This window comes from Trichocoleus sp. Lan (assembly GCF_039961855.1).
Taxonomy (GTDB): Bacteria; Cyanobacteriota; Cyanobacteriia; order Cyanobacteriales; family FACHB-T130; genus FACHB-T130.
In genome coordinates this window covers 57,672-161,017 of record NZ_JAMPKA010000017.1, presented here as the reverse complement: position 1 = coordinate 161,017, position 103,346 = coordinate 57,672, and the positions used below count along the sequence as shown (strand labels likewise).

The 103,346-nt window shown below is 47.4% G+C and carries 84 protein-coding genes and 2 pseudogenes (1 of these 86 only partly in view); 52 read left to right on the top strand and 34 right to left on the bottom strand.

The genetic code is table 11. The features are described 5' to 3' along the window. A pseudogene (locus NDA03_RS16630) lies at positions 1-152 on the bottom strand (IS701 family transposase); the annotation flags it as partial. Between the two features lie 175 nt (positions 153-327). Here NDA03_RS16630 and NDA03_RS16625 point away from each other — a divergent pair. The 3 genes and pseudogenes from NDA03_RS16625 to NDA03_RS16615 all read left to right on the top strand — a co-directional run bounded on the left by NDA03_RS16625 (position 328) and on the right by NDA03_RS16615 (position 2,638). Beyond that, on the top strand, positions 328-591 hold the full coding sequence (locus tag NDA03_RS16625) for a hypothetical protein (RefSeq protein ID WP_348238625.1): 264 nt from the start codon (positions 328-330) through the stop codon (positions 589-591). Between the two features lie 197 nt (positions 592-788). Continuing rightward, positions 789-1,601: pseudogene (locus tag NDA03_RS16620) on the top strand (HEAT repeat domain-containing protein); the annotation flags it as partial. Between the two features lie 392 nt (positions 1,602-1,993). After that, entirely contained in the window at positions 1,994-2,638 is a 645-nt protein-coding gene (locus NDA03_RS16615) for a hypothetical protein (RefSeq protein ID WP_190677070.1), read from the top strand. A 207-nt stretch (positions 2,639-2,845) separates the two neighbouring features. Here the strand turns inward: NDA03_RS16615 and NDA03_RS16610 are convergent, their stop codons facing one another. The 4 genes from NDA03_RS16610 to NDA03_RS16595 all read right to left on the bottom strand — a co-directional run bounded on the left by NDA03_RS16610 (position 2,846) and on the right by NDA03_RS16595 (position 5,980). Continuing rightward, the gene (locus tag NDA03_RS16610) at positions 2,846-3,025 is read right to left on the bottom strand and encodes a PCP reductase family protein (protein ID WP_190413517.1); all 180 of its coding nucleotides are present in this window, start codon (positions 3,023-3,025) and stop codon (positions 2,846-2,848) included. Positions 3,026-3,147: 122 nt separating this feature from the next. Continuing rightward, entirely contained in the window at positions 3,148-3,588 is a 441-nt protein-coding gene (gene cynS / locus NDA03_RS16605) for a cyanase (RefSeq protein ID WP_348238624.1), read from the bottom strand. A gap of 204 nt (positions 3,589-3,792) precedes the next feature. Then, positions 3,793-4,977, bottom strand: coding sequence for an NAD(P)H-quinone oxidoreductase subunit H (locus NDA03_RS16600; protein ID WP_190413521.1), 1,185 nt, complete (start codon positions 4,975-4,977; stop codon positions 3,793-3,795). 253 nt (positions 4,978-5,230) lie between these two features. After that, entirely contained in the window at positions 5,231-5,980 is a 750-nt protein-coding gene (locus NDA03_RS16595) for a LuxR C-terminal-related transcriptional regulator (protein WP_348238623.1), read from the bottom strand. Positions 5,981-6,094: 114 nt separating this feature from the next. Between NDA03_RS16595 and NDA03_RS16590 the strand changes: the two genes are divergently transcribed. The 5 genes from NDA03_RS16590 (at position 6,095) to NDA03_RS16570 (ending at position 10,942) form a co-directional block, all read left to right on the top strand. Then, the gene (locus tag NDA03_RS16590; RefSeq protein WP_348238622.1) at positions 6,095-6,757 is read left to right on the top strand and encodes a DJ-1/PfpI family protein; all 663 of its coding nucleotides are present in this window, start codon (positions 6,095-6,097) and stop codon (positions 6,755-6,757) included. Positions 6,758-7,193: 436 nt separating this feature from the next. After that, positions 7,194-8,090 (top strand): 16S rRNA (cytosine(1402)-N(4))-methyltransferase RsmH, encoded by an 897-nt coding sequence (rsmH, locus tag NDA03_RS16585; RefSeq protein WP_190677062.1) that lies wholly within the window; start codon positions 7,194-7,196, stop codon positions 8,088-8,090. Positions 8,091-8,238: 148 nt separating this feature from the next. Beyond that, on the top strand, positions 8,239-8,967 hold the full coding sequence (gene rph / locus NDA03_RS16580) for a ribonuclease PH (protein ID WP_277878912.1): 729 nt from the start codon (positions 8,239-8,241) through the stop codon (positions 8,965-8,967). A gap of 247 nt (positions 8,968-9,214) precedes the next feature. Beyond that, a complete protein-coding gene (gene bchB, locus NDA03_RS16575; protein WP_190526583.1) occupies positions 9,215-10,741 on the top strand; it encodes a ferredoxin:protochlorophyllide reductase (ATP-dependent) subunit B in 1,527 nt (508 codons plus the stop codon). 72 nt (positions 10,742-10,813) lie between these two features. Continuing rightward, the gene (locus NDA03_RS16570) at positions 10,814-10,942 is read left to right on the top strand and encodes a DUF4351 domain-containing protein (RefSeq protein ID WP_190526595.1); all 129 of its coding nucleotides are present in this window, start codon (positions 10,814-10,816) and stop codon (positions 10,940-10,942) included. A 169-nt stretch (positions 10,943-11,111) separates the two neighbouring features. Here the strand turns inward: NDA03_RS16570 and NDA03_RS16565 are convergent, their stop codons facing one another. Next, positions 11,112-11,501: a hypothetical protein gene (locus tag NDA03_RS16565; RefSeq protein ID WP_348238621.1), complete on the bottom strand. Its 390-nt coding sequence runs from the start codon at positions 11,499-11,501 to the stop codon at positions 11,112-11,114. A 244-nt stretch (positions 11,502-11,745) separates the two neighbouring features. On the opposite strand from NDA03_RS16565, the gene NDA03_RS16560 reads away from it, so the two are divergent. The 4 genes from NDA03_RS16560 (at position 11,746) to NDA03_RS16545 (ending at position 14,460) form a co-directional block, all read left to right on the top strand. Then, the gene (locus NDA03_RS16560) at positions 11,746-12,147 is read left to right on the top strand and encodes a helix-turn-helix domain-containing protein (RefSeq protein WP_190639828.1); all 402 of its coding nucleotides are present in this window, start codon (positions 11,746-11,748) and stop codon (positions 12,145-12,147) included. A 33-nt stretch (positions 12,148-12,180) separates the two neighbouring features. Continuing rightward, positions 12,181-12,516 carry a DUF6883 domain-containing protein gene (locus NDA03_RS16555; protein ID WP_348238620.1) on the top strand — a complete coding sequence of 112 codons (336 nt, stop codon included), beginning with the start codon at positions 12,181-12,183 and terminating at the stop codon, positions 12,514-12,516. A 4-nt stretch (positions 12,517-12,520) separates the two neighbouring features. Continuing rightward, on the top strand, positions 12,521-12,787 hold the full coding sequence (locus NDA03_RS16550; protein WP_348238619.1) for a DUF4926 domain-containing protein: 267 nt from the start codon (positions 12,521-12,523) through the stop codon (positions 12,785-12,787). A 350-nt stretch (positions 12,788-13,137) separates the two neighbouring features. Beyond that, complete coding sequence (locus tag NDA03_RS16545) at positions 13,138-14,460, top strand: ATP-binding protein (protein WP_348238618.1); 1,323 nt, start codon at positions 13,138-13,140, stop codon at positions 14,458-14,460. A 48-nt stretch (positions 14,461-14,508) separates the two neighbouring features. Here the strand turns inward: NDA03_RS16545 and NDA03_RS16540 are convergent, their stop codons facing one another. Then, complete coding sequence (locus tag NDA03_RS16540) at positions 14,509-15,288, bottom strand: PRC-barrel domain-containing protein (protein WP_190428706.1); 780 nt, start codon at positions 15,286-15,288, stop codon at positions 14,509-14,511. A gap of 306 nt (positions 15,289-15,594) precedes the next feature. Beyond that, positions 15,595-17,688 carry an AarF/ABC1/UbiB kinase family protein gene (locus NDA03_RS16535; RefSeq protein WP_190532972.1) on the bottom strand — a complete coding sequence of 698 codons (2,094 nt, stop codon included), beginning with the start codon at positions 17,686-17,688 and terminating at the stop codon, positions 15,595-15,597. 279 nt (positions 17,689-17,967) lie between these two features. Here NDA03_RS16535 and recN point away from each other — a divergent pair, with 279 nt between their 5' ends. Next, positions 17,968-19,842: a DNA repair protein RecN gene (gene recN / locus NDA03_RS16530; protein ID WP_190413543.1), complete on the top strand. Its 1,875-nt coding sequence runs from the start codon at positions 17,968-17,970 to the stop codon at positions 19,840-19,842. A 155-nt stretch (positions 19,843-19,997) separates the two neighbouring features. Then, the gene (locus tag NDA03_RS16525) at positions 19,998-22,616 is read left to right on the top strand and encodes an adenylate/guanylate cyclase domain-containing protein (RefSeq protein ID WP_242037093.1); all 2,619 of its coding nucleotides are present in this window, start codon (positions 19,998-20,000) and stop codon (positions 22,614-22,616) included. 221 nt (positions 22,617-22,837) lie between these two features. On the opposite strand, the gene NDA03_RS16520 is transcribed toward NDA03_RS16525, so the two are convergent. Next, positions 22,838-23,239 (bottom strand): response regulator, encoded by a 402-nt coding sequence (locus tag NDA03_RS16520; protein WP_190413546.1) that lies wholly within the window; start codon positions 23,237-23,239, stop codon positions 22,838-22,840. A gap of 887 nt (positions 23,240-24,126) precedes the next feature. On the opposite strand from NDA03_RS16520, the gene NDA03_RS16515 reads away from it, so the two are divergent. The 3 genes from NDA03_RS16515 to NDA03_RS16505 all read left to right on the top strand — a co-directional run bounded on the left by NDA03_RS16515 (position 24,127) and on the right by NDA03_RS16505 (position 32,022). Further along, positions 24,127-29,253, top strand: coding sequence for a PAS domain S-box protein (locus NDA03_RS16515; RefSeq protein ID WP_348238617.1), 5,127 nt, complete (start codon positions 24,127-24,129; stop codon positions 29,251-29,253). Between the two features lie 124 nt (positions 29,254-29,377). After that, positions 29,378-30,958 (top strand): CheR family methyltransferase, encoded by a 1,581-nt coding sequence (locus NDA03_RS16510; protein ID WP_348238616.1) that lies wholly within the window; start codon positions 29,378-29,380, stop codon positions 30,956-30,958. 5 nt (positions 30,959-30,963) lie between these two features. Next, the gene (locus NDA03_RS16505) at positions 30,964-32,022 is read left to right on the top strand and encodes a chemotaxis protein CheW (RefSeq protein WP_348238615.1); all 1,059 of its coding nucleotides are present in this window, start codon (positions 30,964-30,966) and stop codon (positions 32,020-32,022) included. Between the two features lie 31 nt (positions 32,023-32,053). Here the strand turns inward: NDA03_RS16505 and NDA03_RS16500 are convergent, their stop codons facing one another. Beyond that, a complete protein-coding gene (locus tag NDA03_RS16500) occupies positions 32,054-32,212 on the bottom strand; it encodes a hypothetical protein (protein ID WP_190413554.1) in 159 nt (52 codons plus the stop codon). A gap of 609 nt (positions 32,213-32,821) precedes the next feature. Here NDA03_RS16500 and NDA03_RS16495 point away from each other — a divergent pair. The 3 genes from NDA03_RS16495 (at position 32,822) to cheB (ending at position 38,309) form a co-directional block, all read left to right on the top strand. After that, positions 32,822-34,402: a methyl-accepting chemotaxis protein gene (locus tag NDA03_RS16495; RefSeq protein WP_190413556.1), complete on the top strand. Its 1,581-nt coding sequence runs from the start codon at positions 32,822-32,824 to the stop codon at positions 34,400-34,402. Positions 34,403-34,661: 259 nt separating this feature from the next. Further along, entirely contained in the window at positions 34,662-37,202 is a 2,541-nt protein-coding gene (locus tag NDA03_RS16490; protein WP_348238628.1) for a hybrid sensor histidine kinase/response regulator, read from the top strand. A 54-nt stretch (positions 37,203-37,256) separates the two neighbouring features. After that, positions 37,257-38,309: a chemotaxis-specific protein-glutamate methyltransferase CheB gene (cheB, locus tag NDA03_RS16485; RefSeq protein WP_348238627.1), complete on the top strand. Its 1,053-nt coding sequence runs from the start codon at positions 37,257-37,259 to the stop codon at positions 38,307-38,309. Positions 38,310-38,403: 94 nt separating this feature from the next. Here cheB and trpA read toward each other — a convergent pair whose 3' ends face one another. The 6 genes from trpA to pgl form a co-directional block, all read right to left on the bottom strand. Beyond that, complete coding sequence (gene trpA / locus NDA03_RS16480) at positions 38,404-39,201, bottom strand: tryptophan synthase subunit alpha (protein ID WP_190428699.1); 798 nt, start codon at positions 39,199-39,201, stop codon at positions 38,404-38,406. 148 nt (positions 39,202-39,349) lie between these two features. After that, positions 39,350-39,661, bottom strand: coding sequence for a DUF3007 family protein (locus tag NDA03_RS16475; protein ID WP_190413560.1), 312 nt, complete (start codon positions 39,659-39,661; stop codon positions 39,350-39,352). Between the two features lie 24 nt (positions 39,662-39,685). Then, positions 39,686-39,898, bottom strand: coding sequence for an NAD(P)H-quinone oxidoreductase subunit L (ndhL, locus tag NDA03_RS16470; RefSeq protein ID WP_190413562.1), 213 nt, complete (start codon positions 39,896-39,898; stop codon positions 39,686-39,688). Positions 39,899-40,802: 904 nt separating this feature from the next. Then, positions 40,803-41,294 (bottom strand): FHA domain-containing protein, encoded by a 492-nt coding sequence (locus NDA03_RS16465; RefSeq protein WP_190984575.1) that lies wholly within the window; start codon positions 41,292-41,294, stop codon positions 40,803-40,805. Positions 41,295-41,758: 464 nt separating this feature from the next. Beyond that, the gene (locus NDA03_RS16460) at positions 41,759-42,538 is read right to left on the bottom strand and encodes an FHA domain-containing protein (RefSeq protein WP_348238614.1); all 780 of its coding nucleotides are present in this window, start codon (positions 42,536-42,538) and stop codon (positions 41,759-41,761) included. Between the two features lie 110 nt (positions 42,539-42,648). Continuing rightward, positions 42,649-43,374, bottom strand: coding sequence for a 6-phosphogluconolactonase (gene pgl / locus NDA03_RS16455; RefSeq protein ID WP_190525019.1), 726 nt, complete (start codon positions 43,372-43,374; stop codon positions 42,649-42,651). A 208-nt stretch (positions 43,375-43,582) separates the two neighbouring features. Here pgl and NDA03_RS16450 point away from each other — a divergent pair, with 208 nt between their 5' ends. Further along, positions 43,583-44,920: an N-acetylmuramoyl-L-alanine amidase gene (locus NDA03_RS16450; RefSeq protein WP_190413570.1), complete on the top strand. Its 1,338-nt coding sequence runs from the start codon at positions 43,583-43,585 to the stop codon at positions 44,918-44,920. Between the two features lie 354 nt (positions 44,921-45,274). Here the strand turns inward: NDA03_RS16450 and NDA03_RS16445 are convergent, their stop codons facing one another. After that, entirely contained in the window at positions 45,275-46,045 is a 771-nt protein-coding gene (locus tag NDA03_RS16445; protein ID WP_190984589.1) for a hypothetical protein, read from the bottom strand. A gap of 211 nt (positions 46,046-46,256) precedes the next feature. Then, positions 46,257-46,664 carry a hypothetical protein gene (locus NDA03_RS16440; protein WP_190525017.1) on the bottom strand — a complete coding sequence of 136 codons (408 nt, stop codon included), beginning with the start codon at positions 46,662-46,664 and terminating at the stop codon, positions 46,257-46,259. Positions 46,665-46,750: 86 nt separating this feature from the next. Between NDA03_RS16440 and NDA03_RS16435 the strand changes: the two genes are divergently transcribed. Both NDA03_RS16435 and NDA03_RS16430 read left to right on the top strand, forming a co-directional pair. Next, the gene (locus NDA03_RS16435) at positions 46,751-47,413 is read left to right on the top strand and encodes a class I SAM-dependent methyltransferase (protein WP_190677041.1); all 663 of its coding nucleotides are present in this window, start codon (positions 46,751-46,753) and stop codon (positions 47,411-47,413) included. A gap of 33 nt (positions 47,414-47,446) precedes the next feature. Continuing rightward, positions 47,447-47,653: a hypothetical protein gene (locus NDA03_RS16430; protein WP_348238613.1), complete on the top strand. Its 207-nt coding sequence runs from the start codon at positions 47,447-47,449 to the stop codon at positions 47,651-47,653. Positions 47,654-47,849: 196 nt separating this feature from the next. Here NDA03_RS16430 and NDA03_RS16425 read toward each other — a convergent pair whose 3' ends face one another. Continuing rightward, on the bottom strand, positions 47,850-48,152 hold the full coding sequence (locus tag NDA03_RS16425; RefSeq protein WP_348238612.1) for a hypothetical protein: 303 nt from the start codon (positions 48,150-48,152) through the stop codon (positions 47,850-47,852). A gap of 400 nt (positions 48,153-48,552) precedes the next feature. On the opposite strand from NDA03_RS16425, the gene NDA03_RS16420 reads away from it, so the two are divergent. Both NDA03_RS16420 and NDA03_RS16415 read left to right on the top strand, forming a co-directional pair. Further along, complete coding sequence (locus NDA03_RS16420) at positions 48,553-49,467, top strand: LysR family transcriptional regulator (RefSeq protein ID WP_190525013.1); 915 nt, start codon at positions 48,553-48,555, stop codon at positions 49,465-49,467. A 141-nt stretch (positions 49,468-49,608) separates the two neighbouring features. Further along, the gene (locus tag NDA03_RS16415; protein WP_190413584.1) at positions 49,609-49,791 is read left to right on the top strand and encodes a hypothetical protein; all 183 of its coding nucleotides are present in this window, start codon (positions 49,609-49,611) and stop codon (positions 49,789-49,791) included. Positions 49,792-50,012: 221 nt separating this feature from the next. On the opposite strand, the gene NDA03_RS16410 is transcribed toward NDA03_RS16415, so the two are convergent. Then, the gene (locus NDA03_RS16410; RefSeq protein WP_348238611.1) at positions 50,013-50,942 is read right to left on the bottom strand and encodes a DMT family transporter; all 930 of its coding nucleotides are present in this window, start codon (positions 50,940-50,942) and stop codon (positions 50,013-50,015) included. 213 nt (positions 50,943-51,155) lie between these two features. Here NDA03_RS16410 and NDA03_RS16405 point away from each other — a divergent pair, with 213 nt between their 5' ends. Beyond that, positions 51,156-51,503: a hypothetical protein gene (locus NDA03_RS16405; protein ID WP_190413588.1), complete on the top strand. Its 348-nt coding sequence runs from the start codon at positions 51,156-51,158 to the stop codon at positions 51,501-51,503. Here the strand turns inward: NDA03_RS16405 and NDA03_RS16400 are convergent. Beyond that, positions 51,483-51,713 (bottom strand): hypothetical protein, encoded by a 231-nt coding sequence (locus tag NDA03_RS16400; protein WP_348238610.1) that lies wholly within the window; start codon positions 51,711-51,713, stop codon positions 51,483-51,485. The two genes, NDA03_RS16405 and NDA03_RS16400, sit on opposite strands and share 21 nt — an antisense overlap. Positions 51,714-51,851: 138 nt before the next feature. Further along, entirely contained in the window at positions 51,852-52,250 is a 399-nt protein-coding gene (locus tag NDA03_RS16395; RefSeq protein WP_190413779.1) for a response regulator, read from the bottom strand. Between the two features lie 166 nt (positions 52,251-52,416). On the opposite strand from NDA03_RS16395, the gene NDA03_RS16390 reads away from it, so the two are divergent. Continuing rightward, positions 52,417-52,587, top strand: a complete 171-nt coding sequence (locus NDA03_RS16390) for a hypothetical protein (protein ID WP_190525007.1) — start codon at positions 52,417-52,419, stop codon at positions 52,585-52,587. Positions 52,588-52,825: 238 nt separating this feature from the next. Here the strand turns inward: NDA03_RS16390 and NDA03_RS16385 are convergent, their stop codons facing one another. Further along, positions 52,826-53,221, bottom strand: coding sequence for a response regulator (locus tag NDA03_RS16385; protein ID WP_190413592.1), 396 nt, complete (start codon positions 53,219-53,221; stop codon positions 52,826-52,828). 165 nt (positions 53,222-53,386) lie between these two features. Between NDA03_RS16385 and gyrA the strand changes: the two genes are divergently transcribed. The 3 genes from gyrA to NDA03_RS16370 all read left to right on the top strand — a co-directional run bounded on the left by gyrA (position 53,387) and on the right by NDA03_RS16370 (position 58,245). Further along, positions 53,387-55,918: a DNA topoisomerase (ATP-hydrolyzing) subunit A gene (gyrA, locus tag NDA03_RS16380; protein WP_348238609.1), complete on the top strand. Its 2,532-nt coding sequence runs from the start codon at positions 53,387-53,389 to the stop codon at positions 55,916-55,918. A 165-nt stretch (positions 55,919-56,083) separates the two neighbouring features. After that, positions 56,084-57,427 (top strand): ATP-binding cassette domain-containing protein, encoded by a 1,344-nt coding sequence (locus tag NDA03_RS16375; RefSeq protein ID WP_348238608.1) that lies wholly within the window; start codon positions 56,084-56,086, stop codon positions 57,425-57,427. Between the two features lie 176 nt (positions 57,428-57,603). Next, entirely contained in the window at positions 57,604-58,245 is a 642-nt protein-coding gene (locus NDA03_RS16370; RefSeq protein ID WP_348238607.1) for a restriction endonuclease subunit R, read from the top strand. A gap of 72 nt (positions 58,246-58,317) precedes the next feature. On the opposite strand, the gene NDA03_RS16365 is transcribed toward NDA03_RS16370, so the two are convergent. Together NDA03_RS16365 and queG are read right to left on the bottom strand one after the other, a co-directional pair. After that, positions 58,318-58,968 (bottom strand): HAD-IA family hydrolase, encoded by a 651-nt coding sequence (locus tag NDA03_RS16365; RefSeq protein WP_190413601.1) that lies wholly within the window; start codon positions 58,966-58,968, stop codon positions 58,318-58,320. Between the two features lie 66 nt (positions 58,969-59,034). Further along, entirely contained in the window at positions 59,035-60,048 is a 1,014-nt protein-coding gene (gene queG, locus NDA03_RS16360) for a tRNA epoxyqueuosine(34) reductase QueG (protein WP_348238606.1), read from the bottom strand. Positions 60,049-60,215: 167 nt separating this feature from the next. Here queG and NDA03_RS16355 point away from each other — a divergent pair, with 167 nt between their 5' ends. Then, positions 60,216-60,650 carry a ketosteroid isomerase family protein gene (locus tag NDA03_RS16355; protein WP_348238605.1) on the top strand — a complete coding sequence of 145 codons (435 nt, stop codon included), beginning with the start codon at positions 60,216-60,218 and terminating at the stop codon, positions 60,648-60,650. Between the two features lie 320 nt (positions 60,651-60,970). On the opposite strand, the gene NDA03_RS16350 is transcribed toward NDA03_RS16355, so the two are convergent. The 3 genes from NDA03_RS16350 to NDA03_RS16340 form a co-directional block, all read right to left on the bottom strand. Further along, a complete protein-coding gene (locus NDA03_RS16350; RefSeq protein WP_190413607.1) occupies positions 60,971-61,399 on the bottom strand; it encodes an anti-sigma regulatory factor in 429 nt (142 codons plus the stop codon). 4 nt (positions 61,400-61,403) lie between these two features. Continuing rightward, positions 61,404-63,152 carry a SpoIIE family protein phosphatase gene (locus NDA03_RS16345; protein WP_348238604.1) on the bottom strand — a complete coding sequence of 583 codons (1,749 nt, stop codon included), beginning with the start codon at positions 63,150-63,152 and terminating at the stop codon, positions 61,404-61,406. A 347-nt stretch (positions 63,153-63,499) separates the two neighbouring features. After that, positions 63,500-64,222, bottom strand: coding sequence for a response regulator transcription factor (locus tag NDA03_RS16340; RefSeq protein ID WP_190413611.1), 723 nt, complete (start codon positions 64,220-64,222; stop codon positions 63,500-63,502). A gap of 747 nt (positions 64,223-64,969) precedes the next feature. Here NDA03_RS16340 and NDA03_RS16335 point away from each other — a divergent pair. The 8 genes from NDA03_RS16335 (at position 64,970) to NDA03_RS16300 (ending at position 81,103) form a co-directional block, all read left to right on the top strand. Continuing rightward, positions 64,970-67,153: a PAS domain S-box protein gene (locus NDA03_RS16335; protein ID WP_348238603.1), complete on the top strand. Its 2,184-nt coding sequence runs from the start codon at positions 64,970-64,972 to the stop codon at positions 67,151-67,153. Between the two features lie 629 nt (positions 67,154-67,782). Next, positions 67,783-70,674, top strand: coding sequence for a PAS domain-containing protein (locus NDA03_RS16330; RefSeq protein ID WP_348238602.1), 2,892 nt, complete (start codon positions 67,783-67,785; stop codon positions 70,672-70,674). A 60-nt stretch (positions 70,675-70,734) separates the two neighbouring features. Further along, positions 70,735-71,163 carry a response regulator gene (locus NDA03_RS16325; protein ID WP_190413616.1) on the top strand — a complete coding sequence of 143 codons (429 nt, stop codon included), beginning with the start codon at positions 70,735-70,737 and terminating at the stop codon, positions 71,161-71,163. Between the two features lie 134 nt (positions 71,164-71,297). Beyond that, positions 71,298-73,994 carry an ATP-binding protein gene (locus NDA03_RS16320; protein ID WP_348238626.1) on the top strand — a complete coding sequence of 899 codons (2,697 nt, stop codon included), beginning with the start codon at positions 71,298-71,300 and terminating at the stop codon, positions 73,992-73,994. Between the two features lie 277 nt (positions 73,995-74,271). Next, positions 74,272-75,936 carry a chemotaxis protein CheB gene (locus NDA03_RS16315; RefSeq protein WP_348238601.1) on the top strand — a complete coding sequence of 555 codons (1,665 nt, stop codon included), beginning with the start codon at positions 74,272-74,274 and terminating at the stop codon, positions 75,934-75,936. A gap of 461 nt (positions 75,937-76,397) precedes the next feature. Then, positions 76,398-78,257: a CheR family methyltransferase gene (locus NDA03_RS16310; RefSeq protein ID WP_348238600.1), complete on the top strand. Its 1,860-nt coding sequence runs from the start codon at positions 76,398-76,400 to the stop codon at positions 78,255-78,257. Further along, positions 78,254-79,165 carry a PAS domain S-box protein gene (locus NDA03_RS16305; protein WP_348238599.1) on the top strand — a complete coding sequence of 304 codons (912 nt, stop codon included), beginning with the start codon at positions 78,254-78,256 and terminating at the stop codon, positions 79,163-79,165. Before NDA03_RS16310 ends, NDA03_RS16305 begins: the two co-directional genes overlap by 4 nt. Positions 79,166-79,744: 579 nt before the next feature. Next, positions 79,745-81,103, top strand: coding sequence for an ATP-binding protein (locus tag NDA03_RS16300; protein ID WP_348238598.1), 1,359 nt, complete (start codon positions 79,745-79,747; stop codon positions 81,101-81,103). 157 nt (positions 81,104-81,260) lie between these two features. Here the strand turns inward: NDA03_RS16300 and NDA03_RS16295 are convergent, their stop codons facing one another. Then, on the bottom strand, positions 81,261-82,541 hold the full coding sequence (locus tag NDA03_RS16295) for a sugar ABC transporter substrate-binding protein (protein WP_348238597.1): 1,281 nt from the start codon (positions 82,539-82,541) through the stop codon (positions 81,261-81,263). Positions 82,542-82,770: 229 nt separating this feature from the next. On the opposite strand from NDA03_RS16295, the gene NDA03_RS16290 reads away from it, so the two are divergent. The 7 genes from NDA03_RS16290 (at position 82,771) to NDA03_RS16260 (ending at position 91,499) form a co-directional block, all read left to right on the top strand. Next, complete coding sequence (locus tag NDA03_RS16290) at positions 82,771-83,874, top strand: type IV pilus biogenesis protein PilM (protein ID WP_190413781.1); 1,104 nt, start codon at positions 82,771-82,773, stop codon at positions 83,872-83,874. A 4-nt stretch (positions 83,875-83,878) separates the two neighbouring features. Continuing rightward, the gene (locus NDA03_RS16285) at positions 83,879-84,679 is read left to right on the top strand and encodes a PilN domain-containing protein (RefSeq protein WP_190413631.1); all 801 of its coding nucleotides are present in this window, start codon (positions 83,879-83,881) and stop codon (positions 84,677-84,679) included. After that, positions 84,676-85,467, top strand: a complete 792-nt coding sequence (locus tag NDA03_RS16280) for a hypothetical protein (RefSeq protein ID WP_348238596.1) — start codon at positions 84,676-84,678, stop codon at positions 85,465-85,467. Before NDA03_RS16285 ends, NDA03_RS16280 begins: the two co-directional genes overlap by 4 nt. A 78-nt stretch (positions 85,468-85,545) precedes the next feature. Next, positions 85,546-88,143 (top strand): AMIN domain-containing protein, encoded by a 2,598-nt coding sequence (locus tag NDA03_RS16275; protein ID WP_348238595.1) that lies wholly within the window; start codon positions 85,546-85,548, stop codon positions 88,141-88,143. Positions 88,144-88,524: 381 nt separating this feature from the next. Beyond that, complete coding sequence (locus NDA03_RS16270) at positions 88,525-88,806, top strand: HU family DNA-binding protein (protein ID WP_190413637.1); 282 nt, start codon at positions 88,525-88,527, stop codon at positions 88,804-88,806. Between the two features lie 26 nt (positions 88,807-88,832). After that, positions 88,833-89,909, top strand: a complete 1,077-nt coding sequence (gene cobD, locus NDA03_RS16265) for a threonine-phosphate decarboxylase CobD (RefSeq protein WP_348238594.1) — start codon at positions 88,833-88,835, stop codon at positions 89,907-89,909. Positions 89,910-89,999: 90 nt separating this feature from the next. Then, positions 90,000-91,499 carry an NAD(P)/FAD-dependent oxidoreductase gene (locus tag NDA03_RS16260; RefSeq protein ID WP_348238593.1) on the top strand — a complete coding sequence of 500 codons (1,500 nt, stop codon included), beginning with the start codon at positions 90,000-90,002 and terminating at the stop codon, positions 91,497-91,499. A gap of 24 nt (positions 91,500-91,523) precedes the next feature. Here the strand turns inward: NDA03_RS16260 and thyX are convergent, their stop codons facing one another. Genes thyX through NDA03_RS16245 form a run of 3 tightly spaced genes read right to left on the bottom strand, consistent with a single transcriptional unit; the run spans position 91,524 to position 93,429 of the window. Then, entirely contained in the window at positions 91,524-92,246 is a 723-nt protein-coding gene (gene thyX / locus NDA03_RS16255) for an FAD-dependent thymidylate synthase (protein WP_190537078.1), read from the bottom strand. 12 nt (positions 92,247-92,258) lie between these two features. Continuing rightward, entirely contained in the window at positions 92,259-92,840 is a 582-nt protein-coding gene (dcd, locus tag NDA03_RS16250) for a dCTP deaminase (protein ID WP_190525041.1), read from the bottom strand. 52 nt (positions 92,841-92,892) lie between these two features. Beyond that, on the bottom strand, positions 92,893-93,429 hold the full coding sequence (locus tag NDA03_RS16245) for a P-loop NTPase family protein (RefSeq protein WP_190439959.1): 537 nt from the start codon (positions 93,427-93,429) through the stop codon (positions 92,893-92,895). 303 nt (positions 93,430-93,732) lie between these two features. Between NDA03_RS16245 and NDA03_RS16240 the strand changes: the two genes are divergently transcribed. Continuing rightward, positions 93,733-94,296 (top strand): adenylate kinase, encoded by a 564-nt coding sequence (locus NDA03_RS16240; protein ID WP_348238592.1) that lies wholly within the window; start codon positions 93,733-93,735, stop codon positions 94,294-94,296. Between the two features lie 68 nt (positions 94,297-94,364). On the opposite strand, the gene NDA03_RS16235 is transcribed toward NDA03_RS16240, so the two are convergent. Continuing rightward, a complete protein-coding gene (locus tag NDA03_RS16235; RefSeq protein ID WP_348238591.1) occupies positions 94,365-95,642 on the bottom strand; it encodes a folylpolyglutamate synthase/dihydrofolate synthase family protein in 1,278 nt (425 codons plus the stop codon). A 164-nt stretch (positions 95,643-95,806) separates the two neighbouring features. Here NDA03_RS16235 and NDA03_RS16230 point away from each other — a divergent pair, with 164 nt between their 5' ends. The 3 genes from NDA03_RS16230 to NDA03_RS16220 are packed head-to-tail and all read left to right on the top strand — an operon-like array spanning position 95,807 to position 99,866. Then, complete coding sequence (locus NDA03_RS16230; RefSeq protein WP_348238590.1) at positions 95,807-96,499, top strand: hypothetical protein; 693 nt, start codon at positions 95,807-95,809, stop codon at positions 96,497-96,499. Between the two features lie 60 nt (positions 96,500-96,559). Beyond that, entirely contained in the window at positions 96,560-98,413 is a 1,854-nt protein-coding gene (locus NDA03_RS16225) for a hypothetical protein (RefSeq protein ID WP_348238589.1), read from the top strand. Between the two features lie 10 nt (positions 98,414-98,423). Further along, on the top strand, positions 98,424-99,866 hold the full coding sequence (locus NDA03_RS16220) for a DUF1802 family protein (protein WP_348238588.1): 1,443 nt from the start codon (positions 98,424-98,426) through the stop codon (positions 99,864-99,866). A gap of 6 nt (positions 99,867-99,872) precedes the next feature. On the opposite strand, the gene NDA03_RS16215 is transcribed toward NDA03_RS16220, so the two are convergent. Next, entirely contained in the window at positions 99,873-100,517 is a 645-nt protein-coding gene (locus tag NDA03_RS16215) for a hypothetical protein (RefSeq protein ID WP_190537071.1), read from the bottom strand. Between the two features lie 434 nt (positions 100,518-100,951). On the opposite strand from NDA03_RS16215, the gene NDA03_RS16210 reads away from it, so the two are divergent. Continuing rightward, positions 100,952-101,377 carry a DUF4278 domain-containing protein gene (locus NDA03_RS16210; protein WP_190683201.1) on the top strand — a complete coding sequence of 142 codons (426 nt, stop codon included), beginning with the start codon at positions 100,952-100,954 and terminating at the stop codon, positions 101,375-101,377. Between the two features lie 448 nt (positions 101,378-101,825). Then, positions 101,826-103,346, top strand: the 5' portion of a protein-coding gene (acnB, locus tag NDA03_RS16205) for a bifunctional aconitate hydratase 2/2-methylisocitrate dehydratase (protein ID WP_348238587.1). Its footprint extends 1,089 nt past the window's final position; the window shows 1,521 of its 2,610 coding nt (coding positions 1-1,521); its start codon is at positions 101,826-101,828; its stop codon lies beyond the right edge, outside the window.

The following is a 103,346-nucleotide window of genomic DNA, read 5'->3' as shown; positions in this document are numbered from 1 at the left end:
TGAGACAGGTTTTTTCGTTCACTTTCCCCCAATAATCCGCTTATATAGTTCCTAAACTCCCGTTTTTGGGCTTGATGCGTCAATATATCATCAAAGCGTTTGCACCATCTATTGAAGCAAGGGGGCATGGCGGCGGGAGTTGTCTCTTTCATTTATCACACCATAACGTGAAATGGTTGCCATGCCTGTATTATACCTTTTTAGAGTCTTGTTTTTCGTTTAAGCACCGCTAGTAGTCTTGCTCTTTACCTTTCTCAACCGCCCCAGCCAGCTTCTGCCCCCAAACCATAAAGCATATCTCTTCAAAGTAAAAAAGGCAGAACACCTATGGTCACCAACCCAAACCCTCGCAGTGCTACGTTCAAAAGCTACCAGCAAGATTTCCATAAGGCTCTTGAAGACGAAATCAAGGCACTGCGGAGTGCTGGCGGGTCTATGACACCTATTACCGACGGGCACCATTTAGGCCAACGCAATGGTGAACATCTCTATTCTTCCTTCACTACTGATACCGAAATTCGCTTTCCCGAAGATGCTCCTATCGATGTGCATCACAACAAGATCAAATATCGGGACTTAGACAAAAACTGATAAAAAAATGGCTTCAAACTTAGACAGAGAAAAATTTTCAGCTCAAAAGAGCATAAATCCAGTATTCACAAGGGTTTCAGGCATTTTTTGATTATCGACCTTTTTTTCTTGCTCAGAGAGGTTTTCAGCCCCTAAAGGGGCTAGAAAATGCCTAAGTCCCATTACAAGACTATCTAAAAGAGGAGGATCGTGTCCGTGCAATTCGTACTCAAGCAGTTTCAGTAATTGCAGCTAATTGGAAAGATGACCAAGCAACTTTGTCTTGGCTTCAAGCTCTAGCTCAGTTCGATGATGATTGGGTTGTACGAGTAACAGCAGTAGAAAAACTGGCAAATGGTTGGAAAGACAATTCTGGAACCCTACCTTGGCTTAAAACTTTGGCTTGGTCTGATAATTACGGAGCTGTACGAGTGGAAGCAGTAGAGCAAGTGGCACAGGGTTGGAAAGAGGAACCTGAAACTCTACCTTGGCTGAAGACTTTAGCTAAGTCAGATGAGTATTCGACAGTGCGATTAGCAGCGATATCGCAGCTAGCCGATGGTCGGAACGGTGAACCTGGAATGTTTGAATTTTTGTGCAATTGTGTCCTCAACATTCCCTTTGAGTGTGAGGAATACTTGGAATACAACCCTCGACGAAGAGCACTTGGGGGAATCCTCGATCAATATCCCAACCATCCCCAGACTTTACCACTGTTGCGCGATCTTGCTGAAAATGACCCTGACTACGAAGTGCGCGAGTTTGCGGTGCAAGAATTAGCGCATGGCTGGAAGGACGAGCCTGGGATGTTTGAATTTTTGCACAATCGCGCCCTCAATGATCCCTTTGAGCGTAAGGATGACTGGGAATACAACCCTCGGCAGTTAGCACTTAAGATAATTATTAAAAATTATCCCAACCATCCCCAGATTCTACCGCTGTTGCGCGATCGCTCTCTCAATGACCCAGATGAGAAAGTTCGCGACTTCGCTACAGAGAAACTAAAGAATTGGAGTAAAAGTTGCGAGTAGAGCAGCGCTGAGGATGCGATCGCTATCTGATTGACAAATCTTTCCGTGTAGGTTGGGTTTCGAGAGTTTTGGAGAATCTTGCAAGTTTTGCTTCTTGAATTTTGTCAGTCAACCAACGGCTGACCAGTAAGCTTTAGCTTACTTTAGCTTTAAGCCGGGAAATTTATTCCCGGCTTTTTACGTGCTGCGATCGCTTCACAGGCACTTCACAGAAGCTTTACGATCGGGCGAGAATAACCGATTTATTTAAAGGATTGATAAAGATAGCTCTGATTTTATAGCACTTCTCCTTGGAGACTCCTTAAAGTGTAGGGGGAGCCTATAAGTATATTTACGGGGTTGTGAGAGGTTTGTTCACCATGCGGGTACTCTACTCAATTTAGGAAGCACCCATGAATCCACGAACAAGATCAAAATCAGAAAAGTCATCGGCGGGGCAAAATTTAGTCAAAGGTTTTGTTGGCATCGCTGGATTTCTTGGAATCTGTTATTTGGTCAGTATTCCAGTCATGTCCCAACTCAATCAAAACTCTACTCTCAAGGAAACTGCTTCTGAGGAGACTGGCACGACTAGGCGTTCTTCACCCAAAAAGACCAAGGCAAAACAGTCTACAACGACCGCCGATCCGACAACCATGTTCGGAGTCTATACAACCCAGCCGGATGCTACAACCCAACCAAATCAGTCTCCCGCCCCCTTGGGTAATACAACCTTGCCAGATGGGACGATAACGGCTCCCGGCACCACCAGCTTGCCGAGTAGCTATCCCACCACTCCCAGTACAAGCAATTCTGGCGGGTTAATCACGACTCCCGGCACCACCAGCTTGCCGAGTAGCTATCCCATCACTCCCAGTACAAGCAATTCTGGCGGGTTAATCACGACTCCCGGCACCACCAGCTTGCCGAGTAGCTATCCCATCACTCCCAGTACAAGCAATTCTGGCGGGTTAATCGCGACTCCTGGCACCACCAGCTTGCCGAACACAGGATTTTCAACTACACCCAATCCAACGATCAACTATAGCGGGTTTTAAACGTTCAACTGGGTGTGTGTCGTCTGATATAGCAATCCTATTTGAGTTGCGTTTCGGCTCTTCAGATCCCCGACTTCTCTCTCGAAGTCGGGGATCTCGCCTTCACGAATCATTTACGACTGCGATACTTGAGGCAAAACTGAGACAAAACGCGATCGCGCTCTCAACCGAAAATACGATCGCCCTTAAACTTCCGGGCGAATTCTGCTACTGCCCAAACTGTTGTTTAGCTTGCTGATAAACTTCCACCGTTATTATTTTTTGCCCTGCTTCTTGTGCAAATTTTTCGATTTTTTTCCTAGCGGCGGGACGAACAAAAAAGGGAATTTCTTTCAGCTTGGCTTCAGCTTCGGGTGTCCACTCTACGGCATTGGGTTGGTTCGCCACAGTTTTCTCCAAAAAATCCTTAAAACAGGAGTTTAACAGGGAAGCGATCGCGCTTTCCAGCGTCTCATCAAGAAGGCGATCGCTCTCAGGATGCGATCGCCTTTCCCAACCCTACCAACGAGCTACCACTTTTTATAGGAGAGGAACTTACCCGACATAATAATTTTTACGCGATCGCCCTTGGGATCTTCTTCTTTTTCCACATCCAAAGTAAAGTCAATCGCGCTCATAATTCCGTCACCAAACTTGTCGTGAATAACGCTTTTTAGCGGCATTCCATACACTTGCATAATTTCATAAAACCGATAAATCAGAGGGTCAGTGGGAACAATTGGTCCCAATCCTTTCACCGGACATTCTGTTAGTTCTTTAGCATAATTTGGGTCAAGCTCTAAGGCGAAGAGCAGCTTACTAGCCTCTTCTTCAGAAGCACTTGCTTGACGATACATCACCGCCGCAATCCAGACTTCGTCTCGTCCAACAGCCTTTTCTAAATCAGCAAAGCTTAACCCTTTCTCTTTTTTAGCACTCAAGAGTATTTGAGTAATTTCAGGAATAGCCATTAATAAACCCTCAGCAAAAAAAGTAGCAACGATTGGAAACAATTGTAATGAATCTTTTCTCAGCTTTAGAAGCAGTTAAACTATCTCCTCTAACCGACAATCGATTCCGTTACATTCGCTACCTATATGCTGCTACTTTTGTAGGTTTAGGCTTTTTAGGTGGACATTTTCCGACCTATTTTTGCCTTTTGCCTTTTGCTGTTTTTAGCGGTCTACAGAACCCATGATGATATCGATGCTACCCAAAATCACCACAATATCAGCGAGTTTTACACCCTTGAGAAGACTAGGGAGGATTTGCAGGTTGTTGAAATCGGCTGCACGAATCTTCCAACGCCAAGGGAAGACATTATCATCGCCAATAATATAGATTCCTAGCTCACCTTTCCCACTCTCGACTCGGACGTAATGTTCGCCCTTAGGAATCTTAAAAGTGGGAGCGATTTTCTTACCAATGTACTGGTAGTCAAAGCCATTCCATTCGGATTTTGGCCCTTCTGCCATACGCTTGGCTTCCAAGTTCTCGTAGGGACCACCGGGAAGTGCTTTGATAGCTTGGTAAATAATCTTGACAGATTCGCGCATCTCTCGAATCCGCACCAAGTAGCGGGCAAAACAATCACCGCCAGTTTCCGTATGCACTTGCCAGTCGAAGTCGTCGTAACATTCGTAGTGGTCAACTTTCCGCAAGTCCCACTTGACGCCAGAACCCCGCAACATAGGGCCAGAAAGTCCCCAGTTGATCGCTTCTTCGCGGCTGATGGTGCCCACGCCTTCCACGCGACGGCGGAAGATGGGGTTGTCTGTAATCAAGCGCTCGTATTCGTCAACTTTTGGCAGGAAGTAGTCGCAAAAGTCTAAGCACTTGTCAACCCACCCGTAGGGCAAATCAACGGCAACTCCCCCAATGCGGAAGTAGTTGTTATTCACCATCCGATAACCAGTGGCGGCTTCCCACAGGTCATAAATCATCTCCCGTTCGCGGAAGATATAAAAGAAGGGAGTCTGAGCGCCCGTATCAGCCAAAAATGGTCCCAACCACAGCAGGTGATTGGCGATACGGTTCAATTCCAGCATGATGACGCGGATGTAGCTGGCGCGTTTGGGAACTGAGATACCGGCTAGTTTTTCCGGCGCATTAACGGTGACAGCCTCGTTAAACATTCCCGCTGCATAGTCCCACCGGCTGACGTAGGGGACGTACATGATGTTGGTGCGGTTTTCGGCAATTTTTTCCATACCGCGATGCAGGTAGCCGATAACCGGCTCGCAATCCACGACATCTTCCCCATCCAGGGTAACGATGAGTCGCAGCACTCCGTGCATGGAGGGATGGTGCGGACCCATGTTCAGCACCATCGGTTCTGTTCTAGTTTCTATCTTTGCCATAGTTCAGCCATCTCTCCTTGAAGCCGATTTGGGCAGCCGCACCTGAAATTTCGTAAACACGCCAAAATCACTCCGACTGGCACTGTCTGTTTACTACTGAGTGTTGATTTTTGTTTCGCTTCCTTAATTATATGGAGCTTTGTCCGCAGGATACGTCGGAATTCGAGCTGCATTTAACCAAGGGGAATTTTGGCACAACGTAGAGAATCCGGCGTTGCTGAAATCGTAATCATTTAGGCAACGCCGCCAAAGGTTATTGGTGAGCGTTCAGCGCCAAGTTGGATGGAGATGGCTTTGCACTCGGAAAATGGTGTTGTGTCGCAAAAAGCTGTGCAACCATTTCTGTACGAGACGAAACCTCAAGCTTACGGAACATTCGCTTCAAAGCCTGCTTGACAGAATTCTCGGTAATCCAGAGTTCAGTTCCGATTTCTGTGTTGGTTCGACCCAGCGCCACCAAGTTGGCAATTTCCAACTCACGAGACGTTAAGCGATGGGTGTTCAACGGTTGGTGCTGAGGTTCCAAAATCGGGTCTTTAACTGTGCTTGGCGCGAATCGCACGCTGGCGATCCAAACCGATAGGTGTAAACAAATGGCACTCAAATCAGCGATATCTTGGGCATCAAAAGCAGGCATGGATTTTTCACGGGTGCAACCCACTGAGCCGATTAATTGACCCCGATCGATAATGGGTCCTGCCATCACGTGCCAATGATCGGGACGAGGACAAATGATTGCCCAGGCTTTTGGAGATGTCACTAATCCTTCATGGACAGGCGTATGGCGCTCTGCTATGTAACGCGCCACAGGATTATGTTCAATGGATAAGGCAACGTTCAGCATTTTTTGAAACTTGCGGTCGCCTAAAAGCTGGTCGAAGAAAAAAATTCCCGAACGCTTGGCGGCAAAGTACTCACCAATTTTTGGCACGAGTTGCGATCGCAGGTCTTGTTCATCTTTTACCTGACTGATGGCTTCAAATAAAAGCTGTAAGGAAATCATCTTGGATTGGGTGTTGTGCCTTAAAGAGTACTCAATCGAGGACTAGGCGCGGTGGGTTGCCATTCCTAGTATAAGGATAGATTTCATTGCAAGCCCTATTAGTAGGATTGATGTATGACGGACTCACAAAAGCAGATTATTGGTTTGGTTATCTATCCCGGCATGACCGCACTGGATATTGTGGGACCCCAGCAAGTTTTTAGTGCGCTTCCCAATGTCCAGATTCATCGAATCTGGAAAACGCTAGACCCGATCGAAACCGATGACGGCATGGTGATTTTGCCGGATACCACCTTTGACCATTGCCCGCCCCTGGATGTGCTCTGTGTCGGTGGCGGCTTAAAACAGATGGCAATCATAGACGATCCAGAGATCCTTGGATTTCTGCGTCGGCAAGGAAGCACTGCAAAGTTTATTACCTCTGTGTGCGGCGGGTCTATGTTTTTGGCGAAGGCAGGACTGCTGCAAGGCTATCGAGCGGCGACTCACTGGATGATGCGGGAACACCTAACCGGGTTGGGCGTTGAAGTCGGGACAGAGCGAGTCGTCATTGACCGCAATCGCATGACGGGGGGAGGGGTGACAGCAGGCATTGATTTTGGTCTCGTGGTTGCTAAAGCGCTTTGTGGTGAGGAAGCCGCCAAGATCGCTCAACTCTTGATGGAGTACAATCCAGCCCCACCCTTCGATGCTGGTTCACCCGAAAAAGCGGGACCTGATTTAGTGAACAAGGCGACGTCATACGCGATGGGGACATTGGGTTTACAAGTAGAATAGGCAGCTTGACATGACTAGCCAATTCGGAAATTGACGGCGGTACAGCTTGGTTTTTCTGCGACTTCGATCGTCTTCAAAAAGAGCTTGATTACTCAGGTATTCAATTGAGAAGGCGATCGCTATCAATCCAGACCACCTTATTTCAGGGGGCGAGTTAATTGGCGCTTTTCTCAAACAAGGACAAATCCAGGCGGCAAACGTTTACCAAAAGCGTGCCCAAAATCACTACCAGCTACTATTGAGAGCAAGGCAAGAGCGCTCGACAATTAGCAACGGCGATAAATTTCCACTCTGAATAAACTGGTCTTGGAAATCCAGCTTCCAGCTCAAGCTTATGTCCTGCTCCTGTAACGATAAGCATGGGTACAACCAGAAAATCGGAAAAATTATAGGCAAAATAGAGGGTGCGCCTATTTATCGTCGCTAAGTTTTTTTGATGGATGAAATTGACAAGAGTTTGACGAATCAGACGGAAGCACCGGCATTTTTTCATCTGTCAGTGCTGAGTCGGGAGTTAATTGCCGGGTTGGAAATCCGTCCGGGGGGACACTACCTGGATGCGACGGTGGGGGGTGGCGGACACAGTCAGTTAATTCTGGAAGCGGCACTGGATGTGAGGGTGACGGCGATTGACCAGGATGAACAAGCGATCGCTGCGGCTAAAACCCAATTGCACAATTTTAGGGAACGCATCCAATTTTGGCATGGCAATTTCACCAAATATCAACCGAATGGTCTAATATTTGACGGAATTATTGCGGATTTAGGCGTGAGTTCTGCTCAGTTCGATGTTCCAGAGCGAGGCTTTAGTTTTCGCCACCAAGCTGACTTAGATATGCGAATGAATCAGCAGGAATCGCTGACTGCCGCAGAAGTCATTAATCACTGGAAAGAAGCGGAACTGGCGGATATTTTCTTTAAATACGGGGAAGAGCGGCTGTCGCGGCGAATTGCTAGAGCGATTGTGGAAAAGCGTCCGTTTCAGACAACAACCGAGTTAGCAGAGGCGATCGCCTATAGCGTTCCCCGTCAGTACCGCTACGGCAGAATTCACCCTGCCACACGAGTATTTCAAGCGCTCCGAATTGTCGTCAACGATGAGTTAAAGTCTCTAGAAACCTTCCTGAATCAAGCACCCAACTGGCTTAAACCAGGCGGTAGGATTGGCATCATCAGTTTTCACAGTTTAGAAGATCGCTTGGTAAAGCATGGTTTCAGAGAATCGCCGATATTGCAGGTGTTAACCAAAAAACCGATTACACCGCAAGACGATGAACTGGAAAATAATCCTCGCTCTCGCTCCGCTAAACTGCGAATCGCAGAACGAAAATGATAGCAAACGACTCGCCGCCTTAGCCGAAAGCTATAGCAGTGAGTCGTTCCTAAATAAATCATCGTAGATTGTTAAAGTTCAACAGATTAATTAACTTAAATTGACTGGTAACTGCTGTATCCTAATCAAGAATTTTGAGGCAAGTGCGATGTCTTGGTTGCGTCCTGATGGTCGGCAATTTTACCAACTGCGTCCGGTTCGGTTTGAACGAATGTTCACCCGATTTGCAGCGGGTTCGGTTTTAACGAGCTGCGGCGACACTCATGTTCTGTGTAGTGCGACGATTCAAAAAGGTGTCCCCAAGTTTTTAGAAGGCACCGGCAAAGGGTGGCTAACGGCTGAATATCGGATGCTACCGGGTGCGACACCCCAACGCCAAGCACGGGAATTTATGAAGCTGTCTGGACGCACTCAAGAGATTCAGCGATTGATTGGGCGCAGCTTGCGGGCGTCGCTAGATTTAGAGGTACTCGGAGAACGCACGATAACGATAGATGCCGATGTTTTACAAGCGGATGCGGGAACCCGCACAACCTCGATTTTCGGCGGGTTTGTGGCACTTGCAGACGCGATAGAAAAGCTGATACAGCAGGGAGAGTTAGAGCGATCGCCAATTCGCCATCAAATTGCCGCAGTTTCGGTAGGACTGTTGCAGGGAGAGCCAGTTTTAGATTTGAATTACGTTGAGGATGTGGCGGCTGAGGTGGATTTCAACGTAGTGATGGATGACCAATTGAACATCATTGAAGTTCAAGGAACGGCTGAGGAAGGCACCTTTAACCGGACTCAGCTCAATCAAATCTTAGATTTAGCCGAAAAAGGGATTCAAGAACTGCTAGATGCACAGCGCAAAGCATTGAGTTCCTCGACCCATTAAATAAAGGAATATCCCTAAAAATTAAGAATCGTTTCAGATCGACCAGAGTGCGATCGCTCTTATACCAGCCTGGATTATATAGATGAAGGGCATTCCAGGCACTTTTGCCAGTTCACCAGAACCCTAACCGCTCATGAGATCGGGGTTGGTGGATGTTTGAGACAATCTGAGACAATTAGCCTTTGAAATCAACTGTTTCAGCTCATTCCAGATAGATAGATAGTCATCAGCACGAAGGGAGAACTCTATGAAATTGGCTTACTGGATGTATGCAGGTCCCGCGCACATTGGTACTCTGCGGGTCTCCAGTTCCTTTAAGAACGTCCACGCCATTATGCACGCGCCAATTGGCGATGACTACTTTAACGTCATGCGCTCGATGCTAGAGCGCGATCGCAACTTCACCCCAGTTACCATCAGTTCCGTTGACCGGAACGTTTTGGCGCGTGGTTCCCAAGAAAAGGTGGTGGACAATATCACCCGCAAAGACGTTGAGGAACATCCAGACCTAATTGTTTTAACTCCTACCTGTACCAGCAGCATTCTCCAAGAAGACCTGGAAAACTTCGTAGAACGAGCTTCCATAGAAACCAAGTCAGACGTAATGCTGGCGGACGTGAACCACTACCGCGTCAATGAACTGCAAGCAGCCGACATTACCCTGCGGCAAATTGTCCAGCTTTACATCGAGAAAGCCCGGAAAAAAGGCGATTTACCCGAAGGGAAAACTGAAAAGCCCTCGGTTAACATTCTCGGAATTTCCAGCCTCGGATTTCACAATCACCACGACTGCACCGAGTTGAAGCGGTTGATGGCTGACTTGGGGATTCAAGTCAACGAAGTAATTCCCGAAGGCGCATCAGTTCACAACCTCAAGAATTTGCCAAAGGCTTGGTTTAACCTGGTTCCTTACCGCGAAATCGGGCCAATGGCAGCTCAGTATCTGGAGAAAGAATTTGGGATGCCTTTTGTAGACATTACGCCGATGGGTGTGGTGGAAACTGCACGTTGCATCCGCAAAATTCAGGAAATCATTAATGCTCAAGGCGCAGATGTTAACTACGAAGACTACATCAACGAGCAAACTTTGCACGTTTCTCAAGCCGCTTGGTTCTCCCGTTCAATTGACTGCCAAAACTTGACAGGGAAGAAAGCTGTGGTGTTTGGTGACAGCACCCACGCCGCCGCCATCACGAAAATTTTGTCAAGAGAAATGGGGATTCACGTTGTTTGGGCGGGAACATACTGCAAGTACGATGCTGAGTGGTTCAAAGAGCAGGTAGGCGAATACTGCGATGAAGTGATCGTCACCGAAGACCACGGTCAAATTGGGGATGCGATCGCTCGTGTGGAACCTTCTGCCATCTTCGGTACCCAAATGGAACGTCACGTCGGTAAGCGTCTAAATATTCCCTGCGGCGTGATTGCAGCACCGATTCACGTTCAGAATTTCCCCATCGGTTACAAGCCATTCTGCGGTTACGAAGGTACGAACCAAATTACAGATTTGATCTACAATTCCTTCACTTTGGGAATGGAAGATCACCTGTTAGAAATCTTCGGCGGACACGACACCAAAGAAGTAATTACTAAGGGAATTTCTGCTGATTCTGACCTCGGTTGGAACAAAGAAGCGCAAGCAGAACTCAACAAAGTTCCCGGTTTTGTGCGCGGCAAAGTGAAGCGCAACACTGAGAAATTTGCACGCGATCGCGGTTTCAACGTCATCACCTTAGAAGTGATGTATGCTGCCAAGGAAGCTGTCGGCGCGTAATTCAGCAGTTAGTCATTAACCATTTAGCAGTCAGCTTTTAGGGCTGACTGCTAGTCTCAAAAATCGGGAGCGATCGCCCCCGATTTACAATCAATAATCAACAGCTTATCTGCAACTGCTCTCGATGAATTAAGCGAAACTTTATTAGACTTTTCGGATGAAATCGAGCTAGCGACTTGCCTAGCACAGCATCAAGCATAAACGTTTTGGATTTTGAGAGCGATGGCGTCTTCAGCATCATCACCGTTGAACGGATGTACGCCGCTAAGGAAGTTGTCAGTGCGTAGTTTAGTGGTTAACAATAGCCGATAGTGTAGAGGAAAGCCTCTCGCTGGTGGTTTGGCGAGAGGCTTTCCTCTACAGCTTAGTTTTAAGGTTTAGATTTCCTCACTTCAGTCTCAAGAATCTGAGAGAACACGCTTGCTGGGTTGTCCCCTCCGCCTTTACCATAAGCCTTGGTGTATAGGGCAATTGCGTCTCGCACCTTTTGAAACGGGGAATTATTGATCTTAATCACTAATCCCGGAGTCAATTTGATTCCAGCATCCTCTACTTCCTCAAGGATCTCAGCTACCGTAGGTGATGGCTGAGTAGCTAGCGGAGCACAAACACCGCTGAACTGCATTAGACGAATGACAGGTTCTACACCGATAGAGCCACCAGCAGCTTGGAACACTGTAGCCAGAAGCTTATGGAGTTCCTGGATAACTTCAAGACGCTGGGTATCCGATGGTGTAGAGTTTGAGCTAAAATTAGTCATGAAAGACCTCCTCCAGAGGTTGAAAACTGGAAAATCAAGTAAATTTTTCCCGGAAGCCGGCTGTCCTACCAGTCGGCTTTCTTTTGTCTATTTTATGGATCTGCACAGTTTTCTGCAAGCAAAGCATTTTGTGCAGGGGAAGTATATCCATAAAATTAATCAAAAGAGTCTTTAGTATATATACTTCCCCTGCACGATATACTGGGGTTACTAACGTAGATGCCTACTTAAAACAAATAAACTTATGGACACAGAGGAAAATCGTTCCAACCGAATGATTTTTGTCCACGCATACCTAGATTTGTACGGTCTGAGTCCTTACGAGTTCAGACTATATGCCCACATAGCCCGTAGGGGTAAGTGTTTCTCCAACCTAAACACGACAGCAAAAATCTGTAAAATGAGCGTCCGGAAAGCTCAGTATGCTCTAAAAACCCTAGAAAGCTGCGGATTAGTAGAGAAAACTACTCGTAAGGGTAAAACTGATATTTACGAGTTAACATCTCGAAGCAAATGGAAAGAGCCAGAGTACGATGAAGAATTGAAAGCAGAGCGCGAAAAGGTAACAGTGTCACTGCTGAAATTAAAAGGGTCAACAGACTCAACAGCAGACAGTGGAGGTAGTAAACATAAAGAAAAAATTTAAATTACTTCAAGATAAAAGGCCTAGACAAAATTAATGAGGCTACCTTCCAAGCTGGTGATTGAAGACCAGAAAATAACCAGCTACTTACTTGTTTACCAGCCCAAAAATGATAAATCAGCATATTTGGCTTTAGCAGGCTATAACCTTGAAAATTGGGAAATTCTGAAGAGAGATATACTAAACGCTGTAGATGGGTCTAAAGTTACAGAAATAACGTCCACAGATTGGGGTACTCGCTTAAAGGTCAAAAGCCAGTGGTATGGCCCTAATAGTAGGCTAGTTAGGGTAATGACTATCTGGCAGCAGGATGAGGAAGCAGATATTGTTAAATTTATAACTTTATATCCTGACAAGTCACAGGAAGGCTAAAACAATGACAACAGCAAGATTATTTCAGTGGGTGTTGCTTAATCAAGACGTTCCTGATAGCGCAGTTCAAAAAGGCGACAAGGGAGTTGTTTTAGATCATCTACTTCCTACCAAAAATCAGAAAGAGCCGGGATATACTCTGGAAGTCTTTAAAGATGGGGAAACTTTAGATGTGATTTCTGTACCTGTTTCTTGGGTAAGTCCATTACCTGAAATCTGGGGAAAAGCTGAACTTACCCCAAATGACATAAATGTAAAGGCTTTGAATTAGCAGGAGAAGAGGTAGCGATCGCATTCTCTCCAGCAAAACGCGATCGCTATAGCAGTCCTAAATGAGAATGCTATTTGTCCTTTTTAACGCTCATTGGAAAACTCAATCTCGCAAGGGCAATCTTTGACTATCGTAATGTTCACTTTTATCGTTTGCCGCTTGCTCTAGTTACAAATATTATTCTGGTATGTAATAGCATTGTTCCTTATCTGCCATCGTTTGTGAGAGTATTTGCTTTTATACTAAATTCATGCGGCTGTGAGAATGGAGGAAGCGCTCGCTCGTGAATTTATGAAAACTCCTGGAAGCGCGTAAACCCTGAAGCCTTATTCTCACAGAACAAGTAGGTGATGGAAGAGGAAATTTTTAACCAACAGATTGAGGCGGCGCAACAGCGTCTGCACGAGCTGTGGAAGCGTACTAGGGAATCCCCATCCCTTCCGCATTCGCAGGAAACACTGACAAACGAGGCTTTGCAGGAACTCTCCATAGCCTTGGAAGAGTTGCAGGTAGCTACAGAGGAGTTGCAGGAACGTAACGAACAACTTGCGATCGCTTACGAGACTGTGAAAGCAGAACGCCAGCGCTACCAAGAGCTATTTGAGTTTGCCCCAGACGGGTACTTAGTGACGAATACGTTGGGAATCATTCAGGAGGCTAACCGCACAGCAGCGGCTTTGCTGAACCGCTCCCAGAATTCTCTAATCGGCAAACCAATGGCAATTTTTGTGCCTAAGGAAGATCGCAAAACCTTTCGGGATATATTGACCCAATTGAATGACTTCCCGCAGTTGCACGACTGGGAAGTGCGCGTACAACCCTCAAAAGGTCAGTCGTTCCCAGCTGCACTGAACGTGGCTGCGATACGCGATCGCTGCGGCAATTTAATCGGTTTGCGCTGGCTAGTACGTGACATCACCGAACGCCACAAACAGGCGGAACAAACCCGAAAAGCACTAGAACAAGAAAAAGAACTTAGCAATCTCAAATCTCGCTTCATCAGGGCTGCATCTCATGAATTCCGCACGCCACTGACAATTATCTCTATGTCTGCTGAATTACTGGAACGCTACAAACACAAATTATCTGACGTACAAAAAGACTCGCATTTCCAGAAAATAAGAGCCGCTAGCAAACAAATGGCTCGGTTGTTAAACGACATCCTCCTTCTTGATAAAACAGAGGCTGGTAAGTTAGAGATTAATCCCATACCGCTAGATTTAGTAGAGTTTAGCCGCGAGTTGGTGGAAGAATTGCAACTTAGCATAGGCTCCCAACACGCGATTACTTTTATTCATCAAGGGCAGTGTGCTAACGCCTACCTGGATAAAAAGCTGCTGCGACAAATTATTGACCATTTGCTTTCAAATGCAATTAAATATTCTCCTAGAGGTGGCAAAGTTCATTTTGAACTTATCTGTCAGGATCGTGAGGCAATCTTCCAAATTCAGGACGAGGGAATAGGAATCCCAAAAGAGGACCAACGACGCTTGTTTGAGCGATTCCATCGAGGAACGAATGTTGGCACAATCTCTGGTACAGGGCTGGGATTGACAATCGTTAAAGAGTGTGTTGATTTACACGATGGTGCGATCGCTGTCGAAAGTGAAGTTGGCAGCGGCACGACTTTTACTGTTAAGTTGCCGCTCAATCAACTGAATCAAAACCGATAAGTAAAGATTATTTGATGTGCTTCATCATCGATTTTTTATCCTATTAGCTTAATTAGTGTTTCCAGGTAGCTCTGGAGGCTCGTTTGGTAAAGACTGAGCCGTCGTATCAATTGTTTTTATCGTCTCATTTGTTTGAGAAGTTTCTTGTCGCTGCGTCGCCTCAGAAAACTTGTCTTTAGCAATCCCAGTCACCGTTTCAGTTGTGTCTTTGACTTGCTCAGCAATATTTTGAGCGCTGCGCTTTAGCGCTTCTAAATCATCCTGAGTTTTCTTATAGTCTTCTCTCAGTAACTCTGCGGCTTGACTCATTTTTTGATTAAGTCCCTGGGTGTACTGTTGCGGAGTTTGGACGATGGCATCCGCGACAAGCGCTCGTTTACTACCCGTGCTAGAAATAGCTTCTACCGGGAGCAAATAAACACCATTCAAAACACCACGCCAACCACTAGAAACAAATAAGTAATTAACAACAGCGCCGGTTTTAGGATTGAAGAGATAGTCTATAATTTTGCCAGCTTTGTTGCCAGCGTCAGTCCACACCTCATGTCCAATTAAAGAAATTTTCTGAATTGGCGTTTCGGGTTCAATAACTTCTGGAGTGTTGTTGACAATAATACTATCGGTGCCAATCGTAGTAATTTGCTCCCACCTAAACACCTGTTTTAGACTACCCAAAAATCCTGACTTGCAGCTAAACCCTACGACTTGGTGAGATTGAGAATTTAGCCACAATTGCTCTACCCGACCGACTTCTTCTGCTGTACTGCGATCGAGTACCAGCCGATTGAGTAAGTCACTTTGTCTAATTATCTGTGGTTGCGCGTTCATGACCAAAATCCTTAGAGATTAATCCAGTTGGCAATCTATGCTGCTTTAGATTAACAAGAGTCGGGAAGCGATCGCCTCAAACTTAGCTTTCTTGTAAACGTTTCCCAATCAAAGTGTAAGTTGAGGTTAAGCCCAGAAAACCAACCTAATAAAGCAAAAGTTGGGTTTCGCTGACGCTCCACCCAACCTAAGATCATTCTTAACTAAGATCATTCCCAACTGAACGATATTGTCACCAGAGCGATCGCTCTTTACGCTCTTCAGTGACCCAGCTAGTTTTCCCATGCCCCAACGGTCTCTACAGCCTTATCTCGCGGCAGCAGGCGGCAACGCTAAGCGTGGTGATGTTGGGGGATAAGTACGTGGCGTGTGACCGTTCTGGGAGGCTTTTGGGGGCGCATCCTGAAGTAAAACGTCCCGAATCAATCGCGCCGCCACTCGCTGCACCAAACCCCCGGCAATTTTTTGACCCATGCGCTGAGTTTCTGGCTTCATCAGCAATTGGGGAATCACAGGCAACAGTTGCATCGCGTCAAATCCGCTCGTTTCCTGGAGAATATCCCAGATCCGTTTAATATGCTCCAGACTGGCGGGCGTTTCTGCCGACGGCGGTGCCTCATTCACTGTCATCCCCACCCGTTCGCGTAGCGAATACGTGACATTTTGGAAGGTGCGGCGTCCCAGCGAATCGATACCCTTCACAATTTCATCCGTTAGGTGTTCCCGGATAAATGCACCCCGCTCTGAGAACAGAAAATCTAGAGTCTGGTTCAGCACCTGAGTCAGGTCATAATCGTCACTGAAACGGGCATTTTTTAACAGATTTTCCAGACGATTCCAGCGGAAACTGCCGTCTTTGAACAGGAGGTCGCGCAGAGATGCCCGCAATTCCGGGGAAGGGTCTGTCAAGAGGCGCTTGGCAACGTAGGGATACGCTTTACTGAGAACTTTAAAATTGGGATCGACATTAATCGCAATCCCCTCTAACGTTACCAGAGACCGGATAATCAGCGCGTAGTAGGCTGGAACGCGGAAGGGATACTCATACATCAACGCCGACATATCATCGGTGATGCTCTTAAAGTTCATCTCCGCGACACTAGCTCCCAGCGCGTTGCTGAAGACCTTGGAAAGGGCTGGGATGATGGGAGCCAGGTCAGTGTCTGGGGTTAAAAACTCTAGATTCACGTAGTCGCGAGCTAAGCCCTCAAAGTCCCGGTTGACCATGTGAACCACGGCTTCAATTAAGCCATACCGCTGATAAGGTTTGACATCGCTCATCATGCCAAAATCCAGATAAGCAAGTTGACCGTCAGTCGTCGCTAACAAGTTACCTGGATGGGGGTCAGCGTGGAAAAAGCCATGTTCTAGCAATTGCCGCAACGAACACTGAACGCCAACCTCGATTAAATGAACGGCATCAATTCCCTGAGCGCGGAGTGCCTCTGGCTGGGTCAATTTGGTGCCGTTAATCCACTCCATTGTCAGGACGCGACGCTGGGTGTATTCCCAGTAAATCTTGGGAATGTAAATATCTTGTAAGTGACCGTATAGAGAGGCAAAGCGCTCGGCGTTGTGACCCTCTTGGGTATAGTCCATCTCTTCATAGATGCGGGTGCCAAATTCATCCATGATGGAGACGAGGTCGCTCCGCACCTGTTTGAGATTTCTCTGCGCCCACCCGGCAAGGGTACGCAGGATGTAAATATCTAGGGCAATGTTTTCTCTTAAGCCGGGACGCTGCACCTTCACAGCGACGGTTTCGCCAGTCTTGAGCTTGCCTTTGTAGACTTGTCCCAAGGAGGCAGCGGCTACCGGGGTGGGGGAGAGTTCGGCGTAAATTTGTTCGGGGCGATCGCCTAATTCTTCCTCAATAAACCGATAAGCTAATTCATTGGGAAAAGGTGGCAGTTGGTCTTGCAGGTGACTTAGTTCGTCTAAATAAGTCGTCGGAACTAAGTCTGGTCGGGTCGAGAGCGCTTGCCCCACCTTAATATAGGCGGGTCCCAGTCTCGTGATGATTGTCCGCAATCGAATTGCCCGTTTCCGCTCGTTCTTGGGAACGCTACCTGTTTGCTTGTCCCACCACAAACTCAGTCCAAAGCGGAGTATCGGCACCAGAATATTGAACAATCGCCCCCAAACTTGGAATGGACGCCTCCGGTAGTAATCGGTAATGGCGACGGGGTCGTAGCGCAGTTCTTCTGCTTGGATATAGGCGGTTTGGGCATCTACGGCTGCTGGATATTGCTCTGCTGTCGGCGTCAGCTCATACTCCACCACGACCGCCTCTCCTGGCGCGGCGGACGCTGTCTGGGCAGGTTTCATCACACCTGTTGTAGAAATGCGATCGCTTGCGTCTGTCCGATGTGACATAGGGGAGACTCTTTTAACATTCATAAGCTTGGGAACCGACTCAGAGCAACTCTGTTAAGTATTGTAACAATAAGTGGAGGAAGCGCCAGGACAAGGTATTCCGGCTCTAGCTGGGGACAATGCCAGTTAGGTCAATTTCCCGCTACCCTGAAAAAGTTTCGGGACTTAAAACTAAACACTAAACTAAGTTTGGTAGCCCAGTACCTTTTTTAAATAACTCGCACAGCATCAAATGCTTCGCACTTGCCATTGTTCATTGGGTTGCCACTGCCTGCCCTCTTCCCTCAAGGTGAATTTTGCTCCATGCTCCTGTCCCTACGGATTGAAAACTTTGCCTTGATTGACCATCTGGAGCTTGAATTTGGCTCTGGATTGAATGTTCTGACCGGCGAAACCGGCGCGGGAAAGTCGATTATCCTGGATGCGATTGACGCCGCCTTGGGCGGAAAAGTCAGCAAATGGTCGATTCGCACGGGTAGCGATCGCGCTTTGGTTGAAGCCACCTTCAAGGTTGACCGAGTTGTGACCGAGTGGCTCTCCGAACAAGAGATCGAGCTGCTGGATGATACAGCAGTGGTTTGTTGTCGGGAGATAGCCTGCCTGCAAGGAAGCCTCCGCAGCCGCTCTCGCGTCAATGGCGTTCTGGTCAACCGGCAATTAATGGATCGCCTGCGCGATCGCTTAGTAGAAATTACTGCCCAAGGTCAAACCGTGCAACTCGTGGCACCCGCGCTTCAGCGAGAGTTACTGGATGTCTATGGCGGCGAGGCGGTGCTACAGCAACGCTCAGTCGTTCAAGCTGCCTATCTCGACTGCCAACAAGCACGAGATCGCTTAGACAAACGCCGTCAGTCCGAGCAGCAACGCTTGCAACGGCTCGATTTGCTACAGTATCAAGCCCAAGAATTAACTGCCGCTAATTTGAGCGAACCGGATGAGCCAGAACAGCTCGAACAAGAACGCCAGCGCTTAAGTCATGTGGTGGAGTTACAACAGCTGAGTTATCAGGTTTATCAAGCTCTTTATCAAAATGATGCGGGGGAGTCAGCGGGTGCAGACTTATTAGGTCAAGCTGAAGCCACGCTGATTGATATGGTAACGTATGATGCCACGCTGCAACCCGTTCTGGATATGGTGAGTACGGCTCTGGCGCAAGTGGTGGAAGCCGGACAGCAAATTAATGCTTACGGTGCTTCTTTAGAAGCCGATCCCCAGCGACTGGCGGAAGTGGAAGAGCGCATCCGCACCCTGAAGCAGATTTGCCGTAAGTATGGCCCGACGTTAGGGGAAGCGATCGCCTACAGTCAGAGCATCCAAGCTGAACTCGCTCTCCTCACCGATAGCGGTCACTCCCTCGAAGAACTGGAAAAAATCTATTCTCAATGTCATGAAACTTTGACATCTACGGCTGACCAGTTGACCGCTTTGCGCGGCGTTGCTGCCAACAAACTAGAAAGCAGGCTCGTGGCAGAACTCAAGCCTTTAGCGATGGAAAAGGTGCAGTTTCAAGTCAAAATTACCCCTTGTCCCCCAACCGCAACAGGTGCCGACGCGATCGCCTTTTATTTTAGTCCCAACCCAGGCGAACCCCTGCAACCGCTGTCTGCTACTGCCTCTGGGGGGGAAATGAGCCGCTTCCTGCTGGCGCTGAAAGCTTGTTTCTCGCAACTGGAAGCTGCCGGAACCCTAATTTTTGACGAAATCGATGTCGGGGTGTCCGGACGGGTTGCCCAAGCGATCGCTGAGAAACTCCACCAACTTTCTCAGGGACATCAAGTTCTTTGCGTCACTCACCAACCCCTCGTCGCCGCAATGGCTGACCGCCATTTCCGCGTCGATAAACACGTCGTTGAAGGAAGCCAGAAGCCAGATCCCTCCAAGAAGGCTGGGAAAAAGGGCGAAGTCTCGACAACCAACGCCGAAGCAATTCATCCAACCCTCCCCTTAGAGAGAGCAATTCAAGGACTCCGGGAAGAAGACCCGACATCTTACATCCTTCAGGCTTCCGAACGCACGGTTGTCCGAGTCAGCGTGCTTGACAATCACCAGACTCGCCGCCAAGAATTAGCAACACTAGCTGGGGGACATTCTGCCAAAGATGCGATCGCTTTTGCAGAGTCCTTGCTAGCTCAAGCCGCAGTCAAACATAATGGACGCAAGACCAAGAACAACAAATAAATAACCTGCCCTCTATCCAACCCCAAAACAAAGAGTAAACTGTTGAGTAAGTAGTATGGCATTTGCTCACTAGGCACAAAAAGTTTGGCTGTTAAATTTGTAGGATAATTCCACCGCCTCGTACCTCGCTCAAATTCAGGCATCTGAAAAAATCTATGACACCTTCATCTACCAAAATGCATGGTTGGAACGATACAGACAGGGTGATTGATGTTGTTCCCCACGATGAAAATCAAACAGGAAATCAAATTCCCCAAACCCCTACAAATATTCCTACTGGTACGGGTGGTGCATTAGCCACAAAAGAAGGAAGTTTTACGGCACTTCTTGCCCCACTGAATAAGGAAACTTTCAAAGAAGTCGTCACAGGTGTCGAAGAAAAACTTCAGGTAGTCAATCAAACCCTGTCGATGTTGACTGATAGTCAGGGGTTTGATGCCATTCTTCAAGAAATGTTGAATGCCATTACCTTAAAAACCGGAGAATTACTCGGCGCAGATCGCACAACCATCTATTTACTGGATGAAGAAAAGAACCAACTCTGGTCAATTCTTGCTGAAGGCGCAGAGGGGCGACCTTTAGAGTTGCGGATTCCGGCCGATAAAGGCATTGCCGGTGAGGTAGCAACCCATAAAAAAAGTATTAATATTCCCTTTGATTTTTACGAAGATCCGCGCTCTGCGTTCGCCAAAAAGAAAGACCAAGAAAATGGCTATCGCACCTATACGATGTTGACTTTACCTCTGGTAAACGAAGAGGGAAATTTAGTCGCTGTCGTTCAATTAATTAATAAATTAAATTTACCAAATCAGCCAGGAAAGCCGTTAGGGGAAAGAATCGATCTCAATGGTTTTACTTCAAAAGATGAAAGAATTTTTGCAGAATTTGCGCCTTCCATTCGCCTGATTCTAGAAAGTTCCCGCTCTTTTTACATGGCAACGCAGAGACAGCGGGCTTCTGATGCCTTGATGAAGGCGACTCGATCCTTAAGCCAAAGCAATCTCGACTTAGAAGATACCCTGAACCGGGTGATGCATGAAGCCCAGGAGCTGATGAATGCAGATCGTAGCACCCTGTGGCTGTTAGATAGCGATCGCCATGACTTGTGGACAAGAATCCCTCTTTCCGACGGTTCCATGCGAGAACTGCGAGTGCCAGTCGGAAAAGGTTATGTCGGGAAAGTTGCTGAATCCGGCAAACCCCTGAATATCTCCTTTGACCTCTATGCCGATCCAGATTCTGAAGTGTCTAAACAAGTCGATCAGGCAAATGGCTATCGTACTTGTAGCTTATTATGTATGCCAATCTTTAACGCTGACAAAGCGTTGATTGGTGTCACCCAACTTGTAAATAAGAAAAAACAGGGAGAATTTCCCCCTTATAATCCGGAAACTTGGCCCGAACCTCCCGAATGCTGGAAGGCAAGCTTTAATCAAAGTGATGAAGCTTTCATGGAAGCATTTAATATTCAAGCCGGTGTAGCGCTGCAAAATGCCAAATTGTTTGCTACGGTCAAACAGCAAGAACAAATGCAGCGTGACATTCTCCGCAGCCTTTCTAATGGAGTTCTCTCTACTGATAAATCCGGTCAGATTATTGCAGCGAATGAAAGCGCCAAGCGACTCTTAGGATTTAAAAATGAAGACCATATAGAAGGTAGAAAAATTGCCGATCTGATCCGCATCAAAGAAGGTGACTTTTCTAAATGGTTTAAAGCTGCGATAGACGCCGCTGAAGAAAAAAGCCGCCAGCAATACTACCCCGATCAAACTCTGCTCTCTACAGAAGCAGAACAACATAGCGTTCACTTGTCAATTAACTCCATTGCAGATGCCAGCGACAATAACAACGTCTACGGTGCCTTGGTAGTGATGGATGACATCTCTCAGGAGAAACGGCTCAAGAGTACGATGTACCGCTATATGACTCAAGAATTAGCAGAACAGTTAATCAATAGCGGTGATGCCAAACTAGGGGGCGATAAAAAAGAAGTTTCCATCTTGTTCTCAGATATTCGCAGCTACACCACCTTAACCGAAAGTATGAATGCAGAAGACGTGGTGCAGATGCTCAATGAATATTTTGAGTCGATGGTAGACGCTGTTTTTACACACAAAGGCACCCTCGATAAATATATTGGCGATGCCATTATGGCAGTCTTTGGTTCTCCCTTACCCTTGCCGGATCATGCCTGGATGTCGGTACAAACAGCCGTCGAAATGCGTCATCGTTTGACAGAATTTAATGCCTGTCGCCAAGACATCGGATTCCCAACGTTTAAGATTGGGATTGGGATTAATTCCGGTACGGTAATTAGCGGTAATATTGGCTCCAGTAAGCGCATGGAGTTCACCGCAATTGGTGACGAAGTGAATTTGGGATCTCGCTTAGAAGGTGCTAGCAAACAATATGGTTGCGATATTGTGATTAGCGAAAGCACTTATCAGCCTTGCAAGAATCTGATTTGGGCAAGAGAACTTGATTGTATTCGAGTCAAAGGTAAGACTACGCCAGTGAATATCTATGAACTGGTGGGACTGCGGGAAGAGAAAATCTCAGATCAAAAGCAAATGACGATCGAGCTTTACCATAAAGGACGCGAGTATTACCTAAATCGCAAGTTTACTCGCGCAATGGGTGAGTTTGGCACGATTCTGGAAGAAATTGACAAAAACGACAAAGCGGCTGCTTTGCACCTGAAACGCTGTCAGTTGTTTCTCCAAGAACCGCCTCCTGATAACTGGGATGGGGTTTTCACGTTGACGGAAAAGTAGGAATGGCTAATGGCTAATCTCAAGCCTCTATTTTTGCGATGAGCTATCAGCAAAATCACCCAGGATTAGGATAACTGTAACCGTCTTAAATGATTCCTGAAGGCGAGATCCCCGACTTCGAGAGAGAAGTTGGGGATGTGAACCAATGGCATCGTGTTGGTAACTAATTTTAACCAACAAGTATTCGCTACGCTAACACTTCTAGTTTGAGGGAGTGGAAATTAAATTTCAGTTGAACAATTTGAATTAATAAAACTGCCAACAATCTGGCGCAGTTGCTCAGCCTCAAAGGGTTTTGTCAAATATTCAGTTGCACCCGCCAGACGCCCCTGTACTTTATCAAAAACTCCGTCTCGGGCTGTCAGCATGATGATGGGTAGCTCGCTAAATTGCGGTAAACTCCGGACTGTGCGGCAGAGTTCTAAGCCGTCTACCCCTGGCATGGAAACATCCAGTAATAAAATTGAAATCTGCTGGTGGTAAATCACCGATAAGGCATCTACTGCATTATCTGCCACCAAAACTTTGTAGTCTCTTTCTAGGGCACGTTTGATCAGCGTCTGCATGACGCTACTATCATCCACTGCTAGGATAGTCGGTATATCACTCAAAGTTGAAGACATCTTCTTTACCCAATTTTTAGTATACAAAAACCTACAATCATTGAATTTGGTTCAAAGGCGATTAAAAAGCCCAATCCAAATTATTCTAACGTCAGCCCCAGTAGGTAAGAGAGCATCGCTTTCCTTTGTCAGAATACATCTATCCTGTCCAGCTATTCTTAATTTAAGGCTTTTCTAGTTTCGTTGAGTTTTTTAGGACTCCTTATTAATAAATGTTTGTTCAATGTTTGTCTATCTCAAAAGGCTTTACAAAAATTGAATTTTATTAAAATAAACATTCTACTATATGCACTATAGCTTGAGGATTATTGCTCAGTGAATAGAAGAATTACGGGAATATAGTTAAATAATTGTAACAAGAAAACAAACTGAAGCTGCATTTGTTTTGTAAAGATAAAAATACCAAAAGAGCGGATGGGGTGTCTGTTAATCAAAAAATATCAGTCTGTGATAGAAATATATCCTTGACGGGAATCCTAGATAGAGAAGGTTCTGCCAAGTTGCTCTAGAAAGGCTTCGTTAGCAGGCTGCAAGCAGAAGCGCGATCGCATTTCTGCTTGCAGCCAAAAACCTAGCTTTCCCTAAAGACGGATGGTGGCTTGGCAATTGCGGTGAAGAGGGTATTGCCTACCTAAACTTTACGCTGTTGTTTCTTTTAGTCTGTGGCTAGCATCAACTAACCTAACTTGAGCGATGCAGTATCAAAGATTAAGTTCAGTAACTAAATAAGGGAACATCTACATCATATAACTTTCAATAAAGCTTCTCATAGAGGCAAAGGGAAAGTAAGTCTCAAAGAGTGCCTTCATCATCCGGTTTTAATAAAAGTAAACATTTATACAGCTAGCTCCTAAAAAGTGCAGCATTCGCAGAAAAGGGCGCTTAACATGAACGCAAGAATACCTGGAAACGGAGCAATCCCGCTCGATGCTCTGGGATGGTGTCCGCTACTCAACTCTATCCCCGATCGCATCAGCGTTACAGCTCCTCCGGAGCTAGCGTATCTTCAAATATCTGTAGCTGCTTTCGACGATCTGACCCGTTTAGCAGCCTATATTTGCCAGACAAAGATGGCTTTGCTCAGCTTTATGGATGGCAAACAACATTGGCTTCAGTCAAAATTGGGCATTTCTACCCCAGACACTGACGCCTATGTTGCTTTCTGCACTTATGCCATCCTGCAACCAGAAATCTGCGAATGCGAGTTGATGCTGGTTCGGGATACCCTGTCTGATAAACGGTTTGCTAGCCATGCCTTGGTGAAATTCGATCCAAAAATCCGATTTTATGCGGGTGTGCCCTTAGTCACGTCTGAGGGCGTGATGGTAGGGGTGCTATCTGCCCTCGATGATGTGCCGCGAGATTTAAGCAAGGAACAGCAGCAAGCACTGGGGACATTAGGAAAGCAAGCGATCGCTCACTTACAACTGGGAAAAAACTTAACAAACCTCGAACAAATTATCATCAATCAACAGCAAACTGAAGCAGCACTTCAGGAGAAAGAAACCCGATTTCAGTTGGGACGAGCAGCTTCTGGCACTAACATTGAGGATTTTAATCTTTTGACAGGTGAAGGAATCGCTCCAACAGGATCTGATAATTTAGAGGGGCTATTGGGTTTAGTTCCGGGCACTGACGCAACTCAGGAATGCTTCCTAAAATGGGTTCATCCTGAAGATCGGGAACTTGTCGCTGGGGCGATCGCTGACTCTATTCAGGGTAAAACAGACCACGAGATTGAATTCCGCATTGTCTGTCCTGATGGCAGTATCCGCTGGCTAGCGGGAAAAGGCAAAGTTCTTTACAGCGAAACGGCAACAACGGTTCGCACGATCGGCACAGTTATGGATATCACCAAACGTCAGCAAACTGAAGATGCCTTGCGTCGAGCCGCCGCAGAAAATCTGAAACTGGCACAAGCTGTAAAGTCAGTTTCAGATGGAGTTGTCATCGTCGATCCCCATCAACCAAATTGCCCGATTGTTTACGCGAACCCAGCTTTCACCCGAATTACTGGGTATCAGCCAGAGGAAGCGATTGGTCGTAACTGCCGGTTTTTGCAAGGTGCCGATACCGATCCAGAAGCGATCGCAAAAATTAGGAATGCGATCGCTCAAGCGAAAGAAGTTAAAGTCACGCTGCTAAACTATCGCAAAGATGGTCAACCTTTCTGGAACCAATTAAAAATTTCGCCCGTGTTCTCAGATAATGGCGATTTACTTTACTTGGTTGGCATTCAGACAGACATCACGCTCTCCAAGCGAGCCGAGACAGCGCTTCTGAAGAGCAAAACTCGTCTTCAGTTGCTTAACAGCATCTCGACTAAAACCCGATCTGGTTTGTCGATAGAGCAAATAATTGAGCGCACGCTCAAACAAATTAGCGAATATTTCCCTTATCTGCGAATAGCTTACTCAACGATTAATCACCAAGGTATCTTGACGGTAATTTCCTCCATCGAGCCGCCAGGAATGCCGAAACTCTCAGGAGCGGTGGTTGACCTCACTGCGGCTCCGGAGTATCTCAATGCCTTGCAGATGGGCGAATCATTCATCTGTAACGATGTTACCCAAGACTTCCGGCTAGCACCTCTCGCTGATGTCCTGCTGGCAGTCCAAACCCAGTCTATGCTTGACGTACCGTTTCCGTATTCCGACCAGTTAGTAGGCTTGCTGTGCTTTGACTCGCCGCAACCATACAAATGGAGCGAACATGAGCTAGCCACCTTAACTGATATTGCCGGATACTTGATGATTACCATCAAAGACGCTCATGCACAACAAGAGCGTCAGCGAGCTGAATTTGCACTGTCTGAATCTCTCAAAGAAGTGGCAGACATCAAGTTTGCACTCGCTCAATCTTCAATCGTGGCAGTCACTGACTCGACCGGAAAGATTAACTATGTAAACGATAAATTCTGCGAAATTTCTCAATACTCCAAAGAGGAACTGCTCGGACAAAATCACCGCATCGTCAATTCTGACTATCACCCCAAGGAATTTTTTCAGCAGATGTGGGCAACCATCAGTAGTGGCAGCGTCTGGCATGGCGAAATCAGAAATCGAGCCAAAGACAAAACTTGTTACTGGGTAGATACCACCATTGTGCCCGTCTTAAATTCCGATGGAAAACCCGTTGAATATGTAGCAATCCGTCAAGACATCACTGAGCGCAAAAGGGCAGAAGAATTACGACGGCAGAGCGAACAGCGCTTTCGCGCTTTAGCTGAAGTGATTCCGCAACAGGTATGGACGGCACAGCCAGATGGCGCACTCGATTATGTGAACCAGCGCGTTCTAGAATATTTCGGACGCACCTTTGAGGAAATGGTGGGCTGGGGATGGCAAGATGTGCTGCATCCGGAGGATGTGCCGGGGTGTATTGCCCGCTGGAGTCATTCTCTCTCTACGGGAGAGCCTTACGAAGTTGAATTTCGCCTGCTGAATGCGGCTGAGGGAAACTATCGCTGGCACTTGGGACGGGCGGTACCCGTGCATGATAACGAAGGCAGGATCGTTAGTTGGTTTGGGACGAACACGGATATCGACGAGCGCAAGCGGCAAGAGGAGGAGCGCATCCAGCTTTTGGCGAGAGAACAGGCGGCACGCGAGGCGGCTGTCAACAGCGAGAACCGCACTCGGAGCATTTTGGAAAGTATTACCGATGCTTTCTTTACTTTAGATACCGAGTGGCGATTCACCTATTTGAACTCGCGGGCAGAGCAGCTTTTATTTAGAAGCAAAGATGAGTTGATTAATCAGTGTATTTGGGATGAGTTTCCAGAAGCAGTCACTTCTAATTTTTATCAGGAGTACCAGCGGGCAGTTGCCAATCAAGTAACGGTTCACTTTGAGGTGTTCTACGAGCCGCTGGAGTCGTGGTTTGAAGTGCGGGGCTATCCCTATCAAGATGGTCTATCGGTTTATTTCCGGGATGTTACAGGTCGCAAACAGTCAGAAGCAGCACTGATGGAGCGATCGCGCCTCTCGACCCTAGAAGCAGAAATCGGTACTGCTTTGGGTGCGGCTGGGTCTTTATCAGAAAGTCTCAATCACTGTACGGAAGCAATGGTGCAGCATCTCGATGCAACTTTTGCTTGTATCTGGACATTTAACCAAAAACTCAATCGCTTGGAATTGCAAGCAACGACAAGGGTTGATCGAGACAGCGAATTGTATTGGCAAGATTTGTTGGCTCAGCGTCACCAAGTTCTAGACGGTACCCTCGTCGGCTTCGTCGCTCAAACTCGTCAACCCTACCTGACTCAGGATAGTAATTATCGGTCTGGGGGCGGGTTGGAAGCCCGCTTGTACGATGATTTTGTCGCTGAAAGCTGTTTGCGAATTCCCGAAAGCTATTTAGCAACCTATCCCCTGATTGTCGAAGAGCGACTGGTGGGCGTCATGGCTGTATGCAGCAGCCAACGCTTTACCGAAGCCGTTCATCAAGTCTTAGGGTGGGTCGTCAACGCGATCGCCATCGCCATCGATCGGTCTTGGGCGAAAGAAGCCCTCTCGGCACGTCGGGAAGCCTTGCTGTTCCGCTTAGCAAGCCAGATTCGAGATTCCCTCGACCTAGATACCATTCTGGGAACCGCCGTAAATGAGATTCGCGGTTTGTTGCAAGTTGACCAATGTCAGTATTTGTGGTGCTGGGCGCAGTCCAATCAGGCGAGTCTGACCGTAACTCACGAAGCGACAGCAGAAGACAGTAGACCGAGTTTGCTCTCCGAGTGTCCCCCAGAAAAACTCGATCCCCTAAGCGACAAAATCCGCAAACTTCAGACTTTGCGGGTTGACGATCTGACAAGCGATCGCAGCCTAAATGCCGAGGATGGAGAAATGCAAATCGCACCTCTACTGAGCAATTTGGGCGTTCGTTCGGTGCTGCTGCTACCTTTGAAAACCCACGCCGGTCATTTAGGCGCGATTGTCTGTAGTCATAGCAGTGGATCTCGTCCCTGGCTTGACAGCGAAATTGAGCTACTGCAAGGCGTCGTGGATCAGCTAGCGATCGCCATTGACCAAGCCGAACTCTACGCCCAAAGCCGTGCCGCCGCCCGTGCCGCGCAAACCCAGACGCAACAACTAGAGCAAGCATTGCACAATCTCAAACAAGCCCAATCTCAGCTGATTCAGACCGAAAAAATGTCCAGCTTGGGTCAAATGGTCGCTGGAATTGCTCACGAAATCAACAACCCAGTCAATTTCATCACCGGCAACCTCAGCCACACCAGCGACTACATTCAAGACCTACTCGATCTCGTACACCTCTATCAACAGCACTACACCAATCCCGTTCCCGCAATTCAAGCGCAAGAAGAAGAGATTGATTTAGAGTTCATCATTGATGACTTGCCCAAAATGCTATCTTCCATGCAAATGGGCGCTGACCGCATCCGTCAGATTGTCTTGTCATTGCGGAACTTCTCTCGTCTGGATGAAGCTGAAATGAAGCCGGTCGATATCCACGAGGGAATCGACAATAGTTTGCTAATTCTCCATAGCCGTCTGAAACCCAATGGCGCTTACGGCGGGATTCAAGTCTTGAAGGAGTACGGCAATCTTCCCTTAGTCGATTGCTACGCCGGTCAGCTCAATCAAGTGTTCATGAACATTCTCAGCAATGCGATTGATGCCCTCGACAGCCAACCCGAACCAAGGAAAATTACTATCGCCACCGAAATCCGTAATCGTCTAACGGGTAATGAGGAAGAGACTGGAAGCCCTAACACGTCGCTGACGCCAATCACCGAAGATCCATTACCAATGACCAAGAACCAAGTCGTTGTGATTCGGATTCGAGACAATGGCCCAGGAATGCCAGAGAACGTTATCAAGCGTCTGTTTGACCCCTTCTTTACCACCAAGCCAGTCGGCAAGGGAACTGGTTTGGGGCTATCCATTAGCTACCAAATTGTGGTGGAGAAACATGGCGGAATGCTCAAGTGCGTGTCAGAACCAGGACAGGGAGCAGAGTTTTGGATTGAAATTCCTATGATTCCTTGCCTGTAACCACTCAACACGACTAAGCGTTGCCCTTGCCGAGGAATGCATCTGCCGCTAAAGCGATCGCCCTCTTGTATTCAGTAAGCTATTTACTCGTCCTACCAGGGAAGTTTAATGAGAAGGAGATTCCGTGTCATTTCAAAGACAATTTAATGAAGCTCTCATACAGCGTTTTATACAACTCATTGGGACTCATACAGGCTTACAGATTCGTCTGCAAGAGCGAGAAGCTTTATGTGAAAAAATTTGCTTCCGGATGAACGTCATTTCTATCTATCTTCCTGAGGCTTATTACCAATTATTAGAAATCGATAATTATCAAAGTCAGAGCGAATGGCAAGAACTAGCGAATTTGTTAACAATTGGCGAAAGTTACTTTTTTCGAGATAAAGGTCAGTTTTCTCTATTAAGATATCAAATTTTACCGCGATTGATAGCCGCTAAGAAACAAACAAAAACTCTGCGGATTTGGAGCGCGGGATGCTCAACTGGCGAAGAACCTTATTCTCTAGCTATTCTCCTCACCGAACTCATTCCAGATTGGGAAAGCTGGAATCTCTATATTTTAGGAACAGATATCAATCAAGAGTCTATCAATAAAGCAAAACAAGGAGTTTATAGTTCTTGGTCATTTCGATTGTTAGACCAGAAACTACAAAGCTGCTACTTTGAGCCACATGGGACGGAATGGAGAATTAACAACAACATTCAAAACATAGTTAATTTCAAAACTGTCAATTTAGTTAAAACGCCCTTTCCTAATTTATTGTTAGATGTTCAAAATATTGATTTAATTCTTTGTCGAAATGTCTTTGTTTATTTTGATAAACCTGCTATTTCACTTGTTGTCAATAAATTTTACAATACTTTACAACCAGAAGGATATCTTTTGACGGCTCATGCTGAACTTCAGGGGATAGATATCAGCTTATTTCACACGGAGTCGTTTCCCGAATCAACGATCTATCAACGCCCTAAGGAGACGTTTGGAGGGAAGCTTTCAAAGAAGAAAGCAAAAGTTTATTCTGACACTGAAGAACCAATACTTTGCCCATCTTCCCTAGCAGCAAATAAGGTGAAAATAGAACTAGCACACTTAGTTTCTAAAAATTACTCTCTGGTGCCAATAAAAGACAAAATTAGTAACGAAGTCAATGAATGCAAATGCTTATCCAATCTTGAAATCAGCGAGAAATCGGCGAATAATTCAAGCTTTCAGGCATTTCTCTGTGAAGCTAAAACCCTTTTTAAACAGAAGTATTATCCCTCAGCAATTCAAAAAACAGAGCAAGCGATCGCTTTGGCACCCAAAAACTTTGAGTCTTACTATCTGATGGCTCAAATATATGCCAACTTAGGTGAATATGACAAGGCAGTTCACTACTGCGAACTAGCACTTAAAATCGATTCTCTTTCTGAAAAACCTTTATACCTACTCGCCCATATTGCGGAAGAACGGGGGGATGTTGAAGAAGCTAAAAGTTTATTAAAAAAAATCATTTACTTAGAGCCTTCATCTATCTCGGCATATTTAGAAATTAGCGGCATTTACGAACTAGAAGGAAATTTTTCTAGAGCTTTAAAAATGCGAACAGTTGCTTTAGAAATTTTAAAAAAATTACCTCAAAAATCGATAGTTGAATCCCAAGAAATAATGACCGTTGGAGAATTGATCGTACACATCCAAAAAATGTTACAACCACAGTTATAATCTCTATGGAATATAAACAATATATTATTTTCAGCTTGAATGCTTCCCTTTATGGAGTAGAAGCATTTTCAGTACAAGAGATTTTCTTTCTCCCAGAGTTAACGCCAATCGTAGAAGCACCTCCTGAAATGGTAGGAGTGCTTAATCTCCGGGGTGAAATCTTACCAGTTATGGATCTTCATTTTCGCCTGGGGTACGGATTCCCAGAATATCGCCTTATGGATAGTGTAATTGTTCTGGTATGTCAGGGATTTAGATTTGGCATTATTGTCAATGAAGTTCATGACGTGCAGAAGATTTACACTAATGCGATCGCGGCAGATTTTTCCTATAAACGAGAGATCGCAAATCAACCCAATTTTGTTACGGGGATTGCCAAGTTAGAGGCAGATATCGTGATGTTACTAAACCCGGAAAAGCTCCTCCAGTTCTCAGAAAAAATTGAAACATTAATTACAGGAAAAAAATCGCTAAATCCAGAAACAAAAGCTGATATTGCCTTTGTTTCTCACCAAGAGAGTCGTCTATTTTTCTCCAATAAAACCTCAGAAGAAAAAGCGATTTTTCAGGAACGGGCAGAAAATTTAAGGCGACAAGCGGAGAACCAAGATTTTACGGGAAGCCGCCCGATGGCAGTGATTAATTTAAATAATGAATATTTTGGGGTGGATTTGGGGAACGTGCGCGAATTTACTGATATTCGCAAAGTTACTCCGATTCCTTGTTGCCCACCTTATATTGTCGGCAATATGAATTTGCGGGGTGAGATTTTGACATTAATCGATATTCGTGGGGTATTAAATTTACCATTGGGTAATCTAGAGAATACAGCGAAGGCGATGGTTGCTTGCATCGACGATCTAGTGGCTGGTTTGATAGTTGATGAGGTATTGGATGTAATGTATTTGCACCTGTCGGAGATGATGCCAGTACCTGCCGCAGCCCGTTCTGTTAAGGAAGAATACCTCCGAGGAACGGTTGCTTACGGCGAAAAGATGATAGCTATTTTAGATCTACCCAAAATCCTGATGCAAGCAGGGTTGATGGTTGATGAAGAAGTGTGATTAGTTGTTAAATTCCATTGCCCAGAAAGCTTTAATGCTGGCTGAGAATAGCAACCCAGGCGGCATCGCTAACATTAGAAGGGGCAGCGATGCTGAGAAGAGAAGAGCGAAAGCCACTATCTAACAGGTTGTTGGAGCGCTGAAGGCTCTCAATCAGCAAGCCAAAGACACCGCTTGCGGCATTACTCAACCGATTGGCACTTAAAACCTCAACAAAGCTGCGTTGAGATTCAAGGCAGTCATTTGGTTAATCTGTATGCGGCTGGTTAGCAGCGTGAATAAATATCATTTCTATATTTTAAGTTTTTTAAACTCTTAACACTCCTAGAGCGGAAGAGGGATTAATAATAAGAGCCGTTCTAACACACAACTAAGTATGTATAGATTTTTAAAAAAATTCCAAAGAGTATTTTCTTGGTGGATTATAGAGATGTTAGGGGCAGGTTTGACTAAGAAATTTTACATTTTCTAAACAATCCTCTCTTTGGCAATTCAATTTTTTAGGAGAACCTACCCTAAGAAGAATTTATCACCAGTATTTATACTAATCCTCTAGGTGTATTAAATTTAAAAACGAAAAGTCATAAAACGGGTAAATTAGCTACAGTATTTTGAGTTACTGGCTTTCTCTCACTCCTTGTATCGCCCTAAGCGATCGCTATCCAGCTAGTCATGGTGGCTTGACTGAGGAAACAAAAAAATACTAGTACGAGCAAAATCAAACTTAGCGCCAATATCTGAACAAAGCTGCCTTCAATCTTTACCCGATCGTCGAATTTAATAATGCAGGATAAGTCTGATGTTTAAAAATTTATCTTTACAATCTCGATTAATCGGCTCATTTTTACTAATGGGTCTAATTGTATTAGTGGTTGCTCTCGTAGGTTGGAGCGGAGCTACTCGGCTGGGCGACCATATTAATACACTGGGGAATAATACTTTGCCTAGCGTAACTGGATTGTGGAAAATCAATGAAGGACAAACCCAAATCCAGTCATCGGAACGAGCGCTACTCAATACATTTTTGAAAACCGAAAATCGCCAGTTTGAATTGAATAGAATTAAAAATGCTAAAGCGCAGATTGATGAAGGGTTTAAACAATATGAGTCAATTTCACAGACTGCCGACGAAAAAAAGCTCTATCAAAAATTTCTTGGGGACTGGAAAAGGTGGCAGCAAGACCATGAAAGATTCCTGGACATTTATCAACAATTTGCCAAACTGGGCGTCTTAGATCCTGCGAATCGGCTGGCTGAGCTTGTAAGTCAGGAGAGGCAGACCTCACCAGAATTTGCACGGGCAAAAGCGGCGGATGCCCTGCTGGACGAACTTAGCGAACTGGCAGCAAATGAAGAACTAAACTCATTTAACACAGCCACAGAATCGGTGCTAGCAGTTGTGGAATACAACCAGAACTTTGGGGAAGCAGCCCAGAAGGCAGCAGAAACAGATGTGGCTCAAACCTCTTTTTGGGTGTTTGTTGGGATGATTCTTGGCCCCCTGACTGCGATTATTTTTGGTGTTTTCTTCAGCATCACGATTGCTAAGCCGCTGGGTGCCAAAATATCTGGCATTGTCAACACGATTGTCACTTCTTCATCAGAAATTGCTGCCACAGTAGAGCAACAAGAACGCACGGCAGCTCAACAAGCGGCGTCTGTGAATCAAACCACGATCACGATGGATGAGTTGGGTGCTTCATCTCAGCAATCAGCAGAGCAAGCCGAGGCAGCAGCAACTGGATCGCGGCAAGTGCTGTCGCTGACGGAGGGTGGAAGCCAAGCCGTCGGGCGAACTTTGGAGGAAATGGCGCTGCTCAAGGATAGAGTGGGAGCGATCGCTTCTCAAATTCTCCGTCTATCCGAGCAAACGAATCAAATCGGTAATATCTCTGGCTTGGTGAGTGACTTAGCCAACCAAACGAATATGCTGGCACTGAATGCAGCCGTTGAAGCTGTTCGAGCTGGCGAACACGGCAAAGGCTTTGCGGTGGTGGCGGCAGAAATTCGCAAACTGGCAGAACAAAGTAAGAAATCTGCCGGAAAGATTAACGTCCTGGTTAGTGATATTCAAAACGCGATCAATGTCACGGTGATGGTGACGGATGAAGGGACGAAAACGGTGGAAGCTGGGGTGAAAACCGCTCAGGGCACAGCACAAGCATTCACCGGCGTGGCTGATGCCATCGAAAATATCGCCATAAACAGTCAACAAATTTCGCTTTCTGCCAAACAACAAGCGATCGCGATTCAACAAGTCGTTGATGCAATGAGCAGCCTTAATGTCGCAGCTAAAGAAAATGCCAGTGGCATTACTCAAACTAAAATCGGCATCCAAAGATTGAATGAAGCGGCTCTGAACCTCAAGTCAGTGGTGTAGCGAATCCTATAGCAATCCGTGCAAAAGTCGTAAAATTATCTGCTCCTTTTTCTCTCTTACTTGGTGTCCTGAGCTTACCCTTGCTTTGCTAGAGCGTCTAAGCGCTAAGGCACAGGCTCCGCCAACGCGGTTCGTTAACAAAAGAAAATTTCACTATTCAACCAGGATTGCTATATTCGCTTAAAAATATCCCAAAAAATTACGGCTAATTATCTCTAAAACTAAGAATCAAAAGCTAAAAGCTTCTCAGTTAACCATGATGATAGAAGACGACGAACTCCGAGATTTATTCAAAATTGCCAGCGAAGAACATTTGCAGAAACTTGATGATGGGTTGCTGCATTTAGAAAAGTACCCCAACGACGAAGCTCGACTAGAAGAATTATTGCGGGAAGCCCACAGTCTCAAAGGTGATGCGCGAATGCTGGGCGTGCGCGATGTGGAAACTCTCACCCATCAGCTGGAACATATTTTGGGAGGTGTCAAACGTGGCGAAACACAACTGGTATCTGCAATATGCGATCGCCTCTATCAAGGCTTAGATGCCATTCGCAAACTGGTCTGCGAAGCCGTCACCGGGGAACCCACAGGTATCAACACCTTTCTCGTCCTCGCCCACATGATGGGAGCTGAATTTACAACTCCAGTGAATCAGAATAATCAGAATTATTTAGACCAAGAAGGCGTTCAGCCAGAACATGAGGAAGCAGTTCAGCGAGAACATGAGGAAGCAATTGAGCAAGAAACCCTTTCTCCGGATATAACTTCTGAACTGCCCGAAACATCCGCCAACATAGAAGTATTACAGACAACATTTCTCCAAACACCCGCATCCCTCACACCAGTGGAGGTGGGTGTCAAACCTGCCCCTGATGCTCCCAACAGTAAAAACAGTCCACCCAACTTTTCGCACAACGGCTCTCAACACCCAAACTCCCCCCCCGTTGCCCTCGGCGAACCCTACCGCATCGAAACGATTCGCGTCGAAACCCGCAATCTTGATGCATTGCTGACCCAAGCAGGCGAACTCACCGTTACCAAAATCCGCATTGCCCATCGACTCGCTGAAATTGAGGAAATCGTGACGCTATGGGAGGAGTCGAGCCGTCTAAGCGTGCAGAAAACTTCAGCCCTGAGCCTACACAAAGAAAAGATAACAGGTGACAGGCAAGCGGTAAGTTTCACTGCTTCCCCTCAGAACGGGCGGAGAGACCCCATCTCTACAGCGCCGTTGGGGGGACACTCCTACAGTATGAACGGGGGAAGCCAGCCTCTACAGGACTTCGATGAGCGCCTGGGAGTTCTGATCAACCAGTTAAGAGATGCCATCTATGAAGATACCGCCAGACTGGACACCATTGCCGGTGACTTGGAAGAAGGCATTCGCACTCTCCGCCTGTTGCCCCTATCCACCATTTTTCAGTTATTTCCCCGGATGGTACGGGATTTAGCCAGACAGCAAAATAAAGAAGTCAATCTGGTCATTGAAGGCGGCGAAACTAAAGCGGACAAGCGCATCTTGGAAGAAATGAAAGATCCCTTGATGCATATTCTTCGTAACTGCGTCGATCATGGTATTGAGACACCAGCAGAGCGGGAAGCGCAGGGAAAGCCGCGTACCGCCACTATTCAGATCAAAAGCTATCAAACTGCCACAAATATTGCGATCGCCATTAAGGATGATGGGCGAGGATTAGACATCGAAAAGATTAAGCAGACAGCTCTCAAGCGCGGACTCTGCCGGGAAGAAGAACTCGCCGCCATGACACCGGCTCAAATTCACTCGTTGATTTTTGCCCCTGGTTTCTCAACGCGGACTTTTGTGACCGAAGTTTCAGGCAGAGGCGTAGGGTTAGACGTGGTTCGCACCAATGTAGAACGTCTCAAAGGCAGCATTGAGGTTGAATCAACACCTGGAAAAGGCTGCACGCTTCGGCTCTGTTTAGGCACGACCCTGGCAACCGCGCCGGTACTGATTGTGGAAGTGAGCGGAAAAGCTTACGCCCTTCCAGTGGAGTTTGTGCAAACAATGCGGTTGATTTCCCAGAATCAAATTTTTACGATTGAAGGCAGAGAAACCATTGTTGTGAATGGACACCCGGTTTCCGTCGCGCGACTGGCAGATTTGCTGGAATTTCCAGTCGCCAGTAGCAACGGACAACGAACGACTTCTACCGATTTAGAACAACTGCCCTGCATTATTTTGAAAGTGGGAGATGACCAACTGGGACTATTCGTTGATGGCTGGGTAGATCAACAGGATGTGGTACTCAAATCTCAAAGTAAATTGCTCAAACGAGTTCGCAATGTGATTGGCGCAACTATCCTCGGTACCGGGGAAGTTTGCATGATTTTAAATCCTTCAGATTTAATTAAATCTGTGCGAAAACGAAACCCACTTGGAAAATCGTTTGCACCAATTGCAGAAGAGGACAGAAAACCCGTAATCTTGTTGACAGAAGATTCCATTGCCATTCGCACTCAAGAAAAACGCATTCTGGAGGGTGCCGGTTATGAAGTGGTAACAGCAGTGGACGGATTGGACGGTTTCAACAAACTTAAAACTCGTTCTTTTGATGCGGTGGTTTCCGACGTGCAAATGCCGAATTTGGACGGTCTGAGTTTTGCTGCAAAGATTCGCCAGAATAAGGAATATAATGAAATTCCAATCATTCTGGTGACATCTCTGGCTTCAGATGAAGATAAACGCAGAGGTGCAGAAGCTGGTGCGAATGCTTACATTACCAAAGGCACTTTTAACCAAGAAATATTATTAGAAACCTTAAGAAGACTTGTGTAGTTAATCGCTAATCGCTAATGGCTTTTGAATAATTAGCAATTAGCAATGAACAAAATGCCAATTCGAGTTTTATTAGTAGACGATTCTGCGATTGCAATGGCAGTGCTGAAACGGATTCTGTCATCCTCACCAGAAATTGAAGTGGTGGGAATGGCTCAAACGGGTCGGGAAGCATTGGCATTGATTCCTTCTTGTTCGCCACAGGTGATTTGCACAGACCTACATATGCCACAGATGGACGGTCTGGAATTTATCTCTGAGGTTATGGCAACTTATCCTCGTCCGATTCTGGTGATTAGCACTTCGGTACAGGAAGAGGATAAGCAAAATGTTTTCCGGCTTTTAGAGGCGGGGGCAGTGGATATTTTTCCCAAGCCTCGTGGTGGTGCGGGATCGGATTATGAGTTAGTAAAACAGGAGTTAATCGGCAAGATTAAAATCCTGTCTGGCGTGAGTGTCTTTACCCAGTATCGGAAGAAGCCAGTTTTGGATTTTAAATTTTCGACGATAAATTCCCCATCTAAAATCCCCCATCAAAAATCCAAAATCGTGGCAATTGGCGCGTCTACTGGAGGGCCGCAAGCTTTATACAACATTCTTATCCATCTGCCAGCGAATTTCCCCCTCCCAATGATTTGTATTCAACACATCAGCGAGGGGTTTTTGCAGGGAATGGTGGATTGGTTAGGGTTGGAATGTCGTTTGCCCGTCAAAATTGCCCGTGCTGGGGAAATACCAAAAGCGGGAACGATTTATTTTCCACCGGAACGGCTGCATTTAGAATTGGATACTCAAGGCAGATTTTGTCATTCTGCCGCCCCGCCAGTGGGGGGACATCGCCCCTCTGTCACGGTTACTTTTAAGTCGGTGGCGAGTTTCTACGGTCAAGGAGCGGTGGGGATATTGTTGACTGGGATGGGTAGAGACGGTGCGGAAGGGATGGAAGCGATCGCTCGTGCCGGTGGCATTACCATTGCCCAAGATGAGAAAAGCTGTGTGGTGTTTGGAATGCCAAAAGAAGCGATCGCCCTCGGTGCAGCACAGTATGTTTTGCCCGTCACCGAGATCGCGCCCATGTTACTCGCCAAAATCAGGGGTGGCGATTAGTTATTTAATCGGTAATTGGGCGGACAAAAATTTTAAGTGATGAGTTTTGAATTAAAAAACTCATCACTTAAAACTCACTACTTTACAAACGGGGTTAGGTTGTAATCGCCGTTTTCAAACTCCGGCAAAACTCAGCGATCGCATCGAGTCCCTGTTCGGGTGTTCCTTCTGCCAAACGTTTCACCAAGGCACTCCCGACAATTGCAGCATCTGCCCCCCAGTCTTTCACCTGACGGGCGTGTTCTGGCTCGGAGATGCCAAACCCAATGCCGATGGGCTTATCCGTAACGCTTCGGATCTGCTTGAGGATATCTTGCACCCGCGAGTCCAGTCCAGAGCGCATTCCCGTTACGCCAGTGACACTCACCAAGTAAATGAATCCCTGAGACTGACGCGCGATCGCTTCTATTCGCTCTGGGGAACTGGTAGGCGCTACCAATAAAACTACATCAATTCCCATACTGGCAGCAGTTTGCAGCAGATTGGAAGACTCCTCCAAGGGCAAATCTGGCACGACCAATCCCCGCACCCCAGCATTCGCAATCTGCTTGAAGAACGGTTCAATGCCTCGGTTTAGAATCGGGTTGTAGTAGGTAAATAGGACGATAGGCGATCGCACCTCTTTGCTAACCCCGGATACCATCTCTATTACCTGTTCCAAGCGGGTTCCCCGTTGCAAGGCGCGAGTCGCGGCAGCTTGAATCGTGGGTCCATCTGCCAACGGATCTGAATAGGGAACGCCCAGTTCAATCATGTCAGCACCGGCGGCATCAAGAACTTTTAACGCCTTAGCCGTGGTCTCCAGATCCGGATCTCCCGCTGTGATAAAGGGAATTAAGGCACATTCAGAGCGACGCGCGAGAGACTCAAAGCACTCGGAAATTGAAGTCATTTGTCAAAAATCAGTGGTCAGTGGTCAGTGGCACTTCGGGCGTTAGCAATTCACGGATCAGCAGTCAGGGGCAAACAAGAAACTACAGGCTCTTATACGGGCACAGCATTACCGTGCCCCTACACACCTGACCGCTAACGGCTATCAGCTATTTTTTTAATTTGTTTTCCCGTTCGATTTCAGCTTGCAGCTGAGCCAGTTCTTCTGGCGTCAATTCTTCCAGTCGCTTTTGTAAAACGGCTTCTTCATAGTCTTTGAGCTGCTGGTTATAGGTCATCCGTTTCGTTCCGACTCGGAACAGGTAGGTCAGCAGCCAGCCAACCAACCCGCCCACTAGGAAAACTTGACTCCAAATCCCCGCTTCCAGGCTATCTAGCCCAGCCACCAGCAACAGCAAATACACAATTCCACCGGCGGCAAAGACGCCGATGCCAATTCCAATGATGTCAATTCGTCGCATTTAGCGCTTACCCAACGACAAACCTTAGCTCTGAACTTGCCGCCGCTTGGGTCGAAAATTCAAAAATGGGCTGAGGAGCAACAAACCTGGGAAGAAAAAGAAAACCAGGAAATACATGAAACTCCGTTCAAAGGAGCTAGCCACATACCAACGCTGTTGCAGGTAGGCATACAGGGCGAAGGGAATCACTACCAGGTAGGCTCCACTCAAAACTAGATACAATATCGCAACCATCATAATTTTTTCTGGCGGTAGAAGAACGAGCGCGAGTACCGGCGTCCCGGCGCGGACATCAACACAAAAAGTCTCCCAACAGAGAACTATCCGTTTAGACACCCGACGAACTGTCCATATTTTACCGTTTGCTGGAATCAGCCGCTTAATTAGTGAGACTACTAAAGGAATAGTTGCATAAAGTCCCCATTTAATGGTGCAATAGACAATGAAGTTAGTTTTGTAGAAGATACGTAACGACACTTCTCCCCATCGGGGGGGCATGGCGGAATGGCAGACGCTACGGACTTAGAAAACTGAGCCTTGATGGAGAAATCTGTCAAGTGACGGCTCTCAAATTCAGGGAAACCTAAATCTGGCAACAGACATGGCAATCCTGAGCCAAGCCAAAGCCAGTGCTTGAAGATTGAGGACTGAGGACTGAGTGAATTTAAAACTCAAAACTCAAAAACCAAACTTCAAAACTCTTTGGAAGGTGCAGAGACTCGACGGGAGCTACCCTAACGTCAAGCCGAGGGTAAAGGGAGAGTCCAATTCTCAAAGTCGTAAAAGACAGTAGCGAAAGCTGCGAGAGAATGAAAATCCGTTGACCGTAAAAGGTCGTGAGGGTTCAAGTCCCTCTGCCCCCATTTCAATTCAAGCCAAAATCAATGCTATCTCCAGATCGGCAATCCGTTGCTGTCTGAGAGATAGCATTGTGGTGAGATAGGCATTTTACTGGTATTTTCGCTTATTGCTAGCTCAATACCGTTTATAGCGTTTCTTAAGTTGAGTGGAAGATATCGCGGCTCTACGTTTTAACCGCGCCCATTAAGTAGGGGCTTTTTGATTGCCATGCCCCTACGGATGTATTCCATACAACCCTTGAATTGCGATGGTAAAGACCTAGGACAAAATCTTGGCAACCCTAGGGTAATTTTTTAGATTTACCAAGATTTTCCAAAGCAGCAACCAGCTTCACGCTTGGTTGATTCTTTTCATCTGGTTCAAGCGAACGGGCATCTATGAAAGTCTCTCTATCTCTGGATTTCTCTTCAGACTTTCGAGTGACCGATTGCTTACCTGCAACCGTATTTAGCCTTGCCTTAGTTTCTGCCGAGCCAATCCGAATTTGAATTTGGGGGCCGGAGCTGGCGAGGCGAATAATCATCCCATCGACCACCGGCACTTGGTCGATGCGTTTTCCATCGAGATAGGTGCCGTTGGCACCTAAACTAACAACTTCCCAATCGGAACCACTACGCCGAATCTCGACGTGGTGTCGAGAAACAACCGCACTGTAAAGAATGACATCATTCTCGGTTGACCGTCCAATCCGAATTACTACTGATTCGGGTTCAAAAGTCCAATTCTGAACTGGTATAGATTGGATAGGATGCAGCAGGGTCAGGGTAATCACCGATGTTACATATTCTAAAGATTTCCGTCTCTAGGCTTGGGACTCGTAACACTGTCAACTGACGTGACTTCCTCCATTCAATGAATTGAAATGAATCCCCCAATGACTGGAGTCAGACCGCGAATGGGTAGAACGTGGGCAGATGGAATTGTAAACCCTTTTGACCTCGTTCCACCTGGGTTTCGCGTTTTTAGTTCCAAGGCACCCACGGGTGTTACCAATGGCATCGTATCATGAGGGGGTCAAGTCGGTGTATCCCCCGAATTGATTCGCCGGGATTCCCAATTTCTCCCATCACAGGTTTATATAACTGTGGAATTTACATAAACCTGAGTCCGATGCCGAATTGTTTCCCTCAAGCCTATCACTTAAAAAAACAGTCTGCAATTGCCATGACCCCTCACCCCAAGAGGCGATGCAGCAGGCTTTTCAGGCTTTGCGATCGCATCGAACAGCCTCTGGGATTAAGAGAGTTGGAACAAGAAGGTCATCTTGTCGCCTTTGCCTAGGCCAATGCGATCGCCGGTTCTTAAACGGTGCCGATTGCCGCTAGGCAGGGGGTTATGGTTAATGTAGGTGCCATTCGCACTCCCAACGTCTTCTATGTAGAAGGCGTCTCCCTCCACGCGGATATCCGCATGAATCCGAGAAACAATCTCGGAATTGGGGAATCCTGAAACATCAATATCAGGTGGAATCTGGTCGTTTGGCTTGCCGATGTGAATCACCGACAGTTGTGCTGGCAATTCAATCATCGTATCCGTTTGGACGTGCAGCAAACGGGCATTTTGCTGCTGTAGCTGCGTTTTTGAGCTACCAGAAGTTGCTGCGGACGCGGGTGGAGTGCTGCTAGAAGCCGCCGGGGGGGTAACGCTTGCTTGCTCCTGTGCGGGTGGCTGACTGACCACTGTAGCTGGAACGGGTGCCACCGGAGCGGATACATCCGGGCTAGAGCTGGGCATTGATGATTGAGGGCTAGCCACTAAAGGATCGGGTGCCACCAGCGGATCGGGTGCCATTAAGTCCGGTACGCCGGGGAATGGGTCTAGTCCTGTCGATGCCCCTACCTCACCTGGACTGCTCGGTCGCAGGTTAGAACCACACTGACCGCAGAAGGTAGCGTCGGTTTGGACGGGTGCGCCACAGTTGGGACAAGCGGTGGTGGCGGGTAAGGGGGTGTAGCAAGCCTCACACTGGGCTGCTCCATCAGGATTTTGGTGATTGCAATTCGGGCAGACAATCATAAAACCTCCTTGCAGGCTGTATCCCTCCTAGAGATGGGAGTGGAAGGTGGAAATTCAAATATAGTCTGAATGGCGAGGCGTCTTAACTTTTTAGTTCAAGACCGGCTAGTTCAAGACCGGCTTAATTCAAGACCGGCAGCCTCATCAAAAAGCCACCAAAGTTCGCCTTGGGGCTGGATTAACCGACTGGGATAGGTTTGGTCGTCAGCGGTAGGAGCAAAAACCTGAGCGAGAGCAGGTCGTTTACTCGCACCGGCAACCACAAATATGACACACCGAGCATGGTTAATTAGGGGTGCCGTGAAGGTGATCCGGGGTTGCCCATCTTTGTTGCCGACGGTAATCAGGCGATCGCGTACATTCAATGCTTCTGTGTGGGGAAACAGAGAAGCTGTGTGTCCGTCGTCTCCTATCCCTAACAAAATGAGATCGAACGCTGGAAATTCACCGGGTTGAACTTGAAAAAACTCCCTGATGTGTTGTTCGTGCTTATCCGCTGCAACAGATGGATCGGCTTCATCGGTTGGCATGGGGTGGATGTTGGCGGCTGGGATATTCACTTTATCCAGCCATGCACTCCGCGCCATCCCTTGGTTACTATCGGGATGGTCTGGCGGCACGTAGCGTTCGTCGCCCCAAAATATGTGAATTTTATCCCAAGGCAGATTTTGGGTCGCGATCGCTTCATACAACGGCTTGGGGGTGCTACCACCGGACAAGGCGATAGTACAGAGCGATCGCTGTTCGATTGCGGCGTGAATTTGCTCAACGCACACTTGGAGCGATCGCTCAATCAGCGCCGTTTTATCTGGTAAGACTTCAACGATTTTGTTCATCTATGGGGATGAATTGATGATTTCCAGCTCTACCATACCGAAAATCTTACAGTTTCTTCTTCTTAGTACCCATTAATATATGTGTCTGGAACAATTTATTCGCTGTTCTCACACAGGAAGCGTTAAGTTGGACTAGCCGTAGCACCCGGAAATCCTTATCGTGGTTGATTAATATAGATTACTTTTAGCGCTGGGGGAATCCTTCAAGATGGGACGAATTTTTATTTCAGCCGGTCATGGTGCTGGAGAGCCAGGAGGGCAAGCAGGTGGCACCACAGAGGCTCAAGAGATGATTCTGCTGCGCGACCAGATTGTACCCGAACTGCGATCGCGGGGTTTTGAAGTTCTTTCTGTCCCAGACGATCAGAACTCAACGCAGTCGATTTCCTGGCTCAACGCCCGCTCTCGGAGCGGCGACGTGGCGCTAGAAATCCATGCCGATGCCTATTCTAACCCGGCGACTCGTGGCGCTACGGTCTTCTACATTTCCAGCAACGAGGAACGCAAGCAGAATGCCGAACTGCTACTTTTGGCGCTTTTGCGCCGCGTTCCCCAGCTGCCCAGCCGGGGAGTCAAGCCAGACACCGCCACCGGCGTCGGACGTTTGAGTTTCTGCCGCGACACTTTTATTCCTTCCTTGCTGATGGAAGTTGGCTATCTCACCAATCCGGATGACCGATTCTTAATTCAGAATCGCCGCCGCGACATCGCGCTAGGAATTGCAGACGGCTTGGCATCTTGGAGCCGAGGCGGTACTCCCACCCCCGATCCTGGCACTTCCCCCACCTATCCTTCCATCAATATCAACATTAATAACCAGGTCTATGGGGAGAAGGGCGTTCTCATCAATAGCAACGCCTACATCCCTATTGACCTGGTGGACAGGCTCGCAATTGACTTGACAAATAACACCTCAGTCCGCCGCGTGTCCTACCGAGGTGTCGTCTATGTCAAAGCCATTGAACTTCGACCTTTTAATATCTCGGTTGGTTGGGATAGCGCCACCCGCACCCTGTCTTTGCGCTCCATTTTACCCATCTGTCCCGGTCAACTAGACCGGATTATGGGATATGGAAATACCTCTGAGGTACAGATGATTATGTTCCTCAAAGCCAATAACGAAAACGCCCTCGCCCAGTTTCCCGACTTACCCAAACTTTACCGGGAAGAAGCCACAATTGAGGGCGTCAACTATGACATTGCCTTCTGTCAAATGTGTGTAGAAACCGGCTTTTTGCGCTTTGGGGGTGACATTAAGCCCAGCCAAAATAATTTTGCCGCTTTGGGATCGATCGGCGGAGCTTCTGAGAGCGCGACCTTCCCCAGCGCCAGAATTGGCGTCCGCGCCCATATCCAACACTTGAAAGCTTACGCGAGTTTAGAGCCTTTGGTACAGGAACTGGTCGATCCGCGCTTTCGCTTTGTGACGCGGGGCGTCGCGCCGCTGATTTCTCAGTTGAGCGGACGGTGGGCAGCAGATCCGCAGTACGGGACTAAGATTGAGGCAACTCTCAGAAGGCTGTATGAGTCAGCGGGATTCTTGTAAGGATTGAGTAGGGGAGAGGACTGAGGACTGAGGACTGAGGACTGAAGTATAGAAGAGGGGAGAGGACTGAGGGCTGAGGAGGGGGGAGGCTCCAGTTCACAAAAAATCCCTAGATAGGGGCGTGAATGAGGGAGCTGAGGGCTGAGGTATTAACAAGGGATAAGGGAGAGACAACAAAACTCCAGATTCAACACTTTAGCCTTGGGCGCAATAAGTTAACTTCAACTCTCTTACTGTTTCATATCTCGCGTGCTTCTACTCGCCCTCAAACCTCTCCCCCTTCTCAGTCCTCACCCTTAGCCCTCAGCCCTCAGCCCTCAGTCCTCAGTCCTCAGCCCTCTCCCTCTCTTCTGATTAGGCGGTTTTGAAAAAGCGGATAATTTCACGGACGTGGTCGAGAAATTGCCCGTCTGCGCTGAGTTGCGCGATCGCATTTTTCGCTTCTCTGGATAAGCGCTCGTGATCGGCTTGGTTTGTGGCTCGCAGTTCTTCGATTGTGGCATTCACGCGGGCTAATTCTTTGCGAGTTTCATCGCCCGCTCGCTGTTGAGTGGCGACAAAAGAATATGGATCTTCAGGATTCATTTGCGCTTCTAATTGCCTGACGGCATACTCTAAATTATCAAAGCGGTTGCGGAGTTCCCAAATATCTTGGCGGGGATACTGAAATTCTTGGCGAATCATCGACAACCGGGCGGCTAAATATTCGTAGGTTCGCACGGCGGGACGCAAAGCCGTTAATAGTAAAGCGGCACCGGAACTGACGTATCCAACGGCACTGATGCCTGTTACAGCTAGAGTATAAAGACCGGCAGCAGAGAGAAAATGGAGCGCGATCGCTACCCAAAATGACCGATTTGCGATCGCTTTGGCATACTTAACTTGTTTCTCATCAATCGCAATTCCCTTTTCGGTTGACAGTGCTGCTTCTGCGATGACTTCTTTGGCGTCAAAGTGGATATTCCACGGAACTGTCACAATCACCAGCAGCCACCAAAAACTCGCCGCACCAATTACCCAATCGATAAAATTACCTGCTGGCACATTTAAGCCTTGCACTACACCAAAAGCGACCAGCACTAAAACGACTAATCCCACGCTGAACCCAATAAAGTTGAAATACATCTCAGTCATCTCTGCCTGAAGGAATTGCCTCAATCGTGGCTGGGGATAGCTGTGGTAATAGAGCGGTTTGTGATAGTTTGGCAACTTTCACATCAGTTAGATTTTTTAACCGTCAAGACGTAAAGGAAAGAATACCTTTTTTTGGCGATCGCAGAAAACGATGGGATCGGATAGACAGAAATTTATTAAATATTGAAGGTTAAAAATTAGTTTATTGAATCAACCAAGTGCGCCAAGTCGGTTCAGTGTTTGTGCTAGTAGATTGAGGAATGGCTAAACGCCAAGTTTTACCTTCGATTTGGCGTTGCAAGTAGATATCAAAGTGGTTTTGTTGTTGAGTTACCTGATGGTTAGGACGTTGCAGAGTAAAGTTGTAGGTGCCTTGGATGTGATAGGCGGGTAACTTTTGGATCAACAAAGGTTCTTCATGAGTCACTCGTATTTGAGCGATTTCAAAGCTGGAGGGTTGCTGGAATAACTGCTGACTTAGCTGCTTTTGGGTTTGGCTGACTTGAAGCGCGATCGCTTTCTGTACCAGTTGACCACCTGGTGCGGGTACACCAATGCCGCAAGCTGTCAGCAGTCCCAGCAAAATCACTGTCAAAATAATTCGCAGCATGGCGTTTAACTTCTCCTCTATTTCCTACGTATCACAACCAGAACGATAGGATAGGCTGTGTGCGTTCTTCGAGTTCTAAATCCATCATGTCAAAAAAGGCCCTAGGGTTAGATGACCAGCTTTACGATTACCTACTTTCTTCATCCTTGCGAGAACCAGAGATTCTTCGCCGTCTGCGGGAAGAAACGGCAAATCATCCCTACGCCAGGATGCAGATTTCCCCAGAACAAGGGCAATTTATGGCGCTGTTGGTTCAGCTAATGGGGGCAAAGAAAACCTTGGAAGTGGGCGTATTTACTGGCTACAGTTCTTTGTGCGTGGCTTTGGCACTTCCCCCAGACGGCAAGATTATTGCTTGCGATGTCAGTGAAGAGTTTACCTCGGTAGCGCGGCGCTATTGGCAAGAAGCTGGGGTGGCGGACAAGATCGATCTGCGAATCGCACCGGCGCTGGAAACGCTGGATCGGCTATTGGCACAGGGGGAGGCACAAACGTTTGATTTTGCGTTCATCGATGCTGATAAGAGTAATTATGACGGGTATTATGAGCGATCGCTCCAGCTGGTGCGTCCCGGTGGTTTAATTGCCATCGATAATGTCTTGTGGAGTGGACGAGTTGCCGATCCTCAAGATCGGGATAATAGTACCCAGAATATCCGAGCTTTGAACGAAAAATTGCACCGCGACGAACGAGTTTCTATCAGTCTCGTCCCCATAGCGGATGGATTGACCTTAGCGGTTAAGCGATAAGGAAATCGAAGATACTTCGCAAAAAGAACGCTTATGACAGATGAGAAACTGACTCCCCAAAATGAGCAAGCTAATCTAGATAACTCAACTCTGAAACCGGAAGAGGACGATAAACCAAGGTTGCTAGTCGAAGGTCAAAACGAAAATATCACCACTCCTCCTCCCGATATTGCCGAAGAACACGCCGCTGTTGCTCGTGCGACTCTAGATTTGACGATGGGAATTGAAGACGATTCATAACCGCCAGAAATAAATTCAGTTGGGGTGAGAGGGAGCGCTCTCTTCCACCGAAAACCCCCAGCATTAGCTAGGGGTTGTGCAATACGTTGAGAATATTTTCCTGGTGTGTTACTCTTTTTGTTTCGCTTTAAAAGCGCTTCCCCAGAAAATCTAGCTGGAAGATAAAAGTCCCCGGATTCCAATGTTTTGCTTTTCTTTAAAACATTGACTTATTGTTTCCGTAGTACCTTTTTTCAACCCATTCCAGCATATCAACTTCACAACCAAAAGTTGCAGAGCTGCCGCTAAAAGGATCGTAGCCTTCCCACCAGATGTTTCCAAAGCGGTCGCACTTCTTCCAAACTTTTACCTCTGGCTCTTGAGTAAAGAATCTAACTAAATACTGCCAAACACTATTCAAAGTAGAAAATACATTAGTTTCCCGAACAGACTTCTGCTCTTTTTTTGTGTAAATAGTTTCTAGGTTTTTTCTCTCAAAACAATTCTCAGAAGTTTCCATAACAAATTTCTCCCGTTTCAAGATAGAATAAATTTCAGATTGTGCTGCAAAAAAAGTAGGATAGACAAACTTATTTGCTTGCAGCAGTTATCAATATTGATTCCGCCGCAACTGATGAAGGTTAATTACAGAGTAAAGTTGAAGATTAGAAGTTTACTTCCTCCAGTAGAATCACCTGAATGGGTGATGTGGAACTAGAGAGGAGCTTGTAAAATCTCGACTAATTCAACCAAGAAATCTAGATTGCACAACCTAAATTCGCTGACAAATTCAATGTAACTTTTGGTTATTTGATAGACAAAGCAATATTTGTATAGGTAGTATGAATAAAATTCATATATAGAAGAAGACATGATTTGACTGGGTTTGCGACAATGCATACACCGCTTGCATAACCGCCATGAATGAAATCAATAAAAGCCGGATGAAGCTTTCCCAGATTCGTGCTTTAGTCGCAGTGGCAGACTACGGCAACTTCAGCGAAGCCGCCTTGCAGTTGGAGGTATCGCAGTCAGCAATCAGTCATGCGATCGCAAGTTTTGAAGAAGAATTGGGAGTCGTCTTGCTGGCTCGCGGGCGTTATGGAGCGCGTCTCACCCCAGTTGGAGAGCGGGTTACGGCTCATGCTCGTAAATTGCTACAGCTTTTGGAAGCAATGGAGAAGGAAGCCAATTTAGAAAAAGGCTTACAGGGTGGAAACGTGCGAGTTGCCTGTTTTCGGAGTGTGGCGACTCATATACTCCCGACAGCGATCGCTCGATTTCGCGCTTGCTTCCCGAATATCACTGTAAGCATCGTTGATGGTGATGATTACTCGCGTGTAGGAGATGCATTGCGAGCCGGTTATGCCGATATTGGCTTTATCTACTTACCCGCTGGTAATGAATTTGAAACTTGGGAAATCTTACGAGATGATTACGTTCTCCTACTCCCGCCTACAACTAATTTAAGTAGTGCCAAAGTTACTTGGAAGCAGTTAGCCACATATCCTTTGATTATTAGTTCCGGCATTCCCTGCAATGAGTGGATTCGCAAATACTTGGTAATCGCAGAATACCCGCTCAACATTGCTTATGAAATCAAAGAAGATTCAACTATCGTCAGCATGGTGGAGCAGGGTTTAGGGGCAGCAATTCTCCCTCGTCTGGCTGCCGAACCTGTACCCACTGGGGTGCGCGTGTGCAGCCTGCCAGCACCTCTAGAGCGAGTAATTGGGGTAGCGGTTCTCGCAAATGCCCTTCATACTCCAGCCGTCTATGCATTTCTAGATGCTATCCGGAATACAGGACGCTTTGCGGCTAAAGCAGCGGTTTAATTGAAGTTAAGGAGAGAGCGCGATCGCAAATCACAAAGGCGCTCTTTTTGTTGGAGATACGGTAATCACTGCACTCTCAGCCACCTTACTGCCAAAAAATTTGGTCAAGATGAAAGTAGACTTACATTAAGGATGAACGCTATGTTTCCGTTTTGGGGTAGTACCTGTTGGGGATCTCAACCAGTTTCCGGTAGAGATTATCAGGAACGCAGACTTCGGTTCCTGAAATGGATGCGAAACGATCTAGAGGCAAGATTGGCGGGACTTAACGCTGCGATCGAAACGATTGAGCGCCAGATGGATCGGGAAAATACAACAATTTAGTCTATCTACTGCCGATCGCAAATTATTGCGGCTTCTGACAAAGTGATAGAACTGGGTTAAAAAGTCCTCTCTTGAGAGCGTCTACTTCTGAAGTAGGCGCTATGTTTTTAGGGGTTAAGCATAGCCTCAAACTTTATTAATTAAGCAATCTCCCTTTCTAAAACTACTGGTGTAATAGTGCGATCGCAATTTTCTGTTCAAGGCACTTCCCCACCAAATCGCTACCGAAGGCTAAATAACACTGCGACACCGCCCAAGGCAACTAAAACGCCTAAAATAGCTCGAAAACTGACAACATCACCCATCCAAACCGCTAGAGGCAAGACAAACAAAGGGCTAGTAGAACTTAGGGTTTGGGCAATTCCTGCGGGGGCGAATTTCAGAGAAATTTGTTGCAACCAGATGCCGAGATAGGTGCTGAAAAAAGCGGTTATGGCAATGACTCCTACAATGCGCCAAGACTGCAACGGTTTAAGCCAGCCGTTGACTTGACGCTGTCCCAGCAACTTCCACAGCAGTAGCACCAGAACCCCTGCCCCCAAGCGCACCAAGGTACTCCACAAGGGGCTGATACTCGATTGGATGAGGGCTGTCCGCGAGAGGACGGCACCTGTTGCCTGTGCTACTGCTGCCAGTAAACCCCAACTAATTCCCCGCATCGTCAGATGCTTGCTTTCAGCGGTGGAATTAGGCACTCGTTCCGTCACCACCCAGACGACGCCCAAAATGGTTAATAAAATGCCGCACCAAGCAGCAGCCGTCAGTTGTTCTTGTAAAAAGACTAGCGCTAACACAGCTGTTAAGGGGGGTGCTAGCGTTTCTAATATTAAGGTACGCCTTGCACCCAGGCAATTGATGGCTGCAAAATAAGCCGTATCTCCCAATCCAATGCCCAGGACGCCACTTAGTAGCAATAGTGTCAGTGCAGTCGGGTTGATTTCAGGTAGCAGCTGTCCTTGCAAAAGTAGTGTGAAGACAAGGAACGCGATCGCAATTATCCCTTTAAACAAATTCAGTTCTAGGGGTGGGATTTGCCGTCCCAAGCGGCTGTAAACCAGCGAAGCGATCGCCCATAAAAAGGCGGCACTGAGTGCCGCCAGTTCTCCTTTAAAATTTGTAATCCAATTAAAAAAATTTGTTAAAAATATCATTCCTGTTTTTTGAATCGGTCATTCTGATGTAAATTTTACCGAAGGGCATACTCCTCAGTTCAGGCTGCACACTTCTTCTGGCGGATATTTCTCGCTTATCAAACATTGTATAAATTTACTTAAGCCGGATGCCAAAGATGTTAGCAATGTAACCATACTATTCTTTAAGAATTGGTAGGATTCAGCAAGAAAGAAAATTTTGAGGAGACTGCGATGAACTATACCTTTGAAATTTTAGGGGTATCTCCCATTCTTTATTTCTTTAACCATCAACAGGAAATTATTCAAACAGATCCACACAGAGCCGAATACTTAGGAAGTCCTAAATGCACCCTGGATGCTTTTCTGGAATCCGTTGAAGCGGTTCCACCCAAGCGAGGCTGGAATTTAGAAGAGATTCTGCATACAATGGTAGACTTTTGGCTGAACAATTCTGACAATATCCAATATTGGAACAAGCGTCTTAAGGATGCTGGCAAAGAAAATTTGTTAGTCGCAAGAGTTGCCGATCTAAAGGCATTAAAAGCGGAGTTTGACTCCTTATTGGGTCAAAATCTTTAATTGATTCAGCATCATCGCACCTAGACGTAGGCGCGAGTCAGGATTATTCGCGCTAACTGCTTGCGGCAGCGCCAATAAAGGTCGCATCATTGAGGCATTCAGGGGAAACAGCGAAGAAAGCCTAGACGTTACGCGATCGCACTCTAACATGAGACACGATTGGGCAGCCGCAAAAATTGCTACCCCTCTACTATTTCTGAAAAAATACAAGTGTACTAAACTAGGTTTTACCTAACTGAATACAAGACCTGCGAGCCGAAGTTTGGGCACAGCCGTCACAAATAGTTTTGAAACAAGAGCTTTGCAACTCGCCTGCATGAAGCTTGCTCCACCTTATCAGCATCAAAACTACTTTTGTGGTATCAGCGCCATGATTTGCTCCACGAACAGTTGATGATCGACAACTGGTTTAGAAATGTATTCGTCGGCACCACTTTGCTGGAGGAAATTTTCGCGATCGCCTTCCATCGCATTAGCTGTCACCAGAATAATTGGTAGAGCGGCAGTTTGCGGGTTAGCTTTTAATAGTTGGGTGATTTTTATGCCATCAACCGATTTACCCTGGTAAAAACTGTTTGTTAAGGAAACATCCATCAAAATAATGTCAACCTCCCTAGCTTGGGCGATTTGGATTACTTCTTCTACATTTTCAGTATGTTTCACTTGCAAACCGGCTCGCTTTGTCAGGATTTTAGAAAAAACCCGAACATTAATCGGATCGTCTTCTACAATCAAAACGGTTTTCATCGAGTTTTTCCCTTCAACAGCGTTTTTTTCTAGGGTCGTAGTCATTGTTTTTTGTTTCAATACGATTATGAAAATTTCTTTGTCACCTTAAAATTTATCGCTTAATTTGCCATCAATCGCAAGATGCAAATTTTTTGTTGCTGTCAATAAATAGGAAATAAAACTTATGATAAAAAAACTGAACCGACCTTCGACCGGACGGTTTGTCCCTACAGGATTACACGCAAAGATGCAACCATCATATTTTGAATACGCCATTAAATATGCCATGAGCGCGATCGCCGGACGTGCCTTACCCAACGTCCGCAACCGTTTAAATCCCAGCTTGTGGGATTAATGCCACGCCCCTCATGTCACTTTGCCAGAGTTGTCGGGGGCTGCGAGTCACGCGAAGTAAAGAAACCACCCACCAGGATTCCTTAAATAATACAAATGTACTAAACTGGTGGCAACAGAAGAGGGCAAAGGCTGAAAGGTAAAAAGCCACAAGAGCGCCTTCACACTCCAAATGGAAGACATTGAATTTTACAACTCAGGGCGGTCAATGCCCGCCCTACCCCTGGAACATAAAAGTATTATTGTGGCAACAATGCCTTAATTTGATCCACAAACAGTTGATGATCGACAACTGGTTTAGAAATATAGGCATCGGCACCACTCTGTTTGAGGAAATTTTCCCGATCGCCCTCCATCGCATGAGCCGTAACCAGGATAATAGGCAAACTAGCAGTTTGCGGGTCAGCCTTCAACATCTGCGTGATTTTTATGCCATCAACCGACTTACCCTGGTAAACACTATGGGCCAGGGAAACATCCATCAAAATAATGTCAGCCTCACCGGATTGGGCAATTTGCATCACCTCTTCCACGTTTTCGGTATGCTTAACTGCCAAACCGCCCCGCTTGCTCAGAATCTTAGAAAAAACCCGAGCATTAATCGGATCGTCTTCTACAATCAAAACGGTTTTCATCGAGTTTTTCCTTTCAATGGCGCTCTTTGGAAGAGTCGTGGTCATAGCTGCGGTTCCATACTACTGTGAAAGGTTCTTTGTCACGTTGCCATTTGTGACGCGATCGGTCATCAACCTCAAGATGCAAAAAAATTTTACGTTTTCAGGAACTAGGGAATAAAACTCATGGCGAAACAACTGAACCTTTTGGCAACCGGACAGATCATCCCCACGCCTTTACACGCGGAGATGCAACGGTCTTACCTTGAATATGCCATGAGTGTGATCGTCGGGCGTGCATTACCCGATGTCCGCGACGGTTTAAAGCCGGTGCATCGGCGGATTTTGTATGCCATGCACGAACTCGGACTGACGCCAGACCGCCCCTACCGCAAGTGCGCTAGGGTGGTTGGGGATGTTTTGGGCAAATATCATCCACATGGCGACCAGGCGGTTTACGACGCCTTAGTGCGTCTGGTGCAAGAATTTTCCAGCCGCTATCCCCTCCTCGGCGGTCATGGTAACTTTGGCTCGGTGGATAATGACCCACCTGCGGCGATGCGTTACACGGAAACGCGACTGGCTGCAATTAGTCATGAAGCGCTTCTGAGTGAAATTGGCGAAGCCACAGTTGACTTCATCGGCAACTTTGACAATTCCCAACAAGAACCAACCGTACTGCCAGCTCAGCTGCCGGTGTTATTACTCAACGGGTGCGCCGGAATTGCCGTCGGCATGGCAACGAATGTGCCGCCGCACAACTTGGGTGAGATCGTGGATGGTTTAATTGCCCTAATCGATCAACCCGATCTCCCAGACGGGAAGCTATGGAAGCTAGTTCCGGGGCCAGATTTCCCGACGGGGGGCGAAATTGTCGGGACAGAGGGAATTCGGGAAGCTTACAGCACGGGTCGCGGTAGCATCACCGTGCGGGGAGTCGCCCAGATTGAGGAAATTGCGGCAACTCGGGGACGGCACAAGCGGACGGCAATTGTGGTGACGGAATTGCCTTTTCAGGTGAATAAGGCGGGTTGGATTGAGAAGGTAGCGGAACTGGTCAATCAGGGTCGAATCGAAGGCATCGCGGATCTTCGGGATGAAAGCGATCGCGAAGGAATGCGCGTGGTGGTGGAATTGAAACGAGACACCAATCCTCACCATGTCCTCGATCAACTCTATAGACAAACAGCGCTGTGTACCAATTTTGGCGCGATCCTGTTGGCATTGGTAGATGGGCAACCGCGTCAGCTGACGTTGCGCCAGTTGTTGGAGGAATTTCTCAAGTTCCGAGAACAGACGCTGACGCGGCAATATACCTACGAATTGGGCGAGGCAGAAAGACGCATTCACATTGTGGAAGGGTTGCTGGCGTCTTTAGCCGAGTTGGATGCGGTGATTGAAATTCTCCGGAATGCTGCCGATGGCAGCACCGCCAAGTTAAGGCTACAAGAACGGTTGAATATCAGTGAGGTCCAGGCGGATGCTATTTTGTCAATGCCCTTGCGACGCCTCACTGGCTTGGAACGGCAAAACTTACAAGGTGAGTTTAACGAGTTGTCAGAGAGAATTCATCTGTTGCAACTGTTGCTAAGCGATCGCCGCGAACTCCTGAAAGCCTTGAAAAAAGATTTGCGATCGCTCAAACGCAAATTCACCGATCCTCGCCGTAGCAAGATCCTGACGGAAGCGAAAGAATTAAAGACTCAGCCAACAGAGAAAAAACCCGACTCAAAAGACAAAAGTCACAAGTCAGAAGCCAAATCTACTCAAGCCGCACTCCTAACTCCTGAACACTTGGAAGAAGAGGCAGTTCTGGAGTTTACCCAGCGCGGATATGTCCGGCGCATCCCTAAAAATGGGAATAAATCCGCGTCGGGGAAAGGTGATGGCGGCAGTCGTCCGGATGATTTTATCGTCAAAACTCAGGTGACTAGCACCCAAGCCGAGTTAGTCGTACTCAGCAGCGGCGGCAAAGCTTACCCCATCAAGGTGGGTGAGATTCCGCCAACCGGGAAGCAATCGCGGGGAACGCCGCTAATCGGCTTGCTGTCCAACTCAGCTCAAACTGCGGCAGAAACGATTGTCTCCAACTTTTTTCTGCCTGAAAATCCGCAAAGTGCCGATCTAATTTTGCTTAGCGAACAGGGGAGAATCAAGCGCCTGCCTCTGGTAGAACTGGCTAACCTTACCAGTCGCGGCATCACGCTCATGAAACTGAAAGAAGACGATCGGTTAAAGTACGTCAATCTGGCTAAAACCGGCGAACAGCTCGTTTTGGCGACTGGGGGTGGACGTTTGCTGCGGCTTCAAGTCAACGACGATCATCTACCCTTGATGGGACGCACGACGATGGGGGTGCAGGCAATGCGGCTGCGGCGTTCCGAGCAACTGGTGGGAGCCTTAACCCTGGGGGATGATGAGAACATTTTAATCGTTTCCCAGTTGGGGTATGCCAAACGCCTGCCGATGAGTACAATCCGACTGGCAAATCTTGGCGACCTTGGCACTCAGGCACTGCATTTTACCAGCAAAACAGATGCTTTGGCAGCGATGGTCGCGGCTCCAGCAAAGTCTCAGATCGTCCTTCTGACAAGCGCCCAGCGAGTCGTGCGAATGCCAGTAAATTCAGTGCAGTTGCGAGGGAAAGATGGAACAGGCGATCGCATCCTCGAATTAAACCCGGACGAAAAAATTATTACTGTCGTCCTTTGTTCGTAGTTCGGCGTTCGGGATTTATTGGGAAGTGCGATGAATCCCGAACTCAAAGCCATTAATTCTTTTCCGCCACAAGATTCCCTACTGCTTTGGTTCTCCGATTTTCCTAAGAGTTCTGTGCTGCGAGTAAGTGATTGAAAATAGATTCAGTAGTGGGTATTAATAGCCGTGGCACAAGTTGTTATAGAAAACGTTTACAAAAGCTTTTCCGGTCGTCAAGGGGAAGTCGTCGCAGCGATCGCGCCTGAACCTCTGCTGACGCCAGTCGATGAGGGGTCGCTGGTTGTAGATGACAAACCTTCGTCTCCGTCTGGAGCAACAAATGTCTTGCGACGGATTAACCTGACGGTGCAAGATGGCGAGTTTATGGTGTTGGTAGGCCCTTCTGGCTGTGGCAAAAGTACCCTGTTGCGGCTGATTGCGGGACTGGAAGAATTAACGGGGGGCAATATCCGGGTGGGGGACACTCTCGTGAACGATTTGCCGCCAAAGGAACGAGACATCGCAATGGTGTTTCAAAACTATGCCCTCTATCCCCACATGACGGTGTATGACAACATTGCCTTTGGACTGCGGCGCACGGGGCACAAAGGCGCGGGGAAGCAGGAAAATGGGGGCGCAGAGGAGGGGAATGCTTCACTCAGTCCACAGTCCTCTTTGCCCATCTGGGCGGAAAATCTGTTGGTGGAAATGACGCGATCGCTTCCCAAGCATCTTCGCTACATACCCGAACGCGAGAAAGCGATTAACGAGCAGGTGCGGACAGTGGCTCAATTGTTGCAAATTGAGCCGCTCTTAAACAGGTTGCCAAAACAACTATCAGGAGGGCAAAAGCAGCGAGTCGCATTGGGACGCGCGATCGCGCGCAATCCTCAAGTATTTTTGATGGATGAACCACTTTCAAACTTAGATGCCAAACTTCGGGCAGAAACTCGCGCCCAAATTGTTAAGTTGCAGCGACAGCTTGGCACAACAACCATTTACGTTACTCACGACCAAACGGAAGCGATGACGATGGGCGATCGCATCGCGGTGATGAATCACGGAAAAATCCAGCAAATCGCTGCACCGTTGGAACTTTACAACCAGCCAGCCAACCGCTTCGTGGCAGAATTCATTGGTTCGCCGCCGATGAACTTTTTGCCGGTGCAAGTGAAAGCACCTCTCCTCATTACCCATTCTCAATTTCGGCTCACTCTCCCCGATGTTTGGGCGTCAGCACTGCAAAAATACGACGGGCAATCCCTGACTTTAGGCATCCGTCCCGAACACTTGATCGTTGGCGTTCCCGCCCCCAAAAATCTCCAAGTGCGAGTAGATTTGGTGGAAGCACTAGGCAACGAAACTTATTTATCTGCCACTCTCCTAGAGTCAGCGATCGCATATCCCTTACAGGTACGCATTCCTCCAGACAAAGCGGTGCGAATTGGCGATCGCTTGTGGTTATCGCTGATGCCAGAGAAAATTCATTTCTTCGATCCACAGACTGGCATCGCAATTCTCTCGCGTTAGTTGGATTTTTACGATTTAGCAAGACTTTTTTCGGCAATAAGCTGTTGGGTACTATTCGCTCATCTACCACTTACCAAAAGAGCATCTTCCCCCGCTATAGGCATAAACTCAGAAAATAATTTTTACCCCTAACAACCGAACTCATTCAATCCAAAATCCAAAATTCACATAACCCCATGACAACTCTCAACGCCCGCAATTTATTTCTAGATGATGTTCATCGTCTTTTAAACTTTCAGGAGCAGTACAATGGTTCTTTCACACCGTTGTTATCTTTAGAACCTCTAACAGAGTTTGAACAGCAAGAACTATTACAAATTTGGGATGACTTTCGCCACTATTTAACAGCAGGAAAAGTGCTGGAAGGACAGGTAAAGCTTCTTACCGTTGCTCCGTTACTGCGATTAGCTAGCTTTTACTGCTACCCTATCCACATTAGCTTGGAAGAGGGTATCGCAGATATCAATATCACAGATGAAGACACCATCATTACAGGACGATTGGATATTTTAGCTGTCAAGAAAACTCACCAGACAACAGCTAACGTATCTTTTTGGGTTTTGGTCATTGAAGCTAAAAACAGTCAGGTTGAAGCTTTCACGGGTCTTCCTCAACTCCTTACCTATGCCCATAAAAGTTTAGAACATCAAACATCCATTTGGGGACTAACGACAAACGGGCTGCGATATCAATTAGTGTATATTCAGCGGGGAAATCCCCCGACTTATCTGCTAATGCCAGAGTTGAACTTGATTGATTCTGAGCGTTTAACCCAATTACTACAAGTTCTCAAAGCTATCTGTAAAGTCATAGGCTAGTCAGTAGTTATCTGAGCTATGGCAGCACGCTCGCGTATTCTTTCAATTAACTTTAGAAAGCGGCTTCCATCTTTACACTGGCTGTTTTTGTAAACTTCCTATCACTTCTAATAGTTCGCTAGGTTTGTCAATCAAAAAATCTGGGTGATGTTTAGCTAAAACTTCTTTTGAATTAAAACCCCAACTAACTGAAATTACTTTTATCCGGCTCTTTCTTGCCGCTTCGATATCTCTTGTTTCATCTCCAACATAAACCATCTCATTAATTTGCATATCTTGTTTTTTAGAAAAACTATTAATTACTTTGTGTTTTCCAAAAATCGTTGGGGCTGAATAAATAAAATCAAATAAGTCTATAAAATCATTCTGCTTCAAAAAAATCGAAACATTTTCCTTGGAATTAGATGTTATAATCCCTAATCGGTACCCCAGATTTTTCAACTCTGTAAAAGTTTCTTTAATCCCTGGAAAAGGTTTTAAATCTTGAACCTGATTATGTAATCTTGTTCTAACTTTCCTAAGTAGAAAGGGTAACTTAAAGATAGAAACCCCAGAAAATTTAATAATTTGGCTAGAACTTAAATTTTTAATCTTTTCGATATCTTCTAGACTGACTGGCTGATGCCCGAATTCTACGGCTAAACGATTAGTAATATTCACGACGGCATCAAGGCTATCAGCAATTGTGCCATCGAAATCAAAAATTATGACTTTTACGGTCATTGTTTTGGGTGTATCTCAACTTGGGCTGAATTTTGTCTTGTGTAGTGCCTACTTGCTGGCGCTATGTCATACGTCGAGTGGTGCTTTTGCTTCCAAATTTGCCCTAGCATTGCGCCGCAACATCTCCGGTTTTATCCGCCGCAGCGCTGAGGCGGGAAACCGACGATCCCACTCTTCATCAGAAATTTCCGCTAATTCGCTTAGAAGGGGAGCTACATTGCCAGAATACGGCTGAAAATCGGCAACATCCGTAGGCTGAGCAAAACGCTGATTCCAAGGGCAAACATCCTGGCAGATATCGCAACCAGCAACCCAGCCTTGCAGAGGAGATGCGATCGCTGCCACTCCGTCCTGCTTCGCTAACGGTTTCGCTTCGCTTAGCGCGTCTGGTAACTTTTCAGCCCGATTCTCAATTGTGTGGTAAGCGATGCACCGATTAGCGTCTATGACAAAGGGCTGGGTAATTGCACCCGTGGGACAAGCATCGATACAACGAGTGCAAGTGCCACAGTGTTCAGTATGGGGCAAGTCAGGCGTTAAGTCGAGGTTGGTCAATACTTCCCCTAAAAATACCCAAGAACCATACTCGCGCGTAATGACATTTCCATTCTTGGCAATCCAACCAATTCCAGCTTGCTGTGCCCAAACTTTATCTTGCACGGGGCCAGTATCAGCATAGTAACGCGCAGAGATGCCTTCTCCCTGCTCTTGCAGCCAAGTGGTGAGTGCTTTCAGCTTTTTATGCAGGATCTTGTGATAATCCCTTCCCCAGCCATAGCGGGAGATTTTGGCGTATTCCTTACCTTCGGGACGCTGGTGAGGCGTGTAATAGTTGAGGGCCACACAAATCAGCGATCGCACTTCTGGCATGACTCGATGGATATCTTGCCGCTTAGGATTCGCCATCCATTCCATGTCCGCCTGATAGCCTTGTGCCAGCCATGCCTGCAACGGCTGTACTTTCACTTCTGCCCCATCTACAGCCGCGATTCCTGCCTTGTGGAATCCCAACTCAAAGGCTTTTTGCTTCACTTCGCGACTACTGATGGGTACTTTCACAAGGTTTGATGGCGATCGCATCTGACTCGAATCATTATAGTTTCTCGGATTTCGGTTTTGCACCTAGCGGTTGAAACCGCAGCAACACAGATGCAAAAGCAGGAAAGTTCTGAACAATCCCTCCAGAAGCGCAGGTGCGAACCTGCTGTTTTGTTTAATACTGATCGGTGTGGTTTGTAGGAAATGCCATGACACCAGCTGACGATCTAGTTTTAACTTCGGAATCTGAATTTACCACCGAGCTGACAATTGCCGGAATAACAGAGCCTGTCGTGCTGCGCTATTTTGAAACGATGAATGCAGGAGACTTTGAAACAACTGCTGCTTTGTTTGCAGAGGATGGGGAAATGAATCCCCCATTTGAGTCGCCGATTGTGGGACATGATGCGATCGCATCTTACCTGCAAGCAGAAGCCAAGGGCATGACTCTCTCCCCCCGTGAAGGAATTTCCGAAACCCTAGAAGACGGCAACACGCAGATTCAGGTTGGTGGTAAGGTACAAACTCCCGTTTTTGGCGTCAATGTCTCCTGGATATTTATCCTCAATCCACAGCGTCAAATTATTTTTACCCGGATCAAACTATTAGCATCTCCCCAAGAGTTACTGAACTTACGCCGTTGATTACGCGCTTAGATAAGGATTTTTACCTCGATCCCAGGTTTAGCCTGGAATCGAGTCATTTTATAAGTCAACTCTTCTTTGTGAAACTTATCAATTCCCTGTAAAACGATCGCTATTCGCTTTACTTCTTTTAACAAAAAGAGGAGATGCCACTCCATTGACCCGGCTCGCCTAGATCGTTGTGCTGGTTCCTATTAAAAAACCTCAGGCTATCCAGCTCATGAGGTCAGAAAATACCCGGTTAAAAGCTCTCTTTGGTTCCTAATTTTGTCTATTTTTTGGGCACCCTGATGGCATAAAAAACCATCAATCCCACGATGCTATGCTTTTGTCGCTTCTGGCAAACTCGCTTCTAACTTCAAACAGTTACGACCGTTTACTTGTAAGCGATACTCTACTCGATCCATTAACCTATTCATAATCAGCCACCCATAGCCGCTTTCCTGTTTATCATTCGGGGTAGGCGGGAGATAAGTTGATAAGTCAAATCCCTGACCGTGATCCCAAATTTCGAGAGCAATATCCCGATTTTTCAGCTCTAGGCGAATTAGCACGGGCAAATTTGGTTGCTCCTTATGAGCATGACGCACCACATTCGAGTATGCTTCCACCAAAGCCAATCGCAAGCGATTCGATTGACGAGGCCAATCCACCGAGTCGGTCAGTTCGACTTCCAAACATCCCAGTAGCCAGCTTTCAACAATTGTTAAAAACTTCAAATCACTTGGTATGTGCAGCTCCGTTTTCATGTACTTAAAGAACCTCCAGAGAGAGTATAGTTTGGTCGTCTTCCTGAACGTTATTGGTGTGTTCTCGAATCCGCGCGAGTAAGTTATTCAAATCGAAAGGTACTGGCTCAAGGCATACAAGTTTCCAAAGCCCATCTTGTGTCAGCATACTACTCGTACCTTCAAAGCTGCCAGTGTTAACTTCTGCCGTCGGCGCGATCTCCGAAGCAGTATGTCGAAGGCTACTTTCTTGGGTGACAGTCGCCTCGGTAATCCCGTCACTCGTCAGTAGCAGAATTTCACCTGAATTTAAGGTCAGTTGCCCCTGCTTAGCTTTCCAGATGGGTAAAATTCCCAAAGGGATGCCGCGAGTCTTGAGAAAATTTGGTTCCAGCGCCGAGTCTGAAGTAGGTGCCGCTCTTTGTTGCACGACTTCCCGATTAGACCAGACTAAGGGATAGATGTGACCGGCGTTGGCATATACCAGCTCTTGAGTGGCTGGGGTATAACGAGCCAGCACCATCGTGATAAAGCAGTTGGTGCTGACGAGATCGTTGGACATAATGCTGTTAAGATTCCGCATGACGACATCTGGCTCCGGAGAAATTTCCTGAGCGAGTTCCCGGCGCAGAATAGAAATTGCACTTGCCATAAATAGAGCCGCGGGGACGCCTTTCCCAGAGACATCTCCCACTGCCAGCCAAACATCGCCTTGGGGATGGACGTACACTTCAAAAAAATCACCCCCCACTTCTCTAGCGGCGACGCAGCAGGCTTGCACCTGCATCCCTTCTACTTCAGGCCAACTTTGGCGGAGGAGGTTATTTTGAATTTGACGAGCGACTTCTAGTTCGGCACGCATTTGCTGAGCTTGCTGCTGCGTGCGCTGGTAGAGTTTCGCCTGAGAAAGCGCCAAAGCGGCTTGTTCCGCGACGCCTTCTATCAGCTGAACTTCGTCGGGTGCCCAGAGGCGATCGCTATTTTCTTGATAGAGGCAGAGAACCGCTAGCACCTGCTGCTGGAAGATCAGCGGCACTCCTAACTGAGTGGAACGCCTTCCCTCTTGTTCGCCTTGGGCAAGTTGGACTTTGCGACTTTCCAGGGCTGCTTGGAGTAAGGAGTCTGAGTCGTGTTCCGGTACTGGGGGTTCTGTATCCTCGCTCAGCTCATTTGGAGTTGGATAGAAAAAAATTTCGCTGGTCAAGCGATCGCTCTCTACGGGTCGCAGAACGCAATAACTCGCTTCAAAAGCTTGCCCAATGGTATTGGCAACGGTTTGCAGCATACTCTGGTAATCTAGCGACTCCCGAATTGCCGTTGTCACCGCATTCAAGAGTTCTTCTCGGCGCAAGGCGCGGCGCAGTTCGTTCGTCCTTTGTTTCAGCACGCGGTAAGTTTCCGCGGCTTGTTGAACTACTGCTTTTAAGTTCTCCGGGTTCCAGGGTTTGGTGATGTACTTGAACACCTGACCGGAGTTAATCGCATCGACTAAATCTTCGACATCCGTGTAGCCGGTTAGGAGAATCCGGATGGTATCGGGAAAGCGCTCAACTGTTTTACTTAAAAATTCGGTTCCATTCATTTGGGGCATGCGCTGGTCAGAAATAATCACAGCCATTTCCCCTTCCGTGTCCAAAACTTGAATGGCGCTGAAGGCACTGTCGGCTTTGAAGACGCGAAAATCTCGCCGAAATGTCCGATAGAGTAAATCTAGGTTGTCATGCTCATCATCAACCACCATCAGTTTGAGTTTGCTCCCTTCTGCCTGACTCATCGGCACACTCCGCTTCCCGCTTAATTAGATCATCGACAGCTTGAGGGGATTTTCACTCCTCATCCCTTGCCTGCATATCGCCAACCGGAGCAAAATCCGGTTCTCGCTTTTATTTCTCGTGATGCTGCTGATTGATGATTCGATAGAATAACAGCTTTGAGGGCATTCTGAGACGCCCATTGACTAAGGTTTGTTACTCGACCAACTGACTACGGGTTAAATACCGCTGCCAGGATATAGAGGCGAGCATAGCTGCCAGGTTGTGGCAGCTACAGAGGGTTCACCGATGTCAAGCCAAGCAGAAGTCAACTCATACCGAGCGCCCGATCCTCCACAAGCAAAGGTATTTATCCGACTAAGCCAGAGCGTAGAGCACGCACCGCCGCTTGGGTGCGGTCATCGGCACACAGCTTGTTCAAAATATTCCGGACGTGGGTTTTGACAGTTCCGACAGTGATGTAGAGCTTTTCCGCGATCGCGGCATTGCTGCACCCTTCAACAATCAGCTGCAAAACTTCTAATTCCCGTTCCGTCAGCGGATAAGCTTCAATTAGCTGGCTGTATTCCGGTTCGGTGGCATTGATAATCACCGTTTTGGATATGGCTGCTTGATCCAATCCTGTCTGACTAGATCGAGTCTGCTGTAGGACAATCCGGGCGATCGCTGGGTCGATCCAGCCGTTGCCTTCGTGCGTCACTTGCAGCGCTTCGAGCAACTTATCAAAACTAATGTTTTTCATGCAGTAGGAATCTGCACCTGCTGCAAATGCCGCCAATACCGCTTCTTCGTCATCTTGTAAAGTCAACACCAGTATCTTGGTATGACCCCCATCCTCCGAAGCCACCTGCCATTCCCTAAACGTCCTCGTCAATTCAATTCCGTCCATATCGGGCAGGCCAATATCGACAATCGCCACATCTGGCTTGGTCGTTTCCAGTAATTTCAGACCTTCAGTGGCATTGGCGGCTTCACCTACAAATTCAATTTCCCCGCGCTGTTGCAGCGCTGTCCGGATGCCGACCCTAGTCAGGTCGTGGTCTTCAATTAAAGCGACGCGAATTTGACTCATCTTCTCTTCCACACTTTGCAATTCTATGGACTTTCTAAAAATAAAGATTTCCTAAAGAGTTTGCAGTCGTCAATCTACTGCCATTCTTTGCGTGTTCTAGTATTAGTAATTTATACCCTCCTCATCTGTTTGAGGTGATATTTTTACTGGCGGGCACATGGCAAACCTAACCATAAACCAAAGCTTGAGCGCGGCAGTCTTTTAAAAGGGACAGTTTGGCAATTGGTCAATTTTAGTACGAGTGTACGATCGATAACTGCAACAAACCACTAACCATCTGGATTTTACCTTTCTGCTGGAGCGCACAAGGCGGTTTCTCTGGTTGAGTCAGGTGGCTGAACTGGGAAAATGCCTTGCTCAACATCACCAGACGTGGCAGACAGCAGAATCTCAGATTTTTACTTGCCAATGGCAGCACGAGCAGCCCAGAGTTCAACTACCGCTGGTATGAGTATACCGGGTTGGCAGCATGAGAATCATCCGGGCTGGAGAATTCTTTAAAGGAATCTCTTTGCCAAACCGTCTAGAGCCGAAGCAGCGAGCATAGATAGCTCGTTCAGTTACACCCCGATCCCAGGACTGTACCTGTTACAGAACCGGATTGCGTCGGCTTTGGACTTGGCAAGTTGGGCGATCGCTTTCTCCATCAGTAGCCACTCACTCGTTATCAGCCACAATCTACACTTTCACTGGGACAGCACCCAAGTTAGTTAAGCTAAAAGCTTAAGCTAAAAGTCAAAGCTTGCAATGGCTCCTTCTGGAACTCAATACCTACACCTTCTTTGGTCCGATCTTCCCGTGCGTCGGCGGGGTGCCCTGATCATCGCCATCCCGATCATGTGTCTTTTAACGTCGGTGGTGGTATTTGCTGGGCTGCAACGCAGTACTGCAACGGCGCAAAATTATGTTGACAAAACGCAGAAGGTGCTATTACAAGCCAATCGCTTGCTCACAGCGATAGTGGATGCCGAAACAGGGGTTCGGGGTTATGCCTTAACTTACCGCCCGGAATATCTAGAACCTTATAACGCAGCGATCGCAAGCATTCCTCAATTCCTCAAAGAACTGGATAATTCCGTCAAAGATAAGCCGCAACAGCTGCAACGAGTCCAGCAGCTTCAAAAGCTGGTACGGCAAAAAGTCAGCATAATGAACCAGAATGTGGCTCGGATAAAAGTCGTCAAGCAGGGAAATGCTGGCAGTTTCCGATTGGAGCCTCAAGCCAAAACCACGATGGATGCCATTCGTCGGCAAATTGCCCTGTTCTCCGCCGAGGAAGCTCGTTTGCTTGACCAGCGCAGCCGAGACTTAAAGCATCAGCAGCGAATTACCATTGGCGTACTCAGCGCCACAGCAACACTCGGTCTTCTGGGATCGTTAGCAGCGGTGTATCTGTTCGATCAGCTCGACCGGGAACTGGCAGGACAACAAACGGGTTTGCGCGAAAGTAACATTCGCATCCGCGCCATTTTAGACAATGTGGTAGATGGGATTATCACTATCAACGATCAAGGTCATATTGAGTCTTTTAATCAAGCTGCTACCTTGATGTTTGGGTACGAACCCGCCGAAGCGATTGGCAAAAACCTGAAACTCTTGGTGGCGCAGCCCTTCAGCGGTGATAGCATCCAGGCGCTCAACCACTTTGTGGGCAACAACCCAGTCAAAATGCGGCAACTGCAAGAAACCGTAGGACGCCGCAAGAATGGCACCACGTTTCCAATGGAGTTAGCGTTTAGCGAGATACATTCTTACAATCAGCGCTTGCTGATTGGGATTATGCGGGACATTACGGATCGCCAGCAAGCTGAGGAAATGCTGCGAAAACAAGCGACATTGCTGGATCTGGCAAATGACGCGATTTTGGTGCGCGATCGCGACGATCGGATTACTTATTGGAATCTGGGGGCAGAACGGCTGTACGGTTGGACAAAGAAAGAAGCCCTCGGTCAATACGCCCACGAACTCTTGAGAACCGAATTTCCTCCCAATATCGAAGAAATCGACGAAATGTTTCTTCACGACGGTTACTGGAAAGGCGAACTGCTCGACACCAAGCGCGATGGTACGCAGATTCGGGTTTCTAGCCGATGGACATTGCAGACAGATGATGAGGGCGAACCCTTAGCGACCTTGGAAATCAACAGCGACATTACCGAACGCAAACAAGCAGAAGAAGATTTGCGATCGCGTGCAGGGGAATTAGCCCGCTTAAGCGCCATCCTTGCCCAAACCAATATTGCTCTAGAGAAACGCAACCAAGAACTCGATCAGTTTGCCTATATTGTCTCCCACGACCTCAAAGCACCGCTGAGAGCGATCGCTAATCTCTCCACTTGGATTGAAGAAGACATCTCCGACCACCTGACTGAAGAAACTAGGCACAATTTAGACTTAATGCGATCGCGCGTCCATCGTATGGAAGCGCTGATCAATGGCGTCCTTCAATATTCCCGCGTTGGGCGTATAAAGGCGTCTGTGGAATTGGTGGATGTGGAAAAACTTCTCGCAGAGGTCATTGACACCCTCGCACCGCCACCGGCTTTTACCATCGCCGTAAACCCTGGAATGCCTACCCTACGCACCGAACGCTTGCCCCTACAACAGGTGTTTGCCAATCTGATTAGCAACGCGATTAAACACAACCCCCAAACAGAGGGACAAGTGACAATATCTGTTCAAGACCAAAGTAACTTTTATGAGTTTGCCGTGGCAGATAACGGGCCAGGAATTGCCCCCGAATATCACGAGAAGGTTTTTGCCATCTTTGAGACTTTACAAGCTCGCGATATCGTCGAAAACACGGGCATCGGTCTAACCCTGGTCAAAAAAATTGTTGAAACCCAAGGAGGAACCATCTGGGTAGAATCTCAAGCAGGCAAAGGAGCAACCTTTCGCTTTACCTGGTCGAAATCGGTTCTGAGTACCTAAACTCATCTCAGGCACCCGTCTTAAGCTGGCGGTTGAAAGCGCGTCTAAACATCCCAGAGGCGTTCAATCTTCTCCCCTCTCCGTGAAGGTCGAGGGGCTGGGGGTGAGGTTCCTTCTTGCACCCAAGAGAGAACTGCGATAAACAAAACCATCCTTGCTTAGGCGTACAAAAGTACCAATTCAAAAACTTTTGGTCTGCATCTAATGCGAGTTTTAAATCTTCGATTGGTACTAAAACTTACTTTTTTACTTTCGTTAAAACTTAAACTTTTTTTTAAATTCAAGCCTTTAGTAAGGATTCCTTAATCTAGATTCGATAGAGTAACGGTGCAAATTGTAGATGCCGAATCTCTATAATCGTCCCTATGGCTGATGCTACGTCAGGGTTGATTCTACTAAAAAGCAACTACAAAAACTCTGGCGCGAATTAACAAGCCAGGGCTAGGCTAACGCCTCGCTCCGAAGACACGCGATCGCAACTCCAACTCAATTGCGCGGACTTTCTGGAGCGAGTTCTATAATACTGGATGCAATCCGACTGAACACAGCGGAAAACCCTAGGCAATCGATCACCTTCCTAGTGGTTGATGCCTGAGAAAGTGGTTTTATGGCAATTTGTGTTTAAAAGGATGAAACTTTTGCCAGGGGTAGGCTTCCAGGTAATGCGTTACGGTATCGCTCTATTAGCGGTGACACTAGCACTGCTAATTAAACTGATTCTAAACATTCTAACTGGTGGAAAAGAAACTCCTTTTCTAATACTTTTTGCTGCCATATTGGTGGGCATCTGGTACGGTGGCACGAAACTCGGTCTGTGGAGCGCTGTTTTAGCGGCTTTCGCCAATGTAAAAAAGTACCCAGAGGCGGGAAGCCCAAGCGAAAATTCCGTTTTGGAAACGAGGCTGAGTAGTGCTGTTAGCAATTATCCTCAGATGTCTCTAAAAACGCCAGACCGAAGCCGCGATCGCTCCTGGGAGGAAATGCTCAGCGATCGCGGCTTCTTACAGCCAACTCCAACGGCATCGGGAGATGAACTGCACAAACTCAACTTCCATCTAGAAAACTCACCCTTAGCGCTCATCGAGTGGGACAGCAACTTTCGAGTGGCGAGGTGGTCGCGGGAAGCTGAAGCGCTCTTCGGATGGCGAAGCGCCGAAGTAACGGGTAAACATCCTCAGGAATGGCAATTTATCTACGCCGAAGATGTAGCAGTAGTCAATGATGAGATCGGACGGTTGCTCAAAGGCAGCGAAGGGCGCAGCGTGTCCCAAAACCGTAACTATACAAAAGATGGCTCGATTGTCTACTGCGAGTGGTACAACTCCGCTTTGCTAGATGAATCGGGTCGCTTGATGTCAGTGTTATCTTTGGTTCTGGATGTTACCAGTCGGCAGCAAACGCAAGCAGCGCTACATACGAGCGAGGAGCGACTGCGATTGTCCCTGGAGGCAGGACGGATGGGGATCTGGGACTGGAATATCCTTACCGGCGAGCTGACGTGGTCAGAGACTCTAGAACGCATGCACGGTTTACTTCCCGGAACTTTTGCCGGTACGTTTGCCGCCTTCCTAGAAGTAGTGCATCCAGACGATCGGGATTCCTTGAAAAAGGCGATCGCTCAGTCAGTCGAGCAGAAGACTGATTTTGAGCTTGAATTTCGCATCGTTTGGCCTGACAGTAGCATCCACTGGATCTCTGGAAAAGGTCAGGTTTTGTGCGACGAAACCGGCAAGGCAGTACGCACGATTGGGGTGGGTACGGACATCAGCGAAAGCCATCGGCACGCTACGCTACACCAGCGAATTAACGAACAACAGCACTTTTTGGGTGAAGCGACGACCCTCCTGACTAGCTCCCTTGACTATCAAACTACCTTAGAAACCCTGGCTCATCTAGCAGTTCCCCAGCTAGCTGACTGGTGTTCTATCGATATGCTCGACGAAAATCAAACAATTCGCCGACTGGCAGTTGTCCATCAAGACCCATCGAAGGTCGATTGGGCTTACCAATTGCAGGAGCGCTACCCGCCCGATCCCGATGAATCTTATGGTCTCCCCAACGTTTTACGCACGGGTCAGGCGGAGTTATACGCGGAGATTCCCGACTCCCTCCTGGTAGAGGCGGCTCGCGATCCCGAACACCTAGAAATCTTGAGACAGATAGGCTTTACATCGGCAATGGTGGTGCCCCTGGTAGCTCGCGGACGCACCTTGGGGGCAATTACCTTTACCTCAGCCGAGTCGGGTCGTCGCTACGGTCAAGCTGACCTGACCTTTGCCTGCGAACTTGCCCGTCGCGCTGCTTTAGCTGTTGACAACGCGGGTCTGTTTAAAACGCTTCAACAAGAACTCGCAGAGCGTCAGCGAACGGAGGCGGCATTGCGGGAAAGCGAAGAACGCTTCCGCACGATGGCAGATAGTGCCCCCGTCTTGTTATGGGTGGCAGATCGGGATGGGCGGTGTCATTTCTTCAATCAGCGTTGGCTGAGCTTCCGAGGGCGTACCTTGGAGGAAGAACTCGACAAAGGTTGGGCAGAAGGCGTGCATCCAGAGGATTTGCTGCGCTGTTTGGATACTTATCGAGCGGCTTCTCATGTCCGGAAAAATTTCCAAATGGAGTACCGTCTGTTGCGGGCAGATGGGCAGTATCGCTGGGTCTTAGATACCGGAACGCCGCGATTTTTGGCGGATGGCAGTTTTGCGGGTTATATTGGCTCGTGTATTGACATTACTGAGCGAAAATTTGCCGAAGAAGCTTTGCGCGATCGCGCGGCGGAATTAGCCCGTCTGAGTAACATCCTCACCAAAACTAACGCCGCTTTAGAAAAACGCAACGCCGAACTCGACCACTTCGCTTATATTGTTTCCCACGATCTCAAGGCACCTCTAAGAGCGATCGCTAACCTCTCCACTTGGATTGAAGAAGACCTACTCGACTTTCTAAATCCGGAAACCCAGCAGAATATGAATTTACTGCGGGGGCGCGTTCATCGGATGGAAGCTCTAATCAACGGTCTTTTGCAGTATTCTCGTGTGGGGCGGGTCAAGACCTTTGTAGATATTGTAGACGTTGACACCTTACTGGCAGAAGTTATCAACACGCTTGCACCTCCACCCACGTTCTCTATCACCATCCAGCCCGGAATGCCTACCTTCCACACCGAGCGCTTGCCCTTAGAACAAGTGTTTGCAAATCTGCTCAGCAATTGCTTCAAACACCACCCTCGGTTGGATGGAAGCGCGACCATATCAGTACAAGATAAAGAAGCATTCTATGAATTTGCCGTGGCAGATGATGGGTGTGGGATCGCTCCGCAATATCATGAAAAAATTTTTGTCATGTTTCAAACTCTAGAGGCACGAGATAAGGTAGAAAACACCGGCGTGGGACTCGCCATCGTTAAGAAAATCATCGAAAACAAAGGAGGAACCATTCGCCTGGAATCTCAAGTCAATCAAGGGTCAACTTTCTACTTTACCTGGCCCAAACAACCCAGTAGTAACAATTCGCTTTTTGTCTAGATATGGATATCACTAATAAAAAAATGAATAAAAAAATAATAATCAATCGTTTTTTAAATCATGGTAGATAAGATGACAAACCTTTTGCTAGTTGATGACGACGAAGTTGATGTGATGACCGTAAAACGGGCATTCAAAAAAAATAATATTCAAAATCCCTTCTATGTTGCCAATAACGGGCTAGAAGCACTAGCTATGTTGCGGGGGACTGACGATTCAACAAAGGTTCCGCGAGAGCGGCGGCTGGTCTTACTCGACTTGAATATGCCCAAAATGGGTGGAATTGAATTTTTGCGTGAATTGCGGGCAGACCCAGAACTCAAAGCAATTCCAGTGATTGTACTAACGACTTCCAATGAAGATAAAGACAAGGTGGAAGCCTACAATCTCAATGTAGCGGGTTATATTGTCAAACCCGTAACATTTGCTAAATTCGTGGAGGTAGTGGCAACGCTCAATCAATATTGGATGCTTAGTGAAATGCCCTAATTTTGGAGAATGGGTAATGGATTGTAAGAGTGATGAGTGATGAGTGATGAGTGATGAGTTACAAGAGAATTCTTTAATTCAAAACTTAAAATTTAAAACTCAAAGCTTTTTACGAATTCCGTCCTTGAATGGTTATGGAAGAAAAGTTAAAAATCCTGGTAGTCGATGATGATGAAGTAGACCGGATGGCGGTTCGCCGGTCGCTCAAAACGGCTGGCGTGCAAATGGAATTAGTAGAAACCAGCGACTGCCAAGGAGCGATCGCTACTTTACACAGCGACCATTTTGACTGTGTCTTCCTCGACTATCGCTTGCCTGACGGGGATGGACTCACCCTCGTTCAAAATATCCGCTCGTCTGGTTTTAAAATCCCCTTGGTCGTCTTGACGGGTCAGGGAGACGAACAAACTGCCGTCGAACTGATGAAAGCCGGAGCATCCGACTATATTTCTAAAGGCAAAGTTTCTCCAGAAAGTCTCTCTCGCAGCCTGCACAATGCGCTTCGCCTCTATCGAGCGGAAAGACAGGCATCAGAAGCCAACCAATTACTCAAAGAAAGCGAAGAACGCTATCGGTTTGTTCTAGAGGGATCGAACGACGGAATTTGGGACTGGGATATCACCACCAACACAGTTTATTGGAATGACCGCTGTTTTGAAATCAGCGGCTTGTCCCGTGAGGAATTTGTCGGCAATTACCAGGCATTGTGCCAACTTTTGCATCCAGAAGATCGATACCGCATCGTCCAGAGCATCCGCGATCACCTGGAGCATCAAGTTGAATGTAATGTGGAATTTAAGCTGTTGCACGCTTCTGGGCATTATCGTTACTGCATTGCCAGAGGCAAAGCCCAGCGAGATGGGAACGGCAAGCCTTTCCGGATGTCTGGAATTATTAGCGATATTACAGAGCGCAAGCGGGCATTAGAAAACCAGCGATTTCTGGCAGAAGCGAGTGCTGTCCTTTCAGCTTCTCTAGATTACAAAACAACCCTGGAGAATCTGGCTCAATTGGCAGTACCCCACTTAGCCGACGTGTGCATAGTAGATATTCTGGCAGCCGACGGCTCAATTCATCGGATGGGGACGGCTTATGCAAACCCCTCTCCAGAGAAGTTGGTGCAAGAGGTGCTGCATCTGTTCCCTCCCGACCCGGATGGAGAACACCCCGCAAGCATTGTATTACGCACGGGCAAACCAAAATTTGCCGTTGAAATTGACGACGAAATGCTCGTAGCTGCGACCCGCAATGCCGAACATCTGCAAATCGTTCGGGAGCTGGGCTTTCAGTCTTACATGGTGGTGCCTCTGTTGGTGCGCGATCGCACGTTGGGGGCAATTTCCTTGGTGTCCACTCAAGAGAAACGCCGCTACGATGCGATGGACTTGGCTCTGGCAGAGGAACTTGCCCGTCGTGCTGCCTTATCGGTCGAAAATGGAAAATTATACCGGGAAGCGCAAGCGGCGACTGAGAACTTACGCAAGGCGATCATTATTCTGGGCGAACAACAGCAACAACTCCGGACACTCCAGCAGCTGACAAATTTACTAAACCAGCGCCTGAGTGACTTACCCGGTTTGTTACGGGTGATGGTTCAAGCGGTTTGCGATGCGATCGCGGGTGCCCAGTTTTGCTTTATCATGCTGCAAAACCCCCAGTGCAATCGCCTGGTCTTAACGGTGACGGCGGGAATCGGTACGGAAAAATTGCGCCTGGAAGATGGTTTTAGTTCGGGGGAAGGATTGCTTTCTCAGGTATTTTTGACTGGGATTTCTCAGCTTATCGAAGGGGAACAAGCCGCTTTCCTCCACTCGACATCCGACACCGTAAAGCCCTCAGAGTTGCCAGCTTCACTTTATGTGGTGGCGATTGAGTCCGCGCAAGCGGGACGGTTGGGCGTGCTGGCAATCGGTAATTGGGAAAATTCTCATGCGTTTGACGAAGAAGACCGATATCTGCTGGCGGCGGTGGGAGAACAAGCCGCGATCGCGATTAATAATGCCCGTCTGATCAATGCTTTAGAAGAACGAGAGGAACGCTTAGCTTTACAAAACGAAATCCTGGCTCAGCAAAACAAAGAACTCGAAAATCTTTCCACGCAAATTCAACTTCAGAATCTGCAATTGATGGAAGCAGCACGGTTGAAATCGCAGTTTCTCGCCACCATGTCCCACGAACTGCGGACGCCAATGAATGCTGTGATCGGCTTTTCTCAACTGCTGTTGCGCCAGCGGCAAAATCAGCTTAGCCCGCAACAATTGGACATGGTGGATCGCATCCTCAGCAATGGGAAACACCTGCTAACGCTGATTAATGACATCCTTGACCTCTCAAAAATTGAAGCCGGAAGATTGGAACTCAAACTGGAAGAATTTAATCTGCCAGTGCTAGTGAGAACAACCGCAGAAGAATTGCGATCGCTTGCTTCAGAAAAGCATTTGGATCTGCAAGTCGAGGCAAATTTACAAAACCCTCAGATATTGAATGATAGCGCTCGGCTGCGGCAGATTTTGGTAAATCTTCTCTCCAATGCGATTAAATTCACTGACACCGGAAGTGTGTGCATCAAAGTACAAGAAATTTCCCCGGATCAAGTGTTACTTAGCGTTCAAGATACCGGAATTGGAATTGCTGAGGAAAACTTAAAGCATATTTTTGAAGAATTTCGGCAAGTCGATCAGTCCCTCGCCAAAAAATATCCGGGTACGGGTTTAGGGCTTGCCATCACTCACTCATTAGTGCAATTAATGCATGGAAAAATATCAGTGGAAAGTCATTTAGGTCACGGATCTACCTTCAATGTAAAATTTCCCCGCCGAGTCAGTATTTAGCTTGTTTTCATCGAATCAGTTGTGTCGAGGCAGTTCTCAATCAAGGGTGCCCTACACCCTCACAATTCAAATAGAATTGCTCTACACTCAGTAAGCGCTTTCATGCTGAGGATTGATGACGAGTGACAGATGTTAGCCTAAAGTAACCAATACAGGATCTCGAAGCGTCTGCGGCGATGATTCAGCTACTTGCTACTTGTTCGATTGAAAAGAGTTTTGAGAATTCGGTCTTCGCTTGATTGGGTAATTTAATTCATCCGCTGCATTGAGAAAATAAATGTCTGGTCACGATATTATCGTCCTCGGTGCCTCTGCCGGCGGGGTAGAAGCGCTGACTCAACTGGTCAAGGCTTTGCCGCCGGATTTGCCAGCTGCAATCTTTGTCGTCATACACTTCCCTGCCCACAGCACCAGCGCCATGCCAAGTATCCTGAATCGCTGCGGCTGTTTGAAAGCATCTCATCCCAAGGACGGCGAGGCGATTCAACATGGGCGGATTTATGTGGCACCCCCAAATTACCATTTATTAGTTAAACGCGGATACATCCACCTGGCTCGTGGTCCTAAGGAGAACGGTCACAGACCCGCCATCGATCCCCTATTTCGCACGGCAGCCCAGTTCTATGGACGGCGAGTGGTGGGTGTGGTGCTATCGGGCAATCTTGACGACGGGACGGCGGGACTCGCAGCGGTGAAGCAGCGAGGCGGTGTCGCAGTGGTTCAAGATCCCAACGACGCCTTGTTTCCCGGAATGCCCCGTAGCGCTATCGAGAACGTAGAAGTCGATTATATTTTGCCTTTGTCAGCGATCGCTCCTACCCTGGTAAGCTTGGCTCAAGAGTCAGTGGCAGCCGAGGAAAAAGAGCCTGTAACTGATGAGATGGAAATGGAATCCGAGAGCGCAGAATTAGATATGGCTTCCATATACAAAGATGACAGACCCGGAACGCCCTCCGGCTTCGGCTGTCCAGATTGCGGGGGTGCCCTGTGGGAACTGCACGACGGTCAGTTGCTTCGGTTCCGCTGCCGCACGGGTCACGCCTATTCCGGCGAGACTCTGCTGGCAGAGCAATCTGAGGCACTAGAGACGGCACTGTGGAATGCGTTTAGGGCACTAGAAGAACGTGCCGCTTTGTCCCGTCGGATGCATCAAGGGGCACGCGATCGCAACCAAACTCGGTCAGCCAAACGCTTTGAAGAACAGGCGCACGAAGCTCAGCACAACGCTACCATCATCCGGCAACTGCTTTTAAATGGCAATGGGGACAAAGAGAAAGATACCCAGACAGACCCGGAAAATGGGAAGCAGGTAGAAAAGGAGAATTGGAGAAAAGCAGGATCGAACCCAGAAACCGAAGAAAATTCTCACCCTTTGATTACCTTTCCCATCGTGGCAGTGGCAGCGTCTGCCGGTGGGATAAAAGCCATCACCGAGTTGATTTCTGGCTTGCCAAAAGACTTTCCGGCAGCGATCGCCATCGTCCAGCACCTAGACCCCAAACACCCCAGCCTACTCGCAGAAATCCTGAATCGTCGCACGTCTCTACCCGTCAAGCAGGCAGAACCAAGAGAGCAAATGCGTCCGGGGACAATCTATATCGCGCCGCCGAATCATCACCTGCTGATCGACCCAGACGCTACTCTCTACCTCACCCAGACGAAACTGGTGCATTTTGTCCGTCCCTCCGCTGACCTACTCTTTGAATCAGTCGCGGCGAGTTTTAAAGAACGAGCGATCGCGGTTGTCCTCACCGGGACGGGTAAGGATGGTGCAACCGGCATCAGAGCGATTAAACAAATGGGCGGAATCGCGATCGCGCAAGATCGGGAATCTTCGCAGTGTTTTGGGATGCCGGGAGCCGCAATTGAAACTGGAGCAGTCGATTGGATACTCCCCTTAAATGAAATTGCTGCTACTTTGGTGAATCTGGTAAATAGCTAATTGCAAATGGCAAATTGTTGTCACTAAATCCAATCATTTATAGATAAAATTGGCTAATAAAAATAGGGCAAAAAGCTAGCGATTTACCACGAATCGCTAATCAAACTGTGAGCAATCAATGTAACTTTGTTGAAGACTGGGAATCGGAAATCCTCAGTAGTCATTAAGTCCTCAGCTTGCTGCGATTGACAACTAACCTTTCTACCACTCCCAAAGCGTGATATCTAATTACGCTAATATACTTAATTGATGTTGTGTAAAAAAATATTCGATTAAGCGAGTAGCTATTATAGTCATTTTCGATCGGGTAAGATATACAGAGAAAACCTAAGCGCTAACCCTCTTCCCAACGCGGTTGTGGGCGGTCAATTCAAAGCCTCTCTCAGATTCTTCTAGAGCAATGGAAGCGAGGTCAAAACCGTATTGCACTTATGGAAAACTGGTATAACTAACAACTACTTATGGATCGCTCAATCCTCAACCCTGAATTTGAAGCGCTGCTAGAGTATCTTAAAGGCAGCCGTGGCTTTGATTTTACTGGCTACAAACGTTCCTCTCTGATGCGTCGCGTCCTGAAAAGGATGCAGATAGTAGGACTGGAAAGCTACAACGATTATATGGATTACCTAGAAGTATATCCAGAAGAATTTATTCACCTGTTTAACACGTTGTTGATTAATGTAACTGCCTTCTTCCGCGATCGCTCAGCCTGGGATTACATTATTGAAGAAATCGTTCCCACCATTGCCGCCCGCAAACAAATCAACGAACCGATCCGCATCTGGAGTGCTGGCTGTGCCTCTGGAGAAGAAGCTTATACTATCGCGATGGCGTTCGCTGAAGCGCTGGGAGTGGAACAGTTCAAAGAACGGGTGAAAATTTATGCCACCGAGTTAGACGAGGAAGCCCTCAATCTAGCCCGCCAAGCGACCTATTCAGCGAAGGATGTCGCGGATCTGGCTCCGGAAATGGTAGAGAAGTACTTCGAGGAATGCGCTCGCGGCTATAACTTTCGCAAGGCTCTGCGTCGCTCGGTGATTTTTGGGCGTCACAACTTGACGATTGATGCTCCCATCTCCCGCATTGACTTACTGGTGTGTCGCAACACTTTGATGTATTTCAATGCCGAAACTCAATCTAAAATCCTCTCCCGCTTTCACTTTGCCCTGAATGACAGTGGCTTTATCTTTTTAGGGAAGGCGGAGATGTTGCTCAGCCACAGCCACACTTTCACACCTGTGGATTTGAAGCGGCGTATCTTTACCAAAGCCCATAAAATAGGAATACGCGAACGGTTGTTGCTTATGGCTCAGTCTGGCAGCGAGGAGGCAGTGAACAATCTAGCCACTCATGTCCGCATTCGGGAAGTCGCCTTCGACAGCAGCCCGACATCCCAGATAGTGATAGATGTCAATGGCTTTTTAGTGCTGGTGAACGAACGTGCTAGGGCAATGTTTCCCTTGAGTCCGAAGGATCTGGGTCGCCCCTTGCAAGATTTAGAAATTTCTTATCGTCCCCTGGAATTACGCTCTTGTATCGATCAAGCCTATGCGGAGCGCCGACAGATTACTGTCAGGGATGTGCCGTGGCAAACTCCGAAAGGCGAAACGATTACTCTAGACGTGCTGGTGGTACCGCTCGTAGAGGTATCCAACAATCTTTTAGGCGTCAGTATTTCCTTCATTGATGTCAGCCGCTACAAACAGCTACAGGACGATTTGCAACAATCCAACCAAGAACTGGAAATGGCTTATGAGGAACTCCAGTCTACGAATGAAGAGTTGGAAACGACGAACGAGGAACTCCAATCCTCTAACGAAGAGTTAGAGACGACAAATGAGGAACTCCAATCCTCTAACGAAGAGCTAGAAACCATGAACGAAGAGCTACAATCCACGAATGAGGAATTGCAGGCTCTTAACGATGAAATGCACCGCCGCAGCGAAGAACTCAACGACGCAAACGCCTTTTTAGAGTCGATTTTAGGCACTCTTCGGGGCGGCATCGTCGTAGTCGGGCGAGATATGCATATCCAGCGTTGGGATCGCAAAGCTGAGGAGTTGTGGGGACTGGGAAGCGATGAAATCCAAGGACAACACTTTCTAAATTTAGATATTGGCTTGCCAGTAGAGCAACTCAAACAGCCGATTCGCAACTGTCTAGCTGGGGAGAACGATTTACAAGAAATTATCCTCAATGCCACTAACCGACGCGGCAAGGCAATTGAGTGTAAAGTCTCTTGTAAACCTTTGTTAGGGAAGGAGGGAGAGATTCGAGAAGTGCTTTTATTCATGGAGGAGCAAGAAGGAGTTCCTGAATGAATGAGGACAAATTTTCCCAGCAGATAATCCTTCTACAACAACACTTGGTAATCCTGCACAAATATTTATTAGCCATTGATTCATCGCCCCTACAGGCATTAATCTTGCAGCAAATCGTGTTGGCGACGGCAGCGTTTGAGGACTTTTGCTTCGTCTTGGAAGACTTGCTGGTGGCGCACGAGGAGCTATCTCAATCCAACGAGCGTTTGGCAGCGATGGAGAGCGATCGCCAAGACATGAACCAATCTCGACAGTTCCAGGTGCAATACTCTAAACAGAGGCTACAACTTCTCAATGAGCAACTGCGAGCGACTGTCGAAGCATTAGCCAAGAGCGATCGCGCCTTAGAAAATAAAAACCACGACTGGCTTGTCGTCAACGAACACCTGCAAAGCGCGATCGCCCAAATTAAGACCACTGCTGATAGCTTAGAGGCGCGTAACGAAGATTTACAAATAAAATCAGAACAATTAGATACAAGTAACGAAGAGCTACGCCTAATAACAGAAAAACTGCGGCTGTCCAGCAACCAGGTTAACCAAGCCAACGCCTTTCTCAAATCTATTTTTACCAGCCTACCGGGCGGCATTGCCGTATTAAACCAACAACTGAACATCCAAATCTGGAATCCTCAAGCTGAAGATTTGTGGGGACTACGAAGCGATGAAGTCCAGGGACAGCCCTTTCTAAATTTAAAGATTGGCTTGCCGGTAGAGCAACTCAGACAGCCGATTCAAAGCTGTTTAACCGGATTGGAATACCACGAAGAAACGCTAGATGCTATCAACCGGCGTGGGAGGACAATTCAGTGTAAAGTCACCTGTATGCCTCTATTTATTTTAAAAAAAGATATTCAGGGAGTGATTGTGTTAATGCAAGAATTGCACAGCGCTATGCCAATACTATAAAAATCTCAAAGCTACAGTCTGTATTGAAATATCTTTTCTAAGTATGTGTAAAAAATCAACCCTACTGGTATAAAATTAACCGCTTTCCGAACCTCGATCCGACAAGATAAAAAAAGTTAAAGTTACCCGCTTTCTCCCCAAAAGAAGCTAAGATATTTGATCTTTGTTCTTCTTCTAACCAGGCAACACTTACCGTGAAGTGGGCAGAAGGCTGGGGGATCGGGTTTGTTTGGTTTCGAGAAGGAACGGAAAGGTATGTGGATAAAGCTCTGGTTACGGCTTATGGATTTCACCTAACTTATCAGCCTTAAAGAGGATTTACATATAAATTTCTTACAGTTAACTCAAAGTATGTACATAGTGTCTTTACTAAGATTTTGCACACTTTGTGTGTTACGGGAATTTATTCATTAAAGTTAAGTTCAACGGCACTTGCTGCCAAAAGCTAAAAACTTTGTGTGATTTGTCTAGTTGCTTAGGGCGCTTACAGCTAATCTGATTTCCAAATTGCTCAAAAAGCAAAATGGGTGATTCAAGAGCTTAACAAAAGTTTAAAAAAAGATAGTAATCAAGAATTTCATGACTTTTCACCTAAAAGGAGAGCGGTTTACCGAGAAAATAGAGACGGCACGCCAACGCGCCGCGGCGTTACAGCAGCGTGTCACCGAATCGCCTCAGCAACAGCCAGAGCTGCTAGCGGGATCGCTGGAAGAATTAAAAACCGCTTTGGAAGAATTACACGTAGCCGAAGAAGAACTGCGCCAGCAGAATGAGGAGTTGTTAGGGGCGAGGGGAGCATTGGAATCGGAACGCCAGCGCTACCTAGACCTATTCGAGTTTGCTCCAGACGGCTACCTGGTAACAGATGCGGCTGGAACGATTCGGGAAGCCAACCGCGCCGCCGCTGAGCTTCTCGGTATCTTGCCCACTTACCTAGTGGGCAAACCGCTAATCATATTTGTGCCTGAAGAAGCTCGTCGAGCCTTTCGTTCCCAACTGACTCAGGTGCCAAAATTAGGCTTAGTTCAGGAGTGGGAGGTGGGACTAAAATCGCGTCAAGGCAAACTCTTTAATGCTGCGCTGACTGTCACCAGCGTCCCAGATAAGCAAGGTAAAGGGTCTTCCCTGCGCTGGATGCTACGTGATATCACCGCCCGCAAGCAAGCGGAGGACAAAATTCGCTATTATCATTTGCAAAATTTGCGCCTTCAAGAAGAAGTCCGGCTGAAGTCGCAGTTTTTGGCGCTGATGTCCCACGAACTGCGGACTCCGATGAATGCGATTCTAGGCTTTTCGCAATTGTTGATGCGCCAAGCTCAGCATCAGCTGGGTCAAAACCAAATACATATGCTGGAGCGCATTTTTAATAGTGGCAAACACCTACTCAAACTGATTGAGGATATTCTGGACTTCTCTAAGCTAGAGGCGGGAAAGCTGGAATTAAATTTGGAAGAATTTGACTTAGTCGAGCTAGTCTCGCAAACGGTGGAAGAACTCCAGAGCTTGGCTCAGCAGAAGCATTTGGAAGTGCATATTCACGTTAGTCTTCATAATCCTTGTGTTGTGAATGACAGTAATCGCGTGCGGCAGGTGTTGGTTAATCTTCTTTCCAATGCGATTAAGTTTACCGATTCGGGTAGCATTACTGTGGATGCTTGCGAACCGACACCCGACCAAATTGCGATCGCTGTCAAAGATACGGGCATTGGGATCGAGGAGTCGGAAATTCAGCAAATTTTTCAAGAATTTCGACAACTCAGTCAAAGCCTGACGCGCACTCATGGGGGTACGGGTTTAGGGCTTGCCATTACTGACCGATTAGTTCGCATGATGGATGGGAAAATACAGGTGGAAAGTCAGCCGGGAGAGGGTTCAACTTTCCGCCTAGAGTTGCCCCGTGAAGTCACATCAAGCTCTAATACTGCTGTAATCGTGTGATAACTCCCCATCTAGAGAAAAAAGTGCCTCTCCAAACCTCTCCCCAAACCCCTCTCCGTTTCGGAGAGGGGTTTTGAATATTTCTCTTGAATATTGCTCCCCTTCCCGATTCCAGGAAGGGGTTGGGAGTTAGGTCTGGCAGCTTTAGCGTGAATCCCTAGCGTTGATTCCACGCTAAAGCTGCATCTCCAACTGCTTTGTCTACCGTCTTTTCCCCTAACATTGCTGCTTGCAAATTCTCATAAATTGCCTTCTGCAACTTGTTGAGATCCTTCATCGCCGGGACTAAAACCTCTGCCGATGTCAATTGGCTGGCACTAATGACGCGAGCTTGTTCTACTGGCGACACCTTCGGATTACTGGCTATCTGGCTTTGGTACTCTTGCACTGCCTGAACTGTAGACGGCAACACGTTCGCCGCCTTAGCAAAAGCCAGCTGATTTTGATCGTTGGTGACAAATAAAGCAAATTTGAGGGCGTCATCCGGATTTGGAGTGTCGCGGGGAATCACCAGATTCATCACCGCTACATTCTTTTTACCCGTTTCGCCGGTAATCTGGGGTGCCGCAGCGGAGACTTGCGCGATCGCTGGGGCGTTCTTCTCAATCGTCGCCATAAACTCTGCGCCCGTTGCTAGCAGCGCCGTCTCACCTGCTTGGTACAGTTCAACTGCACGTCGATGCCCTTGTGTCAATACCTCCTGGGGCAACAGCTTCTTCTGGTAAAGGTCTACCCAATACTGAAACGCCGCTTTCCCGGCGGGTGTATTAAAAGCCGCCTCTCCATTGGCATCCACCAATTGAACCCCCATCTGCACCATCGATTCCAGCACCTCAGCCGAATCTTCTGGAACTAGGGTTGCAAAAAACGCATACTTGCCGGTTTTTTCCTTAATTTGTTGAGCAACTTGTGCCAGTTCGGCATAAGTCGCCGGAGGTTTGCTTACCCCAGCGGCTTTAAACAAATCCTGGTTGTAAATCGTCACCCGCGTCGTTAAATACCAGGGAAGTCCAAAACTTTGGTCGCCGAGCGTGCTAGCCTTCCATATATTAGGTAGATATTGCTGACGCACCGCCTGGGGAACTTTAGTATCTAAATTCAACCAAGCATTGCGCGACGCCAACTGAGAGGCAAAGTCCGGATTGAGGTTCGCGACATCGGGTGCTGTTTTTGCCGAAACCGCCGTCAGGATTTTGCTTTCCATCGCACTCCAGGGTACATCTACCCAGCGGACTTTGACGCCGGTATTTTCGGCTTCAAAGTTGGCAATCAGTTTGTTGAAATACTCAGTAAACTGCGGTTGCAGCTGCATCGTCCAGAACTCAATTTCCCCTTTTCCGGATGGGGCAGATCCAGGGCTACAGCTGATAACCCAGCTGAAAATGAACCCCAATAGGGTACAGATGCCCAATCGTCTCCAGGTTTTCCTACGGATCATGTAAATTGCAATTCCACTTTCAGCGCTAGCAGTAACCCAGCTAGCAGTAACTCATCCTACCTGATGAGGTATATCTAATGGTACGGAATCTATCAGGGTGTATTTTTGTCTCTACCGATGTGTTTGTCAGCTAGATTGGGTACCATGAATCTGTCTCTATTTCCCTATACGCAATCTCTCTTACCTAACTAAACTTTCTATGGCTGCTCCCCTCAGCAAACCTAAAGATATGTTCACCCGATTTAAAGGATTATTATCGAAACGTACCAAAGGAATTGGTATAGAAATTGCCCCTGAACGAATTAATATTGCTCAACTACGCAAGCAGGGACAAGGATTCAAATTAACAATGCTGTCCTCGAAAGAAGTTCCGGAAGGGGTTTTTCAAGAAGGCAAGATTATCGATGCCCCAGCTTTAGCAGAACTGATTAAGGAAGCGATCGCTGAAAGTAAGATAAAAGTCCAGAACGTCGCCACTGCCGTATCGGGTCGCGAAGCCGTGGTGCGCGTTATCCCAGTACCTGCGGAACTTGATGACAAAGAGTTGCGGGAAATGGTGTTGGATCACGAAGCCGGTCTCTACTTGCCTTTTCCACGGGAAGAAGCAGATGTAGACTACCAGAAGCTGGGATTTTTCACCGATGAGGATGGAATTGAGAAGGTGCAGGTGCTGCTAGTTGCCACCCGCAAGGATGTGACAGATACCTATATCGAAACCTTCCGCGAAGCTGGATTAAAAATCGATGTGTTAGAGATTAGCAGTTTTTCTCTGATTCGGACGATTCGAGAGCAGTTGCGGCAATTTGGTCCTCAAGAAGCTGCCGTTTTGGTAGATATTGAGTTCGACAGCACCGAGATTGCCATCATCGTAGATGGGGTGCCACAATTCTCGCGCACCGTGCCGATTGGGACGTATCAACTACAGAGTGCCCTCAATCGGGCGATGAATTTACCGACATCGAGAAACACTGAAATCCTGCAAGGGATGACAATTCCCAACACTCCCGTCGATAATGTCCGCACAGGTGCAACAGGGATCAATCCCGGTATGGCAGCTTTGGTTAGAGTATTGGGAGAGCTTGCCGACGAACTGCGTCGTTCTATCGATTTTTATCTAAATCAGAGCGAAAATTTAGAAGTGGCGCAGCTGCTACTCGCTGGGCCAGGAGGAGGAATTGGACAACTGGATGAATTCTTCACGCAACGGTTGAGCTTGCCAACGACACAAGTAGACCCAGTTGCGGCCCTTTCCTTGGAGGTGATAGAGGAAATTTCACCAGTGCAAAGACCGGGATTGGGAGTGGTATTGGGATTAGGACTACGAGAGGTTTAAAGCGATGTATAGCCTAGATATTAATTTTCTTAAGGATCGCCCGGACATCATCCGCCGCGATGTCCCCGGTGCCAAAGCTCCCTCTGGGAATAAAAACATGACGCCGCTGTTGGCGGGATTGGCAGTCGGTCTGCTGTTGCCAGCAGGAGTTGGGGCGTTGTGGTTGTTGCTGCAAAACCAAACCGAACAATTGACCGCCAAAAAAGCTCAATTGGAACAGCGGCTCAATGAAGGCAAAGCCAAAGAGCAGCAAATTCAAGCAATCAACAACGAAACTCAGGCAGTGAAAGGAGAAACGCAGGCACTCGCCAGCGTGTTCAATCAATTAGCTCCTTGGTCAGCGATTTTGCAGGATATCCGCGATCGCGTCCCACCCGGTCTACAAATTACCAGCATTGAGCAAACCGCTCCAGATCCAGCCACCGCCGCCGCAGCCCCTAGCCCCACTGCTGCCGCTGCCCCTCCGAGTTCTAACGTGTCAATCAAAGGGTACGCTCGCTCCTTTGATGAAGTGAACGACTTTTTGCTAACGCTACAGCGATCTAAGTTATTCGATAGCGAAGATACCCAAATTGTGGCGGCTGAGTTGAAAGACAATCAAACTCAGGTGCAACAGCCCCAGGATCAAGGAAATTCCAACGCTAGAGTAGAAATTAAATTGCCAAAAGTGGTGGAATACACCATTAAAACGAGCCTGAGCGATGCCCCGGCTTCCCAGTTACTTAGAGAGTGGGAGCGCAAAGGTGCAGTGGGATTAGCGACTCGGCTTAGAAACCTTCAGAACACAGGAGCGCTGCAAAAATGACGGTAAGTCAAGACTTTATACCATCCGATGAAGGCCAAGATGAAGCTGCCTATCCCAGTGCCTTTGGTATTACTTTCACGCCAACAGTTAGCGGTGCCTTGCTGGCAGTGTTGGGTTTAGCAGGAGCAGCTTATTTGGTCGCTAACCTGTTGTTGCCTGCGTGGACTTCTTATCAACAACTGCAAACTGATGTAGAAAACACCGAGCAGCAAATTCAACAACAGGCACAACTCCAGCAAAAAATTGATGCGGCGAAAGTAAACCTAAACAAGGCAAAACAGCAAAGAGCTGCTGTCCTTTCCATGTTTGGTAGCTCCAGAACCCTGGATACCTTAATGCTAGATATCAATCGTTTTGTTAAGGCAAGACAGGGTAAATTGACCAAGTATGAGCCAAGAAGAAACGATGCCGCTGGTGCCAGCAGTAGTGACATTATTACTGATGGGTCTTTGGGGCCGGAAGTCAATGGTAAGCTCAAACGTAAGGTATACAATGTAAGCTTTGAAGGCGACTACGGACAAACCCAATCCATTCTGAGAAGTCTAGAGCGACTCCAGCAACTGCTAGTAGTAAAAGACTTGAAATCAGATTTAAAGGACGCGGCGACCAGTCAGAAAATTACGGTAAACCGGCAGGGTCAAATTGTCCCCAGTGGCAAACCAAAAGAGCGAACCTTGATTAACACCTCTTTTAAGTTAGAGGTGCTGCTGCCATTATCGGAGCAGGAAGCGAAAGAGGCGGCGGCAGCAGCAGCGGCAGCAGCAGCGGCAGCTCAACCACCCCAGTAGGAGACAGCAAGTAGGTGTCGAGAATTCGACCTGAAAGCTGTTCAGGTGCAAAAATTGCTTTTGTGTGAGGAGGAAACGGTGAAACAGCTATCAATATTGGGTGGAATCTTGCTCGGTTCAGCACTGGTTCTACCCGGAACACAACGGGTCTTAGCAGCTGCCACGCAAGTAACCGCTGTGCAACTCAATCCCACGGATAATGGTGTTGAAGTGATGCTAAAGACATCTGAGGGCGATCGCTCCGGCAAGGACACTGTCCTACGCCCTCAGATGTTCACACTCAGCCGTGGCAATGAGTTAACGGCAGATGTGCTGAATGCCCGACTGAGCTTACCTGAGGGAGACAGCTTCCGTCAGGAAAATCCGGCTCCTGGCATTCAGTCAATCGTCGTGAGCCAGCGGGAGGACAATAGCGTCCGAGTAACGGTCAGCACTGCTAACAGCAAACCGACCGGGCAGATTAGCCAGAACAAGGAAGGGGGAATCACCTTAAACGTTAACTCTGTTGCACCGCCGACACTCTCCTCCCAAGCACCTGTTAATTCTTCTCCTACTGCACCTGCTCCAACGGCACAGACGCCACCGACTCCAACCCGACTCGCTCAAACGCCAGTTCCGGGCGGTCTATTCCCCCAAACGGCACCCGGTCAAATCCCTCAGGTTCCAGCACCCAGTGGCATAACCCCCGCTCCCGGTCTACCTGAGGTTCAGCCTCAACCAGTCATCAACCCGCCAAACCCAGATGTTCTGGTGCCAAACCCGCGCATTACCATTGACGGAGTTCCGGCTCCAGCGGCGGGGACAGTGCAACCCGTCAGTCCGGCACCGCCTTTCTTGCCGAGAGCGATCGCGCCCCCAGTCGGCGATATTACTACCTCCAACACCAATGCTGCCCCCGCTGTCATCGATCTCGGTACAGCTGAGCGCGTACCCCGCTTAGTGTTGCGGGATGCTCCCGTCCGAGAAGTTTTAGGGCTGCTTGCCCGTTCTGCGGGTCTCAACCTTGCCTTTACGGGAGGCGCGGCAGCAGGCGGGACTCCGGGGCAACCAGCAGCCGCTCCTGGCCCAGGTGGTGCTACCGAGGGGGGACCTACGATTTCCCTGGATATCGAAAATGAGCCAGTTCAAGATGTCTTCAACTACGTCCTTCAGCTGAGCGGCTTAGAAGCCAACCGAGTTGGACGAACAATTTTTGTGGGTGCCAGACTGCCCGACGATGCTCGAAATATCATCACGCGCAGCCTGCGACTCAATCAAGTCCCTGTCACGGCAGCGGCAAACTTCTTGACGACCCAAGGGGCAGAGACGCAAATCCCTACAGAGCAAATTCAAATTCAGACCATTGGAGAGGGAGCCGCCGCTCGAACCGTAGAAATCAGAACGCCAAGCATTTTAGCACTGAGAGCTACTGAGGGAAATGCCCCTTTACTACTCAAAGGGTTAGCAGTATCAGCCGACGAGCGACTCAATGCCATCACCCTGGTTGGTTCTCCTCGCAAAGTTGAAATTGCGACAAACCTCTTGACCCAGTTAGATGCCCGTCGTCGCCAGGTGGCAGTGAATGTCAAGGTCGTTGATGTCAACCTATTGAACACCAAGGACTTTAACACTAGCTTCTCCTTCGGGATCGGGGATAGCTTCTTCAGTGTTGACCAGGGAGCAGCAGCCTTTAATTACGGCGGTGTCAGACCCCCGACAAACCAGCAGGTGAATACGAGTCAGGTTAGCCCCCCTGTCATCCCGAATCCCTTTAGCGGAGCCAATGTTTTCCTTGACCCAAACAATCCCATCAGCGTACCGGGAACTGTACCAGGTACCATCATAGTGGGTCCGAATGGTGTTACAAGGGCACAAAATTCAGGAGCTGGGCTTTTTCCTAGACCTGTTGTGAATTTAAATAATCCGCTACAGGGTGGTTTCGTAACCATTACTCCAGCTACAGACAATATCATTACTCAAACCGTTGACCCCGCTACTGGAAGGGTAACATCCACTGCAACAGCGGGAACCGTTGGGACGGTTACGGCAGCTCTCCCTTCCCTATTGCAGTTCCCCAGCCGGTTCTTATCCTCATTGCGGGCGCAGATTCAAAGTGGCAACGCCAAGATTTTGACTGACCCGACTCTGGTTGTCCAGGAAGGACAGTCGGCTACCGTCAACTTGACTCAAGAGGTTGTGGGTAATATTCGGCGGGAAACGGAAACAACTGAAAATACGACGAATACAACCGTCACCGCAGAAATTAAACAGGCAGGTTTAATCCTCAATATCAGAGTCGAGCGGATTGACGATAATGGTTTCGTCACTTTAGCGGTAAATCCCACCGTAACTGCAATTGGGGGTCAGCAAAATATAGTCGTTGGTGATGATGTTAACCAAATCGCTTTGCTGACAGTGCGTAACCTGAACTCTGGACAACTTCGCCTGCGAGATGGTCAGACGCTGATTCTGTCGGGGATTATTCAAGATTCAGAGCGAACGACCGTATCCAAAGTGCCAATTTTGGGCGATATTCCGCTTCTAGGTGCCTTGTTTAGAAGTACCAACAAGGTCAATCAACGGCAAGAGGTAATCGTGTTGCTGACGCCTCAGATTATTGATGACTCGTCCCGTTCCGCGTTTGGCTACAGCTACACCCCAGGACAAAATGCGCGTCAGATATTGGAGCGTAAGTAAGGGAAGGGGCGTAAGTAACAAGTAGCGATCGCTTGAGCCTTGAAGAGACAAAACACAACTTCCCCCTGTTCGACTTCCGACAGGGGGCTTATTTGTGCCCTAGACGGAGTTTTTGCCTAGGAAACTAGGTTGTGCAACTCTTAAAAAGTGCCCGTTGCCGAAAAATTAATCAAAAAACTCTTCAAATCTACATAACTTAAAGCTTTCGACGATCCATATCCAGCACGCAGACTTTAGAATAATGCAGTGAAACTTCGAGACAGCGAGAGTTTCAGCTTTTTTGAGGCTAAATTGCCCTCAAAGGCTCGTGTCTAAAGCCCCGATTGGGACTTTAGAGCTAGTCATAATCACGCCCGTACAAACCATTTGGAGTGACTAAACATGAATAAAGGTGAATTGGTTGATGCAGTGGCAGACAAGGCTTCTGTCACTAAGAAGCAAGCAGATGCTGTTTTGACGGCTGCCTTGGAAGCTATCATGGAAGCTGTTTCTTCTGGCGATAAGGTGACTTTGGTGGGATTCGGCTCTTTTGAATCGCGGGAACGCAAAGCCCGCGAGGGTCGCAACCCTAAAACTGGGGACAAAATGGAAATCCCCGCAACGAAGGTTCCTGCATTTTCTGCGGGTAAGTTGTTTAAAGAAAAAGTTGCGCCCGAAGATTAACCACTCATCCAAAGCGGCAATCATCCTTGACTCGGCCTGTTCACGGGGGTAACTTAGCCTGGGCAGCTGCACTGGCAGGCTGTTCCCCCGACCTCATTGTTGATTTTTCTGCCAGTATTAACCCGTTGGGGCCTCCCCAGTCGGCACTCGCGGCGATTGGGGCACATCTAGAGCGCTTACGTGCCTATCCTGACCCAGATTATGCCGAGTTGCGGGTGTCTCTGGGTCAGCTGCACCAACTCCCGCCAGACTGGATTCTGCCTGGGAACGGCTCGGCAGAATTACTAACCTGGGCAAGTTGGGATTTATCAGAACTGACGGGAACGTGTCTGGTGACACCAGCATTTGGCGATTACTGGCGGGCACTCCGGACGTTTAGCGCCAACGTACATGAGTGCCCGCTTCCCGATTTTCGAGCTTCGATTTTGGATTTAGAATTCCCAATCCAAAATCCAAAATCCAAAATCCAAAATCCCACTGGTCTACTGGTGAATAACCCGCACAATCCCACGGGTCAGATGTTTTTCAGAGAGACTCTGATCCCTTATCTGGAGAAATTTGCGCTGGTGGTGATGGATGAAGCCTTTATGGATTTTCTGCCGCCTTCCCAGCAGCAAAGCCTCATTCCAGTGGTGCAAGACTACCCAAATTTGGTGATTCTGCGATCGCTCACTAAGTTCTACAGTCTGCCAGGGCTGCGCTTAGGTTATGCGATCGCTCACCCAGACCGCCTGCGGCGCTGGCAACAGTGGCGAGATCCTTGGCCTGTCAACACCTTAGCCGCAGCCGCTGGTGTCGCTGTGGTACAGGATACACAATTTCAACAGCAAACTTGGGATTGGTTGGAACCGGCAAAGTCCCACCTGTTCCAAGGTTTGGCGCAAATACCGGGATTGCAACCGCTACCGGGTGCTGCTAACTTTTTGCTGGTTGAGTCAGAACAACCCAGTTCGCAAGTACAGGAAAAACTCCTCAAGCAGAGTAAAATTCTGATCCGTGACTGCTTGAGCTTTCCAGAATTGGGCGATCGCTATTTCCGAGTCGCCGTGCGTTCCGAAGTTGATAACCAGCGCCTAATCGACGGTCTAGCAGCAATTTTGTAATGGCTAATCGCTAATGGCTAATTGTTCATTTTTCCGATTAGCCATTAGCAATCAACACATTAGCAATTAACAACTGACAAAGAACAAATCATGGCAGTTGAGTACGACTTAGTCGTAATAGGCGGCACGGAGGCAGGGCGTCATGCCGCAATTGCGGCTGCCAACCTGCAAGCCCGCGTCGCCTTAGTCGAACCCCAGCCGCCTCCTGAGGGACGCTGGCAATCGTCCTTACAGTTAGGGTCTCTCTATACCAAAGCTTTGACTCAGGTTAGGCGAGTGATTCACCCGCAAAGTGACTTCAATCGATTCGGTATTCCCTGGGATCTGGCTGATTCTACAGAACAGCAACCCGTTCCAGGGGTGCGATTGACTGAGGCAATCCAGTGGGCGGATGGCGTCGTCTCCACCTTAGAAGAACAACATTCCCCAGCGATTTTGGCTTCTTTGGGTGTTGATGTCATTGTTGGGGAAGGTGAATTTTGCCGTAAACCTTACCTCGCTTTTGTCGTCAATGGACGGAGATTGCGATCGCGTGCCTACCTGATTGCCACGGGTTCTCGTCCGGGGATTGCAGCAATTGACGGACTCGAAGCTACTGGCTATCGGACGCCGATAGATATTTGGCAGCAATCCCCCGAACAGATAGCTGTAGACGCATCTCCTCGCCTCTGCTGGGTGGTCATTGGCGGTGGCGCATCTGGCACCGAACTGGCACAGACTTTATCTCGATTGGGCGCTGATGTCACCCTAGTGGTACGCAGTTCCCACATTCTGCCGAAAGAAGACCCAGAGGCGGCGAGAGTGGTGCAAGCACAGCTAGACATTGAGGGTGTCCGCGTCCTGACTCAAACAGAGGTGACGCAAGTTAAACGAATTGATGGTAAAAAGTGGGTTCTCGCTGGCAACAAAGCGATTGAAGCCGATGAAATTGTGCTATGTACTCGACCGCAACCGAATGTCACCTCTTTAAACTTGGAAGGTGTTGGCGTCAAGATGAATCGCCGTGGCATGGAGTTGAACGAGAAACTGCAAACAACGAACCCCCGGATTTACGCTTGTGGTGACGTTGCTGGGGGTTATCAAGCTGCCCACATTTCCCGGTACGAAGCCTGCATCGCCCTCAAAAATGCTTTGTTTGCGCCTATTTTCAAAGTAGACTATCGCGGCATTCCGACAGGCGTTTTTTCTGAACCGATGCTGGCGCGGGTTGGTTTAACCGAGGCGCAAGCGAGACGCCAGTACGGTAAAGATGTCTTAGTGTTGCGACAATATTTCAAGGCAGTGGCAGCAGCCCAGATATTAGGGGAAATCACGGGATTTTGTAAAATTCTGGTGCGTCGCAATGGAGAAATTCTAGGCGCAACGCTAGTGGGGATGGAAGCGGGTGAGTTAATGGGAGCGATCGCGCTGGCTATGCGGCAGAAAATCAAAGTGGATGCTCTGTGCCAACTGCCTGCCATTTCTCCCACCTTATCAGAAATTATTCAACAAACTGCTAACGAGTGGCACCGACAACGACTTCAGAAAAATACCCGCCTGGAAGACCTCTTAGAAGGCTTTTTTAACTTCAGGCGGTCATGGTCTTCATAACCATATAAAGTTTATTTTGGCAAGCTATGGAGCTAATTTTGCCTTTTTTGCTCGGTTTTCCAAATACCATTGAGCGATCGCAGGTGTCCATTGTTCAAAATGAACCCAGAGCAACTCGCAAAACTTTTGCGCCTCTAATTGGGCATCTTTTTTCCATCTCAAGTCTAAAAGATGCATGAGCGATCGCACATTACAACTCAGCACAAAATGCTGTCTGGCATCAAAAGGAATAATTCCTCTGGCGTGTTCTTCTGAAAGTCCTTCATCTATGCGTTTTTTATAATGTTTGCAGGCGTCTTCGCACCATTGCAAATCAGCCTGACGTTGTTCCTCGGAATACAAATAGCGTTTCCCTTGACGGTTCGTATAGTTACCAACCGGACGTAAATAGAAAGCTTCTTCTATATCTAATTTCCCCTCTACAACATCAACAATTCTCTGTCCGGTATAACGGAAGGATTGTACATCAAAGCTCACGCCCACGCGATGAGTGCGGAGTTGCTGCATCATTGAATGCGGGAAATAACCCACATTAACAGTAATTTGAGGATGTTCTAGAGGGCCGTAATGTCCGCGATCGCCTGATAATAAATGTTTAATAATCAGTTCGCCGCTCCGCTCCTCATCAGGCCAGCGATCGCAACTATTCCAAACCAACTCTTCGGAGTAATCTTGATGCATTGCTGCCCAAATAACTTGTTGGGGATTTGGCGTGGCAGCAACTACCTCAACACGAAAGTATTTCACCTGCGTATTTCCTTATATCCGTGCTATAACAATTTTTTCCGGCTGATCTTGATATTTACCCTGACGAGATTCATAGCTCACCTCGCAAGGTTTACCCTCAAAAAATAGCAGTTGCACAATTCCTTCATTGGGATAAATACGGCAATCTGCATTTGATGAATTGGAAACCTCTAGGGTTAAATGTCCTCTCCAACCAGCCTCAGCAGGCGTTAGATTGCAGATGATCCCGCATCGTGCGTATGTACTTTTTCCAATGCACAATACAGTAATATTTTCAGGCACTTCTAGTCTTTCTAATGCCACGCCTAATCCATAGGTATGAGCGGGCAAAATGAAATAGCTACCATTCGCATCGGTATGGAGTTTTGTCTGCTCCAAATTTTCAGGATTAAAGTTTTTGGGATCGACGACTGTGCCGGGAATATGCCTAAAAATGCGGAATTCCAGAGGCGAGAGCCTGATATCGTAACCAAAGCTGCTCAGACCAAATGAGATAACAGGTAAATCGTCCACACGACGAACTAATTTAGGCTCAAAGGGCGAAATCATACCCTTTTGAGCCATTTCGGTAATCCAGATATCGTTCTTAATCACAGGTTCACAAGTAATCCCAACCGGAATACTAGGATAACGTGAAGTGTATTCCTTAGGGTCGGTGACTACGACGTATTTCAGTAATTTGGTCGGCGACATCCAGAAGTGCTTGGGGCATTTCTGGGCCAGTTAAAATGATATCTACATGAGCAGGGCGTTTTTCGAGCAGCGCTAGTACCTCAGATTCGGGAATTAAGCCAAAGTTAATCGCTAAGCTCAATTCATCCAGAACGACGAGGGAATATTTGCCTTCGGATATTACTTTCTGGGTATGCTGCCAAAGCTGGAGTAAAGAGTGAGTTTCCGCTTCGTCGAGGTGCGGGGTATCAATGCAACGGGGTAAGTCGCAACGAACCCAATCTAGATTTTGCCCTAAGCGCATGGGATGCTCGTGTCCCTGATTAATTCCGCCTTTGAGGAACTGAATCACTAAAACTGAGGTTCCTTGACCGGCAATTCGCAGCGCTTGCGCTATCACGCCGGTAAAAAAGCTGCGGTGAGCGCCGGTAAAAACTTGCACCAGTCCTTCAATAGTGGGGAGCAGGCGACGATCTGAATGAAGCGCTGGGGTTTCTAGCTGGGCAACCATAAGACGAAGTTTAATCGTGAGGAATCTTGACGCGCGTATCGCTTGCCCCAGAAAAGTTTGGTTAGCAAACGATATGTAGTGTGTTTTTTTATTTTTCCTCATAATCAAACACTAGATATATCCATCCGTCAAGCCCGTCAAGTGCTAACTATCCTGTATTAGTTCTTGTATTAGTTCTTGGCTTCCTCAGTCTCGCTGAGCGCCCGATCAATGGCAAAATAGCCAGCATAGGCTTGGTTGAAAGCTGATCAAAGTTCAGCTTCCAGGCGATGCTTGATTCAATCACAGCAGGAGCAAGGTGCCGTGAGACTGATAATTCTAGGAGGGCCTGGGGCAGGTAAGGGAACGCAGACTGCATTGCTATGCAGTCACCTTGGGATTCCTGGAATTTGCACGGGCGACATTTTGCGACAAGCGATCGCATCCCAATCTCCCCTCGGTGTCCAAGCACAATCCTATGTAGAAAAGGGTGAGTTAGTGCCCGATCGCCTAATGATCGAATTCATGCGCCAGCGTCTCCAACAGCCGGATATCAAAGGCGGGTGGCTGTTAGATGGCTATCCGCGTACTGCTTTTCAAGCAGAAGAATTAGATTTTTTGCTGGAAGATTTGGGACAACATCTAGATTGGGCAATTTGGCTAGAGGTGCCAGAATCAGTGTTGATAAGCCGTTCCCTAGAGCGATCGCGTCCAGACGATCAACCAGAAATCGTACAACGCCGCCTCGAATTATTCCAAGAACGCACAATTCCCATCCTGGAATACTACGAACATCGCCAACGGTTATTGACTGTCAACGGAAACCAAACCCCAGAGCAAGTGCAGCAAGACATTTTAGGCAAAAACTTGGCGGCGAGTGCTGAGTAATCCAGGGATTCTTCCTCTGCGTTACTTTGCGCTTACCTTGGCGTTCCTCTGCGTTGAAAATACAAGTATCATCTGGATGCAGCAGAGCGGTTTTGTCCCAGAAAATGACCCAGTAAATAAAGTGAACCGCACAAAACCAATAAACTTTCTGGGGAAATCGCCGCTTCTAATCCAGCCGTGAGATCCGGGTAGGTGCGACAATCGCCTAGTTCTGGGCAGATATTTTGAGCCAAGGTAGCTAAATATTCAGGATCGGCGGAACTATGATCCGGAACGGGGACTAAATACAAGCGATCGCCCTTTCTAAGTAATGCACTAAAAATATCCGCATGATCTTTCGTGGAAAGCATCCCCATCACCCAATGGATCGGCGATTTATCCAGGGTATCGACATATTGACGCAACGCGATCGCGGCGGCTGGATTATGGGCACCATCGATCAATAACCGATGATTTTGCCAAATTGTCCACTGAAGACGCCCAATCCATTGAGTTTTTGCCATACCAGAAGCGATCGCTGCTTCTGAAATTTCCCAACCTTGTGAGGAGAGAATTTGGAGAGATGCGATCGCTAACGCCGAATTATTCAGCTGAATATCTCCCAATAACGGCAAAGGATACTTTATCCCCTGATACTCCACCCTTCTTTCTTCTCTTTGCGTCCTTGGCGTCTTCGCGGTTCTTAACTCCACCGCTGGTTCAGCCCAAACAACCGGACAACCCAACTCAATAATCCGGGCACGTACCACCGCCCTTGCCTCCTCTGGCAACTGTCCGACAACAGCAGGACATCCCGGCTTGAGGATACCGGCTTTTTCTCTGGCAATATCCGCTAAAGTAGGGCCAAGGTTCTGCCAGTGTTCTCGGCTGAGAGAAGTAATAATTGTGACGAGAGGATTAGGGCATACATTCGTCGCATCTAGACGCCCTCCTAAACCCACTTCCACCACCGCCACATCTACCTGAGCTTGAGCAAAATACAACCAAGCGGCGGCGGTGATGACTTCAAACTGCGTGGGTGACTCCTCATCCGGTTGGATAGCTGCTTGGACTTGTAGCAGCAATTTTTCTAGCGTTTCCAGCGATATGGGCTGTTCGTTGAGACAGATGCGCTCGTTCCAATCAACTAAATGAGGGGAAGTATATCGCCCCACGCGATAACCTGCCTCAGTCAGCACTGCGGAAAGATAAGCACAAACTGAGCCTTTGCCATTCGTTCCAGCGACATGAATCACTGGCACTTTGTGGTGCGGGTTGCCCAAGTCTGCCAATAATTTTTGAATGCGCTCTAAACCGAGATGAACACCAAAGCGCTGAAACGGTTGAAGAATTGAGTCGATATCCACAAGCCACCAGATACTAACTTTTTTTTAACCAAACTTAATGTTTTAGTAAATTGGCTTTTTTTCCGTGTCTCATCGCAATTTGCTTGAGAGTGACGGGAACTATAACTTTGGTTAGATTGAATGGGAATACTAATTGTAGATCGCAATTATCTGGAATTACTGAGATGACAACAAAAGAAAAATCAAAAGATACCGCTAAAGGGTTAAAAGGTACGGAAGCTCATGCTAAAACTCGCGTCCTTCTTGCTTTGTGGGATTTGGGAGGAACTGATGAGGAAGTTAAAAAAGGTGAATTAACCGAAAGAGTTAAACGGACGAATGAGAAGGCAGGGGACTATCAAGGCGTTTTTGAACAGTTGCAAACATCTGGAGCGATCGCTATCTCCAAAAACAAAATATCCCTGTCTGGTAAAGGCGTTGAGATGCTTGGTGAGGGACTGAAAAACGCTGATTTTCAGTTTGACAGTCAACTTGGGGCAAAAACTGGCAATGCTTTGTTGAAGTGGCTTAGAGAGATGGGAACGCCTGTAAATGGGGCTACTGCTACATCGAGTAAGGCAACCGAGAAAGCGATCGCATCCTACGACGAGTTTAAGCAAGTGGCATCGGATGTCTACGACCAGATGAACCGCGACTACAATCTGAACGATCTGGTGCCAATTTACCGAATTCGGCGGGAGATTGGCAATCGTGTAACTCGTGCTCAGTTCACCGAGTGGATGATGGAGATGCAAGCAAACGACATTTTGCAACTTCAGGGTGGCGGGGTAGAAGATAGTGCCCCAGATAAAATCGAAGACTCGATTAGGAATGAACTGGGCAATTTACGCTGTTATGCTAAGCGTCTAATTTCCTAACCTTAGTTGAGTAATTTTGCTGTCCTTTTATCTTTCTGGAACTTTAGCCCTTATAAAACGATGACTAGCACTGTATCTTCAATCGAAGACTTAATTAGAAACTACAATGTATTTGACGGACATCAAGTTGTCAAGAAATCACAAGTATGGGGAAAAAGTTTCCCAGAGGTTTCTGCAATCAATGCCCATGCTTCTGATGCTGTTTTTGAAGCAATCAGACAAGTTCGCGCAGGTCAGTGTCAAGTTAGAGGTATTACTATAAGGGCTGACAGGGGGCTAGGAAAAACGCACATTATTAGTCGGATTCGCCAGCGTCTTCAGACTGAAGGCAGTGCTTTCTTTGTCTACATGGCTGAGTATGAAGATTTAAATCAGATTAAGTCTGAGTTTCTACAGACCTTGGCATCTAGCCTCAAACAGGTTGGCAGTCAAAATGTAATGCAATGGCAAGAACTAGCAGCCGCCTTAGTCAGTGAAGTCTCCAGAAAAAGCTGCACACCTAAGGATCTGATTAATAAATTTCTCCCAGCTTTGGCAAAAGATCCCAAGCTAGTTGATAATCTGACTAATAGAGTTATTCTAATTAAGCCTGATATTGACCCCTACATCATACGAGCTATTCTGTGGACGCTTTCCCAACTACATGCACCCTTTGCAATCAAATGGTTGGCAGGGGAAGAATTAGCACAATTACAAGCTGATGCAATGGGTTTGCCTACCATTGCTGTCGATTCTTCTAAAACACTCTGCTATATCCTAGACATAATTAGTGATTACAGAACACCGCTACTTTGTTTTGACGAGTTAGATGGTGCAGCAGGATGCGATGACAAGGGTTTTACAAGGGCGCAGGTAGTTGCCAGCTTTGTTAAAGATTTATACAACAAAATAAAGCGTGGTGTGTTGCTTACCACTATCTATCCTGCTACTTGGGAAGCTGAGATTGCATATATGTCAGATGCAAATGCAGTGATAGATCGCATGGCTGAATTTAACTCTGGTAAGCCGATTGATTTAAGAAATCTCAATTCTGATGAAGTTGTTGCTTTAGTTTCCCAACGGTTGAAAAAGCTCTGTGATGAGCATGGAATTACTCTACCTTATCCAGTGTATCCATTTGACGAGGGAGAGCTTAGAAAACTTGGGAAACAAGGGCTAACTGCAAGAGAACTTTTGACCTGGTGTGCCGAAAAAATTAAAAAGGGTAAGGATAATCGAGTCGAGCTAGCTTTTAACGAGGAACTTGAAGGTCTTGCAGATTTTCTAGACGATGAAGCTAAAATTGCTCAAGCTCTTACCTTTGCATTCAATACAATTGTTGGCAAAACAATAGAGCGGGTCAAAGTTGATAAGATTGAAACTCCTGTTAAACCCAAAAATAATTGCATTGATTTCAAAATTGTTGGTGAAGAGGATAGCAATGTAGTCAAGATTGGAGTAGCCGTTATTCAGGCATCTGGTGGGGTAGGTATAAAAGCTGGATTGAAAGCTCTTACTGAATATAAAACCTACGATCTAACTCGCGGGTGTTTTGTCCGTTCTAAAACAATACCTCCTAAGGCGGTAGTAGCCGAGCAATATCGGAAACAACTTGTAGAACAGCAAGGTGGAGAGTGGGTGAAGTTGATGGAGGAGGAGATTAAACCACTAATAGCGATTTGGTCTGTTTATCAGAAGCATGAAAGCCTTGATTTGAGTGAAAGTCAAATCTTTAACTTTATAACCGAAAAAGAGTTAACAGTAAATAACCCGTTAATTCGGGAGATCCTGAGCGATCCATCCGGTCAAACTCCTGAGGGTTTAGTCGATGAGGATGCTTTATTTGAAGAAGCTTCGACTATGTTAACTGAAGCATCGCAGCCAACTGATGATTCTCATCTGGATGCCTTATTAGCGTCGATTATGAAGGACTAATTTGACTTTGATGAACACTGCACTGCGTCTACCTGCTCCAGACGTTGAAGCCTTAATTCAAGGGCGAATGATTGCCGCCATGTCCCAAATATTCCTCAATCCGAGGCGGCAATTTGCTCTCTATCCTTCAGATGCTTCAATTAACTTACTGCCAACTGAGCATTACTACCGCTCAGCTTTCTTGCCAATTGCCCAAAGTGCGATCGCTCAACTAAATTCTGAAACGGTTTTGATTAAAGCTTGGGCAAAATGCGAAACCTGCCAAATCCTAAATGATGCTGAGTCTTTAGCTGCCTTGTCGCGGTTAACGGTATGGACAGATGAAGCATTACAGGAAATACTTTCTCAACGGGGTCATATTTTCCTGGCATATTTGCGCGTCTATCTGCTACCTCAACCGCTTGAAGTTCCGGTAAATCCCAAGGGGAATTTTATTTCTTTACCGCATCTCCTAACTATTACCGAATCTTCGCCTGTATTGAGCGATCACATCTTCACTGAACGCTGCCAGCAACTAGAACACAGACAGCCTCCCCTGCATCCAGAATTAGAAGAGTTGCAGAATGCGATCTCGCAGGTATCTATTAACAACCCCTCAGCTAAAGAACTAGATCGAGACATCAAAATTTTTCTGGGTTGGACTGAAGATTCCCTAGTAACACAAGTTGACCCCGATTTAAATTGGATTAAGACAATTGCAGCCGTAGGAAATTCTAGCGACGGTCAAGAATTTGAAAAATTAGTCCGTAAAAGCTTAATCAAGCTAGGTTTCAAAAATTCTAACGCCAAGCCAGAAGCTAGTCTCGATCCTGATTCTACTGGTGGTGCTGGAGGTTTAGATTTTTATTGTGAAACTCCTTATCCGGTAGTAGGAGAGTGTAAGGCTACCAAAACTGACACTGTAACTGATGGAACTCCTGCACAGCTTGTTAAGCTGGGATATAAGCATCTTCAGCAGCAATATGACTCTTGTATCAAGATAATTCTAGCGGCTGGTGAATTAAATAAACACGCTAATAAAACTGCTACCGGAAACCAAATGAATGTACTTCGCCCTGAAACCTTGCAAAAGCTAGTTGAACTGAAAGCGAAGCATGAAGGCTCTATCAACTTGTTAGAGCTAAAACCTTGTTTAGAGCAAGCCCCATTTGGCGAGGATGCTGACGATAAAGTTAAACTTTATATTGACAAGGTATGGCAAAATATCAGATTGCGATCGCATCTAGTCCAGCTTGTAAAAAATTACCTGCAAAACACAGGTTTAGATAATGCTGGAGTTGAAGCTTTACATGGCGCATATTTTGGCTCCCATCCTCCTCAGCCATTAAAAACTGAGGAAATGCACGATATTCTGATTGAGCTTTCCTCACCTTTAACGGGATACTTGGGGCGAAAAAAAGGGGGTGATGGGAGCGATCGCTTCTATTTCCTCCGTGACTTGCCAGCCGCATAAGCTTTATTAGTCAGGACAATGGCAGGTATTCGTTGTATAGCATCTTTGGCGACTTCCTCTCTTCTTTCCGTCTCTGTCGTAACAGTCTCCATCGTCCCGACATTCTAATTTTTCCTCACAGATGGTATCGCGGGGAAAAACTCCAACATCTTTGACAGAAACTTCCGCTGTAAAAGTGCCTTGTTCAATTATTCTTTCTCCTTCTTTAATTTCATACTCAAACTTATTTTCGCCTTCTAAAACTGCAAAAGTACGAGTTTGATGGCTATTTCCCAAACTCAAATCAACCCCTTGAGAATATTGCCCTTCACTGTAACCTCTGCTCGTGTAGGGATAAGGATTACTCTTCATGCCCTGAGTCACGTTCCGGATTGTCACTTTCCTTTTCGGTGCGGGTGGAGTTGATTTAGAAACAAACTGAGCTTTCCTTGTGCCGGGATTCATTACAGTTCCCGGACATTGTCCGACATATTCAACTCGCTTAAATTGAATTTCATTGACATCGAAATTATTGCCGTTACTTACCAGGAACTCCGCCCCGTTTGCATTTGCCCGATTCACAAAAACCACAACCAGCACGAAAGCCGCAATGATTAGAATGGCGGTTCTTTTGATTAAAATTTGTAACGCAGAAAAGCTTTTGGGTTTCATAATTTTTCTTGGCACCACTAAAATCGAGTTGTTTATCCTTCTGAGGAGGTAGACGAAGTTTAATACTTCCGATAGAGGGTTCTTGACTAATTTTAGTGTCGTTGATGAACCATTGATTGTTTCCCGATTTGTACAGCTACTTTTCGCTTCTCCCGGCAACTAAATCAAGTAAAGCAATAGGCATCAGCAGCCAGTAGAGTCTAGTTGGACGATTTCCCAGCGATCGCTCAAAAGATTTTCTTAAAATCTCTTAAAAATTGACACTTTAAAAGGAAAAATGTAAAAATAGATACAGAAATAAATTAGCTAGTTCACCACTGACTGAGTATTCATAGCCGTCAGTGGCTCTGGGGAATAAAAGTAGAGCGCGATCGCGAAGCAGCGTGCCTTGCTTAGTCACAAATACTCAGGAAACTCAATCGGAGGCGAAACTTATGAAACTCTCTTATCGCGGCGTCAGCTACGAAAAAACTTCACCCACGCTGGAAGTAACCGAAAGCGAGATTGTGGGGAAGTATCGGGGACAGACTTACAACGTTGCATATCCCAGACATATTGCAGTTCCCGATGCGATTGTTAACTTGAACTATCGGGGAGTCCCCTACTTCATCGGCAAAACCGGCACGACTAGGGATGCTCTAGAGAGGCAAATCTCATGTGAAGGGATGGCATCTCTAGGCGATCGGAAATTGCCAACCGATACAAATCGGCGAAAAGTGTTGGATAACGCCGCTAAAAGTCACTTAGCGAATATCCACCGCAGCTTGGAACATCGGATACAAGTCGCTAAAGCCAAAGGTGACGAAAATCTAATTCGCCTTCTAGAAGCAGAGTCGAAGCAACTGACATTGTGCCTCTAGGAGTTTCCGGAATATCTGGCGGTGCTTGCGGTTGAGTCAGCAGTAACTGCTGACTCAACCGTAAAGAGTGAAGGAGCGCACTCCTCCCCCTTTAGGTGTAAAATCTTATCTAAGCACGAAATCTTCAAAGCTGAAGACGACGGATTCCTGGTTTATAAAGCTACGTGGGCGATAGAGAGCGATCGCCCTTTTTTTATGGGAATGTATCCTGCCAGATCAACCGTTACGGGTAAGGGTAGTTGCAGCGAATCCTACAAATTTTATTCCATTTTTTCACAATAATTAATAAAGTTGATCTGCGACTTAAGTAGTAGCGCCATACCTTGTGTTGACTTCTACCTATCGAGGGCAAAAGCGTGTGAATCGCATCCTCCCGATTGAGAACACAAAAGCGATGCGATAAAAGCGCTACCGCCCCCAAATTTTGCTGAGATTAGGAGACTTAAAAATGCTTGAATCTTATCGTCAACACGTCGCTGAGAGGGCGGCACTCGGAATTCCACCACTGCCGTTGGATGCCCAACAGACTTCTCAATTGTGCGAATTGCTGAAAAATCCTCCCACGGGTGAAGAAGAGACGTTGTTGGAATTGCTGCGCGATCGCATTCCTCCAGGCGTCGATCCGGCTGCTTACGTGAAAGCTGGCTTTCTCACCGCTGTCGCCAAAGGCGAAACCATTAGCCCTCTAGTTACCCCCATCTATGCAGTAGAACTGCTGGGAACAATGGTAGGTGGTTACAACGTGCAATCGTTGATAGATTTACTCAAATCTGACGATGAATTGGCATCAGCCGCCGCAACAGCTTTAAGCAAAATCATGCTGGTGTATGACGCCTTCCACGATGTCTTGGAATTGTCCGAGACGAATTCCTATGCCAAGCAAGTCATTGACGCTTGGGCGGCGGCGGAGTGGTTTACCAGTCGCCCCACCTTGCCAGAAGCGATTACCGTCACCGTCTTCAAGGTGCCCGGAGAGACGAACACCGACGATTTATCTCCCGCAACCCATGCCACAACCCGCCCGGATATTCCCTTGCACGCCTTGGCAATGCTGGAATCTCGGCAACCGGGAAGTTTGGAAACAATTGTCGAGTTGAAGAAAAAAGGGCATCCCGTGGCGTATGTCGGGGATGTCGTAGGAACGGGTTCTTCCCGCAAATCTGCGATTAACTCCGTTTTGTGGCACATCGGGCACGATATACCCTTCGTACCCAATAAACGGGCTGGGGGATATATATTAGGGAGTGCGATCGCGCCGATTTTCTTCAACACCGCCGAAGATGCCGGTGCATTACCCATCCAGTGCGATGTCACCCAGATGGAAACCGGCATGGTAATCACCATTCATCCCTACAAAGGTGAAATTACCAACGAATCTGGCGAAGTGATATCCACCTTCAGCCTCAAACCCGATACCATCACCGACGAAGTACGCGCAGGCGGACGAATTCCCCTCCTGATTGGACGCACCCTCACCGATAAAACCAGAATTGCCCTCGGATTAGTAGAACCCAGCCCAATCTTCATCCGTCCTCGACCGCCCATCGATACCGGCAAGGGATTTACTCTAGCGCAGAAGATGGTCGGGAAAGCTTGCGGACTCAATGGTGTGCGTCCCGGCACTTCCTGCGAACCGCTGATGACAACGGTTGGTTCTCAGGATACCACCGGCCCCATGACCCGCGACGAGTTAAAAGAACTCGCCTGTCTCGGCTTCAGTGCAGATTTAGTGATGCAGAGTTTCTGCCACACCGCCGCTTATCCGAAGCCCGTTGACATCAAAACCCACCACGAACTGCCCGATTTCTTTGCCTCTCGCAGTGGCGTCGCCTTACGTCCTGGCGATGGCATTATCCATTCTTGGCTAAACCGGATGTTGCTACCCGATACCGTAGGAACGGGCGGCGACTCCCACACCCGCTTCCCCTTGGGAATTTCCTTCCCCGCAGGTTCCGGCTTAGTTGCCTTT

Coding starts and splice junctions, on each gene's coding strand:
- NDA03_RS16625 (WP_348238625.1), top strand. CDS start 328: ATGGTCACCAACCCAAACCCTCGCAGTGCTACGTTCAAAAGCTACCAG.
- NDA03_RS16615 (WP_190677070.1), top strand. CDS start 1,994: ATGAATCCACGAACAAGATCAAAATCAGAAAAGTCATCGGCGGGGCAA.
- cynS (WP_348238624.1), bottom strand. CDS start 3,588: ATGGCTATTCCTGAAATTACTCAAATACTCTTGAGTGCTAAAAAAGAG.
- NDA03_RS16600 (WP_190413521.1), bottom strand. CDS start 4,977: ATGGCAAAGATAGAAACTAGAACAGAACCGATGGTGCTGAACATGGGT.
- NDA03_RS16595 (WP_348238623.1), bottom strand. CDS start 5,980: ATGATTTCCTTACAGCTTTTATTTGAAGCCATCAGTCAGGTAAAAGAT.
- NDA03_RS16590 (WP_348238622.1), top strand. CDS start 6,095: ATGACGGACTCACAAAAGCAGATTATTGGTTTGGTTATCTATCCCGGC.
- rsmH (WP_190677062.1), top strand. CDS start 7,194: ATGGATGAAATTGACAAGAGTTTGACGAATCAGACGGAAGCACCGGCA.
- rph (WP_277878912.1), top strand. CDS start 8,239: ATGTCTTGGTTGCGTCCTGATGGTCGGCAATTTTACCAACTGCGTCCG.
- bchB (WP_190526583.1), top strand. CDS start 9,215: ATGAAATTGGCTTACTGGATGTATGCAGGTCCCGCGCACATTGGTACT.
- NDA03_RS16565 (WP_348238621.1), bottom strand. CDS start 11,501: ATGACTAATTTTAGCTCAAACTCTACACCATCGGATACCCAGCGTCTT.
- NDA03_RS16560 (WP_190639828.1), top strand. CDS start 11,746: ATGGACACAGAGGAAAATCGTTCCAACCGAATGATTTTTGTCCACGCA.
- NDA03_RS16555 (WP_348238620.1), top strand. CDS start 12,181: ATGAGGCTACCTTCCAAGCTGGTGATTGAAGACCAGAAAATAACCAGC.
- NDA03_RS16550 (WP_348238619.1), top strand. CDS start 12,521: ATGACAACAGCAAGATTATTTCAGTGGGTGTTGCTTAATCAAGACGTT.
- NDA03_RS16545 (WP_348238618.1), top strand. CDS start 13,138: ATGGAAGAGGAAATTTTTAACCAACAGATTGAGGCGGCGCAACAGCGT.
- NDA03_RS16540 (WP_190428706.1), bottom strand. CDS start 15,288: ATGAACGCGCAACCACAGATAATTAGACAAAGTGACTTACTCAATCGG.
- NDA03_RS16535 (WP_190532972.1), bottom strand. CDS start 17,688: ATGAATGTTAAAAGAGTCTCCCCTATGTCACATCGGACAGACGCAAGC.
- recN (WP_190413543.1), top strand. CDS start 17,968: ATGCTCCTGTCCCTACGGATTGAAAACTTTGCCTTGATTGACCATCTG.
- NDA03_RS16525 (WP_242037093.1), top strand. CDS start 19,998: ATGACACCTTCATCTACCAAAATGCATGGTTGGAACGATACAGACAGG.
- NDA03_RS16520 (WP_190413546.1), bottom strand. CDS start 23,239: ATGTCTTCAACTTTGAGTGATATACCGACTATCCTAGCAGTGGATGAT.
- NDA03_RS16515 (WP_348238617.1), top strand. CDS start 24,127: ATGAACGCAAGAATACCTGGAAACGGAGCAATCCCGCTCGATGCTCTG.
- NDA03_RS16505 (WP_348238615.1), top strand. CDS start 30,964: ATGGAATATAAACAATATATTATTTTCAGCTTGAATGCTTCCCTTTAT.
- NDA03_RS16495 (WP_190413556.1), top strand. CDS start 32,822: ATGTTTAAAAATTTATCTTTACAATCTCGATTAATCGGCTCATTTTTA.
- NDA03_RS16490 (WP_348238628.1), top strand. CDS start 34,662: ATGATAGAAGACGACGAACTCCGAGATTTATTCAAAATTGCCAGCGAA.
- cheB (WP_348238627.1), top strand. CDS start 37,257: ATGCCAATTCGAGTTTTATTAGTAGACGATTCTGCGATTGCAATGGCA.
- trpA (WP_190428699.1), bottom strand. CDS start 39,201: ATGACTTCAATTTCCGAGTGCTTTGAGTCTCTCGCGCGTCGCTCTGAA.
- NDA03_RS16475 (WP_190413560.1), bottom strand. CDS start 39,661: ATGCGACGAATTGACATCATTGGAATTGGCATCGGCGTCTTTGCCGCC.
- ndhL (WP_190413562.1), bottom strand. CDS start 39,898: ATGATGGTTGCGATATTGTATCTAGTTTTGAGTGGAGCCTACCTGGTA.
- NDA03_RS16460 (WP_348238614.1), bottom strand. CDS start 42,538: ATGATTGTCTGCCCGAATTGCAATCACCAAAATCCTGATGGAGCAGCC.
- pgl (WP_190525019.1), bottom strand. CDS start 43,374: ATGAACAAAATCGTTGAAGTCTTACCAGATAAAACGGCGCTGATTGAG.
- NDA03_RS16450 (WP_190413570.1), top strand. CDS start 43,583: ATGGGACGAATTTTTATTTCAGCCGGTCATGGTGCTGGAGAGCCAGGA.
- NDA03_RS16445 (WP_190984589.1), bottom strand. CDS start 46,045: ATGTATTTCAACTTTATTGGGTTCAGCGTGGGATTAGTCGTTTTAGTG.
- NDA03_RS16440 (WP_190525017.1), bottom strand. CDS start 46,664: ATGCTGCGAATTATTTTGACAGTGATTTTGCTGGGACTGCTGACAGCT.
- NDA03_RS16435 (WP_190677041.1), top strand. CDS start 46,751: ATGTCAAAAAAGGCCCTAGGGTTAGATGACCAGCTTTACGATTACCTA.
- NDA03_RS16430 (WP_348238613.1), top strand. CDS start 47,447: ATGACAGATGAGAAACTGACTCCCCAAAATGAGCAAGCTAATCTAGAT.
- NDA03_RS16425 (WP_348238612.1), bottom strand. CDS start 48,152: ATGGAAACTTCTGAGAATTGTTTTGAGAGAAAAAACCTAGAAACTATT.
- NDA03_RS16420 (WP_190525013.1), top strand. CDS start 48,553: ATGAATGAAATCAATAAAAGCCGGATGAAGCTTTCCCAGATTCGTGCT.
- NDA03_RS16415 (WP_190413584.1), top strand. CDS start 49,609: ATGTTTCCGTTTTGGGGTAGTACCTGTTGGGGATCTCAACCAGTTTCC.
- NDA03_RS16410 (WP_348238611.1), bottom strand. CDS start 50,942: ATGATATTTTTAACAAATTTTTTTAATTGGATTACAAATTTTAAAGGA.
- NDA03_RS16405 (WP_190413588.1), top strand. CDS start 51,156: ATGAACTATACCTTTGAAATTTTAGGGGTATCTCCCATTCTTTATTTC.
- NDA03_RS16395 (WP_190413779.1), bottom strand. CDS start 52,250: ATGAAAACCGTTTTGATTGTAGAAGACGATCCGATTAATGTTCGGGTT.
- NDA03_RS16390 (WP_190525007.1), top strand. CDS start 52,417: ATGATAAAAAAACTGAACCGACCTTCGACCGGACGGTTTGTCCCTACA.
- NDA03_RS16385 (WP_190413592.1), bottom strand. CDS start 53,221: ATGAAAACCGTTTTGATTGTAGAAGACGATCCGATTAATGCTCGGGTT.
- gyrA (WP_348238609.1), top strand. CDS start 53,387: ATGGCGAAACAACTGAACCTTTTGGCAACCGGACAGATCATCCCCACG.
- NDA03_RS16370 (WP_348238607.1), top strand. CDS start 57,604: ATGACAACTCTCAACGCCCGCAATTTATTTCTAGATGATGTTCATCGT.
- NDA03_RS16365 (WP_190413601.1), bottom strand. CDS start 58,968: ATGACCGTAAAAGTCATAATTTTTGATTTCGATGGCACAATTGCTGAT.
- queG (WP_348238606.1), bottom strand. CDS start 60,048: ATGCGATCGCCATCAAACCTTGTGAAAGTACCCATCAGTAGTCGCGAA.
- NDA03_RS16355 (WP_348238605.1), top strand. CDS start 60,216: ATGACACCAGCTGACGATCTAGTTTTAACTTCGGAATCTGAATTTACC.
- NDA03_RS16350 (WP_190413607.1), bottom strand. CDS start 61,399: ATGAAAACGGAGCTGCACATACCAAGTGATTTGAAGTTTTTAACAATT.
- NDA03_RS16345 (WP_348238604.1), bottom strand. CDS start 63,152: ATGAGTCAGGCAGAAGGGAGCAAACTCAAACTGATGGTGGTTGATGAT.
- NDA03_RS16340 (WP_190413611.1), bottom strand. CDS start 64,222: ATGAGTCAAATTCGCGTCGCTTTAATTGAAGACCACGACCTGACTAGG.
- NDA03_RS16335 (WP_348238603.1), top strand. CDS start 64,970: ATGGCTCCTTCTGGAACTCAATACCTACACCTTCTTTGGTCCGATCTT.
- NDA03_RS16330 (WP_348238602.1), top strand. CDS start 67,783: ATGAAACTTTTGCCAGGGGTAGGCTTCCAGGTAATGCGTTACGGTATC.
- NDA03_RS16325 (WP_190413616.1), top strand. CDS start 70,735: ATGGTAGATAAGATGACAAACCTTTTGCTAGTTGATGACGACGAAGTT.
- NDA03_RS16320 (WP_348238626.1), top strand. CDS start 71,298: ATGGAAGAAAAGTTAAAAATCCTGGTAGTCGATGATGATGAAGTAGAC.
- NDA03_RS16315 (WP_348238601.1), top strand. CDS start 74,272: ATGTCTGGTCACGATATTATCGTCCTCGGTGCCTCTGCCGGCGGGGTA.
- NDA03_RS16310 (WP_348238600.1), top strand. CDS start 76,398: ATGGATCGCTCAATCCTCAACCCTGAATTTGAAGCGCTGCTAGAGTAT.
- NDA03_RS16305 (WP_348238599.1), top strand. CDS start 78,254: ATGAATGAGGACAAATTTTCCCAGCAGATAATCCTTCTACAACAACAC.
- NDA03_RS16300 (WP_348238598.1), top strand. CDS start 79,745: ATGACTTTTCACCTAAAAGGAGAGCGGTTTACCGAGAAAATAGAGACG.
- NDA03_RS16295 (WP_348238597.1), bottom strand. CDS start 82,541: ATGATCCGTAGGAAAACCTGGAGACGATTGGGCATCTGTACCCTATTG.
- NDA03_RS16290 (WP_190413781.1), top strand. CDS start 82,771: ATGTTCACCCGATTTAAAGGATTATTATCGAAACGTACCAAAGGAATT.
- NDA03_RS16285 (WP_190413631.1), top strand. CDS start 83,879: ATGTATAGCCTAGATATTAATTTTCTTAAGGATCGCCCGGACATCATC.
- NDA03_RS16280 (WP_348238596.1), top strand. CDS start 84,676: ATGACGGTAAGTCAAGACTTTATACCATCCGATGAAGGCCAAGATGAA.
- NDA03_RS16270 (WP_190413637.1), top strand. CDS start 88,525: ATGAATAAAGGTGAATTGGTTGATGCAGTGGCAGACAAGGCTTCTGTC.
- NDA03_RS16260 (WP_348238593.1), top strand. CDS start 90,000: ATGGCAGTTGAGTACGACTTAGTCGTAATAGGCGGCACGGAGGCAGGG.
- NDA03_RS16245 (WP_190439959.1), bottom strand. CDS start 93,429: ATGGTTGCCCAGCTAGAAACCCCAGCGCTTCATTCAGATCGTCGCCTG.
- NDA03_RS16230 (WP_348238590.1), top strand. CDS start 95,807: ATGACAACAAAAGAAAAATCAAAAGATACCGCTAAAGGGTTAAAAGGT.
- NDA03_RS16225 (WP_348238589.1), top strand. CDS start 96,560: ATGACTAGCACTGTATCTTCAATCGAAGACTTAATTAGAAACTACAAT.
- NDA03_RS16220 (WP_348238588.1), top strand. CDS start 98,424: ATGAACACTGCACTGCGTCTACCTGCTCCAGACGTTGAAGCCTTAATT.
- NDA03_RS16215 (WP_190537071.1), bottom strand. CDS start 100,517: ATGAAACCCAAAAGCTTTTCTGCGTTACAAATTTTAATCAAAAGAACC.
- NDA03_RS16210 (WP_190683201.1), top strand. CDS start 100,952: ATGAAACTCTCTTATCGCGGCGTCAGCTACGAAAAAACTTCACCCACG.